The following is a 114183-nucleotide window of genomic DNA, read 5'->3' on the forward strand; positions in this document are numbered from 1 at the left end:
CGCCCTCGAAGGCCAACTCTCCGAGGGCGCCGGCGATGACGCCCGGCGGGAAGCTCGGACCCGTGATGACCTCCGGCGAGTAGCCGAGTTCGTTCAGTTGGCTGGCGATGGTGAGAGAGCCCGGCGGGTGGCCCGTCGCCACCATCATCTCGAGGTCCTGCGGGTACTTGCGGATGAACGACTTGAAGTCGCTCGCACCGACCGGCGCGGCCTGCACGTTCACGTCCACGTCGAAGTGCTCTTGGATGCCCGCCTCGACGGAGCGACCCCACGCGTAGTCGCCGATGATGGCGCCGACCTTCGAGTAGCCCGCGTCGGCGACGAGGTTCGCCTGCGCCTGCATCGTCGTGGCCGCCGGGAGGAGGCCGACGCGGAACGTGTACGTCGTGTCGGGCGTGATGGCCTGGTTCGTCCCCGACATGTGCAGGAGCATCGGCACTTCGAGTTCCTGCGCGGTGCGAGCGGTGCGGATACCGACGTCCGAAGAGACGGGACCCGTCGTCGCCACCGCGTTCTCCTGCTCGACGAAGCGCCGGAAGATGGAGTCGGCCTGTCCGGCGTCGCTCTTCGTATCCGCCTCCACGATTTCGAGCGGTCGGCCGCCGAGGACGCCGCCGTCGTCGTTCACCTCTTGGACGGCGAACGCCAACCCGGCGCGGTGGGCGTTCCCCCACGGGGTGAACGACCCCGAGAGCGGCTGAAGCGACCCGATGACGATGGAATCGCCGGAACTCCCGCCGGAGCCGCCGTCCCCGCTCTGGCTCGTTCCGCCGTCGTTGCCGCCGCCCGCGCCGGTTTCGGACTCGCCGTCGGACCCGGACCCGGCGCCCGCGCATCCGGCGAGAAGCCCGACGCCCGCGACACCGCCCGCTTTCAGGAAGCTTCGCCGTCGAAATCGTCTTCGGTCAACCATGAGTGTCACAATTGTTCAGGAGTATAAATAGCTTTGTAGTGTATTCTCATCTGTGAACATTAGAAGGAAACGGCGGCGCCGCGTTTCGACACCGCCGATCCGCGCCTCACGGCCCGCGTGACGCGTTCAGCGTCCGACGACCCGCGAGTCACGGACTCGGCAGTCGGGGGCAGCGAGGCGTGGATTTATCACCGCCGCCGGGAGTGTCTCCCGTATGCCAGCGGACAAGACGACGAGCATGGCCGAGGCCGTCGGTCGCATCGAACCGGGCAGCACCGTCGCCGCCGGGTTGGCGTTGGAGCACGCCATCCCGTTCGCGGCCGGTCACGAACTCGCGAGGCAGGGCACGGACGACCTGACGCTCGTCGGCCCCATCAGCGACGTGCTGTTCGACCAACTCGTGGGCGCCGGGTTGGTCTCCCGCGTCCGGGCGGCGTGGACCGGAAACGTCAGCGCCGGGAGCGGCTACAACTTCCGGCGGGCCGTCGAGGCGGGCGACCTCTCGGTGGAGAACCACTCGAACTTCTCCGTCGCCCTCTCGCTGCACGCGGCGGCGCTGGGCGTCCCCTACCTGCCGACCCGGTCGCTCCTCGGCAGCGACATCGCCGAGGAGCCGCAGTTCCGAATCGCGGAGGACCCCTTCGAGGGCGAACGCGTCGTACAGGTGCCCGCCATCGCCCCCGACTGGGCGTTCGTCCACGTCCAACGCGCCGCGCCGACCGGGGACGCGCACCTCTGGGGCAACACCGGCGTCACGTACGAGGCCGTCCGGGCCGCCGAGCACGTCCTCGTCACGGCCGAGGAGGTGGTCGACCTCGACGTCATCAAGAGCGACCCCAGTCGGACGAGAATCACCCGCGAACAGGTCGACGCCGTCGTCGAGGCGCCGTTCGGCGCGCACCCCTCGCCGGTCGCGGGGCGGTACAACCGCGACAACGAGTACTTCCTCGAGTACGCCGACGCGACCCGCGACGCCGACGGCTTCGGCGCGTGGGCCGACGAGTGGGTGTACGGCGTCGACGGTCGAGAGGAGTACCGCGAGAAGGTGGAGCGCGACCTCTCCGTGCAGGAACCGACGACGGCCGCGGAGGTGACCTATGGCCAGTGAGAACGGAGCGGGGGCGGACGGGGCGAACGGAACGAACGGGGCGGACGGCGCCGACGGCTACACCGCCCGCGAGATGATGGTGAGCGCGGCGGCCCGCGAGATAGAGGACGGCGACGTGGCGTTCGTCGGGATGCGCCTCCCCCTCATCGCCTTCCAGGTGGCGGTCAGCACTCACGCGCCGAACGCGATGTCGGTGTTCGAGAGCGGCGTCGTCCGCGACGACCCCGCGGACGGCTTCCTCCACACGATGTGCGACCTGCCGAACCTCGACCGGGCCGTCTCGACGACGGGGATGCTCGACGTGATGGGGCGACTCGCCCGCGGCGACATCGACGTGGGATTCCTCGGCGGCGCCGAGATAGACCGCTACGGCAACCTCAACACGACGCGGGTCCACGCCGGCGACAGGGAGATTCGCCTACCGGGCAGCGGCGGCGCCTGCGACATCGCCTGCATGTCGGACCGAACGGTCATCCTCATGGCGCACGAACCGCGCCGGTTCGTCGAACGCGTCGAGTACGTCACCAGCCCCGGCCACGGCGAGGGCGGCGACTGGCGCGCGGAGGAGTCGGTGCCGGGCGGCGGTCCCTCGGCGCTCGTCACCTCGAAGGCGACGTTCGGGTTCGACGACGGCGGCGAACTCTACTTGCGGACGGTCCACCCCGGCGAGGACGCCGACGCCGTCGCCGCGGACTTCCCGTGGGACCTGCGGACGCGCGAGGACGTGACGGGCGACCCGGTCGGCGAGACGGCCGAACCCACCGACGAGGTGCTCTCGCTCGTCCGCGGGTTCGACCCCGACGGATTCTGGACAGCCGACTGATATAGTACGAAGAATCAGTAGGAACTACTATATCCCCCGCTCACGCAATTCGGCATGAGATGCAAGCACGTGTCCCAGCGGAGAAGCTTCCAGACTCGGGTACGGGGCCGGAACTGATTCACGCGGTCCCCGAAGCGCACTACCCGGAGACGGTGAACGTCGTCAGCGAACTGGTCGACAGGCACGTCGAGGACGGACGCGGGGGCGACCCGGCCATCCGGTTCACCGGGTACGACGACAACCCCGACATCAGCTTCGAGAAGGGCGCTATCTCGTACGCGGACCTGCAGTCGCGGGTGAACCGGTTCGGGAACGCGCTCTCCGACATCGGCGTCGAACCCGGCAGTCGCGTCCTCGTCCGCTTCCCGAACCGCCCGGAGGCCGTCGTCGCCTGTCTGGCCGCACAGAAGATAGGCGCCGTCGCGCTCCCGTCGATGAAACTCCTCCGAGCGGCCGAACTGAAGAAGATAATCAACGACGCCGGCGCGACCCACTGCGTGGTGTACGACGACCTACTCGACGAGGTCGACAAGGCGATGCCCGAGTTGGAGACGCTCGAAGAGGTGGTCGTCGCCGACCGCGGCGCGGGCGTCGACCACGACCACCGCGACTACGACGAACTGCTGGAGGGCGGCGACGACGAACTCGACGCCTACGAGACCGACCGGGACGACCTCGCGCTGATGCTGTACACGAGCGGAACCACGGGCGAACCGAAGGGGGCCATCCACACCCACCGGCAGGTGCTGGCGACCGCGGACACGTACGCTCGCTACTGTCTCGAACCCAGCCGCGAGGACGTGTTCGGCGGCAACCCGCCGCTCCCGTTCGCCTACGGCTACGGCGACCTCGTCACCTTCCCCCTCCGGTTCGGCGCGACGACGAGCCTCGTCGAGGACGCGAAACCGGCGGACCTCCTGCAGGCGGTCGAAGACCACGGCATCACGGTCCTCTGTACGGTACCGACGGCGTTCAATCAGATCCTGTCGGCGCACCCGAACGCGGCCGACGAGTACGACCTCTCGTCGCTCCGCGCTGGCATGAGCGCGGGCGAACCGCTGGCGCCGAGCACGTTCGACGCCTTCGAAGAGGAGTTCGGCGTCACCATCCTCGACGGCATCGGGACGACCGAGATGCTGCACATCTTCATCAGCCATCGGCACACCGACGACGTGGACCCCACGGCGACCGGATTCCCCGTCCCCGGCTACGAGTGCAAGGTCATCGACCCCGACACGGAGGAGGAGTTGCCGCGCGGCGAGGCGGGACTGCTGGCCGTGCGCGGACCGACCGGTATCGCCTACTGGGGTCGACAGGACAAACAGGAGGAGGCCGTCGTCGACGGGTGGAGCCTCCCCGGCGACATCTACGTCCACCGGACGGACGGCCGCCTGGAGTACAAATCGCGGCACGACGACCTCATCGTCTCCTCGGGGTACAACATCCCCGGTCCGGAGGTGGAGAACGTCCTTCAGGAGTTAGAGGCCGTCTCCGAGGTGGCCGTCATCGGCGCGCCGCACGAGGAACGCGGGCAGATAGTCAAGGCGTTCGTCGTCCTCGAGGAGGGCCACGAACCGAACGACGAACTCGTCGAGCAGTTCCAGACCCACGTGAAGAACACGCTCGCACCGTACAAGTACCCGCGCGCCGTCCAGTTCGTCGAGAACCTCCCGCGCACGGAGACCGGGAAGATCCAGCGTATCAAACTCCGCGAACGAGAACAGAACTGACCGACCGGAACGCCACTCGAACCGCCGACGCCGTCCGTATCCGTCGCTCCGCTCAATTCCTCCGCTACCGCCGTCGCCACCCCTACCGTTCGAGACGCGAGCGTTTATCCCTCGAACGTGAGACGTACCGCTCGTGACACGCTACTACGAGGACATCGACGTCGACGAAACGCACGACCTCGGTTCGTACACCGCCGACCGGACGGAACTCCTGTCGTTCGCCGAGCGGTACGACCCCCAACCCATCCACGTCGACCCGGACGCCGCGGCGGAGACGATGTACGGCGGACTCATCGCCAGCGGGTGGCACACCGCGAGTTCCTGCATGCGACTCCTCGTGGACGGCTTCCTCGCGGAGACGGCGACGCTGGGGTCGTTCGGCCCCGACGAACTCCGGTGGCGGAACCCGGTGTACCCGGGCGACACTGTCGGCGTCGAGGCGCGCATCCTCGGGAAGACCGAATCGACCAGTCGGGACGACCGCGGCTACGTCGAATCGGAGGTCGAAGGGACGAACGGCGACGGCGACGAAGTCGTCTACTGGCGCGCGACGAACATCTTCCTGCGAGAACCGGACAGCGAGGCCCGTCAGTGAGTCGGTAGCCGCGGTTCGTTCAGGTATCCGGTGAATTACTTTCCGAACCGGTAGCTGTTCACCCGATCCGTTCACAGAGGTGTAAACTCGAACGAGTCGGCGTTTCGCTGTCCGTTTTCCCAATTCTGTGCGAACATTTATGCGGTATGGGCAGAGACCGTCGTTCGAACGACCATGGCACGCACGTACACCACCTCCGAAGAGTACCTCCCCGAGGACACGGAGGGGGAGGTCACCCTGCAGGTGACGGACACGGAGTCCCGCGAGATATTCCGGACCCGGGCGCGCGTCTCGCGCGACCCCGAGGACCTCACCGATGCGGTCCCGCTGACGGTCGTCAAGGGGCCGCACGAGAACAGACAGGAGCAGTGGTTCATCGACTTCATCGAGACGGACGTGGGGGAGGGCCACATCGACGAGGAACTCCTCCGGGAGTGTCTCCGCGAGGCGCGCGAGGGCTCGGACCTGATGAACGCGCGGTCGGAGGAACTGCGGGCGATGCTCCAGTACCTCGTCCGCACCGGCGAGTACGACTCGCTCTCCGACGCGGTCCGGTCGCTGCTGTCGGCGCAGCTCTCTCGGGAGTACCCCGAACTGGTCGAGGAGTACGTCGACCTCCGGACCGCGCTGGAGCGGGAGTCCGTCGCGGCGGCGTTCCGCGGGGAGGAGCGGTGAGCGAATCCGACCGACGGGTCGTCTCCGAACCCAGCCTGCGGTCGTACCTCGACGCGCTCGACGACCGGGGGGAACTCGTCCGCGTCACGGAGGAGCTATCGTGGGACCTCGAAGCGAGCGCCGTCGCAATGCGCGCCGGCGACCGGGACGGCCCGATACCGCTGTTCGAGAACGTTCGGGGGAGCGACGTGCCCGGCGCGCGGTTGGTCGGCGACCCGTACCGCGGGTCGCAGCGCAGGCCGTGGGACCGCATCGCGACGGCGCTGGGCCTCCCGGCGGACGTGGACAGCGAGACGTACTACGACGCGATGCTGGAACGGTTGACGGACCCCGTCGACCCGGTGACCGTCGACGCGACGCCCGAGGCCGCACCGTGCAAAGAGGTGGTTCGGACGGGCGAGGAGGCGCGACTGCTGTCGCTGCCGTGGCCGTACATCCACTCGGGCGACGGCGGGCGCTACTCGAACCTCCACACGCTCGTCGTCCCGGACCCCGACTCCGAGTGGGTCGACTGGTCGACCCACCGGATGATGATACACGACGACCGGCAGGGCAGCGTCCTGCTCCTGGCGGGCGAGCAGACGCCGAACCTCTACTACTACAAGTACGAACGGCGCGACGAACCGATGCCCGCCGCCGTCGTCGTCGGCGCGGAACCGGCCGTCCAGTGCACGTCGGTGATGTGGATTCCGACCGGGAGCGACGAGGCGCGGTACGCGGGCGGCCTCCGCGGCGCCCCGGTCGAACTCGTCGAGTGCGAGACGAACGACCTGCGCGTCCCGGCCGACGCGGAACTCGTCGTCGAGGGGCATCTCCTCCCCGAGAAGCGACTCGACGAGGGACCGTTCGGCGACTACTTCGGCTACATGCACGGCCCCAGGCGGTCGATGCCCGCGTTCAGGGTCGACGCCGTCACGCACCGCGAGTCGCCCATCATTCCGTTCTGCGTCGAGGGGACGGGCGCGGGCTACACCGAGAACACGACGAGTTCGATGGAGGTCGGCTGCGTCGGCCCGGACGCGACGCTCGGCCTGCGCGCGGCGGGGTTCGACGTGGTCCGCTGCGTGCCGTGGCAGTTCACGCCGCGGACGGCGTACGTGGTGGCGACGGCGACGAACGACCCCGGGACGCTCCACGAACTGGCGAACTTCATCTTCACGACGTGGGGGATGCTCCACATCGACTTCTTCATCTTCGTCGACGCCTGCGTCGACCCCTTGGACACGCGGGAGGTGTTCGAGGCCATCGCCCTGCACGCCGACCCCGACGCCGACTTCCACCAGTTCGGGGTCGAGACGATGCCGAAGGTGCCCCTGAACATCTACCAGACGCCCGACGAGAAGGGCGACGCGCAGACCGGCACGTCGAAGGCGAAGACCGCGAAAGCGTACATCGACGCGACCGGGTCCGCGGGAGCGCGGCCGTCTGTCGTCTCCGAGTCGAGCAGGGAGCGCGCGCGCGAACTGCTCGCCACGGCCGGCGTCGCGGACGCCTCCCCACGGGAGAGGGACGACGCGGGCGGCGCGAGAGGCGCGGGCGACGTTCCGGGCGCGGGAGGCGAGCGCTGATGGAGTTCCGAGAGACCGTCGAGGCGCTGGCGGCCGCCGAGGACCTCCTGACGGTCGAGGACCCGGTTTCGGACCCCGACCTCGCGTTCGCCCTCGCCGCCGAGAGCGCGCGGTCGAACGGCCCCGCGATGCTGCTGACGGACGTCCCCGGCGTCGGGCGACTCGCCTGCGGGGTGCGGGGCGGCCCCGACCGGATGGTCCGGCGGCGACGACTGCCGTGGAGCCGAATCGCGCTGGGATTGGGGCTGCCGGCGGACGCGACGTACGAGACGATGCTCGAAGCGCTGTCGACCGCTCCCGCGGAGCGCCCGTCGCTGCGGCGCCGGGCCGCCGCCGCGAGCGGGCACGACCGGGACGCCTCGGCGCTCTGCCTGCCGACGGTGTCGTCGAGCGACCGGCCCCTTATCTCCGAGGGACTGCTCGCGGTCGAAGTCGACGGGCGGCAGTTCTGGGCGCCCGTCCGCGGCGACGTGCGCGGGCGGACGACGCTGCGCCTCCACGTCCCGGACACCGTCGCGAGCCGCGTGGAACCGGGGCCGGCCACGGTGGCGCTGGGCGTGCCGACGGCGGCGCTGATGGCCGCGCATCTCTCGTGCGCCCGGACGCACCCGTGGCGGGCGTGGACCGCCCCGGAGATAGCCGCGGCGCTGGACGACGTGCCCGTCGCACCGCACGCCGGCGGCCTCGTCCCGGCGAGCGCGGAAGTCGTTCTCGACGGCGACGTCGCTCCGACCGGCGAACCGGCCGCCGGACCCCGCGCGGCGTGGGAGGGCGTCGCGGACGCCGCGGCGGTGACCGTCTCCGTCGACCGGGTGGCGACCCGGCCGGACCCGCTCGTCCCCCTCGCCCCGGTGGGCGAACCGCTCGGCGACGACATCCACCAGACGAGCCTCGTCGAGGGGGCGCGCCTCCAGTCCCGCGTGAACGGCTACTGGGGCGTCTCGCCGGTCAGTTGGATCGGGCTACCGGTCGAGGCGCAACTCGGCGTCTGCTTCGTCGCCAGCGAGATACTGTACGCCGGGTTCGAGTGGCAGTTGGCGAACACGCTGTTCTCGTTCGCCACGTCGTTCGACAAGGTGGTCGTCCTCGACGTCGACGCCGCGTTCGAGGACCTCGCGCGGGCGCTGGACGACATCTGGGTGAAGGCGCATCCCTCGCACGACTGGGTGTTCAGCGAGGCGGCCGCGCCCGCCGCGGCCGCGCCGGCGTACCGGCGGGACGGGCAGACGGGGTCGAGGCTGTTCGTCAACGCCGCGTGGGACCCCCGCTGGGACGAGGAGTTCATCGCGCCGGAGGTGAACTTCGAGCTGATGTACCCCCCGGAGGTACGGCGGACGGTCGAAGAGCGGTGGGCGGAGTTGGGGTTCGACGGCGACGAGGATGCGAGCGACACGGACGACGCGGTGGCAGGAGGCGACGACGGCAATGAGTGACCCGCACCGAATCGCCGTCAACGAGGGGTCGCCCGAGGGGTCCAACAGCGCCTACGTGCTCCCGGACCGCGGCGTGGTGGTCGACCCCGGACCGCCCGGCGACGACGACTTCGAGCGGTTGCGGGCGGGTGTCGAGGCGAGCGGACTCGCTCTCGGGGACGTAGAGCACGTCGTTCTCACGCACTGGCACGCCGACCACGTCGGCCTCGCGCCGCGACTCGCCGACGCCGCGGACGCGACGATTCACATGCACCGACGGGACGCGCCGTTACTCGCGGAGTACCGCGAGGCGCGCCGCCGGCGAGTGCGACGGGACGCGTCGGTGCTGGCCGGGTGGGGCGTCCCCGAGGAGCGTATCGAGGAGGTCCGAGAGCGGGACGCTCCCTCGCCGCTGCCCGACCGGACGCCTGTCGTCGCCCACGAGGACGGCGACGTCGTCGCCGGCGGCGAACTCCTGCACGCGCCGGGACACACCGAGGGACACCTCGCGTACCGGTGCGACGACGCCCTGTTCGTCGGCGACGCCGTCCTGCCGACGTACACGCCGAACGTCGGCGGGAGCGACACCCGCGCTGAGAACCCTCTGCCCGATTACCTCCGGACCCTCCGGCGGTTGCTCCGACACGACGGGGAGTGCTACCCGGGCCACGGCGACGACCTGTCGCTCCGCGAACGAGTCGGGGAGATTCGCTCGCACCACCGAGAGCGGGCCGGACGGGTCGCAGAGCGCCTCGGCGTGCACGGCGAGGCGACGCCGTGGGAACTCGCGGTCGACCTGTTCGGCGAGATGCGAGGCGTCCACGTCAAGTTCGGCGCCGGGGAGTCGGCCGCGCACCTGAGAGCGCTGGCCGCGGCGGCGGAGTCGCCCGTCTCGCGGGTCGGGTCCGACCCCGAGCGCTACGCGCTCACCGGTCGCTCGGCGGAGGCAGTCCTCGACTCGCTCTTCGAGTGAGCGCGGGTCCGCCCTCGGACGGTCGTCGCGGTCCGGCGCGCGAGGCGCGCTCTCGTTGCCACCGAATCGTCCCGAATTCGCTCGCAGTCGCCCGTTTACAACGTTGTCAACGTCCCGGCGGTCGCAGCGTCGAGAACAATCTCCGGCTCCGACCATTACAGTAGTAGAAGTGGTCGTTTCCCTTCGTGTTCGCCTGCAGGTTATCCCTCGCACGATGGGGGCGGACGTTCATGAATCTTCACCGTCGAGTTCGCAGATGCCGTTAGCAGATTTGTAAACGGCGGATCGAAAACGCGCTCCGTTCGGGGTCGAAGACCGGCGGAGAACGGGAACCGGGGAGCGATTAGGGGCCGGAGTTCGATTCGAGTTTCAGGTCCGAACGCGCCCGCGCGACGCACGTGAGCACGTAGCCTTCCTCCTTCTCGCTGCCGGAGAGGAACATCCCTTCCGTCTGTTCGACGTCGCCGTCGACGACGCGGATAGCGCTACAGACGCCGCAGACGCCCATCCGGCACTGGTAGGGGAGGTCGAGGCCCGCCTCCTCGGCCGCTTCGAGTATCGGTTTGTCCGCCGGCACCTCGATAGTGCGCCCCTCGTTCACGAATTCCACTTCGTACGTTTCTGTCATCAGTCCACCTGTCGCTCGTACACGTGTTCGACCGGAGAGAACCCCATCCGCTCGTACGCTTTCCGCCCCTGGTCGTCGCCCTCGATGACGTCGACGCGGCAGAACGTGACGTCGCGGTCGGACTCCGAGAACCACTCGACGGCCGCCTCCACTAGCGCATCGCCGACGCCCTGGTCGCGATGGGACTCGGCGACGTAGTGGCCGTTGATGTAGCCGTGGTCGGAGAGGCGGAAGATGGGGTGGTCGCCCGTGAGTCGGGCCTCGATGACGCCGACGATGTCGTCCCCGTCGACGGCGATGAACACGGCGCCGTACTTCGAGTCGACGAGTTGGTTCTCGAAGTACTGGAGCCACCGGTCGTCGGCGTCCTCCTTGTGCTGGTATCGCTCGTCGTACTCCGAGAGGTGCTCGGTGAACCCGTGCCAGAGGTCGAGCAGGGCCTGTCCGTCCTCGGTGGTCGCCCGCCGGATTTCAACGTCCATGTCAACTCATGCGGACCCCCGAGCAAAAAGGTGTATCGGAGGGGGGAGAGCGCCGTCCGCCGCTCGAATCTCACACGATGCAAACAATTAATAGGTGTGAACGGCAACGAGAGACACGAGCATGGTGACCGACAAGAAGCTAAAGCAGCAGCTGCAAGACGGGAAGATGATAGAGTCCGAGGAGGAGATGACCGAGGACTACAAGAAGGCGCTGACGCAGACGCTCCTCGTGTCCGGCGACACCGAGTTGATGAGCGCCCCGGCCTACTACGGCCCCTCGTTGAACGCGCCGAGCGTCAACGCGCGCGCCTCTTGCATCAGCGTCATCCAGGACGAACTCGGTCACGGCCACATCGCGTACCGCCTGCTCGAGGACTTGGGATACGACCGCGAGTACCTCATCCACGGGCGCGAACCCCACGAGTTCCGCAACACCTACGGCTTCGACCAGCACCTCGACAACTTCGCGGAACTGGTCACCGCCCACGGTCTGTGGGACCGCGCGGGCATCGCGCTCCTGTCGGACATCCACGAGAACACCTCTTACGCCCCGTGGAAGCGGGCGCTGACGAAAGTGGGGAAAGAAGAGCAGTTCCACCTCCGCCACGGCGAGACGTGGATGCGCCGCCTCTCCAACAAGAACGACAAGACGAAGCAGAAGGTGCAGGACGCCGTCGACTGGATGTTCCCCATCGCCCTCGAGTGGTTCGGACTGCCGGACGACAAGAAGAAGCACGACGACCAACTCGCCTACCGGATCAAGGGCCTGAGCAACGACGAACTCCGCCAGAAGTGGATGGACAGCGCCGTCCCCGTCTGCAACCAGATGGACATCGACGTTCCCGCCCACTACGACGAGGAGGCCGACGAGTACGTCGTCGAGTACGAGATGCCGGCGCACTTCGAGCCCGAAACCAAGACCTGGCACTTCGACGAGAACACCACGTGGGACGACGTCATCGACCGCTGGCGCTCCCGCGGTCCGGCCAACGAGAAGTACGTGAACCTCCTGCAGTCGAACCAACTGGACCCCGTCTCAGCATGAGCATCCAACAACGGACCGACTCCGACGCGGCACCGCTCGGACCGACCGAGGACGCCACTGCCTTCGAGGAGGAGATATGGGCGAACCTCGACGAGATTCCCGACCCGCACATTCCGGTGAGCCTCGTCGAGATGGCGATGATATACGACGTGCACGTCGAACAGAACGCCGGCGGGGCGGACGTGCGCGTCGAGATGACGTTCCCCTGCATGGGCTGTCCGGCCTACGACATGATACTCGACGACGTGCGCGCGTGCCTGCGGACGATGGCGGGCGTCGACGACGTCGACGTCGACGTCGTGTGGAGCCCCGTCTGGGAGAAGAGCATGCTGACGCAGGACGTCCGAGAGAAGATGCGGGAGTCCGGTATCGCGCTATGAAGTACGAGGTGTTCGCTCGCATCAACGCCGGAGACGAACTCATCAACGTCGGCAACGTCGACGCGGAGAACGACCGACTCGCCAAGGTGTACGCCTACCGGACGTTCGACGAGGAGGACTGGGACCGACTCGTCGTCGTCCGCCGCGAGCACATGGTGGAGGCCACCAACGTCGGCCACATGCCGGACACGCCGGGTGATGCCGCGTGAGCGAGTGGTCCGACGAGGCGGTCGACTACGTGCAAGCCGTCGCCGACACGAAACTCGTGCTGTCGCAGCGGTACGCCGAGTGGATGTTCTCGGGGCCGGTGCTCGAAGACGACATCGCGGGCGCGAGCGCCGCGCAGGACGAACTCGGCCACGTCCGCCAACTGTTCCGACTGCTCGGTCAGCAGGGACGCGAGGACGACTGGCTCGAAGGCGACCGGACGCCGGCGGAGTTCGCGAACGCGGCGACGGTCGACGAGAAACCCGGGTCGTGGGTCGACTTCGTCGTGCGCGTCGGTCTGACCGAACGCGCCGCGTGGTACCTCATCGACGCCATCGACCACGAGGACTTCGAGGGCCTCGGCACCCGCATCGGGCAGGACGAGTTCTTCCACTTGGAGTTCCTCGACGGCCGTCTGGAGACGATGGGCGACGAGCGGACGGACGAAGTGAGCGCGGCGCTCGAATCCGCGCTCCCGGAGGTGCTCGCGTTCCTCGGCCCCGCCGCGTACGACGAGGAGGCGGACCCCCTCGTCGCGTCCGGCTTCACCGACCGACCGGCCTCGGCCCTGCGCGCGGCGTTCGTCGGCCGCCTCGAGGAGATACTCGAAGGGACGGCCGTCGACGTCGACGCCCTCGACGTGGACTGGGACGCCCCCTCCCTCGACGAGTGGGACGAGCGCCGACGGCGGACGGGCGACGGCACCGTCTCCGAAGGGGACGTGGAATCGCTCAGCGGCGTCCAGAACGCCGAGTTCAGGATGGACTGACATGTCGGCGACGCACCCCGAGTGCCCGTTCTGCGGGTCGACGGACACCGAACGACACTCGCAGTTCGGCTCGGAAGTCTCGAAGAGCCAGTACTACTGCAACGGCTGTCACACCGTCTTCGAGCGCATCAAGTACGACGGAGAGGTCGCGGACTCGGGCCGGTAACTGCCGAGTTCGAAAGTCGGCATATAGCGGCGTTAGCGGCTGTACTAGCCGTATTCCCGGTTTGCGTGTCGGTAACTATTTATACTGTCCTATGGATGTAGGAGTCGTATGGAGACCTTCGCAGAACTCGAACTAGAGAACTTCGAGACCGAGCAGGACGGACACGTCGGCATCGTGCGTCTGAACAAGCCGCCCGCGAACGCCCACGACGCCGACATGGTGCTGGAGTTCCAGAAGATGGTCGAGACCATCCGCTTCGACGAGACGGTCCGCGCCGCCGTGCTGAGCAGCACCAGTGACAAGTTCTTCTCCTCGGGGTACGATATCCAGGCGCTGCAGGACGAGAGCCCCGAACACATCGGCTACGCGAGTCAGACCAGCAAGGAGTCCATCCTGAAGATGCGCTCGACGGACACCATCTTCATCGCCGCCGTCGACGGCCACTGCATGGGCGGCGGTCTGGAGTTCGCGCTCGCGACGGACATCCGCTACTGCGGCGACGACGACGGCTACAACCTCGGCGTCCCCGAGGTGAAACTCGGCCTCATCCCCGGCGAGGCGGGGACCCAACTCCTGCCCCGCTACGTCGGCCGGTCGAAGGCGCTCAAGATGATGCTCAACGACGAGCGCCTCACGCCGAGCGAGGCGGCGGACGCGGGCATCATCGACGAACTGGTCGAACCCGGCACCTGCGAGGAGGAGGCCATCGAGTTCGCGAAACAGGTCGCGAGCCTTCCGAACAAGGCGGTCGGGCACATCAAAGTCGCCATCAACGAGGGGATGGAGATGTCGCTGTACGACGCGCTGGCGCACGAGCGCGAACTGCAGAACCAGTTGTTCGACACCGAGGGAGCGAAGGAGGGGATCAGCGCGTTCCTCGAGAAGCGCGACCCGGACTTCATCAAGGCCGAACTCGGCGACGACGCCGTCACGAGCGACGACGACTGAACCGGCGACGCTCTCGGAAGGCGAGTCCGACCGTCGGCTTCGACGCCGAATCCGAATCCGAATCCGACTTCGAGTTCCGTTTTTCTTTTTCGCGCGAGAGAAGAGGGTGTGACCGCAGAGGGCGGCGTCTCAGAGGTCGAGCGTCTGGCGGGCGATGGTCGTCCGCTGTATCTCGGAGGTGCCGCCGATGAGGCTGAGGATGCGCGCGTCGCGGTAGTAGCGTTCGAGCGGTAGGTCCGTCCGGTAGCCCTTCCCGCCGTACACCTGCATCGCGTTGCGGGTGACGAACTCGGCCGCCTCGCTCCCGGCGAGTTTGGCGGCGCTCGACAGTCTGGTCTCGCCGTCTCCGTCCGCGATGGCGTAGGCGGACGAGTAGACGGCGTGCCGGGCGGCCGAGAGCTGTTGGTACATATCGGCGACGAGTACCTGCACCGCCTGGTACTCGCCGACTGGCTGTCCCCCCTGCTCTCGGTCGCCGGCGTAGTCGACGGCGGCGTCGAACGCGCCGCGCCCGATGCCGGCGCCGATGGCGCCGATGCCGGTTCGTGCCATGTCGATGGTACCCATGGCGATGCGGAAGCCCTGCCCGACGCTCCCGAGGAGGTCGTCGGCGGGGACCGCCACGTCCTCGAACGTCGAGTCGCCCGTGACGTGCCCGCGCATCCCCATGTACTCGACGCGGTCGAAGGCGAACCCGTCGGTCTCGTCCGCACCGGGGACGAGGAAGACGCTGACGCCGTGGGAGTCGTCGGGTTGCGGGCGCTTGCGGGCGACGACGAGGTGGACGTCCGCGACGCCGGCGTTCGTCCCGAACGCCTTCTCGCCGGAGAGTCGGTAGCCGTCGTCCGTCGCCTCGGCGACCGTCTCCAACTCGGAGGGGGAACTTCCGGCGCCGGGTTCGGTCAGGAGCATCGCGCCGACGGCCTCCCCGTTCGCCATCGGTTCGAGGTATCGCTCCTTCTGCTCCTCGGTCCCGAACCGGGCGATGGGGAGGGCCGCGAACGTGTGCCCCTGAATCGTCTCGGCGACGGCGCCGCTCTCGGCCGCGATGCGCTCGACCGCCAAGCAGTAGCCGAGGAAGTCCGAGGAGAGGTCGCCGTAGCCGTCGGGGAGGAGGAGTCCGAGCAGACCGCGTTCGCCCGCCGCCTCGACGACGTCGCGCGGGAACTCGTCGGTCTCCTCTATCTCCTCCGCTCGGGGCGCGACGACCTCTTCGACGAACGCGTCCGCCCTGTCGCGGACGGTCCGGTGGCTCTCCGACAGCGCTGCCTCGATGAGATGCATACGACCACCGAGTCGGCGTGTGACCCCATAAACGTACGTGCCGGCCGAGGCGCCGGAGAGACGGTGTAATCGGTATCGGCCGAAGCGCATACCGCGAACACGTCCGCGGTCTGCTGCTCTTCACTACCACACAGTTCGATTCTAATCCCGAATGCCCGAATCGAGGTACTTCTCGCGGAGGATGTACTTATAGAACTCTTTTCCGATGTTGTACCCGCGGTATCGATCTAATCAGCTCGAAAAATAAGTCCAAACTCGCTCATCGATGGGGAACGTCGAGAGGCCGTTGAAACTACGATATCGCCGCGTGGACGGACTGCGAGTACGTTCGTCCGACCTGCTTCGCGACCGAGAGCCAGTCGGTATCGACCCACACTTCCACCACTTTCCCGCCTCGGTGTCTGTGCCGCCCGGTGCCGCGGAACGAAACCGGCGACGCGTTCGGACCGAGTCCGGGTATCGCGGGGGTGCCGGAGAACACCCACGAGGCGTAGACGAACTCGTCGTCCGCGTGCATCTCTTCGAGTTCGATTCGGCAGTCGGGGAACACCCGCTGAAACAGTTCGACCGTTCGGCGGTACTGCGACCGCGTGACCGTTCGGTCGCCCGGAAACCCGTGTCCTCGGAAGTCGAGCGAGTAGATGTCCCGGATGGCGTCCATGTCGCGTTGCTTCCACACCCGCGTGAAATCCTGGCGACTGACCTGCATCCGTTCGCGCTTGGAGGGACCCATGCTCAGTAGTATCGGATCGGTGTCATAGCTGCTCGCCCTATTCGCAGGTCCTGACTGTCGATTCGCTCGCGGTGGAAACGACATTCGGGATGCAGTCGGGGAAACGGTGGTCGCCGGGACGGGAGAGAGAAAACACCGGGACCGCGGTCGAATCGGGCGAATGCTTTATATTCTAGCCACGGAGACAGTCACCGACCGGAAGACGATAGATGTGGCAACAGACTCCCTACGCGTATCCGACCCTGCTCGCAGCGCTCCTCTCGGTCTTTCTCGGGGTCTACGCGCTCTCGTATCGGAGTCGGAACGGTCGGACGCCCGTTCTGACGGCGTTCATCTGCGCCGCCGCGGCGCTCTCGCTTTGGTCGGGCTTCTCGGCCGTCAAACTCCTCAGCACCGACCCCGCGGTGAAACTGCTCGCCTACCGTCTGCTCTACGTGGGCGCGGCGCCCATCGGCGCGTTCAGCCTCCTGTTCGCGCTGTCGTACACCGACCGCGACGAGTGGCTACGGCCGCCGGCCGTCGCGGCGATGCTGAGCGTCCCGGCGCTCTACGTGGGTCTCGTGTTCGCGAACCCCGCCGGCCTCGCGATAGAGGGCACGCGCCTCGTCGAGACGGGCGGACTCCTCGTCCTCCGGGTCGACGTGGGCCCCGCGCACGTGCTGTTGCAACTGCTCTACAACGCCGCGCTCTCGCTCGTCGCGCTCGCTATCGTCGGCGTCGAGGCGTTCCGACTCGGCCGCGAGTACGTCCCGCAGGCGTCGCTCCTCGGTCTGGGTATCGGCGCTCCGCTCTTGGTGGTGGGCGCGACGTACGCGGGAATCCCGCCGTTCACCGCGGATCACGTCAACTTCGTCCCGGCGTCCACGGCGGTGACGGCCGCGGCGCTCGGCGTCGCGCTGTTCCGATACCGGCTGTTGGACCTCCCGCCCATCGCCTACACGACGGCGCTCGAAGCGTCGCCCGACGGCGTCCTCGTCGTCGACGGAACCGGACGGGTCGTCCACGCGAACGACCCCGGCGAGCGGTTCTTCGCCGCGGGCGGGGGCGCGGTCGGCGACGCTTTCGAGGCGGGCTTTCCGGAGGTAGACCTCGAAAAGCCGGAGACGGACACCGTCCGAGTCGGAGGCGAGAGCGGCGACGGAAGTGACGGGAGCGACGTGCGGTTTCTGAGCGTCCGGACGCAGACGCTCGACCGGCGCGGACAGCACGTCGGCTGGGTGGTCGTCCTGCGCGACGTGACCGCTCTCCAAGAGCGGAAACACGCCATCGAAGAACAGAACGAGCGGCTCAGGCTCCTGAATCAGATCGTCCGACACGACATCCGAAACGACATGTCGGTCGTCCTCGGCAACGCGCACCTCCTCGAATCGCTCGTCGACGGCGAGGAGGCCCGGACTCGGCTCGAAACCATCGTCCGGAACGGCGAGCACGCCGTCGAACTCACCGAGACGATGCGCGGACTGATGCAGACGATGCTCGACGACGCGTCGGACCTCGAAGCGGTGTCGCTCCGGGAGGTTCTGAGGCGCGAGGTCGACTCCGCGCGGGCGGGCGACGACGACTGCGCGCTGCGCGTCTCGGAGGACCTCCCCGACGTGCAGGTCCTCGCCGACGAGGCGCTGGGGACGGTGTTCCGGAACCTGCTCACGAACGGGATTCGACACAGCGACGCCGAGCGGCCGAGCGTGACGGTGTCCGCGAGCGACGAGGGGGACGCCGTCGTCGTCGCCGTCGCGGACGACGGACCCGGGATACCCCCCGAACGTCGCGAGGAGATATTCGGCCGCGGCAGCAAGGGGCTCGAAAGCCCGGGAACGGGCATCGGACTCTACCTCGTCGAGACGCTCGTGAGCGGGTACGGCGGCGAGGTTTGGGTCGAGGACAACGACCCCCGAGGGTCGGTCTTCCTCGTCCGTCTACCGAAAGCGCCGTCGGAGTAGTGCGAGGCCCTCCGCGCGGGTCTCGCGACGGGAGTGGTGACACGCTCCGCTCCCGACGGCGTCGGCAGTCGAGGCCGGCGACCGGAAGCCGAGCGACCGGACGACTACCGCGTCACCGACTGACGGCGATTCGCACGAGATTTCCCCCGACGGCCGCGAACGCCCCGACCTGAAGCAACCCGATCAGGAGCGCGTCCGCGGACCCCGGCGACCAACCGCACGCGACGGCGCCGAGGAGCGCACACGCGGTTATCAGTCCGAGCACCCCGTCCACCTGGTCAGACATACTCGACGTTCTTCGAGTGGTTACTTATAGTTTTACACGATTTAAGTGATTAGATATAGAATTAACGTTCGATGAGTAATATATAAGACATGACTCGGAGAAGCCGGTTCGTGGCAGTGAGCGCCCGTTATCACTTCGTATCGGCCGGAAACGGAGTGAGTCCCCTCGTCACGGGTGCGTATTATGTCTCCCATGAGACTCATCAGTTCGGCAAAAAGTGGTATCAGTAACCACAGAATAGGAGTCGATGTACATGGCAGTCCGAAACTCGAGCGGGGACGTCCCCGACTGGCGGATCAGAACGTGCTCCGACTGCGGCGGCGAACGAGAGCACGAGGTGACGGTCAGGTTCCGGACGGACGCGACCCGGGAGGCGATACAGCCGCAGAACGAGGTGTTCGCGCGCCAACCGTACCGGCTGCTGGAGTGTCTCTACTGCGGGGCGTCGCGGAGCGAACGGGTCGTCTGAGACGACGAGACGAGCGCGTGAGGGGGACGAGGTGCGAACCGGGAAAGGCAGAATCCCCCTCGTCTCCGACGATGGGTCCGCCGGGGTATGTTTCTTCTCGCTATGTGGATACGGGGCACGGAGCCGAAGCGGTTCCGTACCGCGATTCGAGTGACCGGCTACGCGTCGTCGAGTTCCCCGAACCGTTCGGGCGGGCGGCGGTGACCGGACGAGCGCTCGAACCCGTATCCGAGTTCGAGGAGGCGCGGTTCTGCGAACCGGCGTCCGAGGAGTTCGACGCCCACGGGAAGACCCTCGTCCGTGAATCCGGCCGGGAGGACGACGGCGGGGAGTCCCGTGTGCGCCGACAGTTCGCAGTTCATCTCGGAGAACGGTTGGTGCTCGGGTATCTCGACCGGCGGGACCGTCGACGGAGGGTAGAGGAGGGCGTCGAGGTCGTCCTCCACCATCCGCGCGAGAACGGTCTCCGCGAGTCGGTCGCGGCGTCGAAGTCGCCGCAGATACCCTGCATCCCCCTCCAGCGAGTCGGCGTCGACGTCGAAGATTCCGGCCCCCTCGAAGCGCGATTCGATGGAGGGCGCTATCGTCCCCGTCTCGTACACCTCGGCCAGCGACCCGTGCGGCGCCGCGTCGCCGAGGCGCGCGAGGTAGCGGTCGAAGTCGCGTGCGAACTCGTACTGGAGCACGCGGGCGCTCCCGAGCAGGTCGACGTCGACGACGTCGACGGGGTCGAGTACCGTCGCGCCGGCCGCCTCCATCTCCTCGATTGCCTCCTCGACGACAGCGGTCACGGCCGCGGCGTCCGCCTCGTCGACGGGGAGGTCCTCGGAATCCCCCTGTAGACCGAGGAACTGGCGGGCGACACCGATTCGCGCGCCGTCGAGGCCGTCGGGGTCCAGGTGCGAGGCGTAACCGTCGTCGGGGACGGCGTCGGCGCCGGTGGCCGTCACCGGGTCCTCGGGGTCGTAGCCGGCCATCGCGTCCAGCAGTCGGGCCGCGTCGGCGACGGTTCTGGTGACGGGACCCGCGGTGTCCTGCGTCTCGCTCAGAGGGACGATTCCCGTTCGACTCACCAGTCCCCGCGTCGGCCGAAGTCCTACGAGGTTGTTGAACGCGGGCGGGGACCGAACGGACGAGCAGGTGTCGGAACCCGTGCCGACGGTCGCCAGGTTCGCCGCGACGGCGGCCGCGGTGCCGCCGCTGGACCCCGAGGGCCGCCGGTTCAGGTCGTAGGCGTTCCGAGTCGCGCCGCCGAGCGAGCTTATCGTGTCAACCCCGAACGAGAGCTCCTGGAGGTTCGCTTTCCCGACGACCACGGCGCCGGCGTCCCGGAGTCGCTCGACGACGAAGGCGTCCCGCGGCGGGACGGAGTCGGCGAGGGCGACGGACCCGGCCGTTGTCGGCATGTCGTGGGTGTCCTGGTTGTCCTTCAGGAGCGTCGGGACGCCGTGAAGCGGACCGACGAACCCTTCCTCCGCGTACCGAGCGTCGAGGTCTCGGGCGCGTTCGCGCGCCCCGTCGTTCAGCGTGAGAATCGCGTTCAGGTCGTCGTCGTACGCGTCGATACGCGCCAGGTAGCGGTCGAGAAGCGCCTCGGCGGTGACGCGCCCGTCCGCGATGGCGGTGCGGACGTCCGCGATGGTGGTCTCGGGGAGGTCGAAGGCGTCGGCGGGTGGCGTGGACATCGTCTCGGGTCTCTCCTGTCGAACGATTCCGGACCACGAGCGTAAGTTTTCGCCTTTCCGAAGTCCCGCCTTCAGAGTTCGTATCGAGCTATTTCGCCGTCAATTTCGACGTGGTAGTCGCACACGGTGGTTCGGTGACCTATCCGGGTTCAGATTGTGTAGTGTATAGCCCAAATCCGATTTTTGTTTGCACATCAGACCGATTGTAACTCGTTTGAGTATTTTTCGACCTCGAAGTGCTCATTTCGAGGTCGGAGAGCCCGGTCAGAATCCGGTCGTGCCGTCGAGCAGGTGTTCTTCGACGACCGATTCGTCGAGTTCGATACCCAGACCGGGCTCCTCGGGGACATCGATGTGACCATCCTGAATGAGGGGTTCCTCGCGCGCGAGCATGTCGTCCCACCAGTCGACTTCGAGGGCGTGGTACTCCAGAAGGTCGAAGTTCGGCGTCGCCGCCCCGAGGTGGACGCAGGCCATCGTCCCGACGGGGCTACAGACGTTGTGCGGCGACATCGGCATGTAGTTCTCTTCGGCCCGGTCCGCGACGCGCATCGTCTCGGCGAGACCGCCCACCGTCGTCGGGTCGGGAGTGATGACGTCGACGCCGTGTTCGTAGACGAGTTCGGAGAGTTCGAAGACGCGGAAGCGGTTCTCGCCGGTGGCGACGGGCGTCCGCGTCGCCTTCGTCACCTCCTTTTGGGCATCCATGTTCTCCGGCGGAACGAGGTCTTCGAGCCACATCAGTTTGTACTCCTCCAGTTCGTGCGCGAGGCGTTTCGCGCTCTCGACGGAGTAGTCCCAGTGGCAGTCGAACGCGAGGTCGACGTCGTACCCGATTTCGTCTCGCACCGCCTCGACGATTTCGCGCTTCTCCCGGATGGCCCGGTTGGAGAGGCGGCCGTTGTACGGGTCGGGGTCGTTGTCAGCGGGCAGGTCGAGGTCGAACTTCAGCGCCGTAAACCCCATGTCGGTGACGCGGGCGGCCTCGGCGGCGTACGCTTCGGGCGAGTACGCCTCGGCGCCGGCGTAGGCCGTCGCGCCGTCCTCGACGGCGTAGGCCTCCCCGGCGTGACAGTCGCAGTAGAGGCGCACCTCGTCGCGGTACTTCGACCCTAAGAGTTGGTAGACCGGGAGGTCGAGAATCTTCCCGGCGACGTCCCAGAGGGCGACCTCGATGCCCGAGGCGGCCGTGACGACCTTACCGGTGGTCCCGCCGTGCCCGGACATCTCCTGGAAGATGTACCGGACGAGACGCTCCACGTCGAGGGGGTTCTCCCCGAGCAGGAACCGCTTCGTGTACTCGACGAGTTCCGGGACGCCCCCGCCGCGGTAGGACTCCCCGATGCCGGTGACGCCGGCGTCCGTCTCGACCTTGATGAGGTTCCACTCGAAGTTCCCTTCGACCACACAGGTCTTGATGTCGGTTATCTCCACGTCGCGGTCCGGGTCTCGGGTCGTTATCTGGTCTGAGTAGTCTCTCATTGTCTGAATTCTTCGAGCGCGTCTTTATCGAGCGGTACGCCGTGACCGGGTCTGTCGGGGAGCGGAATCCTGCCGTCGTCGTCCGGTTCGAGGGGGTCCGCCACCACGTCATCGAACACCTTCACGTCCATGTCGCGGTAGAAGTACTCCACCCAGAGGCCGTTCTCGATGGCTCCTAACAGCGACGCGTGGAGGTTCCAGTTGTAGTGGGGCGCGATGGGCACGTCGTACGCCGCCGCGTAGTTGGCGATGCGAAGCCACTCCGTGATGCCGCCGCACACCGTCGCGTCGGGCTGGAGGATGCCCGCCGCGCCCGTATCGCGGAGGCGAGCGAAGTTCTGCCGCGTGCCTTCGAGTTCGCCGGTGGCGACGGGGTAGTCGATGGCGTCGTTCACCGCCGCCATCGTCTCCACCTTCTCGACCATCGCCGGTTCCTCCATGAAGTACGGGTCGTAGGGTTCGAAGGCGCGGCAGGCCCGAATCGCCTCCGGCGGAGAGGACCAGACGCCGTTGGCGTCCAGGAGGAGCGTCCGGTCCGGGCCGATTTCGTCGCGGACGGCCGCCACGCGGTCGACCTCCTCGCTCACCGTCCGGCGTCCGACCTTCATCTTGACCACGTCGTGGCCCTCGTCGAGGTACCGCCGCATCTCCTCGCGCAGACCCTCGTGACCCTTGTCGTCGCGGTAGTAGCCGCCGCTGGCGTACGAGGGGACGCTGTCGGCGTACCCGCCGAGCAGTTTGTACAGCGGTTCGCCGGCCGCCTTCGCCTTCAGGTCCCACAGCGCGATGTCGACCGTCGAGATGGCGCGGAGCAGCAGGCCCGCCCGTCCGATCTGTACGGTCCCCTCGTACATCTCGTGCCACAGGCGTTCGGTGTCGCGGGGGTCCTCGCCGACGAGCATCGGTTCGAGGAGCGACTCGACCGCCTCCGAGATGAGTCCGGCGCCCTCGTACCCCAGCGAGTACCCCACACCCTCGCGCCCGTCCGCCGTTCGGACGTACGTTATCGCGTGGTCGCGGAACGTGAGCGTCCGGTTGGAGAACGACACCGGCGAGGAGAGCGGTATCTCTATCGGAAACGACTCCACTGCTTCGATTTCCATACGACAGCGCCGCGGCACACGGAGTAATAAGCCCCCGTCTCGACAATACTTACCACAGGATTATTCGTGTCCCTCCGCGAAGCACCGCCCGGATGAACATCAACGTCCCGACGCGCGGCGACGTCGACCACTTGATAGACCCGCAACCGCTCCCGCCGTTCGCTCGGGTCCGGTACGAGCCGTCGGTCGAGACTGTCGCCGACCCGTCCGACGCGGCGCGGGCGGAACTGGGCGGTCTCCCTCTCGACGGACTGGACGAGGGCGCCACCGTCGCCGTCGGCGTCGGGAGCCGCGGGATTCACGCCATCAACGAGGTCGCGGCGTCGGTGGTCGCCGCACTCCGGGAACGCGGGTTCGACCCCGTCGTCGTGCCCGCGATGGGGAGCCACGGCGGGGCGACCGCCGAGGGACAGCGGGAGGTGCTGGAGTCGCTGGGCGTCACCGAGGACCGGACGGGCGCGCCGATAGACGCGCGGATGGAGGCCGAGGAACTCGGCGCGGTGACGGTCGGCGGCACGGAGATGTCGGTGTACTTCTCGGCCGCGGCGCTGGCGGCCGACGCGGTCCTCGTCGTCAATCGCGTCAAGGCCCACACGAACTTCTCGGGACCCGTAGAGAGCGGGCTCACGAAGATGAGCGTCGTCGGACTGGGCAAACAGCGCGGCGCGAAGTCGTTCCACTCGACGGCCATCGCCGAGGGCTACGTCGAGACGCTCCGGGCCGCCCTCTCGGTCGTCGAGTCGGAGACGCCGCTCGTGGGGGGAATCGCGCTCGTGGAGAACTTCGAGGAGCGAATCGCCCGCGTCGAGTCGATTCCGGCGGGGTCGTTCCTCGACCGCGAACCCGAACTGTTGAGGCTGGCCGACGAGGAGATGCCGACGCTGCCGGTCGAGGAGGTGGACCTCCTCGTCGTCGACGAACTCGGCAAGGAGGTGTCCGGCGCCGGGATGGACACCAACGTCATCGGTCGCTACCGCGTTCTCAACCGCGACGAACCCGAGACACCCGATATCAAGCTTATCTACGCCCGCGGCCTCACCGAGGCGACGAAGGGGAACGGGAACGGCATCGGCCTCGCGGACCTCACCCGGCGGGCCGCGCTCGACCGACTGGACCTGCGCAAGACGTACGCGAACGCCCTCACCAGCGGGTCGCTCGCGAAGGCGAATCTCCCGGTGGTGGCGCCGGACGACGAGTTCGCCCTGCGGACGGCGCTGGCGGCGCTGGGCGGCTACGACCCCGAGACCGTGCGAATTCTCTGGATACGGAACACGCAGGACCTCGGGGAGATGTGGGTCTCGGAGGCCGTCGTCGCGGACCTCCCCGACGCCGCGCGGGTCGTCGGGCGCGGGTCGCTCGGCTTCGACGACGGGACGGCGGTCTTCTCCGAGTCGTAAGGCCCCGAAGACGCCGGGACGGAAACCGTTTTGCCCATGGACTTTGATGCGGTATCACATGGACCTACAGATAGACGGTAACGCGGCGCTCGTGACGGCGTCGTCCAGCGGACTCGGCAAGGCGTCGGCGAAAGCGCTCGCCCGCGAGGGCGTCGACGTCGTCATCAACGGCCGCGACGAGGACCGACTCGACGAGGCGCGCGAGGAGATAGCCGAAGTGGCCGAGGGCGAGGTGGTCGCGCAGGCCGGCGACCTGACCGACGCCGACGACGTGACGACCCTCGTGGAGACGACCGTCGAGGAGTTCGGCCGCCTCGACCACCTCGTGACCAGCGCCGGCGGCCCGCCGTCCGGCGGGTTCCTCGACACCGACGACGAGGACTGGCAGGAGGCGTACGACCTCCTCGTGATGAGCGTCGTCAGACTCGCCCGCGAGGCCGAACCGCACCTCCGCGAGGGCGACGGCGGCACCATCGTCACCATCACCTCCCGGAGCGTCAAGGAGGCGCTGGACAACCTCGTCCTCTCGAACTCGGTCCGGATGGGCGTTATCGGACTGGAGAAGACGCTCTCGAAGGAGTTCGCACCGGAGATACGGGCCAACGCCGTCCTCCCCGGCCCGCACGAGACGTCTCGGATTCAGGACCTCGTGAACGCCGCCGTCGACCGCGGCGACTACGACTCCTACGAGGAGGGACTGGAGGGGTGGGCCGGCAACCCCTTGGAGCGCATCGGCGACCCGATGGAACTCGGGAACACCGTCGCGTTCCTCTCCTCGCCGAAATCCGGCTTCGTCAACGGCACGGCTCTGCCCATCGACGGCGGGTCCACGGGGGCGAACCTGTGAAGCCCGTTCCGTTCGACGACGCCGAGACGTACGAACCCGAGGAGGGCTGGCGGCGCGTCTCGATGGCGGGCAGCGACCGGTTCTCCTTCGAGTGGTTCGAGAAGCCGCCGGGCCACAGTTCGCCGATGCACGACCACGAGAACGAGCAGGTGTGCCTCTGCCTCGAGGGCGAACTCACCGTGGTCACCGAGGACGACGAGGTGACCCTCGAACCGAACGACTCGGTGCTGCTCGAATCGAACGAGACCCACCGGGTCGAGAACGAGGGGGAGGAGACGGCGGTCGGACTGGACGTGTTCGCGCCGGGTCGCTCGTTCGACTTCTGGACGGACCGCGAGGAGTGAGATGAAGTACCTCGCGCGCACGGCGACCGGTCGGCCGCTCCTCGGCGACGACGAGGGGTTCGTCCCGCTCGAATCGGTCGAACCCGACCTCGGAAGCGTCCGCGAGGCGCTCCCGCGGGCCGCGGCGGGGACGCTCGGCGACGTCGACGACGCCCCCGCGGCGCGGGTCCCGGCCGAAGGCCACGCCTTCGGTCCGCCGCTGGAGCGGTTCGGAAAGCTCTGGGGAATCGGCCTGAACTACGAGGAGCACGCGGGCGACTTGGACGAACAGCGCCCGGAGGAGCCGGCGAGTTTCATGAAACCCTCGTCGGCGCTCGTCGGTCCCGGCGGTCCTATCCGCCTGCCGCCCACCTCCCAGAGCGAACGCGTGACGGCGGAGGCCGAACTGGCCGTCGTGATGGGCCGGCAGTGCCGGAACGTCGAGGAGGCCGACGTCCACGACGTCGTCGCCGGCTACCTCCCCGTCATCGACATGACCGCCGAGGACGTCCTCCAGCGCAACCCCCGGTTTCTCACCCGCGCGAAGAGCTACGACACGTTCCTCGTCGTCGGCGCGATGCTCGCCGTCCCCGAGGAACCGCCGGACCTCGACGACCTGACCGTCCGGACGGAGGTCAACGGAACCGTGGAGTCGGAAAACGAGATACGGAACATGCTATTCCCGCCCGCGGAACTCGTCTCCTTCCACTCGGAGGTGGCGACGCTCGAACCGGGCGACCTGTTCAGCACCGGGACGCCAGGTGCGGCGCCCATCCACCCCGGCGACCGAGTGCGGACGACCGTCGAGTCTATCGGGTCCGTCGAGGCGCCGGTGACGCGCTGAGGCGCCGCCGGCGGATTTCGTCCCGACGGCGGGCGAGTCGAGGTTAGACCGAAGGCGAGTCGCCGACGCGGAGTCGGGAGATATCGAGAAAACGACATTCATAACGATTGTCTGTGTTCTAAATAGATAGATTGTTAAGTACGCCCGTTTTTTGTCACCAATGGACATGCGCGAAGAGAGTATGCAGCGGCGCAAGTTCTTGTATGGTGCGGCAACGGCGGGTACAATGGGCCTCGCCGGGTGCAGTGGTGGCGGCGGTGGCGGCGGCGGAGGAGGCGGGGGCGGCGGAGGAGACGGAACCGACGGCAGCGGAAGCGGCAGTGGCGGTGGCGACGGTGGCGGAAGCGGCGATATGACGCTTCGAGTCGGAACGTCCGCCGGCGGGACCCAAGACGTCGGGCTCGCCGTCGAACGCGCCGTCAGTCAAGAGAGCGACAACCTCGACTACTCGACCATCGAGAGCCCCGGCTACATCGGGACCATCTACCGGATGGCACAAGACCAGTTCAACGCCGGCATCACCGACAACAACTCCCTGAACAAGGCGCTCGACGGCCGCGGTCGCTTCTCCGAGCAGTCGGTGTCCCGCATCCCCCAGTACGGGTTCGGCGCGTTCCCGTACAGCATCTACATCGTCGCCCGCGACGGCACGGACATCGAGACGTTCGCCGACCTGGCGGGGAAGAACGTCTACCCCGCCGAGCCGGGCTACTCGACGCGCGCGACGACGCTCGACGTCTGGTCGCAGGACCCGACCGCTGACGTCCACGACCAGATGAACATCCAGAACATGGGCGTCGGTGACGCGCCCGGTGCGATGGAGGAGGGGAGCATCGACGCGTCCATCGCGTACGGTTCGCCGGGCGTCCGGTACACCGGCTTCGTGCAGGAGATGGCATCCCGCGTCGACCTCCACTACGTCGAACCGACGGACGCGCTCATCGAGTCCGCGGAGTCGTACTCCGGGGCGGGGACGACCCGAACGCCCTACAGCGAGTGGCAGATCGCGGACGCCGACATCGGTACCGACGAGGTGTTCACCTGGGACCTCGAGGTCAACTACACCTTCAACCCCAGCGCGAATCCCGACGCCGTCTACGAACTCTGTCGCGTCGTCCACGAGCACAACGACGTCGTCAACAACGGCGAAGAGCAGTTCAACGACTACGACGCCGCCGGGGAGATGCTCGGATACGCGCAGGAGCGCATTCCGGTCCACCCGGGCGCGGTGCAGTACTACAAGGAGAACGACGCCTGGGACGACAGCCTCCAAGAGGGCGACACCGCGTAATCCCTCCGCGGCGCCGTCCCAGTTCGCGACGAAGCCAACCAAGATTCTACTACACACAAACCACACCAACACATGGACACACAATCCGAACGAGAGACCGGCGCCACAGGGTGGCTACGGGGCCTCGACATCGGCGTCACGGTCGTAGCCGCCCTGTTTTGGTGCGTCGTCCTCTGGTGGGCCTACACGCAAACGTGGTCGACTGTCAGATACGCCGTCCTGTTCGTCGGCGGCATCATGACGGTGTACGCCCTGAACGAGACGCGCGAATCGCTCGAAGAAGGCAGCCGGGTAGACGCTCTGGTGTTGCTGCCGTCGGCCGGCGTGCTCATCACGGCGTCGTTTTACTTCTTCCTGAACTTCGAGACGGTGTACCTCCTGCGGCAGGGGTTCGCCACCGAGCACGAGTACATGCTCGCGAGACTCGTCATCATCTCGCTGCTGTACCTCACGTGGCGCGAGTTCGGGAACCTGTTCCTCGGACTCGTCATCGGCGTGATGCTGTACGCGATGTTCGGCGACGCCGTCCCCGGCGTCCTCGGACACGCGGGGATGTCTCAGCTGACACTCCTCCAGGCGACGGTCACGGACCTGTACGGGTTCTACGGCTCGCTCACGCAGCTGACGGCGTCGTGGATCGCGCCGTTCCTCCTGTACGCGGGGCTGCTGTTCGCGTACGGGGCGTTCGACCTGATTCTCCGACTCGCCATCGTCGCCGCCGGACGCATCCGGTCGGGCGTGGCGCAGACGGCCGTGCTCTCCTCGGCCGTCATCGGCTCCATCAACGGCTCGTACACGGCGAACGCCGCCATGACGGGGTCGTTCACGATTCCGACGATGAGGGAGAGCGGGATGTCCGGCCACCGCGCGGCCGGCATCGAAGCCGTCGCCTCGACCGCCGGGCAGGTGCTCCCGCCGGTCATGGGCGCCTCCGCGTTCGTGATGGCGTCGTACCTCGGCGTCGCGTACCTCAACATCGTCGTCGCGGGGTTGCTCCCCGCGGCGATTCTGGTCGCCTCCATCGCCATCGCGGTCCACTACACCGCGATCAGCGACACCAGCGACCAGGACATGGAGTTCTCGGAGTTCTTCGACGACCCGCTCTCGCGTAATCAAAAGATCGCCGAGGCGCTCCGGTTCGGCATCCCGTTCGGCGTCCTGATCTACTACCTCGGCTTCGCCCAGTTCACGGTGATGACGTCCGCGATGTACACCGTGTTCGCGATGGTTCTCACCGGCGTCCTGATGCCGCCGCTCCAGCGACTCGTCGACTCCTCCGAGACCTCGCCGGGTTCGGAGTTCGTCGCGCAGGTCAAGAACACGATTCACGGCTTCCGCCGGGGCGCCATCATCCTCGCGCCCATCGCCATCATCCTGGTGGTCATCAGCGGCGTCGTGAACCTGTTCTCGACGACCGGCGTCCCCGCGAAAATCGCGCTGTTGATGATCAACCTCTCCGGCGGCATCCTGCTGTTCGCGGTGCTTCTCGGCATGGCCGTCGCCATCGTGATGGGCGTCGGGATGCCGACGGTGGCCGCCTACGTCATCGTGGCCATCCTCATCGTGCCGACGTTCGTCTCCGAGTTCGGCATCGCGGAGATCACGGCCCACTACACGATGTTCTACGCCGCCATCTTGGCGGGTATCACACCGCCGGTGGCGACTGCGGCCGTCGTCGCCGCCGGCATCGCGGAGGCGAACTTCTGGCGGACCTGCGGCGCGGCGCTGAAAATCGCCGCGCCGCTGTTCGTCCTCCCCGTCGCGTTCGTCTACAACCCCGAACTGATCACGATGTCACCTGGGCTCAACACGCTCTTCGTCGGCCTCATGGTGATGTTGGGCGCCATCTCCATCATCTACGGTCTGAACTACCCGTTCGAGTTGTCGCTCGGGAACCTGCTTCTCGCCCGAACCGCGCTCGCGGTTCTCGGCGTCCTCATCATGACGTACCCGATGGCGCTCGCGAAACTCGCGGGTATCGCCGTCTTCGTCGCCGTCTTCGTCGCCGAGAAGGTGATGGTCCGCGACCTCAGCCTGCCGTTCAGCAAGGAGATGAAACAATGAGTCCGAGCAGGGAAGCCCCCGAAGACAAGGTCGAAACGTCCGACGTCGGCGGTCTCGGAGAGATCATTCCGGACCCCCTGTTACCGGTCTGGCGACGGGTCGAGCGGGTACAGTCGTTCCGAGAAGCCCACGGCAACACCTACGTCACGGCGCTGGAGGCTCTGACGGCCGTCGCGCTGGCCGTCGGCTACGTCTGGTGGGTGTACCTCTACTTCTACGGCGGCGCCGTCAGCCTGTAGGCGCCGTTCTGCGGGCTGTTCTTCCGCGCTACTCGTGCCACTCGGCCGCGCGCCGAACGTCGTGCGGGATGTGGGCGTCCTGTTCGCAGACGTCGTCGAGGTAGTCCCGCAGGTCCGGCGCGAACGCCGGGTGCGCGCAGTGCTCGATTATCACCTCGGCGCGTTCGACCGGCGCGAGTCCGCGTACGTCGGCGACGCCCCGTTCGGTGACGAAGACGTCGATATCGTGTTCGGTGTGGTCGACGTGGAACGCCATCGGCACCACGCGCGAGAGGTCGCCGCCCTTCGCCGTCGAGGGGAGCGCGCAGACGGTGACGAGCGAGTTGCGGTTGAAGTCGGCGGAGCCGCCGACGCCGTTTATCATCCGCGTGCCGTTCACGTGCGTCGAGTTGACGTTGCCGTAGATGTCGAACTCGATGGCGCTGTTGACGCCGACGACGCCGAACTGGTTGATGAGCCCCGGATGGTTCGCCACGTCCGCCGGCCGGAGAACGACGTCCTCGGCGTAGCGCTCGACGTTCTCGAACAGCCGCGTCTGTCCCTCCTCGGTGAGCGCCATCGACGTGGCGCTCGCGCACCTGAGTCGGCCGGCGTCGAGCATGTCGAGCAGGCCGTCCTGGATGAGTTCGCCGAAGTAGACGACGTCGCGGTCCCCGAAGTCGAGTTCCTTCAGTTCGCCCATGAGCGCGTTGCCGAGCGACCCGACGCCGAACTGGAGGTGAATCGCGTCGTCGAACACCGGCGAGCGCTCCATCTCCGCCGACAGGAACGACCCGAGGTTGGCCGCGATGGCCAGGTCGTCGTCCGTCGGGTCGCGGAAGGAGTACGTCGAGTCGGCGGTGTCCGTCTCGACGACGCCGAGCAGTTTCTCGGGGTCGAACCGACAGTGGCTGGTCCCGATGCGTTCGCCCGGTTCGGAGAGCGGCACGGGCTCTCGGTTCGGGGGGCTTTCGGGGCGGTAGATGTCGTGGAGCGCCTGCAGTTCGAGCGGTTGCGCCCGGTTCAGTTCGACGAGGAGGGCGTCGGCCGCCTCGACGAAGGCCGGGACCTGCCCGAGCGAAGTCGAGGGGACGAACCAGTCCTCGCCGACGGCGACGGCCTCGACGACGGCCACGTCGGGGTCGACCAACCCGCCGTACTGCACCTCGTCCCCGATTGACGACGCGTTCCGGTCGCTGAACGCTATCTCCCGCGCGTTCGTCGCCTCGCGGGCCGTGCTGGAGAACTGATAGGAGAACCGGCGGGCGACGGCGCCCGACTCGACGAGTTCGACGTCTATCTCCTCGCCGACGTTCCCGCTGTGAACCAGCGTGAGTTCCAGGTCGCGGTCGTCCTCGGCCAACGCGAGCGGTATCGCCTTCGGGTAGCCGACGCTCCCGAAGCCGCTGGTGAGCACCGTCGCGTCCGTCGGAATGTGCGCCGCGGCGTCGGCCGCGTCGACGACCGGGAGGTCGCCGCCGAGTCGGCGTTCGACCGGTCCGGCCGGCGCCGATGTCTCGCCCGTCATGGGCGAGTCTCCTCGGCATTCCGGCGGGAGGAAGCGAGCGCCCGCGCGTCGGTTCTATCGCCGGTAACGGCCGTCGCGCCGTCGTCCGTCGGGTGAGACATGGTCGCAGTTCCGTATCTGAGACAATAAATCGTTGGGATGCGTTCGTCGGGGTTCGGGGTTCGTCGAGGAGGCGACGGCGCGGGCCGCGGTTATATGTGGGGGCGGGTCGATAGCCGTCGTATGAAGGGATACGACGACGTGAGCTACGCCGTGACCGACGGCATCGCGACGATAACCATCGAACGCCCGGACGTGTACAACGCCTTCACCCGGAACACGGTGCTCGAACTCAACGACGCCGCTCGGACGGCCGAGGCGGACGACGGGGTGTACGCCGTCGTGCTGACGGGCGCCGGGAAGGGGTTCTGTTCGGGCGCCGATACGACCGAGATGCCCGACTGGGACGAGCAGTCGCCCGAGGAGTACGGCGCCTTCCTGTGGTTGATTCAGCAGTTCGTCTACAACCTCAGGACGATGGCGACGCCCTCCGTCGCGGCCGTCGACGGACCGGCCATCGGCGCCGGATGCGACTTCGCGCTCGCCTGCGACCTCCGCGTCGTCGGCGAGAACGGCGTCATGCGCGAGGGGTTCGTCAACGTCGGCCTCGTCCCCGGCGACGGGGGCGCGTGGCTTCTCCCCCGCCTCGTCGGCGAGTCGAAGGCCCGCGAGTACCTGCTCACCGGCCGCGACATCACGCCCGAGGACGCCGTCGACATCGGCCTCGCAGTCGAACGGGCCGACGACGCCTTGGAAGCGGCGGGCGGACTCGCCGCGGAGATTCGGGACAAGCCGGCGACCGCGGTTCAACACACGAACCGCCTCGTCGACCCGCAACGGAGTTTCGAAGAGTACTGCCGGAAGGCGGCCGAGTACCAGTGGGACTGCGTCGTCGACGCCGAACATCAGGAGGCCGTGGCCGCGTTCAACGAGGGTCGGGAACCCGAGTTCGACCGTTCGTACGACGACTGACCGGGTTTCGAAGCCGACGGAGTCAGCGAGAGCAGGCGACGGACGACCCCGGGGCGTCGGCTACCGTTCCGAGACGGCCGGGAGCCCCCGTTCCTTCAGCGCCCGAGCGATGGTGTTCAACTGCATCTCGTCGGTACCCGCGGCGATGCGCCTGCTCCGGGCGAACCGGTAGAGGTGCTCCAGCGGGTGTCCCTGTTGGTACGCCCGCGCGCCGACGATTTGGACGGCCTCGCTGACGACGTCCTCGGCCACCTGCGAACAGTGGAGCTTCGCCGTCGACGTCTGGAGGCGCGGGGGCGCACGCTCGTGCCCCTCCGCGCCCGTCGCCGACGCGTACGCCAGCGAAGCGGCGGTTTCGACCTGTCGGTACATTTCGGCGAGTTTCCACTCGATGCCCTGAAAATCGTTTATCGACTGACCGAACTGCTCTCGCTCGCTCGCGTACGACAGCGCCCGTTCCAGCGCCGCCTCGGCCCACGCGACGGTGAGGATGGAGCTCCCGAGTCGCTCCCAGTTGAGCGACACGAGTTGCTCTTTGAACGCCTCCTCTCCGCGGGTGAGGACGTGCGTCTCCGGAACGACCACGTCGTCAATGGTGAAGTGCGTCTGAGAGTAGCCAGCCATGTTGGTGTACACCTCCTCTATCTCGACACCGGGGTCGTCGTACGGGATGACGACCGAACCGAGTCCCTCCGGGAACCGAACCCACGTCACCGCCGCGTCGCCGAACGGGACGCCGCCGACCCACGTCTTCTCGCCGTTGCAGACCAGTTCGCCGTCCTCCTCGGCCACCTCCGTCGTCATCGACCCCACGTCCGACCCGGCCTCGGGTTCGGAGATGGCGATGGAAACGAAACTCTCCCCCGCCGTCACGGCCGGGAGGAACTCCTCTTTGACGGACTCCGAGCCGAACAGATCGATGGCCCGCGGGGCGACCATGCTCTGCATGTAGGTGAACCAGCCGGTGTCGGGACACTCACGCCCGACGGCTTCGGTGAGGAGCATCGCCGTCAGGTCGGACAGTCCGCGCCCGCCGTACTCCTCGGAGACGGACGGACAGTAGAGGTCGGCCTCGGCCAGTCGTTCGAGATTCTCCCAGGGAACGTCCCCGTGCCACGTGTAGGCGTCGGCGGCGAACTCCGCGGCGACCGATTCGGCGCGTTCGGCGAACTCGCGCTGCGCTGTCGTGAGGGTTGCCATCGTTTCCCGTTCCGAGCAGGCGATGATAAGTGGTCGGGTTCGACCCCACCGCGTTCGCCTCAGACCTTCGCGGCGAGCGTCTCGGCGACGTGGTCGCCGAAGGGGAGCGAGGAGGTCAGTCCCGGCGACACGGCGTTGAGGACGTGGACGGCGTCCTCCCGTTCGATGAGCAGCGGGTCTTTCACCAGTTCGCCCCCGTCGCTGACGAGTTGGGCGCGGATGCCGGCGTAACTCTCGGTCAGGTCGGCGCCTCGTACTTCCGGAACCAGACGCTGCGAGGCTTCGGTGAACTTCCGCTTCCGGTAGGACTTGTTCAGTTCCTCCCACGCCACCGACAGCATGGTCTTGGACGCGAGGAGCTTTCTGAATCCCTCGTACGCGAGCGTCTCGCCCAGTTCGACCGGGTTCACGTCCGTGTTGTCGTACGCCTCGCGTCCGAACGCCAACACCGCGTTCGGCCCGACGATGACCTTCCCGTCCGTCCGCCGGGTGTAGTGGACGCCGAGGAAGGGGAGGTCGGGGTCCGGCGTCGGATAGATCATCGTCCGGCAGAGGTCCGCCCGTTCCGGCGCGAGTTCGTAGTACTCGCCGCGGAACGGAACGATTTGGTACGACTCCCCGACGCCCACCTGGTGGGCCAGCGTGTCGGCGTGCAGGCCCGCCGCGTTCACGAGGTACGACGCCTCCACGTCGCCGTTGCTCGTCGCGAGGCGGTAGCCCCCGTCGGTCCGTTCGACTCGCGAGACAGCATGGCCGGTGTACAGCGAGGCGCCCGCTCCCTGCACCTCCCGCGCGAGTGCGTACACGTACTGCTGTGAGTCCACCGACGCCGCCTCGGGCGCGTGGAGGGCGGCCCGTCCGACGGCGTGCGGTTCGTGCTCGCGAATCTCGTCTCGGGAGTCCAGGAGTTCGTACGCGACGCCGTTGGCCTCGGCCCGTTCGGCGAGCGTTTCGAGGTGGGCCGCCTCGCGGTCCGTCTTGGCCACGACGAGCACCCCGAGTTCCTCGCACGGCACGTCGTGGGCCGCGCAGTACTCCTTCATGCGTCGAGTTCCCTCGGTGGCGTAGCGCGCCTTCGCCGAGTCGGGCGGGTAGTTGAAACCGGGATGGAGGACGCCGGAGTTCCGGCCGCTCTGGTGGTCCGCGAGGTGGTGTTCCTTCTCGAGGACGGCGACGTCGAGGTCCGTCCGCGCCGCGAGATGCTTCGCGACCGAAAGGCCGACGCAACCGCCGCCGACGATGGCGACGTCGTGGCGTATCATTGCTAACTCGTCACGCGGTTCGCCGGCGGGCGACTTAGGGATGTCGTTCCGGCGAGGAGTCGTGGAGCGAACGCGGTTCACCCCCGGGGCGCCCGGGGCGCCGTGTGAGGGCGCTACGCGTACGCGATGCGGAGTTCGAGTTCGTTCGCCGACCCCAGAATCAGGTCGGGAATCTTGGAGGTGAACCACTCGCCTTTCATCCGGTTCGACGGGCCTGAGACGCTGAGAACGCCGATGAGTTCGTCGTCGTCGTCGGTCACCGGGGCCGCGGCGGCGCACAGACCCTTGATGTTCTCTTCGCGGTTGAACGCGTAGCCCTGCTCAGCGATTTCGGCCAACTCCTCGTCGAGGACCGCTCGGTCCGTGATGGTCGCGTCCGTCTCCGGTGTGAGCCCCTGCGCGTCGAGGATGTCGTCGACGCGGCCGTCCGGCAGGTGCGCGAGGATGACCTTCCCCGCCGCGGTGGAGTGGAGCCGAATCCGCTTGCCGACGCTGTGGCCGGTCTGCACCGCGTGCTCGCTGGTCTCGACGTACAGATAGACGCCGCGGCCGTGCTCTTCGACGACGAACTGGGCGCGCTCCTGCGTCTCCTCCGCGAGTTGCCCGACGGTGGCCTCCGCGAGTTCGTACGACTCCCGCTGGGTCCGCGCGTACTCGGCCAGTTCGAGAAACCGAAATCCGACCTCGTAGCGGCCGTCGTCCGTGCGGACGAAACTATGCTCGGCCAGCGTGGAGAGGTGGCGGTGCACCGTGCTCTTCGGCGCGTCCAACTCCGCGGCGAGTTCCGCCAGCGTCGCCCCGCGCAGTCGCTGTAGCGCGAACACGACTTCGAGCGACTTCTCGGTCGTCGACACGCGGTCTTTCATGGTCATTATGCACTGATTCCGTCGGTGATGGATAAGCGTTCCGGAAGATGAAAAGAGAGAGACCGTATTTCGGAGCGCTCTCGGACTTTTGTCGGGGATTGGAGGCCTCAGCACCCAGTATATAGGTATCTTATTATGTGGAACCGATCGAAGCGGAGTGTAGGAGCTGAAGAAGCCGTCAGAGAGAAAATATAGCCTTTTCTGTCCCCTTTTCTGAATCCCGTATTCCGGGACGGGCTTCGTACCTTCTTTTTCGACCGCAGGTGCGCCGAGACGCGGGAACGTGTCCTTCATAGTCGTTGGATACGTTCCAACTTTCGGGAAGCCCTTCATTACAGTTCTATTATCGTAATTCCTTTCGAGTGCGGTAGTTCTCTGACTCGCATCCGCCGCGTCGGAGCGTTCAGGCCGAACTCGTTCGGATATCCGTCCGAAGCGTTCTGTACGCCAAAACCGCGCTCAGTAGCGGGTGTAACTCACGTTCAGTTCGAGTTCGTTCGACACGTTGAGCAGTAGGTCCGCGACGTCGCGTTCGTACTCCTCGTCGCGGAGGCGGCGGGCAGGCCCCGCGACGTTGAGAACCCCCACCAAGTCGTCGTTCGTCTTCGTCACCGGGACGGCGATGGAGTGGAGGCCCTGAATGTACTCCTCGTCGCCCGCGAGGTAACCGTCGGCGTCCAGCGTCTCGGCGTCCGAGGCGTCCCCGTCCGCGGCGTCGTCGAACAGGCGGAGGAGGCGGCCGGCGGTGAGACTGTCGAGTGGGACTCGCGCCCCGATTCGCATCTTGGTGTTGACGGCCTGCGCCCCCTCCTCCATGAAGACGACCACCGCGACGTCGGAGTCTCGGACGAAGAACTGGCATATCTCACCCGTCTCGTCCGCTATCTCACGAATCTTCGGTTCCACCTGTCTGAACTCGCCGACGCGCGCGCGGACGTGCCCGCCGAAGTCGAGGAACCGAAAGCCCAGCGAGAACCCCTCCTCCTCGGGAACGACGTAATCGCGCATCGCGAGCGTTCGCAGGTGGTTGTGCACGGTGCTCTTGGCGACGCCCAGTTCGGCCGCGAGTTCGGAGACGCCCGCCACGTCTCGTTCCCGAAGCAGTTCTAACAGGCGAAGCGTCGTCTCGACGGACCGAACCGGCACGTTCGCGGAGTCTCCGTCCATGGTCCATACTCCGCCGTCGACCACTAAAGCGTTCTGACTGTCAAAACGGAACGGTCCGGAACAGATATATCGGGTATATTCGTCCGATAGGCGCCGAAACCATTTAATTCCCCATCCTCATGCGGTCTATCTTGGCTCTGACTACTCAACTCCGTTCGATTCTACAGAACGAATTGCGCTCGGCCGACCGTGCGAGCGAAGCTTTGATGCGGACGGCGGGGCAGGTTCACGGAATGAACGACACCTTCCTCGTCGGAGTCGACCTCGCCCTGTCGAGCGTCCGCGTCACCGCGTACGACGAGAACGGCGACGTCGCGTTGAGCGGGCGCGCCGACGTCGACGAACCGTCGGCCGAAGGGTGGGAGGCGGCGCTTCGGGAGGCGGCCGTCTACCTCCCGAACGAGCGCACCGTCGTCTCGACGGTGGGAACGTCGGGAACCGTCGTTCCGGTCGACGCGCGCGGCGACGCCGTCTTCGACCCGCAGTGGTACTACGAGACGGCGCCCGAACAGGAGGCCCGACTGACCGACCTCGACCTCGCCGAGGAACTCTCCGCGCGCGGCGTCTCGCTGTCGGCGTCCAGTCCGCTGGCGAAGATTCTCCGACTGCGCGAGGAGCATCCGGACCGCTTCGACGACGTGGAGTGGATACTCAGCCCGGCGACGTGGCTGCTCTACCGCCTCGCCGTCCCGGAGGGCGAACGCTGGACCGACCTCGAAACCGACTGGACGAACGCGCTGAAGTTCGGCGCCGACGTGACGACGCGACCGCCCGAGTGGTTCGAACCGCTGTTCGACGCCGTCGACGTCGCCGTCGACCTCTTCCCGGCGATTCGCGCTCCGGGGACGTTCGTCGGTCACGCGGAGAGCCGACTCGCCGAGGAGGTCGGTCTGGCCGACGCGGAACTGTACCAGGGGCTCACCGACGGCAACGCCTCCGTCCTCGCCTCCGGATGCCTCCAACCCGGCGACTGCAGCATCGTCAGCGCCTCCACCAGCGTCGTCAAGTACGTCTCCGAGGAGATAGAACCCCACGATGCCCTCTACTACCACCGACACCCCATCGAGGGCTACCTCCCCGGCGCGGCGTTCGATTCGGGGGTGATACTGCGGTGGTTCTGCGAGCGAATCCTCGACATCGACCGGGACGAGGGGCTGAAACTGGCGCGCGGCGTCGACGCCGGCGAGGAGCCGAGACTGTTCCTGCAGGGCAACCGGAGCCCGTTCTTCGACCCGGAGATGGGGACGACGATGTTCGACCTGTGGCCCGGCGAGGACCGCTCGACGGACGAGGCCCGCGGGCGACTCGTCCGCGGCATCGTGTCGAGCATCGCCCTCTCGGAGTACACCTACTTCCCCCTCCTGGAGGAGCACTTCGGACGCGACATCGAGGAAGTTCGGCTCGTCAGCGGCGGCGAGGCGGGCCGGGACGACCCGTTCAGTTGGTGGAACACGCTCCGGGCGTCGGTCTGGGACCGCGAGGTGCTGCAGATGGAGCCGCGGGCGACGGTCGGACCGCTCATCCCGGCGGCGCTGACCGCCTCTGTGTACGGCGACGTCGACGAGGCGAGCGACAGACTCCTCCGCGTCAACGGCGAGGTGCCGGTGGACGACCGTCTCCGGGAGGCGTACCGGGAACGAAAAGAGGAGTTCGCCGACGACTGGTCGCGCGTGAACGACCTGTACGGGCGACTGGACCGCTGAGAGGGGCCGACGACCGTCTCAGTTGCTCTGGCCGTAGCCTTCGAACTTGGATTGGAGGTGGTCGACTTCCTCCTCCGGGATGATGGTCGGTTCGCCGATGGCCATCGACTGGTACTGGATGCGGGCGCAGTACTCCACCATCAGCGCCGTCTCGAACGCCGACTCGACGTCGTCGCCGACGGCGAGGACGCCGTGGTTCTGGAGCAGGCAGGCGTTGTGGTCGTCGCCGAGCGTCTCGACGGCGGCGTTGCCGAGTTCCTCCGTCGCGTACGTCTCGTAGGAGGCGACGGGCACCTCGTTGCCCGCGAAGGCGATGAGGTAGTGGGAGGCCGGGATGGGTTCGTCGATGGTGGCGAACGTCGTCGCGTACGGCGAGTGGTTGTGGAGGACCGCTCCCACGTCGTCCCGGCGGCGGTACACCTGACTGTGCATCGAGAGTTCCGAGGAGGGGTCCCGGTCGCCCCGGACTCGCTCACCGTCGAAGTCCATGACCGGAACGTCCTCCGTCTCCACGGAGTTGTACGGCATGCCCGACGGACTGATGGCGATGTGGTCGTCGCCGACGCGGGCGCTGATGTTCCCGCCCGTGCCCTTCGTGAGGCCCTGTTCGAGCATCTTGCGTCCGTGTTCCGCTATCGTGCTGCGCGTTTCCTCCGCCGACTGATCGAGAGACTGGTTTTCGTTCATGGTGTGTGTTTGAATCGTCTTCGTCCGCGTGTGCGTTCGTCCGGTCGATTCGCCTCGCATCCGCATCGTCGTCGCTTGCCCGTCGCTTCTCCGTTGGTCGCTACGCGAGGGTCTCCTCGTTGGCGACGTACTCGGGGTCGCGGCCGTCGAGGTACGCCTCGATGTCGTCGACGAGCATCTCCGAGTGGCGGTCGATGACCTCTTCGGCGGCGCCCGCGAGGTGCGGCGTCGTGACGACGTTGTCGAGTTCCAGAAGGGGGTGGTCCTCCGGAATCGGCTCCATGTCGTAGACGTCGAGTGCGGCGCCGCGGAGGCCGTCGGTCTGCAACTGTTCGAGGAGCGCCTCCTGGTCGATGATGGCACCCCGGGCGTTGTTGACGAAGTAGGCGCTCTCCTTCATCGTCTCGAACTCCTCGGCCCCGATGAGACCGCGCGTGCTGTCGGTCACCGGGACGTGGACGGTCACCACGTCGCTTCGTTCGAGGAGTTCGTCCAACTCGGCCTTCTCGGTGTCGTACTCCGCCATCGCGTCCGCATCGATGTAGGGGTCGAAGCCGAGGAGGTCCACCTCGAACCCGGCCGCCCGCTTGGCTACTTCTCGGCCGACGGCGCCCATACCGACGACGCCGACGGTCTTGCCGGCGAGTTCGGGACCCTTCAGTTGGACGTACGGGGACTCCCGACCCATCCCCCACGTCACGTCCTCTCGCTCGCCGCCCGAGGCGGCGTCTTCCTGCGGTTCGCCGGTGTACGTGCCGGTGCGGAGGAGGTGGTGGGCGTGCGCGATGTTCCGCATCGCGCTCAGAATCTCCCCCCACGTGAAGTCGGCGACGCTGACGGCGTTCCGTCCGGGCGCGTACAGCACGGGAATCTCCCGTTCGGTCGCCGCCTCGATGTCGACGTTGGCGTCGGGGCCGCCGCGGGCGCAGGCGACGAGTCGGAGGTCCGACGCCGCCTCGATGACCTCCGCGGACACGCCCTCGTATCCGACGACGAGGAGTTCGGCGTCCTCGACGAGGGCGCGGAACTCGTCGTCCGGGAGGCGCCCCTCTCGCTCCTCGATGGGGCGGTACTCGATGTCGATACCTAAGTCGTCTCGGAGACGCGAGAGCGCACTCTCGCTGAGGTTGGCTGTTACTACTGCTTTCATCGTTCGTGTGGGTGTGTGCTCGACACGCGTTTGCTCCGTCCGCCGGGCCGGAACGCCGCCGGACGCGGCGGTCCGAGCGCCCGATTCCGCGGTTCGGACCTCGGTCCGTCACGCTCGCGGTTCCGTATCCTGCGTGATTGTTGCTGCGATTCCACGTCTGGACAGCGAATGCATAAGTCTACCGGCGGCTCGTTTCCGTCGGTCGTCTCGACCAAAAAACATATGTGAGTGATGAACGATAACGAACAATCATGGCGCAAGTAGCCATCGGCGTAGATGCCGGTACGACCATCATCAAGTCCGTCGCGTTCACGCTCGACGGCGAGGAACTGTGTCACAGCAGCGTCGAGAACTCGGTCAAGCGCCCGGAATCGGGCTGGGCCGAGCAATCGATGGTGACGACGTGGAAGAAGACCGCACAGACGCTCAGCGAAGTCGAGGACCAACTGTCCGAGGACGACGAAATCGTCGCCCTCGGTGTGACGGGGCAGGGCGACGGCTGTTGGCTCCTCGACGAGGCGGGCGACCCGGTGCGGCCGGCCATGCTCTGGTCGGACGGGCGCGCCAACTCCCACGTCCAGGAGTGGCAGGAGAGCGGGGTGACCGACGACGTGTTCGACGTCTGCGGTGGGACGCAGTTCCCCGGCAGCAGCCTCGTCCTCCTGAGTTGGCTGAAGGAGAACGAACCGGAGCGCTACGAGGAAGCCGACACGGTGTTCTTCTGCAAGGACTGGCTGAAGTACAAGCTCACCGGGAAGATAACGACCGACTACAGCGACGCGTCGCTGCCGTACGTCGACGCCGAGGCGGAGGCGTACTCCGACGAGGTGTTGGACCTCGTCGAGATGCCCGAGGTGGCGTCGATGCGACCGGAACTCGTCCCCGGCGACGAAGTCGTCGGCGAGATATCGCGCGACGCCGCGGTGGAGACGGGCCTGCCCGAAGGGACGCCCGTCGTCTCCGGCTTCATCGACATCGCCGCCTCGGCGTTCGGGAGCGGCGCCTCCCTGCCGGGCGAGGGGTCGTCCATCGTCGGCACCACCTCGGTCAATCAGACCATCATGACCGAACCGCCGAGCGACGGCGAGAAGGCGGGCATCCTCCTGACCCTCGGCATCGACGACGGGTTGTGGACGAAGTTCATGTCCTCGATGACGGGCACGCCCAACCTCGATTGGGCCATCGAGGAGATAATGGACAAGAGCACGTTCAACCTCGTCGAAGAGGAAGTCGAATCCATCCCCGTCGGGTCGGACGGCGTCATCTACCAACCGTACCTCAGTTCGGCGGGCGAACGAGCGCCGTTCGTGAACCCGAACGCCAGAGCGCAGTTCATGGGGCTGAACCAAGAGCACACGCAGGCGCACCTCGTGCGAGCGGTGTACGAGGGTATCTCGCTCGCCATGCGTGACTGTTACACGCACCTGCCGCAGAACGCCGACGAGGTGTATCTCAGCGGCGGCGGCGCGAGTTCGGACTTCTGGTGTCAGATGTTCGCCGACTGCCTCAACGCGACCATCGTCATCCCCCGGGGGTCGGAGTTCGGCGCGAAGGGCGCCGCCCTCCTCGCCGGCGTCGGCAGCGGCCACTACGACGACCTGTCGAGCGCCGCGGAGGCGACGGCCTCGACCGCTCAGTCGTTCGAACCGCGGCCGGAGAAGGTCAAGCAGTACCGGCGCTGGTACGACGTGTACAAGCAGGCGTACGAGGCGACGTTCGAGGTGTGGGACGAACGCGCCGAGGCCGTCGAGGACCTGCGGCACATGAGCAAGACGGGCGCGTCCCGGCCGGCGAAGAAGTCGGTGACCGGCAAGGACACCGTGGGGAACGACTGAATGGTCGACCTCTCCGCGCTCTGGAACGTCGGGATGCTCGTCGCCGCCTTCGCCGGCGGCGCGTTCGGCGCGTCCATCGGCGCGCAACCGGCGTTCATCTTCACCGGCTTCCTCGTCATCGCGGGGGAGGCGGGAAACCTGGCCGCCGAGGCGGCGGCCGGAGCGATGAACGCGGACCCCGCGCAACTCAGCGCCCTCGGCCTCACGGGGAGCATCGCGTTCGGTCCCGTGTTCGGCCCGCACATCAGTTTCGCCGCCGGGGCCGCCGCCTCGGCGTACGCGGCGCAGAAGGGGTACATGGAGACGGACTTCGACTACTTCGCCGCGAAGGACATCAACTACGCCTTCGGGACGAAGCCGGACGTCCTCGCCGTGGGCGGCCTGTTCGGCGTCGCCGGCTACGGTCTCGCGCAGTTGATGACCGCGTTCGCGGCCCCGTGGGGCCCCGTCGCCATGGCGGTCGTTCTCTCGGGCGTGCTCCACCGCGTGGTGTTCGGCTACGACGTCGCCGGCCGCCCCGCCGAAGGCTGGCTCAACATGAAGCCGTTCGAGGACGACCGCTTCCGCGACCAGCCGCAGGGCGTGACCGACGGTGGATGGGACGAGACCGTCGAGAGCGAACCCGAAACGGACCGCGGCGGCCGGCTGAACCGGTTCCTCGTCGAACCGTGGCTCCCCCAGCAGTACCAGTGGACGCGCGTCGCGTTCCTGGGGGCGGTCGCCGGTATCCTCGGGGCGTACACCGGATACGCCAGCGGGAGCGTCTACCTCGTGTTCGGCATCAGCGCCGTCTCGCTCATCTTCCTCAGCATCGGGCTCGAGGAGTTCCCCGTCACGCACCACATCACGTTCCCGGCGAGTACGGCGGTGTTCGCGCTGGCGCCGGAGGGCGCTTCCGTCGGGTCGCTGCCCCTGACGCAGGTCGTCGTCGTCGGTGCGGTCTTCGGCGTGATCTGCGCGCTGTTCGGCGAACTGTTCCAGCGCGTCTTCTACGCGCACGGCGACACGCACCTCGACCCGCCGGCCGCGGCAATCGTCTTCGGGACGTTCCTCGTCGCGGCGCTGTCGGCCGTCGGCGTGTTCCCGCACAGTTCGTGGGTCCCGCCGCTGTGACGGGAGACACCGCCAGCGAGACCGACGCGGAGTGAACGGGGGGTATCGACGCCGACGAATCGCGTGCGAACTATCGACGAATCGCTGGTCGCCCGAACGAACCGACTACCGCGCGTTCCCACCCGCTCCCGTCCTCCGTCGTCCTCTCCCCTTCTGTTCCGTCCCTCGTTTCTCTGTCGTTCTCCGTCGTTCCCCTTTCAGCCTCACTCCACCCGCTCGACCGCTCGCCGCGTCATCGAGAGTACCTCGTCGTGAAACTCGCCGTTCGTGGCGACGAGACCCGAAGCGCCCGGTTCCCAGCGGTCGCCCTCGACGTCGGTCACCGTCCCGCCCGCCTCGCGGACGTGGTGGATGCCGGCGACGGTGTCCCACGAGTTCGGCGCGTCGCTCAGTCCGACGGTCGCGTCCAGCGCACCGTCGGCCACCATCGAGAGCGTCAACTGCGCCGACCCGGTGCGGCGGAGTTCGCCGAAGTCGGCGATGACGCTCTCGGCCAAGGCGCCGATGGCGGCGCTTTCTTCGTCATGAAGTCGGAGCGTCGAGGCGACGAGGGACGCGGCGGGGTCGGTCGTCTCGCTCACCGCCATCGCGTCGCCGTCGCGATAGACCGACCCCTCGCTCGCGACGTAGGTATCGCCCATCGCCGGCGCGGCGTTGACCGACGCTAGCGGCCGCCCGTCCTCGACGACGGCGACGCTCGTCACCCAGGCCCTCGTCCCGCGGGTGTAGTTCTGCGTGCCGTCGATGGGGTCGATGATCCAGGCGTACCCCTCCTCGGGGACGGTCTCCCGTTCGTCGCCCTCCTCGGCGACTATCTCGTCGTCGGGGAACGCCTCGCGTATCGCCGCGACGGTCCGACGCTGCGTCTCGCGGTCTATCTCGGTCACGAGGTCCACCTCGCTGGTCTTCTGCTCGACGTCCACGGCGGTGCGGAAGCGGTCGTACGCGTAGTCCGCCCCGGTCGCCGCGGCCGAGCGCGCGGTCTGCTCTCGGTTCGTCATGCGCGCACGTCGTCGCAGTGCCACAAAAAGACTCGGGCGGAGCCGACTCGCGGGCCTACAGGACCGCCGGCCCGGACGCGGCGCCTCGGCTCCGACGGCGCGCGCGTCCGGTCGTCTCCCGATCAGCTATGCAGGTCTTCGAACTTGTCTACGCCGGCCTGGGCGACTTCCATGTCTTGGCTGACTTCGCCGCCACTGACGCCGATAGTGGCGACGATTTCGCCGTCAACGGTGAGCGGGTAACCGCCGCCGAAGATGACGATGCGGTTCTCGTCGGTCGTCTGTAGTCCGTACAGAGAGTTGCCGGGTTCGCTGGGTTCGGCTAGCTGGTCCGTGCTCGTCTCCAGCGCAGCGGCCGTGTACGCCTTGTTGCGCGATATCTCGACGGACGCGAGCCACGCCCCGTCCATTCGGTGCTGGGCGATGAGGTTACCCTCGTCGGTCGCGATGGTGACGACCATCGGCTGTTCGATCTCTTCGGCCTTTTCCTCCGCGGCGGCGATTATCTCCGTCGCCGTCTCGAGACTGAGTTCTTCTGCCATTGACGATTCTCGCTTCGGAGACGAACCACAAATAGGTTGGCCCCGAACCCGCCGCTGTCCGCCTCCGGTGCGGTTTCGTACACGCGATAGCGGCCGTCTACTACTGTTCTGCGTGACAAAACACAACGTCCTATCTGGCTGGCTGGATGGTCCATTACAAGCATAACTTTGTAATTCCGGTCTAAGGGAGACGAACTACCCACAGACGTCTTTAGTCGTACTTCATCAGCTACTGACTCTGTGGTTTCGGTTTCGCTCCGGGCGACAGAGCAGACCACGTTCGTATGCTCGCTCTTCAGCGGACCTCTGTTCTGTACAGTAAAAACCGTGATTAAGCCGTTAAGGATGTATTCCGCTTCTAAGAGATGCTTGCAACATCTTTCGCTGTCTTTGAGACGACTGGAGATTCTGGGAGGCGTCTCTGTACAGGTGAACGCACTGGGGACGACTCTCCGTCTCCATCGCGATACCATCGTCGGCATTTCGGCTCCGGGCCGGGACCGATCCACCCGCTCGAACGTTCGCTGTGTTCTGGTCCCCCATCACAGCGTTCGGTACGAGTGCGATATAGATTCGTTCTGAGAAAACGTATCTCTATTTTCGGGCTCTTGGTTTGCTGTTTCGATTTTTCGGTTGTACGATAGCCGATTTTATGTTCAAGGACGGTGTTTAGAACTTCTGCAGGTTTCTTATTCTCTAAACTGCGTATTTGGGGACTACGATCTTCCAAGATACACCTATAGTGAGACTGAGTGTTTCTGGAACAGACTATACGAAGTCCGAGGCAAACGGCGTCGGCGAATCGCCGCCGTACTGGGCGGTTCGTCACTCGGTCGGTTTCAACCACTCTCGGAGGGTGTGCTCGTCGAGGACGACGAACTCCTCTGTCCGGTTCCAAAATCGCCCCTCTCGACGGACGGTGACGAGGAGGTGAGTCGAACTCGCCGGCACCTCCGCTCCGGTCGCCTCGCAGACGAACGTCTCCTCGGAGGCGAGCGAACGGCGAGCGACCGCCGTGACCCGTCACTCGTCGCTCCGGTCGGGGACGGCGGCACCTCGATACCACGGGTCCGAACTATCCATTAGCTTTCGGCACTCCGCCGGCGGCGCGCGGAGAGCGGTAGCCTCCACATTCTGTCGAGAACATCGGCTAGGAATACGACGGCCGCCGCTTAGTTCTACTCGCGGGGAGAGAAGGTAGTTCACCCGCCTCGTAGAGATGTTCGGATGCCGAGAATTTCAGTGCTCCGACCGACGGTAAACTCCATCCCGATATATCGACTGCTCGGACGATGGCACGACGGAAGCGACGGAGCGGCGGTTCGCGACGATAGGCGGATTACCCTCGCGAGTGCAGCGAGTACGCGATGAGCAGGACGCCGAGGAACTGGAACAGGCGCGTGAGGAGCGTGAGCGGTTGCTGGTACTGGAGGCCGATGACACCCTCGCGGAGAAGCAGCGAACCGACGAAGGCGATGCCGAACGCGAGGGCCGTGAGGAGGAACAGACCCAGCGAGAGCGCCCGCATGGGCCGACTGTCGTGGCGGCGGTATCCGCGATAAGCCTGATAGCCCACGTAGGCACCGACGAGCGTCGAACCGAGAGCGAGCGCGACGATGGACCACTCCATCGCGGCGCCGGGAGAGACGGGAGCCATCTCAGAGGTCCTCCCACATCCTCGTGAACCGGTCGGCGGTGTCGCTCTCCCCCTCACCGGGGAACGACTCCTCGTCCGTGCGCCGCAGGGCCGCCTCGAAGGCTCCGTCGTCGAGCGTGATGGATACCTCCGAGAGGGTGGCCGTGTAGACGCTGTAGTTGTTGTTGCTGGTCCGAACTCTGGTCTGTTCTTCGAGGAGTCCGTGCGCGCGCAACCGTTCCACCCGGCGGTAGACTGTCGGTTCGGACATCTCGCATTCGTCGGCAAGCTGTTGTGCGGACATTGGTTTGATACTCGTCGCTGCGAGGATATCCCGGGCGTACTCGTCGCTGAGAACGTCGAGAAGCTCACCCAGCGCGGAATCCTCACTCACGTTTCGGTCGAACGGCCGCCCGTCTGATTAATAGGACCGTGGATATCGAACGCGGACGGTCGCGGCGACCGGTTGCGGACGTGCCGGAGAGTCGGTCGGTCGGTGCAGTACCGAGGGAGGGCCGATGCGTCAACGGCAACGGCGATGGGGAGCGTCGTGCTGTCAGAGGCACGTCACCAGTAGTTGGTGCGGCACGTCGGTCGCTCATCGAAGCCCATCGCGTCTTGACCGACGGCCCGGCCGAGCATATACGGGCGGGGCGAACTTCTAGGTCAGAAGTTCGCACGGTTTCAGGCCCGACAGCCCACCGACCGGCCGATTTCGATCAGCCGCTCGGTTCCGACACCGGTCCCCCGGACCGTGTAACCGTACCCCCCGCAGTTCCACGACAGCGAGAGGGTCGGCCCGTAGTCGAAGGTTGCGGGTCGGCCGTCGACCGTCGCGTCGCGTTCGTCGGGGTCGATATCGACCGCGTAGTCGAACTTCGCGACCGCGAGTTCGCGTCCGCCGTCGCGGTAGCGGAGTCCGACCCCGTCGACGCGACCGGTCGTGCGCGTGGCGTAGACCAACTCGAACGCGGGCGGCACGGTCGGATCCGGAATCGCCATCGAACTCCGCGACGCCAACTCGGCGCTGCTTCGGTACAGTTCCGTTTCGGGGACGTCGAGACGCTGCACCGTCGTATCGGCGCCCAACCGGGGCCGAAACGTCTCCGCCGATACCGACGCGTCGAACGTCACGTTCGTGTACGTCGTCGTCACCGACCGCCGGACGCCGTCGTCGACCCACGCCGTCCGCTGGCGGAGGGGGTAAAACCGCTCGGTGTCCACCCACAGTCGCTGTCGGTAGCGGGTCTCCCCTCGGTCGGATTCGGGCCTGACGTCGAGGACGTAGGCCGACCGTCCATCGACGGCGGTGGTCTCGACGAACTCGACGACGTAGTCGCGAGCGTCCACCCGGGGAGCGGTACCGCTGTGTCGGGGGACGACCGGCAGCGGGGACACTTCGACGGACCGCGGTCGTCCCGAGTCGTCGGTCAACCCCGCGGCGACGACGAGTCGCTGGAGTCGGACGGCCGCGCGCGATTCGGTCGGCGGACCGGTCAACTCGATGACGGTCACGGCGTTCCGGTCGGTGTCCCGAAGCCAGAGCGTCGACCCGTTCGAGACCTGTATCCCGTACCGTCGGTCCGACTCGTCGCGAAAGCGGACCCGCCGCCGGTCGGTTCCCGGAACGCGCGTGACTGCGGCGACGCTTCGGGAGGTGACCGTTCCGTTCGCGCGCATCTCGACCGTCTGCGTTCCGGTGAGAGCGCCGATGGATCGGTACCGCTCGGTCACGTTCGCGTTGACCGAGGGATCCGCGTCGCCGATTGCACCCCCCGAGGCCCAGAGAAGTGCGGGAAGCGCGAGGCCGAGGAGTAAGAGCGCGGTGAGTACGCGTCGGTCGAATCGAGGGAGGAGGCGGCTCATGCTGGTACGTTGAACTGATTGCCCCTGCGTGAGAGAGTTGGTAAACTCTTCCGAACGCCCGGCGTCCGAATCGGTCTCTAGCTCTGCGTGTAGTCAACCCGGGAGTGAAATACAGAAGTTTTGCTATATCTGTACGGAGAGAAATTACTGCGCTTCGCACGTAGTTGTAGTATAGTGGTCGAATTCTCGCGTGGCTATGTATATACGCACAAGTTCGATTTCCCGGTAACCGAATTGGAGAGTATGTACACGAAAGCGGAACTCGACGACGAATTCGGCCCCATAGACGCGGACGAGTGCGCGGAGATGCGTTCGGCCTCGGAACTCGGTTACTCGACGGAGTCGCTGTCGGCGCTCTTCAGGTTCGAGGAGGCGCCGATCCGGTACCACCTAGACGGGTGCTGTTCGCACCACTGAGCCGTCGGGCTCTCGGGAGGCCGACGCCGACGCAGGCTCCCGAAGCGAACGAACTCGTTTAGGTAGAGAGGGCAGTAGAGAGGAGTACGATCCTCGCCGGCCGCCGGTACCGACGGCGACGGTCCGGGCGGGCGCCGCGAACCGCGGAACGGAGGCCGGGACGGGGGCGAGACTCATGACCACAGGAACGGACTCGAACGCCGACGACATCGACGAACTCGAAGCGGAGATAGAGAGCCTGGAGTTCAGACGGCAGACGGAGGTGCTCTCCCCCGAAGAGGAGCACAAACTCGTCGAGCGAATCGAGACGAAGCGCGAACTCCTCCGGCAGAAGCGACGCATCGCGAGCGGGGACGGCCCGCCCATCGCTCGCGGCCAGACCGTTCACATCCGCTCCCGCGAACCGATGCTCGTCACGCGGGCGGGCGGGTCCCGAACGTACGGTGCGTGGGACGCCGAGGACGGCGAACCGATCGGCGAGGCGTGGTCGCTCTCGGAGACCGCGGTGCGGGGGTTGATGCGGCGGTACGACTGGACGCAGGTCGACGGCGAGGCGATGACGTCCGTCGTGGGCGAGAGGGACGAGACCGACCGGAGAGAGACCGACCGGGAGTAACGCGTCGTCGAGGCCGGAACCGGCGAGTGTTCTCGTTCACCCGCGACGGCCGCTCCGCGGCGGGTCGCCGAAAGCAGTTTCCTGTTCGCGCCGTTCTGCCGAAGCGAGACGATGGCAGACCGAGCGAGCGACTCCGAGGCGAATCGCGACGCGAACCCACGGCGCGGTTTTCCGAACCGCGTCGACGCGGCCGGAAGCGCGGCGGTGGTCGGCGCACTGCTCTGGACGGCGGCACCGTGGGCGGAACGCGCCGTCTACGGTGACCGGCCGTACGTCGGAACGGAGTTCGACCTGCTCTCGTTCGTCGGCCTCCTCTCGGTGGGGGTCGGTGTCGCCGGATTTCGGGCCGCGTTCCGGTCGGAATACGGGGGGTTCGGGGCCGTCGGCGTCGCGTCGACGGGCGCGGGCGTCGCCGTACTCGCGGCACTCGCCGGACGGTCGGCGCTCGCCGTCGTCGCCGCCGGGTTCGGCGCGGTCCCGGCGACCGGCGAGGACCCGGCGGGTCTGATACTGACGCTCGCGTGGGTACTGGGAGTCGGACTGGCGACGCTCGGAGCGGGCGCTCTCGGTGCCGCGCTCCGGCGTCTGACCGGTCGGTGGACCCTCGCCGCCGCGTCGCTCCTGTCCGGACTCGCCGTGCCGGTTCTCGTACTCCTCCTCCGAGCGCTGTCGCTGCTTCCCCTCGCGGTCGGAACGCTCGTCGTCCGGACGAACGTCGTCCTCCTTCCGCTGGGTCTCGGGTGGGTTGCGCTCGGTGCGGCGGTCCGGTCGCGAGTGCGAGTCGGCGGGTCGGAAGCGTAGCCGACGGGTGCTCGGAACTATCTCTGTGTTCCGACGGCCGACAGTCAGTAGTCGTCGGGGAGACTACGGGTCGGCGTGATCCGCGTCTGCGAGGACCACGGCCACTTCGAGGGCGACGGCTGTCCGGCGTGCGGCGACGAGGGGCGGAAGATACTCGACGACGAGCGCCGAACGCGCCTCTCGAAGTTCGTCAGCGGGGCGTTGCGTCACTTTCCCAACGACGCCGGACTGTCGGTCGACGACCGAGGGTGGACCGAGTACGGGGAACTCGTCGCGGCGGTCACGGAGCGGTACTCGTGGGCGGAACCGAAGCACGTCGAGGCGGTGACCGCGACCGACTCGAAGGGTCGCTTCGAGCGTCGCGGAGACCGGATTCGCGCGGCGTACGGTCACTCGATAGCGGTGACGCTGGAACCGACCGAGTCCGACGTTCCGGAACGCCTCTACCACGGGACCGCACCCCGGAACGTCGGAGCGATACTCGACGAGGGTCTCAAGCCGATGGACCGCCAGCAGGTCCACCTCTCGGAGACGGCCGACGAGGGGCGCGAGGTCGGCCGGAGACACGCCGACGATCCGGTGCTCCTCGCGGTGGACGCGGAGGCGATGGAGTGCGAGGGATTCGAGGTGGACCGCCGGGGGGCCGGAACGTACACCGCCGCCCGCGTTCCGCCCGAGTTCCTCGAACGAGTGGACGGCGACGATGAACAGGCGGACCGCGAGGACGAACAGGCAGGCGACCAAGACGGACAGGCAGGTGACCAAGACGGACAGGCGGACGACGAGTGAGACCCCGCGGCGGTACGGAGGCGGCAAACGAGAGCGAGTTCGGTGCCTATTCGGGTGCCGGCGGAGAACCCGCACCCGTGACAGAACTCAGCGCACACCACGTCGGCGTCACCGTCGCGGATCTCGAACAGACCGTCAAATTCTACCGGGACACGCTCGGGTTCCCCGTCGAGAGCGAGTTCTCCGTCTCGGGCGAGGCGTTCGCGACGGCCGTCGACGTCGAGAGTGCCACCGGTCGGTTCGCTCACCTCGACGCCGGCGGCGTCCGCGTCGAACTCGTAGAGTACGAACCGGAAGGAGAACGAGAGAGAGAATCGTCGGTGAATCAACCCGGCGCGAAACACCTCGGGTTCTCCGTCGACGATATCGACTCACTATACGAGTCGTTGGACGGACAGGTCGAAACGCTCAGCGAACCCCGGACGACCGACACAGGTTCTCGGATTCTGTTCCTACGGGACCCTGAAGGGAATCTCGTCGAACTGCTGGAGACGTCGTAACCCGGGTCCGCCCTCCTTTCCTGTTCCTCTCTCCTCTACCCTCTCCGCCAGAGGTCTCGACTTCTCGGGCCAGGTAGTCTCCCACCCCACGTTTCCGTCGTTCTTCGTCCGGCGTCTCTCGGTGTTTCCTTTCTCGGTCGTGAGAGGTGCCAGCAGGCGTTGTTGGCCGCTTCTCCACCTTTCCATTGTTCCCGGTGAAGTGGGGCCACACCCACACCCCACGTTTCCGTCGTTAACTGTCTCGGGTGGGGAGGGGGAGGCATCGGGCGCCTCCCCCGTTAAAATATCTAAAGCGGCTAGTGAACTATTCGTCTCTTATACGTATTAAAGTTGTCTATCCCTTAGCTAGTTTTCTGGCTAGCTACTACGTGGCTTCTGCCGACTTTTTGTCAAACTATTCTAGAGGAATACTGGTCGAGAGATAGCGGTGAAGACCTACCCGGCCTTCGTGCGGGAACGACGGAAACGCGGGGTGTGTGTGTCACTGAGAGTTTCTCCCCCAACCTTCGAGAGTAAGAACGTCGGAAACGTGGGGTGGGTGGGTGAGGGGAGAACGGGATGACGAGAGAACGGGAACGACGGAAACGTGGGGTGAGGTGTCGAGAAACGCGGAAACTGAGGTTAAGACGGGAAGTCAACGAAAGGGTAGCGAGTGCTTCGCTGCCGGTGCTTCGACTGAAGACCGCCGTTCCCCGAGTTCCGCTTTCCTCTCTCGCAGACTCCATCGACTGAACGATACGTCGGTCATAACCGTCGCTACCCCGACCACCCCCTCCCCTCCCCTCCTCTTTCCCCCGGAACGACGGAAACGTGGGGTGTGTGTGTCGGAACGGCGGAAATACGGTATCCGACCGATAAGCGACAAAACGCCGAACACGGTACCGAGAGAGTTCTGAACCGAGAGAAACGTCGGAAATTCGGGGCCCCTCCCGGGATGGATTTATATACGATGGCTCTCACGACACTGTCATGGAGAAAGATGGGTCACAGGACATCGCCGCGGAGATTTTCGCTCAGGAAGACCCCATCTTCAGGAACAAATCCCTCGTGGAGGTGGAGCACGTCCCGAGTCCCGAACGAATCGTCGGCCGCGACGACGAGATACGCGCCCTGTCGACCGAACTGCGGTCGGCGGTCAACGGCGACTCGCCGGAGAACGTCATCCTGTACGGGGAGACGGGAACGGGGAAGAGTCTGGTCGCAAAACACGTCGCGAAGGCGGCCAAGTCGAACGCCGGCGACGTGCGCATCGGAACCGTCTACGTCGACTGCTCTACCGACGACACCGAGACGCAGGCCATCTCCAGCATCGCGCGGACGCTCAACGACGAGGCGGTGACCGACATCCGCGTCCCGGAGACGGGACTCGCGAAGGCGGCGTACTACACGCGCCTGTACGCCATCCTCGACCAGCAGTACGACGTGGTCATCATCATTCTCGACGAGGCGGACATGCATCCGGACGACCAGATTCTCATGTCGCTCTCGCGCGCCGTCGAGACGGGCAAGACCGACTGCCGCATCGGACTCATCGCCATCAGCAACAAGGTCCGGTGGGCGGAGGACCTGAACGACCGGGTGAAGTCGTCGCTCCAACCGCGCGAACTCAACTTTCACTCCTACGACGCCAACCAACTCCGCGCGATACTCAGTCACCGGCGCGACGCGTTCCGCGAGGGCGTTCTCTCCGACGACGTGGTCCCCCTCTGTGCCGCCTACGCGGCGCAGGACCACGGAGACGCCCGGCAGGCCATCGACGTCCTCCGAAACGCGGGGATGCTCGCTCAACGGGACGGCTCCGACGTCGTCACCCGCGACCACGTCGAGGACGCGAAGATGGAAGCCGAGAAGGACCGCTTCCGGGACCTCATCGGCGGTCTGACCGTCCAGAAGAAACTCGTCCTCTCGGCGGTGACGGCGCTCCACAAGGGGACCGACGACGACGAGTTCTCGATGGCGCAGATCATCGAAACCTACACGAAACTCTGCGAGGCGACCGGAACGTCGACGCGGTCGGACCGCCGCGTCCGCGACTTCGTCCGGCGCCTAGCGTTCCTCGACATCCTCGAACTTCGGAAACAGAATCTGGGCCGCGCGGGCGGCATCACCATCTACGCCCGCCTCCAACCCGACCACGACCTCGACATCGTCCACCAGACGGCGATGGACGACGAACAGTTCGTCGTCACGGACTCCGACGCCGAGAACGCCTCGCTCGACTCCTTCTGAAGCCCCCCTTCTTCGCCACCCTCTCGTCCCGACTGGCATCCGGTCGGCCCACCCCGTGTTTCCGACGTTTTCTCGGCGCGTCGACCGTTCTCCCGGCGCCCGCTGACGACCGCTTCTCGGAGGACACCCCTCGTTTCCGTCGTTTTATTTCGGAAATCTCGTCTACTTCGTCGCACGTCGTCGTCCGCTGTCCGCCGTTCGTCCAGTTCCGACCGTCGACCGCACTCGGTCCCGCCGAACCGTCCTCGCCCGACGACGGAGACGGCACGAACCCGTATCAGATTCGATATCCTCGCCCGAAATCGTTCGACTGGACCTCACATCAAACAACTCTCAATTGATAACCAAGACGATACTGATATATCAAAGATAGTATGACTAAAGCCGATGACTCGGTTGAGAAAACTGCTGCCGGGACGTATCCGCGCGAGTTACGCGCTCACGTTTCTGGCAGCTATCCTTGCGATTCTAGTCGTGATGGGAAGCATCTCGGCGTACGCGTACACGAACAGCCAATCGACGGTGAGAGAGCATGCATCGGACGAGATTCTCAGTTCCGCGCAGTTGGAGGCGGGACAGGTGTCCACGTGGGTGGACCAGCGCGAACAGACCGTCGAGATGCTCTCGGAGTATCAAGTGATGAAGACGGAAGACCCGGAGTCGGTGAGTCTCTTCCTCGCCGGTGAGATGGACTCCGTACCCGAGGACGTCCACACCGTCCACTACGTCGAGGCGTCGACGAACACCGTCCTCGCGAGCACGGACGTCGCCGCAATCGGTCGGTCGTACACCGGCGCGGAGGCCGCGTGGGCGGCCTCCGAGCGAACCCTCGCCGACGGCGACGAGGTGTACCGGTCGGACGTCTACCGGGACGGGGACGTGCCCACTCTCTCGTGGGTTTCGCCCGTCAACGGTCACGAAGACTACCTCGTCGTCGTCAGCGCCGACGTCTCCGCCATCTCCTCGCAGTTGCACTCCAGCACCGAAGGGAGCTTCAGCATGGTCGTCGACACCGGTGACGGCGAGGTCATGATGGACGAACGAAACGAGGCTATCACCGAACTCTACACGCTCGGAATGGACGCCGAGGTGATTCAGAGCGGCGCCCGCGGTGAGTCGGGCATTATCGAGATGGAGCCGGTTGCGGACCTGCTCGACGAACCGTTCCTCGTGGGCTACGCGCCCGTCGAAGGGACGGACTGGATAGTCACCGTGAACGTTCCGGAGGCGTCCGCCTACGCCGTGGCGAACGGCGTCGGCCGCGACTTCCTCGTCCTCCTCGGCACCGCGTTCGCGGGCCTCGCGTTCCTCGGCGCCACAATCGGTCGGAGCACCGTCGCGTCCCTGAAGGACCTCCGGTCGAAAGCGAGGGAACTGGAGGCCGGGAACCTGGACGTCGACGTGGCGACCACGCGCGAGGACGACATCGGACAGCTGTACGAGGCGTTCGGGTCGATGCGCGATACGCTCCGCGAGCGAATCGAGGAGTCGACGCGCACGACCGAGCACCTCGAACGGCGGGCCGCGGACTACAGCACCGTCATGACCGCCTGCGCGGACGGCGACCTGACCCGCCGTCTCGACCCGGACGACGAGAACGAGGCGATGCGGAGCATCGCGGAGTCGTTCAACACCATGATGGACGAACTCGAGGGAACGGTCGTCCGAATCAGACGGTTCGCCGACGAGGTCGCCGCCGCGAGCGAGCAGGTGACGGCGAGCACCGACGAGATTCAGCGCGCGAGCGAACAGGTCAGCGGTTCGGTCCAGGAGATATCCGCCGGCGCCGCGCGACAGAACGACAGTCTCGCGTCGGTCAGCGACGAGATGACGTCGATGTCGGCCACCATCGAAGAGGTCGCGTCGTCCGCCTCGGAGGTGGCGACGACCGCCGAAGGCGGCGTCGAACGCGGGACCGACGCGCGGACCCACGCGACGAACGCCATCGACGAGATGAACGCCATCGAGACGCGCACCGACCGCCGGGTCGACGAGGTGGAGTCGCTCGAAGCGGAGATAAAACGCATCAGCGACATCGTCGAGATGATAGACGACATCGCCCAGCAGACGAATCTCCTCGCCCTCAACGCCTCCATCGAGGCCGCCCGCGCGGGCGAGGCGGGCGAGGGGTTCGCCGTCGTCGCCGACGAGATAAAGACGCTCGCCGGCGAAGCGAGCGACGCGACCGACCAGATCGAGGCGCTCATCTCCCACGCCGTCGAGTCGACCGAGAAGGCCGCTTCCGACATGCACGACACCGGCGAGGACGTCTCGAACAGCGTCGACGTGGTGGAACGAGCGCTCGTCGCCGTCGAAGAGGTCGTCGAGGCGTTCGAGGAGACGAACCGCGGCGTCCAGGAGATAGACGACACCACCGAGGAGCAGGCCAGAACGACCGAACAGGTCGTCAGCAGGGTCGAGGAGGTGGCGCGCATCAGCGCCGAGACGACCGACGAGACCCAGCAGGTCTCGGCCGCCTCGGAGGAACAGACCTCCTCGCTGACCGAAGTCTCCACCAGCGTCCGGTCGCTGGCGGACCAGGCCGAACGGCTCCACCGACTGCTCGGTCAGTTCGTCGTCGGTGACGCCGGAACGTCGCCGTCGCCGTCCGCGGACGGCCGGTCGGCCGCCGCGGTGAACGAACGGGTGTCCCCGGCGACGGACGGTGGGTCCGACCGCGCCGCCCCGACCCGGCCGGCCCGCCCCGACCGCCGGTCGTAACTCCCACCGAACGACTCTCTTTTCGCCCGATACCGCTCGTATCAGAGGGATTTCGATGCCACGGCCGCCGACGCATTCGGTGTCCCCGACGGCGACGGCTCTCGGCCTCGTCGGCGCTCGCCGTCATCCGAACGTCCTCGCGTAGAATCACCGCCGGCCGCCGCTCAGTACGACATCTGCGGATGTCGGCTCGCGGGGTGGTCGTCCGCCGAACCGTCGCCGTCGGACTCGTCACACTCGCCGCGAATGCCCCCGTTCGCCTCGTCTTCCCCGCCGCGCGTCGTCTCGGTACCTCCGCGTTCGTCGTGCGGGGAGGCCGCCTCGACGGCGGCGCGAACGTGCCGCGCGGAGATGGGCTGTCTACTTCCCGCGTCGTACGTCTCCGCTATCGCCCGTCTCGCCGCCTCGTTCGCCGCCGATTCGAGGTCGCTCGCGCTGAATCCGTCGGTCGCGGCGACCGCGTCGTCCAACTCGTCGTCGTCGAGTTCGGTCGGCCGTCCGTCGAGGTGGTACCGCAGTATCGACCGTCTGGACTCGGGGTCGGGGAGGGGAACGGCTATCCACTCGTCGAACCGACCCGTCCGGACGAGCGCCTCGTCGAGTTCTTCCAGTTTGTTCGTCGCACCGATGACGACGACGTCCTCGGCGTCCAGCGCCGCGAGTTCCATCAGCAGTTGGTTCTGCATCTGCCGTTCGCTCTGCGTGTTGTGGGTGGCCCCCCTGTCGGTTCCGAGGGCGTCGAGTTCGTCGATGAAGACGATGCTCGGTTGGTGCGCCCGGGCGACCTCGAATATCTTGGCGATGTTGTCGGCGCTCTCGCCGACGAACTTGCTCGTCACGTTCGCGGGCGTGATGCGTAGGAACGGCCGTCCGAGTTCGCCGGCGAGCGCGCGACTCAGATACGTCTTCCCGGTCCCCGGCGGTCCGTGTAGCAGAATACCGTTTATCGTTCCGAGTCCGTACGCCTCGAACAGTTCCGGGTCGGACAGCGGGTTCAGGACGGTCTGTCTGAGTCGCTCTTTGACGCCGTCCATCGCGGCCACGTCCTCGAACGTGGTGTCCGGTTCGCACAGCCACTGTTCGGCGTCGGCGTCCGCCCCTCCGTTATCGGACGCGTCGTCTCCGGACGGACGGACCGCCTCGGACATCTCGTCGGTCACGTCGTCGGCCGTCGTCGGCCGCTTCTTGTCGCCCTGCTGGAACCGGACCACGCCGCCGACGCGTTCGGGCGTCAGGTTGGCGACCACGGCGGCGTCCGCGTCGGACATCCACTCGAACTCGCGCGTTAGCGCGTCTCGGAGGTCGGCGTGGAATCCGTTCGGCAGCGACTGGGTGAACCGCCCGTTCCGACCGATGGGCGTCCGCCGTCGGTCCCATCCCCAGTAGAGGTGTTCGGCCGCCCCGCGAGCGGCGTTGTTCACGAACTCGGCCACCTCCGCGGCGTGCGACCGCAGGGCCGCCGGGTCGCACCGCGCCGCCGCCTCCGAAGCGATGGTCTCCGGCCGGTTCTCGCACGCGTCGGCGAAGGCGTCGATGTGCTCGGCCTCCAGGGCGCGTTCGAAGTGGAGCGTCGCGGCGACGTTCGCCGCGGCCATCTCCTCCTCTCGAACGAGGAACCCGGCGGAGGTGACGTACTCGCGTCGCTCGCCGTCGTCTGTCGTCCGGTCCCACGCGTACTGGATGCGCCCGAGGCTCCGTATCGGCCGCGCGTCACCGAGGCGGTACCCCTGCCGGACGGTACCGTCCGCACAGAGGTACGCCATGTCTTCCGCTCTCCCCCCAACTATCACGACCTCTCCTTGGCGAACCCCGGTTAAAAATTCGATTCCTCGTTCTCACCGCTGATATCGGCGTTTCCGGACAATTCGGCCGTCGCGGAGACGGTTCGGTGCGCCGACGGCTACAACGCTTATCCGACTCACCGCCTCAGGTACCGGTATGACGATGGACTCCTCGACGACCGACGACCCGCTCCCGTCGGACCTCGAAGACCACCTCTCTCCGTCGGGCGACCGGACGCTCGAGGATTACCTCGCCATGCAGGACGCCATCGGCGACCGGACGCGGTTTCTGGTCGTCTATCTCCTGGCGAACGACGACCCTCGCACCTCGGCGCAGTTGGCCGACCGGGTGGGGGTCCGCGCGAACACGCTCCACTACCACCTCAACAAACTCGAAGACGTGGGGCTGGTGCGAAAGCGGCGCGAGGCGGTGAACGGCACGGACGTTCGAGATACCCACTACGAGGCCACCGACGCCGGACGGGAGATACTCGAACACGGCGTCGTCCGCCTCATCCGTCGAACCGACGACTCCCCCGACGGTTCCGACTCGTAGCTCCCCCTCACACCGGGTTTCCGTCGTTCCGCGCGCCCCGAACCCTCCTCTCGTCTTCTCGACGGCATCTCTTCGATCCATTTTGATCGTTTTCCTGTCCTTTTTCTCTTTTCTGTCTTTGCTCTCTTTGCTGTCTCTTCTCCGGTGACGAACGCGGTGGAACACGGTTCCGACCCGACTGGCGTCCGTTCCGACCGGAACTCCGAACCGAACGACACACGAGATGACTATATAAACGGCCTGAAAATACAGCCATATTCCCCATTCCCCTTTCGGCCGAACCGGGTATCTGCATGGCGACCACCATCACGGACGACGAGACCGGCAAGCCAGTCGTCGACAGCGACGGAAACCAGATTGGCGTCGTTTCGTCGGTCGAACACGGGACGGCCCTCGTGGACCCCGACCCGGGTATCACCGACAAACTCCTCGCCAAACTCGGCTGGGACAACTCCGACGAGGAGGACTACCCGCTTCAGGAGGCGCGAATCGACACCGTCACGGACGACGAAATCCGTCTCCGCAGCCTCTGAACTGAGCCCCGACCGGACCTCCGTTCTCCGTCGACCGACCAACCTATCAAAACCCGTAGCGACGAGTCTCCGTTTCGCCGGTCTCAGCGCTCTTCTTCGAGGCGGGAGCGGACGTCCCCGGCGTCGAGTTCGTCGACCGCTTCCAGTCCGAGCGAGACGACGAGCGGGTAGAAGTGGCGGTTCTTCTCGAACGACTCCTCGTACTCGTACTCGTATTCGGCCTTGAGGATGGAGTAGGCGCGGTCCAAGTCCCGTCGAATCCCGTGCGGGAGGTACATGTAGGTCGGTTTCTGCTCGTCCTTGACCGAGAGTTTCGGTTCCTCTTCGCCCGCCCCGTCCGGTTCGCCCGCCCCGTCCGTTTCGTCCGTCTCCCCGCTTTCGTCCGGTTTTGCCGTCCCGTCCGGTTTTGCTGTCTTTTCGGTCTCATCCGTCTCGCTCGGCTCGCTTTCCCCACCGGCTTCCTCCGCGTCTTCTCGGTCCTCCGCCCCCTCCGACTCGCCCGTCAGGGCTCGGTCTCGGGCGCGCTGACGGCGACGACGGAGGCGGTCCGCGCGGTCCTCGCCGCTCATGCTTCGACCTCCCGTCCCTCGATGCCGAACTGCTCGTCGAGGTCGGCGGCGATGTCGCGGAACACCTCGCACATGTCGGACTCGGGGTTGAACTCGAGCAGCGAGACGCCCGCGTCGAGGGCCTTCTGTACGTCCGCGCGTTCGCGAATCTGCCACACCGGCACGTCGTCGAAGGCGGCGTTGATCCACTCGACCATCTCGCGCGCCTGCGTCTTCCGCACGTCGATGCGGTTGACGACGACGCCGCGGTCGTGGATGTCTATCTCGTAGTCGTACTCCAAGGCGTCCACGTGGTCGAAGAGGAGCTCGAACGCCCGCTTGGATGTCGACTCCGCGAGGGCGGGGATGAGGACGTTCTGCGTGGCGAACAGGGCGTTGTCCATGAGGTTGCCGAGGTTGGGCGGGCAGTCGACGACGACGTAGTCGTAGTCGTCCTCCACCTCGCGCAGGACGAGCGACAACTGTTCGCCGCTCCGACGCGCGAGCGTCAGTTCCGGTTCGGCGGCGGTCATGTCGATGTTCGAGGGAATGACGTCCATCTCCTCGTGCTCGCGGACGATTTCGGCGACCGTCTCCCGCTCTTCGGGGTCCGTGAGGCAGTCGAACAGCGTCGGCGGTTCGTCGTCGTACGCGTCCATCAGACCGAGGTTCTCCGTCGCGTTCCCCTGCGGGTCCAAGTCGACGAACAGCACGTCGTGCCCGCGGGCGCTTATCGCGCCGGCGACGTTGATGGCGATGGTCGTCTTTCCGACCCCGCCCTTCTGGTTCGAGATGCAGAGTTTTGCCGGGCCACTCATACGGTACGGCTTTCCCGTCAAAACTTATACTTTCCGACAAAGACAGTTTTTCTAGTTTTGCTGTTTTTGATGCAGTTTCGACGCTGCTGTCGGTTCCGGCGCCGGTTCGAGGACGCCGAAGACTCCCTGCTCGGTTCTCTTCGCCGACTCCGTCTACAAATCGTATAAGGCTCCTCCGCGAGGGACGAGTATGGCTACGAATCACGTCACCCGTGACGCGGCGACGACGGGCAACGAATCGACGCTCACTTCCTGGTATCGGACGCCCGACCCGAGGGGGTTCTGAGTGGCCGACGAGACGCGCGTCGGCGTCGACGTGGGCGGGACGTTCACCGACGTGGCGCTTCTGACCGCGGAGGACCGACTCGTGACCGCGAAGGTGCCGAGCACGGGCGACCAGAGCGTCGGCGTCGTCGAGGGCATCGAGAAGGCCTGCGCGGAGGCCGGTATCGACCCCGACGACGTCGACGGCTTCACGCACGCGATGACCGTCTCGGTCAACGCCCTGCTCGAAAGCACGGGCGCGAAGACGGCGCTCGTCACCACCGAGGGCTTCCGCGACGTGCTCGAAATCGGCCGGCAGGACCGCCCCGACCTCTACGACCTGACAGCCGAGCGACCCGCGCCGCTCGTGCCGCGCCGCCGCCGTTTCGAGGTGACCGAACGCGCGACCGAGGACGGTATCGAGACACCGGTCGACGAGAGCGAAGTCCGTGAACTCGCCGCCGAGATTCGGGACTGCGGGGCCGAGAGCGTCGCCGTCTCACTGCTGCACGCCTACCAACACCCCGAGAACGAACGCGCCGTCGCCGCGGTGCTCCGCGAGGAACTGGACGTTCCCGTCTCGGCCTCCCACGAGGTGCTCGCGGAGTTCCGCGAGTTCGAGCGCACCTCCACCACCGCGGTCGACGCCTACGTCACCCCCGTCATCGACGCCTACCTCGGCCGCCTCGAAGAACGAGCCGCCGAGTTGGGCGTCCCGACGCCCCGCATCATGCAGGCCAACGGCGGCCTCGCGCCCGCTTCGACCGTCCGAGAACACGCGGTGACGACCACCATGTCCGGCCCGGCGGCGGGCGTCGTCGGCGCCGCGGAGACGGCGGCGGCGGGCGACCTCGCCGGTCTCGTCACGTTCGATATGGGCGGCACGTCGAGCGACGTGAGCCTCGTCCGCGGCGGCGAGGCCGAGCGCACGACGGACGCCGAGATAAACGGCCATCCGGTCAGGACGCCGATGGTCGACGTGAACACCGTCGGCGCCGGCGGCGGCTCTGTCGCGTGGGTCGACGCGGGCGACGCCCTCCGCGTCGGCCCGCGTTCCTCGGGTGCCGACCCCGGTCCGGCCTGCTACGGGCGCGGCGGCACCGAACCCACGGTGACGGACGCGAACGTCGTCCTCGGCTACATCGGCGGCAGTTCCGCGCTCGGCGGCGAACTCTCCCTCGACGCGGGGGCCGCACACGACGCCCTCGCCGGCCTCGCCGACGAGGTCGGCCTCGACGACGCCCTGGCGGCCGCCCGCGGCGTCTACCGCGTCGCCAACGCGAACATGGCGCGCGCGATTCGCTCGGTGACGGTCGAACGGGGCCACGACCCTCGGCGGTTCGGCCTCGTCGCCTTCGGCGGCGCCGGCCCCATGCACGCCGCCGCTCTCGCCGACGGCCTCGACGTCGGTACCGTCGTCGTCCCGCGGGCCTGCGGCGTCCTCTCGGCGTACGGACTGCTCGCGGCCGACGAGAAGCACGACTCCGTGCGAACGCTCCGGAGTCCGCTCGTCGGCGTCGACGTGGCGACCGTCGAATCCGCCTACGACGGCCTCCGGGCGGACGTACTCGCGGACGTCGAGACGCCCGCAGACGCGACGGTGTCGCGGGCGGCCGACCTCCGGTACGACGGGCAGAGCTTCGAACTCACCGTCCCGGTCGGCGGGACGTTCGACCCCGAGACGGTCGCGGAGCGGTTCCACGAGGCCCACGAGGGCGCCTACGGCTACCGGCTCTCCGACCCCGTCGAACTGGTCAACCTCCGCTCGACCGCCGTCGTCGAACGCGGCGCCCTCGACGTGACGTACGGCGGCGCCGGCGAGGCGCGAAAGGCAACCCGTGAGGCGTTCTTCGACGACGGGTTCCGCGAGACGCCGGTGTACGCCCGCGAGGGACTCGACGCCGGCGACGACGTTTCCGGTCCGGCCGTCCTCGAACAGAACGAGAGCACCGTCGTCGTGCCGCCGGGGTGGCGGGGAACGGTCGGAGCCGACGGAACGCTCACGCTGACCAGAGGGGGTGAGGAACGGTGAGCGACGCGGACTCGGATGCGGACGTCGACGCGGTCCTGCTCGAAATCGTGCGCAACCAGTTCGAGAGCGTCGCCGAGGAGATGGGGCAGGTGCTCATCACCTCCTCGTACTCGCCGAACATCAAGGAGCGGCGCGACTGCTCGACGGCGCTGTTCGACGCCGAGGGGCGCCTCGTCGCGCAGGCCGAGCACATCCCCGTCCACCTCGGGGCGATGCCCGAAGCCGTCGAGACGGTGCTGGCGTACGACCCCGAACCCGGCGACGTGTTCGTTCTGAACGACCCCTTCGAGGGCGGCACGCACCTCCCGGACGTGACGATGGTGTCGCCGCTGGCGATAGACGGGGAAATTCTCGGATTCGCCGTCTCCCGCGCCCACCACGCCGACGTGGGCGGGATGACGCCGGGCAGCATGCCCGCGGGCGCGCGAGAGATATACCAAGAGGGTCTCCGTCTCCCGCCCGTGCGGTTGGTGTCGGGCGGGGAGACGAACGACGACGTGCTGTCGCTCCTCCTGGCGAACGTCCGCAACCCGGGGGAGCGCCGCGCCGACGTCCGCGCACAGATAGCCGCGAACGACCGCGCCGAGGAGCGACTCGCCGACCTCGTGGCCGAACACGGCCGGGAGCGAATCCTCGCGGCGTTCGACGCGGTCATCGATTACTCGCGCGAGCGAGTCACGGCGGAACTACGCGACCTGCCGGACGGGGAGTACAGCGCCCGCGACGTGCTCGAAGGCGACGGGCTGACCGACGAAGACGTACCGATCGAGGTGACGGCGACGGTCGACGGTGATACCGTCGCGTTCGACTTCGAGGGCACCGCTTCGCAGGTCCCCGGCAACGTCAACGCGCCGCTGGCGGTGGCCAAGAGCGCGGTCTACTTCGTCGTCCGGTGCGTGACCGACCCCGAGATACCGCCGAACCAGGGCTGCTACGACCCCATCGAGGTGTCGGTGCCGGCGGGGTCGCTGTTGAATCCGAACGCGCCGGCCGCCGTCGTCGGCGGCAACGTCGAGACGAGTCAGCGCGTGACCGACGTGGTGTTCACCGCCCTCGCGGACGCCGCCCCCGACCGCGTCCCCGCGCAGGGACAGGGGACGATGAACAACCTCACTATCGGCAGTCGCGCCGGCGGGTCCGACGGCTTCACCTACTACGAGACAATCGGCGGCGGTTCGGGCGGCCGCGCCGACGGCGACGGCCTCGACGGCGCGCAGGTCGGGATGACGAACACGCTCAACACGCCCATCGAAGCGCTGGAGGCCGAGTATCCGCTGTTCGTCGAGGAATACGGCCTCCGGCCGGGAAGCGGCGGCGACGGCGAACACCGCGGCGGACTCGGTATCGTCCGCTCTGTCACCGTCGGGGCCGACGCCACCGTTTCGCTGCTCACCGAACGTCGCCGAGTCGCCCCGCGGGGTATCGCCGGCGGCGCGGACGGCGCGGCGGGCGAGAATCTCGTCGACGGGTCGCCGGTCCCGGCGAAGACGACGCGCGACGTGCCGGCGGGGACGACGGTCACCGTCCGGACGCCCGGCGGCGGCGGCTACGGCGCCCCCGACGACCGGAGCGAGGAGCGACGCGAGGCAGACCGCGCGGACGGAAAGGTGGAGGACTGATAGGACTGATACGGACGACCGGAGGCCGGTCTCCCGGGCGATACCCGACGCGACGAGCGGATTCGGAGTCTGAGTTCGGCTACTGACCGGGCTGGAACTCCTCGTACGGTTGGATGACGACGAACCCGCCCTCCTCGGGGAACTCCAGTTGGTACGTCTCACCCGAGGAGCGGCCGAGGAGCCCTTTGATGTCGATGTCGCGCTTCGCGCTTGGCGAGACGTCGCTGCTCCACGCCACGGTGGCGTTGGGGTCGGTGCTGACGGGCGTCGGAACGACCAGCGGTTTGCCGTGCGTCGTGATGGCGACGCGGCCCGGACCCTCCAAGAAGACGTTGAAGAGACCGCCCGAGGAGGCGCCCGCGATGCTGTTCATCATCCTGATGTCCCAGCCGACGCCCTCCTCGAACGCGAGCACGTCGTTGCCGTTGACGCTTATCTCGTCGGTTTCGCCCAGTTCGAGTATCTGCACCTCCTTGCCCTGGTCGGCGAGGTAGAGGTTGCCCTCGCCCGTCGCCTGCATCATCACGGTTCCCTCGCCGGTGGCCCGCTTCTTCAGCATCCCGGTGAGACCGCCCTCGGACTTCCGCTCGAAGGAGATATCGCCCGTGTAACCGACCATCGACCCCGCCTTCGCCATGACGCTGCCGCTGACGGTGACGTCGAGCAGTTTCGAGTTCTCCAGTTGGAACGTCTCTCCTCCCGATTCCGGCGCGTGCGTGCTGACGAATTCGTCGAGATTCATAATCTGTTTCGAGTCGCCGCCGCGGTGACTCTCAGGAGAACGACTCTCGCGGAACGGTATAACTCTACGCGGCGTACCAGTCGGTCGAGCGGGATACGGTGCGTCGCGGGTGCCGAGGCCTGCGGCCGTCCCGTGCCGCTACGCTCTCCTCCGTTCTCTCATCAGTAAGTCCGCTCCGTCACGAGGTCACCCGCCTCGTCGTACACCGAGACGGTGTCGCCCTCGTCGTTCCAGACGCTCCGCGCTCGACCCCAGTGAACCGTCACCTCGTCGTCGCCCGCGCCCGTCAGGAGGCGGACGGTCGCGCCTGCGGGAACGACCGTTCCCGCGGGAAATTCGTACTCGTGCCCCGCCTCGTCTGTCACCGTCCACCCCGAGAGGTCAACCGGGGCGTCGCCTTCGTTCGCGAACGAGACGGATTCGCCCGCGCCGTCGCCCTCCCCCGAGGCGTCGACGTTCGAGACCACGAGCGGCGACGACGGCCCCGCGTCGGGGGTCACCGGCCCGAACAGGTCGAACGACTCCCCGAAGTTCGACGTGCGGGGGAGCGTCTCGTCGCCGTTCAGGTTCGACTCCCCGTCGACGACTCGGTCGTCGCTCAACCGCAGGTCCGACCCGAGGGCCTCGGCGACGCCGTTCAGGTGCTCTCGCGCCTCCGCGGGCATCCCCTCGGCGCCGTGTCCGAGGAGGAGGACCGCCCCGCCGCCGTCGACGAACGACCGGAGGGCGGACAGTTCGGACTCGTCGTACGCCTCCGCCGGCGCGCAGACGACGAGGGCGTCGCCGTCGACTCCTTCGCCCACGTCGTTCTGCTGGGTGAGCGCCGCGTCCTGCCCCTCCAGATATCTGAGGTAGTACGCCATATCCTCACAGGAGAGGGCGTAGTCGGCGTTGAACTGCCCGTGACCGCCGTCGACGACGACGCGTTCGGGCCGTTCGGCCCCCGCGGAGAGGGACCCGACGAGGTTCGTCGCGAACGGGTAGTTGCCGAACCGACTGGTGTCCGCCGCGAACCCCTCCGCCTCCTCGTACCGTTCGTCGAGGAGGGGGCCGCCGACCGTCGCCACGCCCGCCTCCCGGTCGACAGCGACGAGTGGAATCCGCTCCTCGTAACTCACCTCGCCGCCCGACTGCGTCGCGGAGGGCGAGGCGAAGACGGGAACTCTATCGTCGGAGACGGCACCGGACGCCGTCCGGACGCTCGCCGCTTTCGGAACGAACAGCCGTTCTATCTCGCTATCTCTGATTTCGGGCGACTGCGCGGGGTCGCTGCGTTTCCACACCCGTGCGCCGTCCTCGCGGGCGGAGCGCTCCCGTTCGAGGTAGTCGTCGTGCCGGGCGAACCCCGAGTCGTACACCCGGGCGTACCCCTCCGCCACCGCCAGTCGGTTGTACACCGTCGACCCGTCGTCGGTGCCGTCGTCGTCCTCGTTTTGCCCTTCCCCGTCGCTCCGGTCGTACCGAACGTAGCGAAGCAACCGTCCGAAACTCCCGCGGTCGGGTTCGTTCGCGTCGGCTTCGAGTTCGACCGACGCGTCGGTCAACTCCCGCTTCGCGAACTCGCTCGCTCTGTTCCCCCAGCGTCCGAGGTACGAGAGGTCCTCGATGCCCTCCCACTCCGCGCGACGCTCCGCGTCGGCGTTGTCCTCCGTCTCGGGGGTGTCTATCCCGATGATTCGGACGCGCTCTTCGCTCCCATCGTCGAGGCGGACGTCGATGGTGTCGCCGTCGACGACGTCGACGATTGTCGCAGTCTCTCCCATGCGTTCCGCCTCTCGTTCCCGTCGTATTACCTTTAATTCCGCTTCGCTATAGTCGGTATTTACCGCTCCGGAGACGTAGCGAGACAAATAAAAGACGGTTTTGGCGTCTTTGACGTCTTTTCTGTCGCTACTGTTTCTTCCCTCTCGCACACCGCTACTCGTCGGTGCGCCGACCCAGCAGGGTGGTTATCTCCATCTCGTAGAGGACGAGGTCGATTTCGTCGACGTTCTCGTCGAATACCCGAAGCGGACCGAATCGCTCGTTGAGTTCGGTGGCGTCGTACGCCGCCCGTTCCTCCTCGGACAGTCGCCGGAGCGACCCGGTGGCGACGACGCTCCAAGAGACGTCCCGGCCCGCGGCGTCGAAGAGGACGAACGACGCTTCGGTCGTCGCCTCCGCGACGTCGAGTTTCCTGCTGTCCTCGTCGTCGGAGAGGCGGAACAGGAGCGAGTCCCCGTCGTAGTAGTGGCAGACGGGTACCCCGTACGCGACGCCGTCGTCGGCCAGTGACAGCACCCCCGCCGACTCCGACCGAAGCCGTTCGTCCACCTCTTCGTCGCTCATCCCGAACGTGTACACGTACTCGATGCTGTCCATAACTCCTCTCGGAAGGTTACGTCGCGTCGCGGTATCAACCCGAGTTCGCTCTTCGGGTGACTTTCACCTCGGGGATGTACCACTCGTCAAAACTAGCAAATAGAGTTTTGTCTCCTTTTCTATCAGAGATAATTTTGACTTGGACGGCCAGCAGAACGCTCACCGAACCGAAATCGGTCGTCCATCATCGTCTCCGACTCCTCGGACCGCTGACCGGTCGGCGGTCGGAGCGTTCGCGGCGACGACGAGCCATCACCGCGAGAACCGAGGTGTTCGCGGACGCGGTCGGCGCGTCTCGGGTCGTCACCGTTCGCGTCGCCGTCCGGTTCCCCGTCTATCAATACGTCCCGACGTGACCGTCCTTCCGCGGTTCGGTCGCTCCCGAGAGCGTGCCGCCGTCGTTCCGAACGAGTTGCGCGCCCCCGAACATCCCCGTGTGGAGGAGGGACACGTCGTGGCCCCGCCGGTTCAGCGTCGCCCCGACCGACCCGGCCAGCGCGGGTTCGAGCGCCAAGTCGCCGTCCTCGCGGTAGCGCCACCGCGGGGCGTCCAGCGCCGCCTGAATCGGCATGTCGTAGTCGACGATGTTCGATATCACCTGCACGTGCCCCTGCGGTTGCATGTAGCCGCCCATGACGCCGAACGCCGCCCAGTCGTCCTCGTCGAACTTCGCGAGGGCGGGGACGAGCGTGTGGAACGGGCGCTTGCCGGGTTCCAGCCGGTTGGGGTGGTCGTCGTCGAGCGAGAACGACGCCCCCCGATTCTGGAGGGCGATACCGGTGTCGCCGGCGACGACGCCGGACCCGAACCCGGCGAACCGGGAGTTGATGTAGGAGACGACGTTGCCCTCGTCGTCGGCGACGCAGAGCAGGACCGTGTCGGCGTCCTCGGCGTGCGCGTCCGGCACGCCGAACGACACGTCGCTCGGTTCGTCGGTGATGTCGGCCGCGCGCCGACGGGCGTACTCCTTCGATGCCAGCGGCGGAATCTCCTCGTACTCGGGGTCGGTGATGTAGCGGTGGCCGTCGTGGAACGCCCGCTTCATCGCCTCGCCGAAGTAGTGCACGCGGTCGACGGAGTCGTAGTCGGCGTCGCCCGCGGCTATCTCCTCGGCGATGTTGAGCGCTTCCAGGGCGATGAGCCCTTGATTGTTGGGCGGGAGTTCGTACACCTCCGTTCCGCGGTAGGTCGTGCTCACGGGGTCGAGGAACTCCGGTTCGAAGGCCGCGAGGTCCTCGACGGTCATGAACCCGCCCTTCGACTGCACCTCGTCGGCGATGGCCTCGGCGATTTCACCCTCGTAGACGGCGTCGGCGCCCTCCTCGGCGATGGTTTTCATCGATTCGCCGAGTCGCGGAAGCGTCACCGTCTCGCCCACCGTCGGCGGTCGGCCTCCCGGCAGGAACGCCTCGCGGGCGTGTTCGTCGGTGAACAGGTCGTCGCCGTGCTCCCACTGCGCCGCGACGACTTCCGTCACCGGGTAGCCCTCGGTGGCGTACCGAATCGCCGCTTGGAGGTTCTCGCCCAGCGTTCGGCGCCCGAGTTCGCGCGTCGTCGCCTCCCACCCGCGCGCCGTCCCGGGGACGGTCACGGTGTGCGGCCCTCGCATGGGCATCTCCGCCTCCGCGGGTTCCTCACCCTCGTCGGCGACCGCTTCGCGGACGCGCTCGCGGGTCGCACCGCTCGGCGCGCCGCCGCAGGAACGCATCGCGCCCACGTCGCCGTCGGCGGTGCGGTAGAGGGCGAACACGTCGCCGCCGAGGCCCGTCGACGTGGGTTCGACGACGTTCAGTGCGGCCGCCGTCGCGACGGCCGCGTCGAAGGCGTTTCCGCCGTCGCGGAGCGTCTCGATACCCGCCTGCGCGGCCAACGGCTGGCTCGTCGCCACCACGCCGGACCGACCGTACACGGTCGACCGGCGCGAGGCGAACTCGTCTAGATTCGGTTCGCTCATAGGGATGTAACCTCGTCTCTCCGCAAAGCACCCACCCCGGATATATCCGCCCGTTCCGTCCGTCGACCGAGATAGCAACCGGTTTGGCGGTGCTTCCGAAATCGAGCACAGCGACCGTGAGCGACCATCCCAGCACAGACTCTTCTCGACGCGAGACGCTCGGTCTCTTCGTCGGCCTGTTCGTGCTCTCGACGGCGGCTGCAGCCTACGAAATCGCCCCGGCGAGTGTCCTGCCGCTGATCCAAGAGTCGCTCGGACTCACGGCGAGTACGGCGGGGTGGCTCGTCAGCATCATGTACGCGACTGCCGTCGTCACCAGCGTCCCCACCGGTATCGTCCTCGACCGCTTTTCGGTCCGCCGGGTAATTCTCTTCGGAACCGTCGCGCTCGTCGTCGCGGGCGTGTGGGGCTGGTATGCGGCCACCGCCGGCGCGTATCTCTGGCTGCTCGTCTCACGCGTTCTCGGCGGTATCGCGTACGTCATCTTCTGGAACGCGGGCGCGAACGTCGTCGGCAGCGCCGTTGCGTCCCGGTACCGGGCAACCGCCGTCGGCGTGTTCACCGCGAGCGCACCGGTCGGATTCGCACTCGGCCAGTTCGGCAGTCCGCTCGTCGCGACCGTCGCCGGATGGCCCGCAATCCTCCCGCTGTACGCCGCCATCGGCGTCGTCGGCGTCGCACTGTTCCTGCTCGCGACCCGCCGCCACGTTCCGGGTATCGAGACGGCCACGCCGGACCGAACGGCGCTCCGCGGGTTGTTCACCGACCGGGCGGTCTGGACCGTCTGTGCGCTCTGCTTTCTGGCCTATTCGCTGTATCTCTTCGTCAACACGTGGCTCCCGAGCTATCTCGTCGACGGGTTCGGCATCTCGCTGGCGGCGGGGGGACTGCTGACCGCGCTGTTTCCGGCCATCGGCGCGGTCGGACGGTCGAGCAGCGGCGTGGTCTCCGAGCGCCTGTTCGGCGGCAAGCGTCGACCCGTCGTGATATCGGCGTTCGCCGTCGCCGCACCGGCCGTCGTCGCGTTCGTGTTCGTCTCGCGGCTCGAGTCGGTCGTCGGAGCGGTGCTCGTCGTCGGCTTCGCGATTCAACTCGTCACCGGGTTGCTCTTTTCGTATATCACCGAACTCGTCCCGCCGGCGGTACGGACGACGGCTATCTCGCTGCTGACGAGTATCGGTCTGCTCGGCGCGTTTGCTGCACCCATCGCCGCGGGAACTATCATCGACCGCGTGGGCTACGACCCGGCGTTTTTCGTCGCCGGTGGCGTCGCTCTTCTCGGCGTTCTCTTGGCGCTGCGTACGCCCGAACCCAACTGAAACCGCCTTTCCGGCTATCGTTGCGGAGCGCACCGTTCTCGACTCCGACGGGACTCGGCCATCGTCGAGTCCGTGGAGGAAGCCGGTAACCCGACCGAACTCGGACGCGACGTCGAACTCCGATACCCGGAACGACCAGGTGGACCTCGCGCGGTTGGCGCGCGAACTGATCGCCCGATAGACAGAGATGCTGACCACCGCCATCGAGATGAACTACTACGAGCCGAGCAGGGGGGTCCGTCGAAGAGGTGGGCGAGGCCCTCGGCATCTCGCGGTCGACGGCGTGGGAGCATCTCAACCGCGCCGAGCGCACGGTGATGCGGGAGATGCACTCGTCCCTCCGCGCCCAGTCCTGTCAGGTCTTGCTTCCCCGACCGAATCCCGCACAGCGGTGGGTGTCACCGCTTCACACTGTCGAAACGGCGATAAGCTATTTCCACGCGACGACAGAAGAAGCGGCCACCACGAGCAGGTGCGACCCTGCGCCCGACCCACCCAACCATGTCTTCGACAACCAGCGACCTGCACGACCGGATCGAGACCGTATCGAACGCCGAAGCGGACGGCGAGCAACTCGTCTCCGTCGCCATCCCGCCCCAGGAATCGCTCGAAGCGACGCGTCGGCGCGTCGAAGAGGACCACGCCGAGGCCGAGTACCTCGACGTCCGCGAGGAGGTCCGCAAACCGCTCAAGCAGGCGCTCGAAGAGACCCGCCGCGTCCTCCACGAGTACGAGGAGACGCCCGAGAACGGGCTGGTCGCCTACGTCGGCGTCGTCGACACCGAACTCGTAACGCACGTCTTCGACGACCTGCCGACGCCCGTCTCGACGGGGACGTACGAGTACGGTAACGAGTTCGACACGGACCCGCTCTCGCCGGCGACGACGCAGACAGACACCCACGGCCTGCTCGTCGTCTCCCGCGACAGCGCGACGCTCGGCCGGTACGACGGCGAGACCATCGAGCACGTCGACACCGTCGAGAGCGACGTGCCGAGCAAGCAGACCGCCGCGGGCGGCAAAGAGGACGACTTCCAAGGCCGGAGTCAGGAGCGGGCCGACGAGTTCTACGACGAGGTCGGCGAGGCCGCGGCGCGCGTGTTCCTCGACGACGCGCCGTCCGACGCCGTCGACGACGCCTCCCCCGGCACCGAGTTCGAGGGCGAGGCGCTCCTCGTCGCCGGCAGCGAGGTCACCGCCGAGCAGTTCCTGGAGGGCGACCACCTCTCGGAACCGCTCGCCGACGCCGCGGTCGGCCCGTTCGACGCGGAGTACGCCTCCGAGCAGGGCCTCCGCGAACTCGTCGACGCCGCCGAGGAGGCGGGCGAACTCGGCACGACCGACGCCCGCGGAGCGCTCGAACGCTTCTTCGAGGCGCTCGACGACGACGAGGAGACCGCCATCGGCGGGCACGAGGACGTCGAGCGAGCGCTCGAACTCGACGCGGTCGACACGCTCGTCGTCGCCGACTCGCTCCCGGAGGAGGAAGTGCAGTCGCTGGCCGAACGCGCCGAGGAACAGGGCGGCGAGTGCGTCGTCGCGCCCGAGGGCCTCGACCGAACCGAACGGCTCGAAGCGGCGTTCGACGGCGTCGGCGCGCTGCTCCGGTTCCCGATAGAGTAACGCGACCCCCGACGCTTCGGTCCGCGGCCGACCGACTCCGTTTTCGACCGGTGATTCGTCTCCGTCCCCGACTCCGTTTCTCCCTGCTCAGCGCTTCGGAGCGAGGAATTCGCCGAGCCACCGGTCGAGCCGCGAGACTTCCACCTCGCCGCTCCGGACGGTGACGACCGCGTTCTCGCACAGCGACTGGACGATTTCGGTCGTCGACCCGTCGACGAACTCCCGGAGTCGACCCTTCTCCGGGGCGCCGATGACCGTAGCGTCGTAGTACGACGACTGGTCGACGATGGCCCGCGCGGGCGTCTCGTCCTCCTCCGCCTCGTAGCGCCACGTATCGAAGTCGGCGAACCCGAGCAGGCGGTCGGAGCAGTACTCGAACAGGTCGTCGACGTCGCTCTCCGTCTCGCCCTCCTCGACGACGTGGAACAGGTCGACCCAGGCGTCGGCCGACTCGGCGAGGGCGCGCGCCATATCGAGCGTCGCGTCGAGGTGCGGGCCGCGCGCGACGGGGACGAGCACCGAGGAGATGCCGTCGAGTTCCGCGTTCCGCGTCACCGTGACGTGGTTGCCGCCAGAGGCGAGGGCCAGTTCGCCGCCGCCGAGCATCGACTTGCGGTCGCGGATATCGAAGATGACGGTGATGTCGAAGCGGTCGACGACGTCGCTCACCCACTCGGCGGTCACCGCCGGCGGCCGTTCGAGAAAGCGCGTCTCGTAGTCGGCCGACGCGTCCGACGACGACGGCTTCAGCGACTCGGCGACGCTCGCGTCCCGCACGGGGACGACGAACCGACCGCCGTCCGCCAGCGACTCGGCGACCCGCAGGAACTCCCCGTCGGCCGGTTCTCCCGGGTCGAACAGACAGAGCACCCGCTCGCTCGTCGCTCGTCCGCCGTCCGGAGAGGCGTACCCCACGGTCTGGCTCTCCCCGAGACGGTTAGGCATAGGCGACTGTTACGTCGAGAGATAATAAACCTCCGTACCGGTTCGCGCGCGCCGTCACTCACTCCGGAACGCCGCGACTCCCCCGCCAGCGGGCCAAGACGACGCGCTCGGCCCGTTCGGGACCGGCGTCGTCGACCCACGCCTCGGCGTCCGACCTCGAACAGGACCGAAGCTCCATGACGGCCGCCACGAGGTCGTCGTACGGGCGCGGTTCGACCGGGTCGTCGCTCACGTCCAACTCGTCGACGTTCGGCGGGGGAACGGGCATCGTCGGCGCTAGGGAGGCGGCGTTCAACAGTGGTTCGGTCGGCCGTCCGGCGGACGCGACGGCGCCGCGCCGGGTGCGCTCACTCGACGGCGTCGCTCATCTGCGACTCGACGGACGCCCGCACCTCCGTCGTCAGCGCCCCGTCGAACGTCCACAGGCCCGAGTAGCGGTCCGGACTCCGTTCCTGCGCGAGAAGGGCGGCGTCGTCCTCCTCGCCCTGGTAGACGACGAACCACGTCGTCCGGAGTTCGTCCTCCTCGGTGTGGGGGTGGACGGATAGCCCCGCCGACCCCTCCACCTCGACGTTCGGGACGCCGTGGACGTGGACGTCCACCCCCGACTCGCCCAGTCGTCGGTAGAGGTTCCGCGTCGGGATGTGTTTCGTGAACCGCGAGAACCGCTGGAACCCGCCGTGCAGTCGCCCCGTCTTCGACTGCCACGCGAGGTGCTCGATGACTCTCGACCCCTGGAGCATCTGCCCGCGCGACTGCTCGCGGATGGTCGTCGTCCCGGACGTCAGTTCGGCCACCAGCGGAGGTTCCGTGCGGTTCGTCTCGAACCGACCCCGGTCGCGCCGGACGTACTCCGTCAGGCTGTCGACGTCGGCGTCGGCGCGGCGGGCGCCGTCGCGGTAGAGGACGGCCGTCTCGGCCGAAATGGACCGGTTGTCGCCGTCCCCCTCTTCGTCTACACCTCCCTCGCCCTCGAACGCCACCTCGGCGCCCTGCGCGCGGAAGAACGATTCGAGCAGTTCCCGCCCCTCGGCGTCGACGCCGCCGACGACGACGAGGCGGTAGTCGCGTTCGAGCACGTCGTCGATTATCTCCGTGAGCGTCACGCCGGGCCTCCGAACCGCTCGTTCGGCGAACGGCGTCCGACCGTCGGAGGGCGAATCTCAGCCGAGACCTGTCCGGTCATCTCCCGTTCGAAAGGAGAGCTGATAGGAATATATTTTGTTTCGAATCGGGTGGAAAAATGACGGGTGAGGTGCTCTTCGTGAGATGGCCTGTTCGACGCCGTCGGCGTTACCTCTTGGTGCTGTTCGTCTCGGTCCGGACGCAGACCTGACCTCTCTCCAAGCCCGAACGAAATCTAGTTTGTACGGTTTTGATGCAAAAACTATATTTAGCGTCTTGGACAGTTGTTCGTCTTCCCGTCGACCGGAACTACCCGGCCTCACGGGCGTCGGCCCCGCGTAACGCGCCTACAGCGACCGTTCCGGGTCGCCGTGGCGGAGCATGTCGAGGAACATCGCCTCGAAGCGGTCGGCGTCGACGGACTCGACGACGCGGGCGTTGGGTTCGCCGTCGGTGACGCCGAGTTCGTCGACGAGGCTGTATCCGCGGGTCATCCCCCCGCGTTCGTCCACGTCGACGTGGTACTCCGCCGATTCGGTGATGAGGTCGGGATGAAGCGCGGACGCCACCGTCAGCGAGTCGGGTTGACTGGTCGTCTCCTCGCCGTACTGCTCGACGGCGAACTCCCGGGCGCGTTCCATGATGGTGGTGAAGAACTCGGCGTAGTCGGTGTCCATCGCGTCTATCTCTTCGAGGGTGTCGGCGCCGAACGTCCCGTCGCGGAGCGTCAGGCCCCAGTCGACGAGCGTCACGTCGAGCTCGTCGACGACGACTTTCGCCGCGTCGGGGTCGACCCAGAAGTTGAACTCCGCCGAGGGGGTGTCGTTGCCGAGGGTGTTCACCGCGCCGCCCATCACGAACACCTCGTCGAGGAGTTCGTTCAGTTCGGGTTCGAGGCGGAGGGCGAGGGCGACGTTCGTCAGCGGACCGATGCAGACCAGCGATATCTCGCCGGGCGACTCGCGGGCGCGTTCGACGATGGCGTTCGCGCCGTGGCCCTCGGCGGACTCCACGTCGGTCTCGGGGCGCAGTTCGCCGCCCAGTCCGCCCTCTCCGTGGACCTGTTCGGCGTGTTCGTGGTCCTTCACGAGGGGCGTCCGCGCGCCCTCGTAGACGGGCACGTCCGTCGCGTCGGCCACGCCGAGGGTGTGCTTCGCGTTCTCGACTTCCTGTTCGAACTCCACGTTGCCGGCGACCATCGTCAGCGCTTCGAGGTCGAGTGAGTCGGCCGACGCGGCGAGGAGAATCGCCATGGCGTCGTCGCCCGCGGTGTCGGTGTCGAGGATGACTCGTCTGCTCATGGGTTCCCATTCCCGGCGGCGTCGTTTAACGGCACGGGAACGGAGCGAACGCGGAACTGAAGTGACTTATCCCACCCGCCTCTCCCACGAGTATGGGCCGCGTCGTGAGTCTCGGGAGCATCAACGTCGACCACGTGGAGTACACCTCGACCGAGTGGGTGCGCTCGGCGGCGGAGCGTTACGAGTGGTTCCCCGCGCCGGGCGAGACGGTGTCCGTCGAATCGGTGCCCGACTCCCTCCGGGAGTCGTACGGGGAGACGTACCTCGGCGGGAAAGGGGCGAACCAGGCCGTCGCCGCGGCCGCGGCCGGCGCGGACGCGGGACTCTTGGGCATGGTCGGCGACGACGAGGACCGGTACGACGTGCTCGACTCCCTGTCGGACCGCGGCGTGGACGTGACCGGCGTGACCCGAACCGACGGGCCGACGGGCGCGGCGTACGTCGCCGTCGACGAGACGGGCGAGAACTACATCGCCATCCTCGCCGGCGCGAACGGCCGCGTCGACGACGCCTACGTCGACGACCGCCTCGACGCTTGCGCCGCCGCCGACTGCCTCCTCGTGCAGAACGAACTCCCGCCCGCGGCGGTCCGGGCGGCGCTCGACCGACTGGCCGGCCGCCCGGACCGACCGACCGTCGTCTACGACCCCGCGCCCGCCGCGGGCGCCGCGGCGATTCTCTCCCACGACTGCGTCGACGTGGTGACGCCGAACGAGGGCGAGTACGCCCGTCTCCGCGACGAACTCGACGCCTTCGACGGAACTGTCGTCCGCACGCGGGGGAAGAACGGCGTCGTCGTCGACGGCGGGGACTCCCGCCTCTCCGTCGAGTCGCCCGCCGTCGACCCCGTCGACACGACGGGCGCGGGCGACGTGTTCGTCGGCTACCTCGGCGCCGAGTTGGCGGCCGGGACCGACTTCGAGGCGGCCGTCAGACTGGCCACCGTCGCCGGCGCCCTCTCGACCGAACGCGAGGGCGTGCAGTCGGCCGCCCCGGCGCGCAAGGCGGTCGAATCGGTCGCCGTGCGGTCGCCGTAGGGTCGCCGTAGCGGTTCTCCCTCGCTCGCCTCGTTCACTCCAGGAGGACGCTGAACCCCCACGTGAACGAGGACTGCTCCTCGCCGCCCGCCTCGTCCATCACCGAGAACGTCGACTCGAAGCGGTACTCGCCCACGGGGAGGCAGACGTCCTCCTGCGTGGGCGCGCCGTACAGTCCCAGTTCCTGACTCGTCGACTCGCCGGGTTCGAGCGTCACCGTCCGGTACTCTTCTGTGACCGCGATACCGTCCGTGAGCCGCCAGCACCCCGCCTCGGCGGGGTAGTCGCCGTCGGACGGCAGGAGCATCAGGTGGTCCTCCGTGTCGTACCGGTAGGCGAAGACGATATCGCGCCCCTCGCCGAGCGTCACCGTCCGGTCGCTCTCGTTGGTCACCGTCGCGCGGAGCGTCGGGGGGTGCTCCTCGGTGGCCGCCTCCGCGACCACCTCGATAGCGGGCCGGACGGGGGCGTCCGGGGCGTCGTCCGTCGACGCGATGATGACGCCGGGGCCGCCGGTTCCCTCCGGGCGCGTCCCGCCGGTTTCGTTGCCGGTGCCCTCGCCCGGCGGCATCTCGGTGCCGGTGTCCGTCGGCGCCTCCGTTCCGGTCGGCGAGTCGGTCTCGCTCTCCGTCTCCGTTCCCGTCTCGGTCTCCGTGTCGCCGCCTGTCCCGCCTAGACACCCGGCGAGAAGAGCGAGCGTTCCGATGCCGCAGGTTCCGATGAGGGACCGTCGTGTCGTGTTCACGACAGACGTATCGACGTTCGAGGGGATAATCGCAACGTAGACACAAGCGAGCGTTTGTCCCACCCCGTCGTCCGCCGCGGACCGGTGGCGTTATAGTGAGTTAGGCGGGCCTAAAAACATGGGCGGAGAGACTTCGACGGGCGACGGAGCGGAGGAGCGAGCGGAGGAGCGAGCGGAGACGGGTCGGACGGACGAGGTGGTTCGGAACGACGGCCCCGATGTCGACGCCGACGTCGCCGTCGTCGGCGGCGGACCGGCGGGGTGTTCGGCGGCCGTCTTCGCCGCGCGGTACGGCCTCGACACCGTCGTCTTCGACCGCGGTCGGTCGTCGATCCGACAGTGCGGCTACTTGGAGAACTACCTCGGCTTCCCGGGCGGCGTCGACGTCGACGCCTTCTACGACCTGATGCACGCTCACCTCGAAGAGGCGGGGGGAACGCTCGTCCCCGAACTGGTCGAATCGGTCGACCGCATCGCGTCCGACGCGGCGGACGGGAGGAGGGCCGGAACGTTCCGCGTCGAGACGCAGGACGGCACGTCTCTCCGCGCCTCCCGGGTCGTCGCGGCGACGAAGTACGACGCGGGCTATCTGGCCGGAGTCGACGAGGCGATGTTCGTCGACGACGGGCACGGCGGCGAGACGCTCGACCCCGACTACCCGTCCGAGGACGGGGCGACGCCCGTCGGCGGCCTGTACGTCGCCGGCCCCCTCGCGGGCGTGCCCGACCAGGCCGTCGTGGCGGCCGGTCACGGCGGACGCGTCGGCGGGCGCGTCGTCGCGGACGTCCGCCGCGAGAACGGCCACTGGGACGCCGTGGCGACGTACTACGACTGGGTCCGCCGCGACGCGACGCTGACCGACGAGTGGCGCGACAGGGACCGTTGGCGCGAGTACTTCGACGAGTACCTCGCGCCCGAGGGCGAGGCGGCCGAGACGCTCGACGAGGCGCACGTCGAACGCGTCCGAGAGTCGTACATCGACGAGCGGTTCGCCAAGTACGCGACCGACGAGGAGATAGCCCGGCGGACCGACGCCGGCACCGAACGCCTCGTCGAGACGGTCGGCGTCGACCGACTCCTCGACGCCGTCGACGACGACCGAATCCGCGCCTACCTCGACGACTGACTCGTCGCCCCGTCTCTCCGCTCTCTTTCCGCCCCGCGTCTCCGACAGTGTTTTGCGCGGAACACCCGAAGATACAACTCATGAATACGGAGCTGCGAACGTACCTCGTGACGCAGGCCGACCGCTCCCGCGGGCGCGGCACCGTCGCCACCGTCCGCGCCGCCATCGACGGCGGCGTCGACGTCGTCCAGATGCGCGAGAAACACGCCACCGCCCGCGAGCGGTACGAACTCGGTCGGGAACTCCGGGAACTCACCCGCGAAGCGGACGTCGCGTTCGTCGTGAACGACCGCGTGGACGTGGCCGCCGCCGTCGACGCCGACGGCGTCCACCTCGGCGACGACGACCTGCCGATAGCGGTCGCCCGCGAGCAACTCGGCCCCGACGCCCTCGTCGGCCGGTCGGTGTCGACGGTCGAGGCCGCCGTCGAAGCCGAACGCGCGGGTGCGGACTACCTCGGCGTCGGCGCCGTCTTCGCCACCGACACGAAGGACGTCTCCGAGGGCGAGTCGAACGTCGGCACCGAGCGGGTAGCCGAAATCGCCGACGCTGTCGAGATTCCCCTCGTCGGTATCGGAGGCATCACGGCGGCGAACGCGGCCGACGTGGTCGGCGCGGGCGCGGACGGCGTCGCCGTCGTCTCGGCCATCACCGACACCGACGACCCCGAGACGGCCGCACGCGACCTGCGCCGGGCCGTCGACGGCGTGCGCGCCGGGGGGGTCGAACGGTGAGCGACCCGACCGTCGACCCCGCCGCGGCGCTCTCGGCCGTCCGCCGGGAGCAACCCTTGGTCAACTCGCTCACGAACGCGGTGACGGTCAACGACGTGGCGAACGCGACGCTGTACTGGGGCGGTCTCCCGGTCATGTCCGACGACGAACGCGAGGTGGCCGACATGGTCGCGGGCGCGCAGGCGTGTCTCCTCAACATGGGAACGGTCAGCGAGTCGGGCGAGGCGGCCAACGGGAACGGCGTCCCCCTCGTCGTCGACCCCGTCGGCGTCGGCGCGACGCCCACGCGGGACCGCGTCGCGGAGCGTCTGGTCTCCGAGGTCAGACCGGACGTGATAAACGGCAACTACGGCGAGATATCCGCCATCGCGGGCGAGGAGAGCGAGGTCCGCGGCGTCGAGTCGGTCGGCGAGTACGCCGACATCGCGGAGACGGCGGTGGCCGTCGCGCGGCGGACGGACGCCGTCGTCGTCGCCTCCGGCGAGACGGACGTGGTTGCGACCGAAGACGCGGCCTTCGAGGTGCGCGCCGGCCACCCGATGATGGGCGAAGTCGTCGGCACGGGCTGTATGCAGGGCGTCACCGTCGCGACGTTCGCCGGGGCGATGGAGGATACGCTGACCGCGGCGCTGGCCGGGACGCTCGCGTTCGGCGTCGCGGGCGAGGCGGCCGCGGACGGGCAGTTCGGCGAGTACGCCGGTCCCGCGAGCTACAAGATAGCGTTCCTCGACGCGGTGGCCGGCCTCGGCGGCGTCGACTTACCCGACGGCGACGAGCGAATCGAGCGCGTGGTGGAGGCGGCGTAACCGATGGCCGACCCCGACCCGCAGACCCCGCCGTACGCGCTGACGATTGCATCGAGCGACTCGGGCGGCGGCGCGGGAATCCAGGCCGACCTGAAGACGATGACGCGACTCGGCGTCTACGGCGGGTCCGTCGTCGTCGGCGTCACGGCGCAGAACACTGCGGGCGTCCGGTCGACGCACGTCCTGCCGACCGAGGAGGTCCGAGCGCAGTTCGAGGCGGTGAACGACGACTTCGATATCGGCGCGGTGAAACTCGGGATGCTGGCGACGGCCGAGGCCGTCGAGACGGTCGACGACTGCCTCGACGGCGTCGACGCCCCCGTCGTAATCGACCCGGTGATGGTCGCCACCTCCGGCGACCGACTGCTCGAAGCCGACGCCGTCGACGCCTACACCGAGCTGTTCTCGCACGCGACGCTGGTGACGCCGAACGCCGACGAGACGGAGGAATTGACCGGAGAGTGGCCCGACTCCGAGGCGGCGCGGGCGGCGGCGGCCGACCGGTTCTTCGAGTGGGGCGCCGACGCGGTGCTGTTCAAGGGCGGGCACGTCGAGGACGAGTCGGGGAACGGCGAGGTACGCGACGTGCTGGTCACGCCCGACGGGACGGAGACGTTCGCGTCGGAGCGCATCGAGACGGACGTGACGCACGGGTCCGGATGCACGCTGTCGAGCGCCGTCGCCGCCCGACTAGCACGCGGCGACGACCTCTCGGCGGCGGTCGAACGCGGCACCGCGTTCGTCCGCGCGGCGATAGCGAATCCGGCGGACGTGGGGGAGAACGGGAGCGTGAACCACCTCGTCGAGAGCGAGGGGGCGCTTGCGGAGTTCGGCGGCGAGTAGTGCGGACGACGCGACGCCGCGACGAGCGCGGAGTCGACGACCGACCTACGACCGCGTCCGCGTGTGGTACTGGGTGTAGCCGCCGAGGACGGCGTTGATGACGGCCCCCAGGAGGAGGACGACGCCCGTGAAGTACAGCCACGTCAACAGCAGCATGATGCCCGTGACGATGTCGGCCCCGCCGGCCGTCGAACGGGCGACGTATATCTGGAAGATGCCCTGCAGGAGCGCCCATCCGACCGCCGCGACGACGACGCCCGGGAGAATCTCCCGCGCGGACACGTCGACGTCCGGAAAGACGTAGTAGATGGGGAAGAACGCCACGATGAGACCCAGGGCGAGACCGACCGGGAGGAACACGCCGAGGTACGGAATCATCCCCTGAAACGCCCCGAACACGCTGGTCACCGCTATCATGGCGGCGAGTGCGAGCGTGAGGCTGACAAGGACGACGAGGCCGTCCTTGATCTGGTCGACGATAGAGCTGTCCGGCGTGACCTCGTAAATCTCGGAGAAGGCGGTGTCGAGCCCGCGGAATATCTTCAGCGCGCTCCAGACCAGTACGACGATCCCGACGACCGACGACCCGGTGGCGCTGTTCGCCTGCGTGGCGAACAGGCGCTCGATGAAGCTTCCGATGGCGGGCGAGACGTTCTCTGTGACGACTGACAGCACCTGCTCCTCCCAGCCCGCGCCGAAGAACGCGACGACGAAGACGGCGAAGAGGAGAATCGGTACCAAGGAGACGAACGCGTTGTAGGCGATGCTCCCCGCGAGGAACGTGACGTTCTTGTCGCGGAACGCCTCGCCTACCGCCTTGGCTTTCGAGACGGTGCCTGTTGAGTTGCTCATGGGGGCATCGTCCCTCCACGCTCACAAAGAACTCACGGCAGTTAGGAATGCTCTCGGCGAACGTCACGATTTCCTTTAGCTTCGCCGCGACCCGCCGGACGCCCCGCGGACTCCTCCCGGGTCTTTATACGTGCCACCGCGTATCACGACCGATGACAGCGTACGACACGGTCGAATCACCGGACGAAACGACGATCTTCGGGTACCACGACCTGACCCCGCCGACGCTCGCGGACGTCTACGAGGCGCGTTCGGTCGTCTCCCGTCACCTCCCGCGGACGCCCCTCGTCCGGAGCGAGTCCCTCTCGGCGGAACTCGACGCCGACGTCTACCTCAAACGGGAGGACACGCTCCCGACGGGCGCGTTCAAGGTACGCGGCGGAATCAACCTCTGTGCGGGCCTCGACGAGGAGTTCCGCGAGCCCGGTCTCATCGCGGCCAGCACCGGCAACCACGGCCAGTCCGTCGCCTACGCGGGGCGGGCGTTCGACATCCCCGTTCTCGTGGCCGTGCCCGGCGACCCGAACCCGGACAAGGTGGCCGCGATGGAGCGGATGGGGGCGGAGGTGCACCCCGTCGGCCGCGACTACGACGACGCGCGCGAATGGGCCGAAGAGCGGGCGCGGACGGAGGGCTACCGCTACGTCCACTCGGCGAACGAACCCGCACTGATAGCTGGCGTCGCCACGGCGGGCCTCGAAGTCGTCGAGGAACTCCCCCGGGTGGACACGCTCTTCTGCCCCATCGGCGGCGGCAGCAGCGCCTCGGGCTACTGTCTCACCGTCGGCGAGATGACCGACGCGGACGTCGTCGGCGTCCAGTCGGCGAACGCGCCCGCGATGTACCACGCGTGGTCGGAGGGTCACCTCCGCCCCCGAGACGACGCCGACACCTACGCCGAGGGCCTCCAGTCGCGCGTCCCGTTCGCCCTCACCACGGAGATACTCCGCGACCGACTGACGGAGATGGTCCTCGTGAGCGACGAGCGAATCGAGGCGGCGGTGGAGACGATGCTCCTCGAAGAGCACCTCGCCTTGGAGGGCGCGGCCTGCGCGTCCGTCGCGGCGGCGCTCGAACGCGGCGACGAACTGGCGGGACAGACCGTCGTGCTCCAGATTTCGGGGCGCAACATCGCCGGCGAGAAACTCCGGGCGGTGCTCGGCTGAATGGCCGGCAGCGAATCGGACGGCGGGACGGAATCGCGGCCGGTTCGGGACCACTTGAGCGAGGTCCGCCGGGCGTTCCACCGCGACCCCGAACCGGCGTGGTGCGAGTTCGCCACGACCGCTCGCGTCGTCGAGTACGCCGAGCGAATCGGCGTCGACGAACTCCACTACGGTCCCGATATCACCGACCCCGAGAACCGTCTGTCGGTGCCGCCCGAGGCGGAACTGGAGGGGTGGTTCCGACGGGCACGAGAGCGCGGCGCCGACCCCGACGTGCTCGAACGCCTCCGCGGCGGTCACACCGGCGCGGTGGCGGTCCTCGAACGCGGTCCGGGACCGACCGTCGCCCTCCGCGTCGACATCGACGCCCTGCACGTCGCCGAGTCCGACGACCCGGGCCACCGCCCCGCAGCCGAGGGGTTCCGCTCGGAGAACGAGGGAGTGATGCACGCCTGCGGGCACGACGGACACGCGACCATCGGCCTCGGCGTCCTCGATGCGGTGAGGGGGAGCGAGTTCTCGGGGACGCTGAAGGTTCTCTTCCAACCCGCCGAGGAGGTGGCCGGCGGCGCCAAGGCGATGGCGACGGGCGGCCACCTCGACGACGTCGACTCCCTCCTGGCCGTCCACCTCGGTCTCGACAGACCGACGGGCACCGTCGTCGCCGGCGTCGTCAGGACGCTCGCGGTCCGCCGGTTCCGCGCCGAGTTCTCGGGAACGTCGGCCCACGCCGCGAAGAACCCCGAAGCGGGCGACAACGCGATTCAGGCCGCGGTGTCGGCGGCGTCGGACCTGTACGCGGTTCCGCGGCACGGCGGCGGCGCGACCCGGGTCAACGTCGGCCACGTCGAGGGCGGCGCGCCCGGCCACACGAACGTCGTCGCCGACCGCGCCGCCTTCGAGGCGGAGGTCCGAGGTGAAGACACGGAACTGATGGAGCACATGTTCGAGGAGTGCGCGACGGTGATTCGGACCGCCGCGGAGCGACACGGCTGCGAAGTCGAGATAACGGTCGAGGGGGAGGCGCCGCGGGAGGACAGCGACCCCGAGACGGCGGGGGCCGTCGAGGCGGCGGCGCGGGCGCACTCCGACGTGACGGAGACGATACCGTCCGCGGACTTCGGCGCCAGCGAGGACGCGACGTACCTGATGAAGCGGGTGAAGGAGAACGGCGGAAACGCGGCGTACGCGGTGGTGGGTACGGACCACCCCGGCGGCCACCACTCCCCGACGTTCGATATCGACGAGCGGAGCCTCGACATCGCCGTCGACGTGCTGAGCGACGCCGTCGTTCGGCTGGGGGCCGAGTAAGCGAGTAGGCCGGCCCCGACTGAACTGCGAGGGCGGCGACGGACGCTTCCGACGCCAGATTCAAGCGCCTCGTATACGACTGTATACGTATGGGGACGAAATCGGTTCGCCTCGACGACGACGTGTACGACTACATCGAGGCGCACAAGCGGGACGACGAGACGTTCTCGGACGCCGTCGCCCGACTCACCCGCCGGTCCTCGATAACCGACCTCGCCGGACTCCTGAACTCGGAGGACGTGGAGACGATGCGCGACGCTATCGACGAGGCCGACGAGGCCGACGCCGAAGAGGTGCGCGAGGTGCGGGAGCGATTGCGTGATTCTTGATACGGCGTTCGTTCTCGACCTCCTCGACGGCGACGAGGGGGCGGTCTCGAAGGCCGAACAGTTAGAGGCCGACGGCGCGGTGTTGAAGATGCCCGCGATGACCGTTCTGGAGTTGTACATCGGTATCGGAACGGGCGCCGCCGACGACTCCGAGGAACGACGGATTCGCCGCGTTATCGACGACTTACCGTTCGTCCCGATGGACGAAGAGGTCTCCCGTCGGGCGGGGCGGCGACTCGGCGAGTCCGGGGCGGCGCGCCGGAAAGGCGACGCCGCCATCGCCGCGACCGCCGAGATAGCGGGCGAACCCGTTCTGACGCGGAACGTCGACGACTTCGAGCGGTTGGGCGTCGAGGTCGAAACCTACTGAGTCGACGCCCCGGGTTCGCCCGCTCCTTGAACGACGCAGTCGTGCGGTTGGGTACGATTAACGAGGCGTAACGGGTCGTTACGCCGCCGTCTCGCCCGGTTTATCGACCCCTTACCAGTCTAACGACCCGCCGCTCTGGTACTCCGTGACCTGCGTCTCGAAGAAGTTCTTCTCCTTGTTCAGGTCGACGGCCTCGCTCATCCACGGGAACGGGTTTTCGGTCCCGTAACTCGCCGCGAGGTCCAACTGACCCAGTCGCCGGTCGGCGATGTACTCGACGTACTCGGCGAACTGCTCGGAACTCATCCCGAGCACGTCGTCGGGGCAGGCCTCCCGGGCGTATATCTGTTCGAGGTCGACCGCTCTCTCCACGAGGTCGCGCACCTCCTCGCCGAACTCGTCGGTCCAGACGCCGGAGTTCTCCGCGCGAATCTGGTTGATGAGGTCGACGCCGAACCCCACGTGCAGCGACTCGTCGCGCATGATGTACTCGAACTGCTGGCCGATGCCGACCATCTTGTTCTGCCGCCGGAGGGCGAGCATCATGGCGAACCCGGCGTAGAAGAACACCCCCTCCATGACGACGTAGAAGCCGACGAGGTCGCGGAGCAGGTCGCGCACGTCCTCCGTGTCCTCGACCTCGAAGTCCGGGTCGTCGAGATTCCGCGTCAGGTCGACGACGAAGTCGTCTTTCTCCTGAATCGAGGGGACGCGCTCGTACATCCCGTAGAGATAGTCGGGGTCGAACCCCAGCGAGTCACAGCAGTAGATGAAGGTGTCCGTGTGGATGGCCTCCTCGTACGCCTGCCGCAGGAGGTACTGCCGGCACTCCGGCGCGGTGACGTACTCGTAGAGGGCGAGGACGATGTTGTTCGCCGTCAGCGACTCGGCGGTGGAGAAGAAGCCGAGGTTCCACTCGACCAACTGCTTCTCCGAGTCGGTGAGTTCGCCGCCGTTCCACTGGGCGACGTCGTCCTGCATGGGTATCTCCTCGGGCACCCAGTTGTTGGCGACGCCGTCGCGGTAGTACTGGCGCGCCCAGTCGTAGTCGATGGGCAGTATCTTGTTCGGGTCGTGTTCCGCGTCGTGGTTGAGTATGGGCATTGGTAATCGAGTTCAGACGGTCACTGACAGGCGTCGCAGGTCGGGTCTTCGACGCGGGCGAGACCGGTGCCGCTGGACTCGTCTGACGGTGTCGCGCCGTCGTCGCCGTCAGTCGCCGCGTCCGCATCCTCACCTCGTCGCTGCGTCCGGCCGTACTCGGCCATGTCGAGCGTCGATTTCTCTATCTGCGAGGCGCCGAGCGTCCGCAGGTAGTACGTCGTCTTCATCCCGAGTCGCCACGCCGTCTTGTACACGTCGTCGAGCAGGGAGCCGTCGGTGCTCGGGAAGAACACGTTGTGCGAGACGGACTGGTCGATCCACTGCCCTCGGTGGGCGGTGAGGCGAAGTTGGTGTCGCGGGTCTATCTCGAAGGCGCTCCGGTGCAGTTCGCGCGTCTCCTCGGGGATGTCGGCTATCTCCTGAATCGACCCGTCGTGGAACTTCACCCGGTCGACCATCCCCTCGTCCCACAGGTCGAGGGCTTTCAGTTCCTCGACCAACTGCTCGTTGAGGACGGTGAAGTCGCCGCTCATGTTCGACTTCACATATAGATTCGAGTAGATGGGTTCGATGGAGGGCGTCGTCCCGTTGATGGTCGACACCGTCGCCGTCGGCGCGACGGCCATCGTGTTCGAGTTGCGCATGCCGTGCTCGGAGATGTGCTCGCGCACCCGGCCCCAGTCCATCGTCTCCGAGCGGTCGGTCGGAATCTCGCGGCCGCGCTCCTCTTCCAGCAGGTCGACGGTGTCGTGCGGAAGGACGCCGCGGTCCCACTTGCTCCCCTCGAACGTCTCGTACGGTTCTCGCTCCTTCGCCAAGCGAGAACTGTTGAGGATGGCGTGGTAGGAGACGAACTCCTGCCAGCGGTTGGACTTCTCGACTGCGTCCTCGGAGGCCATCGGCGTTCCCGTCGCCATCAGCGCCTCGTGGAAACCCATCACGCCGAGACCGATGGGACGGTGGCGCATGTTGGAGTACTCGGCCTCGTCCGTGGGGTAGAAACAGAGGTCGACGACGTTGTCGAGCATCCGCATCGCCGTCTCGACGGTCTCGGAGAGGGCGTCGCGGTCCAGTCCCTCGCCCGAAACGTGGTTCGAGAGGTTGACGCTCCCGAGGTTGCAGACTGCGTGCTCCTCGGAACTCGTGTTGAGCGTTATCTCGGTGCAGAGGTTCGAGGAGTGAACCGTGCCGACGTGGTCCTGCGGCGATCGGACGTTACAGGGGTCCTTGAACGTGATCCACGGGTGGCCCGTCTCGAACAGTCGGGTGAGCATCGTCCGCCAGAGATCCGCGGCGTCGACCGTCTCGTACTGCCGCAGTTCCCCGTTCTCGGCTTTCGCCTCGTACGCCTCGTACACCTCGGCGAACTCCTCGCCGTAGGTCTCGTGGAGTTCGGGCACCTCGTCGGGGGAGAACAGCGTCCACTCTCCCTCCGCTTCGACCCGTTCCATGAACAGGTCCGGCACCCACGCCGCGGTGTTCATGTCGTGCGTGCGGCGGCGTTCGTCGCCGGTGTTCCGCCGCAGGTCCAAGAAGGCGGGAAAGTCCATGTGCCACGCTTCGAGGTAGGCGCAGGCGGCGCCGCGGCGCTTGCCCGACCGATTTATCGCCGCGGTCACGTCGTTGCTTATCTTCAGGAACGGCACCGTCCCCGTCGACTCGACGCCCGTACTGCTGATGAGCGCGCCCTCCGAGCGGAGGTTCGTCCAGTCGTTGCCGAGGCCGCCGCTCCACTTCGACAGTTGCGCGTGGTGTTTGTAGGACTCGAAGATGTGCTCTAAGTCGTCCTCGACGGTGGTGAGATAGCAGGAAGACAGCTGCGGGTGGGTCGTCCCGCTGTGGAACAGCGTCGGCGTCGAGGGGGTGAAGAGCAGTCGGGAGAGCACGTCGTAGAACTCCAAGGCCCGTTCTTGAGGGTCGTCCTCCTCGATGGCGAGGCCCATCGCCACCCGCATCCAGAACGCCTGCGGCAGTTCGAGGGGGTCCTCGTCGTTCGTCTCGATGAAGTACCGCTGGGTCAGCGTCGACATCGCGATGTAGTCGAACTTCTCGTCGCGTTCGAGGGCGAGCGAATCGGCCAACTCGTCGAGGTCGAACCGACCGTCGAGGAGTCGCTCGTCGAGTAGGTCCTCCTCGACGCCGCGTTCGAGGTTCTCGCGGAACGTCTCGCGGTAGGTCGCCTCCGTCTCGTCGTCGACGCGCCCCTCGGACTCGGCCGCCGCGCCCGTCAGTCGCTCGCCGGTCACCCGGCGGAAGTAGCGCTGCCGGTGCACGTCGGCGGCGACGTACTTGTAGGCGGGGTCGCGTTCGATTCGCGCCGTCGTCACCCCCTCGAGCGCCTCGTACACCTCGTCGGCCGAGGCGCCGTCGTAGAGGTTTCGCTCGGCCTCTTCGAGGAGTCGGTCGGTCGTCTCGTCGGTGAGCACGTCCTCGTAGTCGGTCCGCGCGCGTTCGAGTATCGCTCGTGGCTGTGCGTCAGTCGCCTGCGTCGTCTGTGTGCGTGCCATCTGGTGAGTCGTCCGTCGTCGCGTCGGGGTCGTCGGGACCGTCGGACCGCTCGAACCGGTCGTCGAGCACCCGGTCGAGTTCGTCGAGGAACTCCTCGGGGTCCGAGAACGCCTCGTACACCGAGACGAACCGGATGTACGCCACCGAATCGAGGTCGCGCAGGCGGTCGGAGGCGAGTTCGCCGACGAGGCTGGAGGAGACGATGCGCGTCCCCCGCCCCGCCAGTTCCCGCTCTACCGCCTCGACCAGCGACTCGACGGTCGCCGCGTCCACGGGCCGCTTCTCGACGGCCCGTTCGACGCCGGCGCGGAGTTTCCCCCGGTCGAACGGTTCGATGCGTCCGTCGCGTTTCTTCACTTGGAGGGTCTCCCACTCGGGTCGCTCGTACGTCGTGAACCGGAACGAACACCGCTGACACTCCCGCCGGCGGCGGACGGTCGCTCCGTCCTCGCCGGTCCGGGTGTCGACGACGCTCGTCCGGTCGTGACCGCAATCGGGGCAGTCCATGGTTGTCACTACTCGACCCTCCGGGCTGTTCAACCCACATGTCGTGGGTCCGCGCTATCGGTCGCAACATGTAGTGTCCGCGAGACGGTGATAAATTTTTCCAACGAGATTTCACTAAGACAAGTAAGATTGTTTTAGTCGCATCGGCCTTCTGGATGGGAGGGCCCGCTTGTTCCCCTATCGGGGCGATTTAGCCGATTAAATCGGACGTTTCGCTCTCTGACATCCCGACGTCGGAGATTCAACGACACCTTCAAGAAAACATCTAGTTCAATACCATTGATATAACAATACAGACCTACTCCGGATGTGAAGACATGCCACTGGCGATACGACCGCCCGCGGTGCGGGGTAATGTCACCGATATCGGGGAGGATGACCTCTACGAGATGCTCGGCAACCCACGACGGCGACACACGCTCCGATACCTGCGCGAACGCGACGGCCCCGTCGCCATCGGCGAACTCGCGGAGCACATCGCGGCGGCGGAGAACGGTATCCCGGTCGAGGAAGTGACGCACGCGCAACGGAAGAGCGCGTACACGGCGCTCTATCAGAACCACCTCAAGAAGTTAGCTGACTCCGGGTTCGTGCAGGCGGAGCGACGGTGGGTCGACGTCGAACTCACGCCGGCCGCGAAGCGCCTTGATTTCGGATTCGACGGACACGCCGGCGAGGCGCAGCACTCGAGTCGGTACGCCGTCGCGCTCTCGTTCCTCAGTATCGTAACGGCCGCCGCCTTCTCGTTCGGGCTACTGTCGCCGCTTACCGCCGCTGCCTCGTTCGGCGTTCTCCTCGTCGCGTTGTTCGTCGTCTCGACGTAGTCGTCACCGGTCGTCGGTTCGAGGGGGCGATTGACGCCGCCGGTGGCTCTGCGCTTCTCCACTCCGCCGCTCTGTTTTCACTTTTTGCTTCCCGATTCCTCCGCGTTCGTGCTCTGTGCTTCACTCCCTCCTCGACAGGCGTTTTTCCTCGCCCGCCTCCTTCCGCTTCCGCTCTCGTTCGCGCTTCCTCCGCCTCGCCGTTCCTCCCGCTCCCGACGAGCAACCCCGAGACCGCGTTCACACTTCCCTAACCGCTCGACGCGAGACGTAGTTAGCGCGGTGATAATCATCGAAACAGTACGTTACTCTCTACCAACGTCTCGATACCGCTCGGTATTGTGCTAATAGTGATACATCTGTCAGTACGTTCAATTTTCACCCGGTTCGGTGGGTGGACTGCCGTTTCTCGGGTCACGTATGGAATCGATTCGGTGATCAGACGCGATTCGACGACACAAACAGATGATGACATGAACGAACCAGAGACGAACCGACTCACCGCCGTCGTCTTGGCGGTGATGATGATAACGTCGGTGTTCGCCGGCACCTTCGCCTTCTCGGGCGCGGTGGCGGCGGCGCCGGGAGAGGTCCTCTACCGCGTGAACGCGGGCGGAGGGGGAGTCACCGGAGCCGACGCGCCGGAGTGGTCCGGCGATTGGCAGCAGTATCAAACGGGAAACAGCCAAACCTACAGTACGGGCGACTCCGTTTCGCTCGGACCGTCCGTTCCATCGGGGACGCCCGCGGGCGTCTTCCAGAGCGAGGTGTACGGCGACCAGCAGTGGACGTTCTCCGAGAACATCCAAGCCGGTCAACCGTACGAAGTCCGGCTGTACTTCGCCGAGATATACGCCACCAGTGACGAGGAACGGCTCTTCGACGTCGCTGTCGAGGGCGAACAGGTGCTGAACGACTACGATATCCACGCCGACGTCGGCCACGACGCGGGCGTGATGAAGTCCTACACCGTGACGCCCTCGGACGGCGCCATCGACGTCGCACTCACGACAGTCCAGGACAACGCCAAGATTTCGGCCGTCGAAATCGTCTCTGCCGGGCCCGAACCGAACACGCTCGGCGGTCCGTCGAGCGTCGACTTCGGCTCGGTTCTCAGCGGCGAGTCCGAGACACAGACGGTCGCCGTGACCAATCTCGGCGGCGACGACGACGCCAGCATCGCCATCGACGGCGTCTCCGTCGACGGCGACGACGCGTTCTCGGCGGGGTCGGCGTCTCAGACGACGCTCGCCCCCGGCGAGTCCGCGGAGATTCCGGTGACGTTCTCGCCGTCGAGCGCCGACTCCGCGAGCGCGACGCTTTCGATCGCACACAGCGGGTCGAACGACCCGCTGACGGTGTCGCTCTCGGGCGATGGAGCGAGCGCGGTCGACCCCGACTTCACGAAGAGCAAGCTCGACGGGTTCAGCGCGGGTAACCCGACGGCTATCGACGTCGGTCCCGACGGGCGCTTCTACGTCTCGGTGCAGAGCGGCACCGTCTACGTGCTCGACGTCGAACGCACGGGCGACGACAGCTACGAGGTCGTCGGGCAGTTCGCGACCGACGCGATCAAGCAGATTCCCAACCACGACGACTTCGGGGAGTACAACGCGGGCGAGAACGACCGACAGATCACCGGTCTGACCGTCGGCGGGACGGCCGAGAATCCGATCGTCTACGTCTCTTCCAGCGACCCGTCGATCGACGTGGGGCAGGACGACGACGACACGGACACGAACTCCGGTACGATCTCTCGACTGACCCTCTCGCCGGGAAGCGACGGCGTGCTCCAATCGAGCGAGGTCGACCACGACGTGATGGTGCTCGGACTGCCGCGGTCCGAGGAGAACCACGCGACCAACGGACTCGACCTTTCGGCCGACGGCGACACGCTGTACGTCGCCCAGGGCGGGAATACGAACAAGGGTGCGCCGGGCGACAACTTCGGACACACCCCCGAGTTCGCGCTCTCGGCCGCCATTCTGGAAATCGATATCGCGCAGATAGAGAGCGACTACCAGGCGAAGAATCTCCAGAGCTACGACGGAAGCTATCCCGACCTGGAGTTCTACTACGCCATCCCCACGATTCAGAACGACGACGGGACGGACGGCGACGACCTTCCCTTCGGCGGAAACGACGGGATCAACCAGGCCAAGATAGTCGAAGACGGGCCGGTCCAGGTCTACTCGCCCGGCTACCGCAACCCGTACGACCTCGTCGTTACGACGAGCGGCCAGATCTACGCCGCCGACCACGGACCGAACGGCGGTTGGGGCGGCCAACCGGCCGACGCCAGCGGGAACATCGTGGCCGACGCCACGTCGGTGACGAACCACCCGAACGAGGACGGAAGCTACTCGAAGAGCGACGAACTCGTCAAGGTCGACGAGGGCGTCTACGGCGGCCACGCCGCGCCCATCCGCGCGAACCCGACGGGCGCGGACATCTACGACGAGAACGGGAACCTGGTGTTCGACATCACGGAATCGAACTCGCCCGTTCCGGCGAGCATGGTGAACCCGGTCGAGGCGGACTACATCCCGCCGACGAGCGGGTCGCCCGACCCGGGTGCGCCCGCCGGTAGCGCGAACACGATGGTGGACCAGAACGGCGACAAGGTTCTGTTCGGTCCCACCGGCGGCACGGCCGAGTACACCGCCTCGAACTTCGGCGGCGCGATGCAGGGCGACCTCCTGCAGGTCGAACTCGGTGGCTCGATCAAGCGCATCCAGCTTAGCGCCGACGGCGAGACGGCGACGAACGTCGAAACGGTGTTCAACACCGGCTCGCAGCCGCTCGGTATCGCGACTGTCGGCGACGACGGCCCGTTCCCGGGCGTCGTGCTGACGGCGAACCGCGGGAGCGGCGACGTGACGATCTTCGAGCCGGTCGACTACGGCACCGACGGTAGCGGCGACGGGCAGCAGTGCACCGGCGCCGACGACGCCTCACTCGACGAGGACGGCGACGGCTACGACAACGCCGACGAACTCGACGCGGGCACCGACCCGTGTTCCGCGGCGTCCACGCCCGCCGACTTCGACGGCGACGGCGAATCGAACCTCAACGACCCGGACGACGATAATGACGGCCTCGACGACACCGAGGACCCGTTCGCCGTCGACCCGAACAACGGTCTCGACACGGCGCTCCCCGTCCAGTACGACTTCTCCGAACTCGGTCTGTTCGGCGAGAGCGGTCAGGGCTGGACCGGGCTCATGACGAACGGGCAGGACTACCAGGAGCTGTACGACCCGACGGAGATGACCGTCGGCGGCGCCGCGGAGGTGCTGACGGTCGAAGGAGTTCCGAACGGCGACGCCTACTCGGACACCAACACGCAGCAGTACGGCTTCCAGTTCGGCGTCGACGCGCCGGACCAGCCGTTCACCGTCGAGACGACGGTGAGCAGCTTCCCGGAGAACCCGGAGAACTACCAGTCCGCCGGCCTGTTCGTCGGCACCGGAGACCAGTCGAACTACGTGAAGCTGGTCGCCGCGGCCGACGGCGGCACCGGCGGCGTCCAGTTCGCGAAAGAGGTCGACGACTCCTTCGAGAGCCAGGGCGTCACCAGCGACAGTGCCGTCGCGGGCGGCTCTCCGACGCTTCGGATGACCGTCGACCCGACGACCGATCCGGTGCCGAACAACGGCGTCGAAGAATTCGCGGTCACGGCCGAGTACGAGATCGACGGCGAGACGACTCAGGTCGACACCACGGCGGTGCCGGCGAGCTGGTTCGACTCGTCCGACGGTGTCGCGCCGGCGGTGGGCGTTATCTCGACGTCCAACGGTGCGAGCGCGTTCCCGGCGACGTGGACCGACATCTCGGTCGACTACGTGAACCCGCCCGCGAACGCCCCGCCGACGGCCGACGCCGGCGCGGACGTCACCGTCGAGGAGGGCCAGCAGGTCACCCTCGACGGGTCCGGTTCGTCCGACCCGGACGGCGACGCGCTGGGCTACACGTGGACGCAGACGGCAGGGAGCCCGTCCGGACTGCTCGACATGAGCGACGGTCAGCAGGCGCCGTTCATCGCCCCCGACGTGGACGGCGACGCGGTGTTCACCTTCGAGTTGAGCGTCTCGGACGGCGAGGACTCGGCGACCGACACCGTGAACGTCACCGTCGAGGACACCGACACCGACGGCGGAGACGGCACGCAGACCGTCGCTGAGTTCGTCGCCGGCGAGGACGGTATCGTCGATAACGCGGAGGTTCAGCAGGCTATCAACTGGTGGGCCACCGGCGCGGCGGTGCCCGGAACCGACGGCGCGACGGTCGACAACGCGCAGATACAGCAACTCGTCAACGTGTGGGCGACCGGCGCCTCCGTGACGACACCCGAAGAGGAGACCACCGGTTCGGCGCTGGTCGAAATCACGCCCGACAGCGGCAACATCGACCAATCGACTTACGGCGGCGACACGTTCCAGGTGACGAACACCGGCGAGAAGAACATCACGTCGGTGAGCTTCGACCTCGGCACGTCGTCGATGCCGGACATGGTGTTCGACCCGCAGGGTACCGCAGGTGACCCGACGGGCGAAGGCCTCAACATCGCCAGCGACGGCGGAACGGGAATCATCACCCAACCCGGCACCGGCGAGGCGTTCTCTCAGCCCCACAACGGCCAGAACGCCGACGACGGCTACGACGTGATGACCGTCGAGTTCGACGACTTCCAGTCGGACGAGACGGCGACGTTCTGGGTCGACAACGACCCGACCAGCATCAAGGGCGCCACGGTCGGCTCTCAGGAGGCCGGTCCGGTCTCAGGTCTGGAACTCGCTCGTGCGACGGTCACTGTCACGTACGAGGACGGCACGACCCAGACCACTCAGCTGATGGGTGACGGCAGCGTCGGCGGCGCGACCGCCGTCGTGACCGGAGACGAAGCCCCCGCGCCCTCGGTCGGCGCGCAGGGCGTCTCGCTCGATTCGAGCGTTCTCGACGACTACCACAGCGGTGCGACCGTCTCGCAGGCGGACCAGACCGTCACGGTCACCGGCCAGCCCGGCGAGACCGTCACGCTCGTTCGCGTCGAGGGCGAACTCGCGCTGAGCAACGTTCCGAACGGCGGCTACGACGTCGAAGACCTGGAAGCGAACAACGCGGTCGACGTTCAGTACTACACCGCTACCCTCGACTCGAACGGCGAGGCGACGGTGCCGGTCACGCTGACTAGCTCGGCCGACGACGGCGACGAGGCCGGTTACAACTACTTCGTCGCCGCGCACGGTGAGGCCTCGGGCGACACGGGCCTCGCCTCGAACGTCGTCGTACTGAAGTACGACCAAGACGCGGGCGACGGTTCCGACGGTCAGTCCGGCGACGTCGTCTTCGCCGTGAACGCCGGCGGCTCGGAGTACACCGCGGTCGACGGCACGGTCTACGAGGCCGACACGAACTTCGACGGCGGCAGCGCGTTCAGCACCGGCAGCGCCGGAACGCCCTCGACCCCGGAGATCGGGAACACCGAGGACGACCCGCTCTACCGGACCGAACGGTACGGCGACCCGTTCAGCTACGACATCCCCGTCTCGGAGAGCGGAACCTACGAGGTCACGCTCCAGTTCGCCGAGATCTACCAGGGCGTCTCCTCGAACGACGGAGACGCCGACCAGATCGGCGACCGCGTGTTCAGTGCGAACGTCGAAGGCGGCGAGGTCGAACTCGATGAGTACGACCTCTACGCCGACGTCGGCGCGCTGAACGCCACGGAGAAGACCTACACGGTCGAGGTAACCGATGGCACGCTGAACATCGACTTCAGCGCGTCCGCGGACAACGCGAAGATCTCCGCGATCAAGGTGACTCAGACTGATGGTAGCTCGAACGGCGGCTCCGGCTCGGCCGACTTCGCCGTGACGGCGAACAGCGGTATCGACGCGAGCACCTACGGCGGCGGCTCGCTCTCGATCGCGAACACCGGCGACAAGCAGATCACGTCGGTCACCTACGACCTGAGCACCGCCGTGCTCTCGGACGTCGTCTTCGACCCCGAGGGTACCGCCGGTGACTCCGGCTCGAAGGGCTTCTCGCCCGACGGCGGCGCGAGCGCGACCGGCCTGCAGGGCGGGTCGTTCGCCGCGCCGCACGACGGACAGAGCGGCGCCGACGGCTACGACGAACTGACGGCGACGTTCGACGACTTCGACGGCGGCGAGACGTTCGCCTTCTCCGTCGACATCGACCCGACCAGCATCAAGAACGCGCAGGGCACCGGTGCCGCCGGCTCCGTCTCCGGACTGGAGATGACCGGCGCGACCGTCACGGTCGAGTACGCCGACGGCAGCACGCAGACGACGGCGCTGTTCGGCGACGGGAGCGACGGCGGCGCGGAAGCCGCCGCGAAGACCGACGTCGCCCCCGCGCCGGCGCTCGGCGTCGAGGGCGTCTCGCTCGATTCGAGTGCGCTCGACGCACAGCACGGCGCGGCGACCGTCTCGCAGGCGGACCAGACCGTCACGGTCTCCGGTCCCGCCGGCGCGACGGTCTCCCTGCTCCACGTCGAGGGACAACTCGAACTCGCTAACCAGGCCGACGGCTACGAACTCGTCGACTACGAGGCCAACACGGCCGAGAACGTCGACTATCAGACCGTCCAGCTCGGCACCGACGGCGAGGCGACGGTTGACGTCTCCCTCACCAACACGTCGAGCTCCGGCGCCGAGGGCGGCTACAACCACTTCGTCGCCGCCGTGCAGGACGGCGACGGCGACACCGGCCTCACCTCGAACGTCGTCGTGCTGAAGTACGACGAGAGCGCGGGTGACGACGGTTCGTCCGGCGCGCAGGTCCTCTACCGCGTGAACGCGGGCGGAGACACGGTCGCTGCCGTCGACGCCGGTCCCGAGTGGGTCGGCGCGACCGGCGCCGGTTCGACGTACCTCGCCTCGGTCGGGCCCGACGGCGGCAACTACGCCGCCGGGGCGGACGTTACGGTCGACGACACGGTTCCGTCGTCCACCCCCGACGCCGTGTTCGACACCGAGCGCTACGGGGAGATGACGTGGGAGTTCGCGGCGGACGCGGGGCAAGAGGTCGAGGTGCGTCTGTACTTCGCCAACTCGTTCCCCGGCACGAGCGACCCTGGCGACCGCGCGTTCAACGTCTCCGTCGAGGGCCAACAGGTCCTCACGCAGTACGATCCGGTGGCCGACGTGGGCCACGCGACGGGGACGATGAAGAGTTTCACCGCGACCGAGGACGGCGACGGCACGGTCACCGTCACCTTCGAGACGGGCGCGGCGGAGAAACCCGAGGTTCGAGCCATCGAGATTCTCGCGGAGGACGACGCGTAGACTCGTCCGCTCCTCCGAACGACGAGCCGACGCACCGCGCTCGTCGGACCGCCGTCGGGACGACTCCCGGCACCGCATCGCGCGCCAACCACCGAAGCGAACACAGCGAATCAAAACCAACTGATGAAAGACACAGCGCAGAACCGGTTCAGACAGGCGGCCGCCGCACTCGTGGCGCTCGCGCTCGTTCTCTCGGCCTTCGGGCCGGTGGGGACGGCCGCGGCAGCCCCGACGGTCGCGGTCGCGCAGTCGCCGAACAGCACGACGGTCGCACCGGGCGATACGGTCGAGATAGAGACGGAACTCGCGGTGACGGAACTCAACGCGCCGCAACTGATCGCGTCCCTCCCGTCCGGCTGGACCATCGAGTCGCAGACCGCCGACGGACCCGCCGCCTTCAGCGGCGACGCGTGGACGTGGCTCGCCGGTGACGCCGACGGCATCGACGCGACGTACGTCGTCACGTACACCGTCGCGGTTCCCGACGACGCCGCGCCCGGCGAGTACACCGTCGGCGCCGAAGGGTCGGCGCTGACACCCGACGACGGCAGCCGGACGGTCGACACAGCGCAGACCGCCGTCACCGTGCAGGAAGAACAGCCGAACGCCTCACCCGTCGCGGACGCCGGCGCCGACCAGACGGTCGACGAAGGCGCCTCGGTGACGCTCGACGCGTCGGGTTCCTCTGACGCCGACTCGGACGCACTCACCTACGCGTGGACGCAGACGGGCGGCCCGTCGGTCACGCTCTCGGACACTTCGGCGGCGTCTCCGACGTTCACTGCGCCCGACGTGAGCGCGGACACGACGCTCACCTTCGAGGTCGAAGTCGCCGACGGTAACGGCGGCACCGACACCGACACGGTCACCGTGACCGTCGAGGCCGACGAACCGGACGAACCGACGAACACCTCGCCCGTCGCTGACGCGGGTGCAGACCAGACAGTCGACGAGGGAACGTCCGTGACGCTCGACGCGTCGGGTTCCTCTGACGCGGACGGCGATACCCTCTCGTACGCGTGGACGCAGACCGATGGTCCGACGGTGAGTCTCTCGGACGCCTCGGCGGCGTCCCCGACGTTCACCGCACCCGACGTGGAGAACGACGCGACGCTCACCTTCCAAGTGACCGTGGCAGACGGTAACGGCGGCGAAGACACCGAAACGGTCGTCGTGACCGTCGAGGCCGACGAACCGGACGAACCGACGAACACCTCGCCCGTCGCTGACGCGGGCGCAGACCAGACGGTCGACGAGGGAACGTCCGTGACGCTCGACGCGTCCGGCTCCTTCGACGCCGACTCGGACGCGCTCACCTACGCGTGGACGCAGACGGGCGGCCCGTCTGTCACGCTCTCGGATGACTCGGCGGCGTCTCCGACGTTCACCGCGCCCGACGTGGAGAACGACGCGACGCTGACCTTCGAGGTCGAAGTCGCCGACGGTAACGGCGGCACCGACACCGACACCGTCTCCGTGACGGTCGAGGCCGACGAACCGGACGACCCGACGAACGACGCGGCTCCGGAGACGACCGTCTCGCTCTCGCCCGAGGATGACCTCCTCGGCGTGGACCAGACGGCCGACTTCGACCTCGTGGTCGACCCCGCCGACGGCGGCGTCGGCGCGTACAGCATCACCGTCTCGCTCTCGGACCCGAGCGTCGGTACCATCACCGGCGTCGAACTCGCGGGCGAGGGTAGCCTCTCGGACGTGCAGGTGGCTGAGGACGGCTCTTCGGCGACCATAGAGGCTGTGCTGGTCGACACGAACGACACCGGTGCGGTCACGCTCGGCACCGTCTCGGTACAGGGCGTCGCGGAGGGCGAGAGCGAACTCGCCCTCGACGTGACGGCGCTCGGAACCGAGGGCGGGATGCCCTACGACGTGACGACGGTCGACGGTGCGACGCTGACCGTCTCGACCCTCGTCGTCGGCAACTCCGCCGGTCCCGCCATCGACGCGGACGGTGACGGCGTCTACGAGGACGTCAACGGCGACGGCGCCGTGGACGTGCTGGACGTGCAGACGCTGTTCGCGGCCCGCAACGGTCCGACCACGACGCAGAACCCCGACGCCTTCGACTTCAACGGCGACGGGCAGTTCGACGTCCTGGACGTGCAGTGGCTGTACTACAACGAGGTCGCCTGAGACCATGACGACGGAGGTCCGACGATGGTGAACTCGAACTCGTCCCGCGGCGCGGGCGGACGCCTCCTCCGAGCGACGGCGGTGGCGTTCGTCCTCCTGACCGTCCTCTCGGCGCCGGCGGTGGCGGGGGCGGAAGCGGCGACGACCGTGCGGGTGGACGCGGCGACCGAACGGGTGGCCGTCTCGGAGACGACCACCGTCCACCTGGTCGTGGACGGCGTCGACGGCGGCGTCGGTGCGTACGACCTCGGGATCGCCCTCTCGGACCCGTCCGTCGCCACTATCAGCGACGTGAGGCTCGTCGGCGAACCGCGGCTCAACACGGTCGAAGTCGCCGAGGACGGCTCCAGCGCCGACCTCAAAGCGGCGCTGATGGACACGGACGACACCGGACGCGTCGCCATCGCCGCGGTGACGCTCTCGGGAGTCGCCCCCGGGACGACGGACGTCTCGGTGTCCGTGTCGGCCCTCGGCGCGGAAGACGGCTCCCGCTACCCGACGGAGGTCGACGCGGCGTCCGTCACGGTCGACGCCGTCGGAGCCGTCGCGTCGAACGACTACCAGTCGACGGCCGGGTCCGACTCGGTCGACGAACCGAGCGAACCGGACGAATCGGCCGACGGGTCCGACGAATCGGTCGATGACTCCGACGACTCCGTCGACGCATCCGGCGACTCGGCGGTCGGGGACGCTCCGGCCGACGGTTCGGACGCCGGATCGGTCGACGACGCGAGCGAGACGCCCGACGACTCGGACGCGTCTGCGCTGGACGCGCCGACCGACGCCGACCGACAGGCCTCGACCGACGGCGCGTTCTCGTTCGCCCCGGCCGGCGCCTCGATATGGCTCGTCGCCCTCGTCGCCCTCGCCGCGGCGGCGCTGGTTGCGACACTCTTCGCCGTCCGGCGGCGATAGCGCCCGACGACCCGCGATTTTTTCGACCGTCGACCACCGAGCGGACGCGCCGCGAATGTCGGTGTCGCTCTCGGATTTCGAGAGCCGCCGACAGAGACCGGTTCTCGGACGACGTATCCCTCTCCGTGACCACCACGACTCGCCGCTCCGTCACGCGCCGCACCGTCTGGAACGCCTCGGCGGGCGTCGTCGCCGGCATCGTCGCCTTCGTCGCCGTCGGCCTCGGCGTCACCGCCGTCCTCGACCCGTACGTGTGGCCATCGCTCCTCGTGGGTCTCCCGGTCGGCGGCGTCGCCGGCGCCGTCGCGGCCGTCCTCGTCCACCGCGTCCTCGCGGCGCGCCGAAACGCGGGAGACGGCCGCGGCAGGCCCGGTGCGCCGTAGCTCCGCTGCCGGCCCCTTCGCTCCTATCGGGTCCTCACTCGAACCGGACGACCGTCTCGCCCCCCTCGTCCCGTTCCAACACCGCGCGGGTCGGGGACTCGAGCCACCCCTTCGGCAGCGCCACGCCCTCGTGGTCGGTGAACGGCAGGTCGAACGTCTCCACCTCGCCCGCCGTCGTCTCGGCGCTCACCGCGCGGTCGTAGCGGAAGTAGCCGTACACGTCCCGCGGCGTCCCCGGGATGTCGACGGCGGTGCGCTCGAACGGCCGCTGTGACCCCTCGCCCTCGACTTCGACGTAGAGGTTCATCGCCGCCGCGGCGATGGGGGCGCTGAAGCTCGTTCCGCTGGCCTTCACGTACTCGTCGTCGATGACCGTCCCCATCGACGTGCCGGACGCGCGCGGTAGTTTCACGTCCTTCCCGACGCCGACGACGTCGGGGTTCTCCACGGCGCCGGGGTTGTAGCTGCTGAACCGCGTCATCTCCTTCTGTTCGTTCATCGCGCCGATGCCGTAGGCGTTCTCCGCCGTCGCCGGACTCCCGCTGGTGCCGCCGGTGTTCCCGGCCGCCACCACGTCCTGCACGCCCGCGTTCATCAGTTTCGCGTGCTCGCGGTCGATGTCGGGCGACCGCGTCTGCGCGCCCCACGAGAGGTTGATGGTGGCCAGTTCGTCGGCGTGCGACTGCGCCCACTCGTAGGCGTCGAAGATGGACCGACCGTTGCCGCTCCCGCTCTCGCCGAAGATGCGGAGGTCGACTATCCGCTCGATTCCCGGCGAGAGCTGTGCGATGAGGCCCGCGACGCCCGTGCCGTGACCAACCTGGTCGTACGGTTCGTCGGGTGCCTCGGTGAAGTTGTGGTGCTCGACGGCGACGTCGTCGAACACCTCGTGGCTCTCGTCGACGCCGGAGTCCATCACGGCGACAGTGAGGCCGGCACCGGTGGGGGCGTCGTCGTCGGAGGGGGCGGGGAACCCGTGTATCTGGCGGACGTCCGAAATGGTGACCACGGGACCGGACCGACCGGTCGTGATGTTGTGGTCCGTTCGTATCTCGAACATTATATGCAGGTTGTTAGCAAACGTGGATAAGAGTTCGGTGCGGAGTGAAAATGATTCTCGGCGACGGGTGGGATGTGGCGATATTCCGGGCGAACTCACGCTTCGACCCCGCTCTGTCCCGAGCGCACCGTACTGATTTGACCCGCGAGGTCGTTGTCGGCGTATGGTCGAACCGATTCCGACACCCTCGCGCAAGTGCCGCGCCGCCGGCACCCGGAAGGGGTCGAGACGGGCGGAGGCGGCCGCGGGAGGCGTCCGCTGACCGTGCGCCTTATCCACTCTCCGGCCCGCGAACGGTGCTACGACTGCGGGGAACGGGCGGACGTGGTGGTCGCCCGCGGGCACCGACACTGGTACAGTTGCTGGGACCACGCCCCCGCGCTGTTGGAGCACGGCGGCATGATAGTCGCGGGCGACCTGACCGTCCGGCGGCGGTGAGGCGACGCGGGACGCGGGCGCTACGTCGCGGGGCGAATCCGCGCCAAGACGTCGCCGCGAGCGAAGTCCGCGCCCTCCGCGACGGCCACCTCCACCACCTCGCCGGCCGTCGGCGCGGGCACGTCGATGCTCACCTTCTCTATCTGTATCTCGCAGAGCGTTTCGCCCGCCTCAACGGTCCGCCCCTCGGCGGCGAACCAGTTCGCGAGATAGCCCTCCTCGACGTCGTCGGCGTCGTCGGGCCAGTAGTCGGCGGCGACGACGTCGACTCCGCCCGGTTCGCCGCTCATCGCGTCGCCCGGATCGCGTCGGCAATATCTTCGACGCCCGGATTGACCGCCTCTTCGAGCGGCCGCGCGTACGGAATCGGTACGTCCGGTATCGCCACTCGCTCGACCGCTTCGAGGTCCGACAGCGCGCCCTCGGCGACGCGAGCGACTATCTCGCCCGTCACGCCGTACGAGCGGTAATCCTCGTCGACGACGACCAGCCGACCGGTCTTCCGCACGGAGTCGACCACCGTCTCGGTGTCGAGCGGTTTCAGCGTTCGGAGGTCGACCACTTCCGTGTCGATTCCGTCGGTTCGGCTCAGTTCGTCCGCGGCCTCCAGCGCACGGTGAACGTGGAGCCCGAGCGTCACGACGGTGACGTCCTCGCCCTCGCGTTTCACGTCGGCCTCCCCGAACGGAATCGAGTAGGGTTCCTCGGGGACGTCCGTCTTCGGTCCCGCCGGCGAGGGCATCCAGCCGAGGCCCATCAGGCGCTTGTGGAACATGTACACCACCGGGTCGTCGTCCCGGACGGCGTTGTGCATCAGGCCCTTCGCGTCGTACGCCGTCGAGGGGACGACGACCTTCATACCGGGGAGGTGCGCGAAGGTGCCGTACAGCGTCTGAGAGTGCTGGGCCGCGTCGTTGTACGACCCGCCCACGGCGGTCATCAACACCATCGGGACGTTCACCGACCCGCCCGACATGTAGGTGTTCTTCGCCATGTTGTTGTAGATCTGGTCCATGCAGACGCCGAAGAAGTCGACGAACATGAGTTCGACAATCGGGCGCATGCCTGCCTGGGCGGCGCCGACGCCGGCCCCGACGAAACTCGTCTCCGAGATGGGGACGTCCATCACCCGGTCGCGGCCGAACTCCGCCAGCAGTCCGTCGGTGCTGCCGAAGATGCCGCCGTAGTCGGCGACGTCCTCGCCCATGACGAACACCTCCTCGTCTTCGCGCATCTCGTGTGCGATGGCCTCGACCATCGCCCTGCTCATCGTCAGTTCGCGTCCCGCGGCGTCGGCCTGCTGCGCCATCACTCCTCACCTCCGTCGGACCCGCTTCGCTCGCCTGGCGTGATTCGCGGCCCGTCGGACCGCTCACCGCCGTCCGTCTCCGCGGCCGCGGGCGGTTCCGCCGCCCCCTCCGGCGGTCCGGCGAACGCGTCCTCCAGCGCCGCCTCGGGCTTCGGTTCGGGCTGCTCTTTCGCCCACTCGATGGCCTCCTCGACGCGTTCGTGTGCGCGCGTCCGGATCTCCTCCAACCCGTCGTCGTCGACGCCGCGCTTCCGCAGGTCCTCCGCCAGCCTCGGTATCGAGTCGAGACGGCTCGCGCGCTCGACGTCGTTCTCCGGCCGGTAACCCTCCGCATCGCCCATGAAGTGGCCCATCCGGCGGTGGACCTGTACCTCGATGAGCGTCGGGCCGTTACCGTCCCGCGCCCGCCCGACGGCCTCCTCGGCGGCGTCGTAGACGGCCAGTGCGTCGTCGAAGTCGACGCGCACGCCGGGCAGCCCGAACCCGTTCGCGCGCTGGGAGCCGTCCGTCACGTCCGTGACGCGCTCTTTGGGCATGCTGATAGCCCAGTCGTTGTCCTCGACGACGAACACGACCGGAAGGTCGTGCACGCTGGCGAGGTTCAGCGATTCGAGGAACCCGCCCTGGTCGATGGCGCCCTCGCCGAGGAACGCGACGGCCACCTCGTCCGTGTTGCGCTTCTTCGCCGCCATCGCCGCGCCGACGGCGGGCGGACAGCCCTGCGCGATGATGCCGCTGCAGGCGAAGTTCACGTCGGGGTCGAACAGGTGCATGTGTCCGCCCTTCCCCTTACAGAGGCCCGTCTCGCGGCCGAATATCTCCGCCGTCATCCGCTTCAGGTCGACTCCCTTCGCGATGGCGACGTGGTGGGGTCGGTGCGGCGCGGTGACGGTGTCACCGTCGCGGAGGTGGATGCACACGCCGGCCCCCGACGCTTCGTGCCCCGCGGCGAGGTGGAGTTCGCCCGGAATCGGCCCCGCAGAGATGTCGAACGCGGGCTGTTTTCCCTCCAGATACTCCTCTTGGAGCCGCTCCTCGTAGCGACGCGCCGTCACCATCCCCTCGTACATCGTTCGTAGCTCGACAGTGCTTGGCATGGTTCACCGTCCGGGGGTATGCCGACAAAGATAATAAAAATTCATCAAGAATACGAGACGGTCACTTCGGGGAACGAGCGGAATCGGAACGGGTTCTGCGGACCGTTCCTCGCTTCCCAGTCGGTCGATTTCCCTCCGCCGTCGTCACCGCTCTACTCCACCGTCGTCACCGTCACCGACCGCGTCCGCGGACCGTCGCACTCGACGAACAGCACCGACTGCCACGTCCCGAGGGCGAGTTCGCCGTCCTCGACCGGAATCGAGACGCTCGACCCGAGCAGCATCGCCCGGAGGTGGGCGTCGGCGTTGCCGTCCAAGTCGTCGTGTCGGTACCCGCCGTCGCGGGGAACCAGTCGTTCGAGCGCCTCCTCCACGTCCGCGAGGAGGCGGTCCTCGTCCTCGTTTACGACGACGCCGGCGGTGGTGTGCCGGACGAACACGGTGCAGACGCCATCGGCGCCGTCCGGAACCGCCTCGGCCACCTCGTCGGTCACGTCCCGCACCTCGACGCGCTCCTCGCTGCGTATCTCGAGCGTCATGTCCGCCCCTACCGCCGGCACCGTCTTGAACCACCGCGGTGGACCGACCGCGACGTCTCCGGCCCGCCGAACCGCGCCGGTCGATAGTATAACCCGACCGGCGCACGCAGTGGGACCCGTCGATGCCAGACGAACCAAGCGGCTCGCCCTCCGACGGCGACTCCAGCGCGGCGCTCCGGGTGGCGACCGCCGAGGCCCGGCGGACGCTGGACCAGCAACTCGACACGCTCGAAGACATCGACCGCAAGGCGATGCGCCTGCTCCGGTTCTCCGTCGGACTGCTCGGCGTCGTCGTCTCCGTGCTGTCGCTGACCGACGGATCTGTCGGCCTGCGGTCGATGCCCTACCTCGGCGGCGGCCTCGCCTTCCTCGTGGTGGGCGCCGTCGCCGCGGGCGTCACCTACACCGCCTCGCCCCGCGTCGCCGGCGCCTCGCCGGCCGATTTGGAGCGCGCGGCCGAGGCCGACCGCGAACGGGCGTTCCGCCGGACGCTCGTCCGGAGCTACGCCGACTGGATACGGTTCAACGCGGCGGCGAACGCCCGCGCCGCCCTGCTCATCACCGTGGCCATCCTGTTCGTCGTCGCCGGTGCCGTCGGACTCGCCCTCGGGAGCATCCAGGCGCTCACCGGACCCCTCCCCCCCGTCGTCCTCGCCGTCTCCGGCGCGGGCCTCCTCCTCGCGGCCTACCTCGCCGGCGTCCACCGGCAGTTCTCGCGCCTCCGCGAGGCGAGGCGCCGGAACGCGGACCGAGGCGTCGCGTCGGAACTCTCCGGCGGTTCCGGCGTCTCCGATTCCTCCGACTCTCCCGACGCGCCCGACGCGACGTTCACGGCCGCGGCGGCGGGAACTGAGGCTCGCTTCGAGGGGCAACTCTGTCACACGGGCGACGTCGGACCCGACCGCGGGCGGGCGTCGAGAGGATCGGACGCCGAATCGGACGGGTGAGACGGATTCACCGAGGAGCGACGCGACCGGCCGAGCGAGGAGCGTCGCCGCCGCTCCCGGGAGAAGAGCTTTGCTTCGACGGGACCGATTTCCACCCAGAACCGTGTCCTCCACCGCGTACGACGCCGGCCGCGACCGGCGCTCCTCCGTCCTCCGCCGCAACCCCGTCGTCGAGACGCTCCTCGCCATGCTCGTCGTCTCCGTCCTCGCGTGGGGAGCCTCGTTCGTCGGCCTGCTGGGACTGTTCGCCCTCGGACCGCCCGTGTGGCTCCCGCCGTGGGCGCTCCTCACGAGCGTCTACGCGCACGCCGGCCCGGCGCACCTGCTCTCGAACGCCGTCGTCGTCGCCGTCGCCGGGACGCTCGTCTCCCTGTCGACGACGCGACTCCGCTTTCACGCCTTCTTCGTCGTCACCGGGGCGCTTGCCGGCGTCGCGCACGTCTGGGCGAGCGGCTTCCTCGGCGCGCGGACCGCGGTGCTCGGCGCCAGCGGCGCGGCGTTCGCCTTGGTCGGCTACGTCCTCGCGGCCAACCCGGCCTCGAACGCGCTCTTCGAGCGGCTTCGGCTCCCGCCCCGCGCGGTCATCGCCGTCGTCGCGGCCGTCGCACTGGCGCTGACGCTCTCGTTCAGCGCGCCCGGAAGCGCCCTCGTCGCCCACTTCGCGGGCGCCGCGATGGGCCTCGTCGCGGGCCGGTTGGGGCTGCTTCGGACGCGGCGCTGAACTCCCCCTCTACCCCGACAGCGCCGCCGCGACGACCGGCTCGAAGGTATTGGTCACATTATCGGCTCGGTCGACCGCCACCGGGAGGAAGCGCGGGTACGTTCGCGCGTTCGACTCGCGCGGAGGCGTCGCTCCGGGGGGTGCGTCTCGTCACCGGTCGGGGACGGGTGTCGCCGCAGTCAGTTCGCGTCGTCCAGCGAGTAGACGCGTTTTCGGGCGTCTCGCAGGCAGACGTCCTCCTGGACGATGTCGGCGTCCTCCAGTTTCCGGAGGGCGTCGCGGACGGTCCGCGTCGAGAGGTGCGTCCGCTCCGTCAGGTCGGTCTGCGTCAGGTCCGACTCCTGTTCGAGCACGTAGCGGACGAACTTTGCGCTGGGAGGGAGGTCGTCGATGGTCGCCGCGGTCTGTTGAGCCTGTGACATAGAACTGTGTTCGGTTCGGCCGCCGACGCTCCGGACGCGGGGCGCGCCCGATGGAGAGTCGGTCCGACCGATCACACCGGGAGTACGGACGCCACCCATATAGCCGTTTTAGGGCGTGAACGTCACCCGGTTACACCGCCGTAACCGACCGCTCGTATACTCGACGGACGACTTGAACGTGGCGGTAGCGAGCGTTCTCTCTCGTTTCGCCCCTCGCTTTACCGCTCGCCCCGTAGTGGGTGGTACATGTCCACAGACTACTCCATCGACGCGGACTGGAACGCGCTGTACGTCGACGGCGAGTGGCGGTCGCACGACGGCGACACCATCGCGGACGAGGACCCCTCGACGCGCGAGACGGTAACCGAAGTCCCGGCGGCGACGGAGGCCGACGTGGACGACGCCTACGAGGCCGCGGCGGCCGCGCAGTCCGAGTGGGCCGAGCAACCGCCCGCCCGGCGGGCCGAGGTGGTCCGGAACGCCCTGCAGGAACTGGAGGCCAACGAGGAGGCCATCGTCGAACTGTTCGCCGACGAGGCGGGCGGGACGGGCGTGATGGGCCACACGTCGGTCGCCATCACGAGCGACCACCTGAACGAGGCGGCGACGCTCCCCAACCGGATGTCGGGCGAGCACAAGGAGTCGAACATCCCCGGCAAGGAGAACATCGTCCAACGGAAGCCGAAGGGCGTCGTCACGGTCATCTCGCCGTGGAACTTCCCGCTGAACCTCTCGATTCGGGCCGTCGCGCCCGCCATCGCCCTCGGCAACACCGTCGTCCTGAAGCCGGCGACGAACACGCCCGTCCTCGGCGGCCTCCTCGTGGCGAAACTGTTCGAGGCGGCGGGCCTGCCGGACGGCGTCCTCAACGTCGTCACCGGTCGCGGCTCCGACATCGGCGACGCCGTCGCCGGGCACCCCGAGAGCGACGCCGTCGCGTTCACGGGGTCGACCGAAGTCGGGCGCGGCGTCGCCGCCACCGCCGCGGAGAACCTCGCCGTGCAGGCGATGGAACTCGGCGGCAACAACGCCCACGTCGTCACCGAGGACGCGGACCTCGACCGCGCCATCGACGGCGCCGTGTTCGGGTCGTTCGTCCACCAGGGACAGGTCTGCATCTCCATCAACCGCCACGTCGTCCACGAGAGCGTCTACGACGAGTACGTCGAGCGACTGACCGAACGCGCCGAGGAACTGTCGGTCGGGAGCGCCCACGACGAGAACGCGGACGTCGGCCCCATCATCGACGAGTCTCAGCGCGACGAGATGCTCGGCTACGTCGAGGAGACGGTCGACGCCGGCGCAACGCTCGAAACCGGCGGCGAGACGGTCGAAATCGACGGGGTGGAGGACTCTCTGGTCGTCGCACCCACCGTCCTCTCGGACGTGACCAACGACATGGCCGCCGCGTGCAACGAGCACTTCGGCCCCATCGCCCCGGTCATCCCGTTCTCCGACGTCGACGAGGCCGTCGAGATAGCCAACGACACCGAGTACGGCCTCTCGGGGTCCGTCCACGCCGGCGACCTCGACACCGCGATGGACGTCGCCGACCGCATGGAGACGGGGCACGTCCACATCAACGACCAACCCATCAACGACGAGGCGCACGTCCCCTTCTCGGGCACCGCCGCCTCCGGGATGGGCGGCTACAACAGCGACACCATCCTCGAGGAACTGACCGAGACGAAGTGGATATCAATCCAGCACGACGCGCGCGACTACCCGTTCTGAGGCGTCGGACCCGAGAGCGGCGGTAGCGGTTTCTCCCGCCGCGCTCCGACTACTCGCGCAGTTCCCCGAGCGGGTTCGGTAGCAGGCTCTCGCCCTGCTCCTGCCGGTCGGCGGCGGACCGCGCCGCCTCGACGCTCGCGAACGCGACGAATGCGCCGGCGACCACGTCCGTCGCCCAGTGGATGCCGAGGTACATCGTCGAGACGGCGATGGACACCGCGAGGAAGAGCGCGATGGGCGTCCACCGCGGGTAGACGCCGCGGAACCGCCACGCGAGGAGCGCGACGGTGCCCGACAGCGAGGTGTGCAGCGACGGGAAGACGTTCGTGTTCACGTTCACCTGACTCGTCAGCAACTGCGCCTGCGGCCAACTGTTGTACAGCAGCGGTTGCACCATGTCCGGCATGAAGTTCCGCGGCCCGTAGGCGACGAACAGGATGTAACAGAGCAGGCCGACGCCGTAGTTCACGATGTAGGCGAACAGGACGACGCGGAGGGGGCGGGACTCCTCGTGCATCGCGTACGCCGCCAGCGGGAACACGAGGAGGAACACGTAGCCGAAGATGTAGACGAACCCGAAGTACGCCGTCAGCGCCGGCGTCGCGAACGACTGCACGAACGCGACGGTGCTCCCCTCGACGGCGTGGATGTAGCCGGTGATGTTCAGCCCGATGAGCCACGACAGTTCGACGCCGATGTCGCGGATGACGCCGTTGGCGGCGAGGACGGCGACGAGGGCGACGAACGTCGGAGCGACGGCGCGGGCGTTCGACCGGACGGTCCGGGGGGCGGACCGGAGCCGCGACGGTCCGACGACGAGCACCGCGGCGACGACGAGGAGTGCGGACACGCCCGCGCCGACCTGCAGGACGACGTCGACGAGCGCCATCAGTTACCCTCCAGCAGTCGCCCGTCGGAGTACTGATAGCCCGCGTCGCGGAACGCCTCTCTCGCCTCGTCGACGTTCAGTTCGCCGTCGCTCCCGAGGAACGGCGTCACGGGGTTCTCCCCCTCCCACCGCAGGTCCTCGGGGAGCCACTCCGTCCCGGCCAGCGGGCTCACCGCGCCCCGGGCGTAGCCGCCGAACACGTCGCTCACGAGGAACGACTGGTCGACGAGTCGCGCCAGCGTGTTCCTGAACCGAGGGTTCGTCGTCGGCGACCGACCGGCGTTGTGCCCGAGGATGAACGGCGTCTCCGACCGACCGACGAGCAGTTCGAGGTCCCGCGCGCGGCCGATGCGGGGGACCGTCGAGGCGCCGACGGTCGTCCCGGTCACGTCGGCGTCGGCGTCGGCGACCATCTCGACGGCCGTCGCGTCGGAGCCGACGACCTGCACGGACAGCCGTTCGAACTCGGGCGGTCGGGCCGGCACGCCCGCCTCGGCCGCCGCCTCGAAGAGGAAGTGCTCGTCGAACCGGTCGAGCACGAGCGACTCGCGCGGCGTGTTCTGCGCGAACTCGAACGGGCCGCTCCCGACCGGCGGGATGTTGTTCGTCACGATGGCCTCGGTGGCGGGGCCGATTTCGATACCGCTGACCGACGCCCGCGAGGTCCGCTCCTCCCAGATGTGTTTGGGGAGCACCGGCACGGTGAACGCCCGCGTCGCCAGTTCGGGTTCGCACTCGACGAAGTCGAACTCGACGGTGCGCGTTCCCGCCGCGCGCACGTCCGCGACGAGGCTGTTCCGCCCCTGGAACCGCGGCGCGGGGATGCGCGCGTCGCTCTCGTCCTCGGTCGTCGTCCCCGTCTCCATCGCCGTGTCCGCGAGGAGGCGGTGGGTGAACGCGACGTCCTCGGCCGTGAGGTCCTCGCCGTCGTGCCACGTCAGGTCGGGCCGGAGCCGAACCGACGCGCTCGGCGCGTCCCCGGTCCCGGAGAACGCCCACGACTCCGCCAGCCATGCCTCGACGCCGTCGCCCGTCTCGACGCCGAGCGAGTCGTACAGGAGGCCCGTGATGAGACCGTCGCGTCGGTACTCGACCGATAGGGGGTTGAGATTCTCCGTCGCCCGCCTGTCGGTCGTCGCCGTCCGGAGCGTGCGCGCCCCGTCCGCCGCCGTCGCGACCTCGGTCGGGGTCGGAGTTGGGGTCGGCGTAGGGGTCGACGTCGGCGTGGCGGTCCGCGACGACGAGTTCGAGTTCCGGTTCCGGCTCCGGTTCGAGGCCGCTCCGACCGTCCCGTCGGTTCCGGCGGTCGTCGTCGCGTCCGTTGCCGGGGTGGCGCCGTCGACGCCGCTGCGCGTCAGCGACAGGTAGCCCAGCGGGGAGTCGAGGTCGGCGGTCCGCCAGTTCCGGTAGTTGTCGGTGCGGGCCGCGCGGATGTCGTCGGGGAACGAGAGGAGGGTGAACGGCTGGCTTCGGGCGATGCTCCGCTGGAGTTCGTACACCGCCTCGCGTCGCTCCTCGCCCGTGGTCGTGCGCTGGGTCTCCAGCAGGTCGTCGACGTCGAGGTTCGCGTAGCCGAACGGGTTCTGCCACCCCGGGGCGTCGGCGAACCGCGAGTGCAGGAGCGAGTAGAGCCCGTCGGGTTGGTGAAACTGGTCGGGGAGCCGCGCGACGAACAGTTCGAAGTCGTTCTGCACCAGCACCTGCCGGAGAAGTTCCTCGCTGGCCATCGGCGTCACCTGCGCGCCGATGCCGGCCGCGCGGAACCACGCCGCGACCTGACGCGCGATGCGCAGGGCGTAGGGGTCGGCGTCGGCCGGCACGGTCTTGATTTCGAGGGAGACCTGGTTCGCCGACCGCCAGCCCGCGACCGTCCGCAACCGGCGCACGCATCCGCCGGAGAGCGCAGTCACGCCTGTCGCGAGCGTCCCGAGGACGGCTCGCCGACGGACCGTGGAGGGCGACGACTGTGGCATCTCTTCTCCTCACTCCTCCCGGCTCGCTCTTATCCGTTGGGAATCCGAGCCGGGGTTCGTACGGGACTCAGGAACCCCGTTTTGATAAGTACACTCGCCGTACCGCCGTCCGTGTCGCTCCCCGGTCCCGCGCTCGACCACCTCGCGTACCTCCTGTTCGCCGTCGCGACCCACGCGGCTCTCGGCTACGCGCTCGTCTCCGCGCTCACCGACCGACCGCGGCGCGCCGGCGTCCTCGGCGCCGTCCTCCCCGACGCCGACCTGCTGTTCCCGCTCGCGTGGACGTTCCCCTTCGACCACCGCGGACTGACGCATACGCTCGCCTTCGCGGCGGCCGCCGCGGCCGTTCTCGCGGTCGCGCGGCGCCCGCAGTGGTCCGCCGAGGCGGCGGCGCTCGGTCTCGTCTCGCACCTCGTCGTGGACTCGTTCACGCAGAGCGGCGTCGCGTGGCTCTACCCCCTCACCGCCGAGCGAGTGGGCGTCGCGGCGTCGATTCACTCGGGGTGGGGCGCCGCCCTCCTCTGGGGGGTCGTCGCCCTCGCACTGGTCGTCGACCGACGGTCGGCCGACGGGGAAACACGGGCTGACGGCCCGGCGGACGCCGAGTCCGCCGACGCCTCGGAGGCGCCCGGTGCGCCCCGCTCCTGACCGGCGACCGTAAGACGCCTCTCTTATTACCTCCACTGCAGAACTGGCGCGTAATGGCTTCCAATCGGCGAGCGCTCCGCGGTCTGCTCGCGGCGTTGGTCCTCGTCTCTTCGGTCGTCCTCGCCGTCGGTTACGTGGACGCGCAGCGGAACAACGACCGGGTGACGGGCGACCCGGCGGTCGAACAGGCGTTCCGGACGGGCGACCGGACGCAAGTCGTCGCTCCCCGAGACAATATCACCGTCGTGGCGACGGACTCGAACGCGTTCGTCAGCGACGAGAGCGACAGCCCCCGCGCGCAGGCCGAACTCGCGGCGTTCGCGCCCGACGGCAGCGTCTACTACTACCAGAACGAACACACCCGGTACTGGGACGTCGACCCCGTCCCGAACACGACGGCGACCGTCGAGTTCGTCTACGCCGACCACCTCGACGCCGACGAGTGCGGCGAGACGGTCTGCACGCGGAACGGCGTCGAGCGGGTGAACCTCACCACCGGCGAGTCCGAAGAGGTGTTCAGCCGCATCACGCCCGGAAAACACTCGACGCGGTGGCACGACGTCGACCGCCTCGGTCCCGACCGCCTCCTCGTCGCCGACATCCACCAGGACCGCGTGTTCGTCGTCAACACGACGACGAACCTGACGACGTGGGAGTGGGACGCGCAGTCGGACTTCGACGTGGCGACCAGCGGCGGGCCGTTCCCCGAGGACTGGACGCACCTCAACGACGTGGAGTCCGTCACCGTCGACGGCGAACGGGCCGTGATGGTGAGCCTCCGCAACCACGACCAAGTGGTGTTCATCGACCCCGACGAGGGGTTGATGGAGGAGTGG

The 114183-nt window shown here is 67.6% G+C and carries 107 protein-coding genes and 1 pseudogene (2 of these 108 cut by a window edge); 62 read left to right on the forward strand and 46 right to left on the reverse strand.

All coding sequences use genetic code 11. The features are described 5' to 3' along the window. Nucleotides 1-913, reverse strand: the 5' portion of a protein-coding gene (locus tag NDI79_RS15250; RefSeq protein WP_310929440.1) for an ABC transporter substrate-binding protein. 377 nt of this gene lie to the left of the window's left edge; the window shows 913 of its 1290 coding nt (coding positions 1-913); the start codon lies at nucleotides 911-913; its stop codon lies off the left edge, out of view. A 214-nt stretch (nucleotides 914-1127) separates the two neighbouring features. Between NDI79_RS15250 and NDI79_RS15255 the strand changes: the two genes are divergently transcribed. From NDI79_RS15255 to NDI79_RS15290, 8 genes are all read left to right on the forward strand, one after another. Further along, complete coding sequence (locus NDI79_RS15255) at nucleotides 1128-2021, forward strand: CoA transferase subunit A (RefSeq protein ID WP_310929441.1); 894 nt, start codon at nucleotides 1128-1130, stop codon at nucleotides 2019-2021. After that, nucleotides 2011-2844, forward strand: a complete 834-nt coding sequence (locus tag NDI79_RS15260; RefSeq protein WP_310929442.1) for a CoA-transferase subunit beta — start codon at nucleotides 2011-2013, stop codon at nucleotides 2842-2844. Before NDI79_RS15255 ends, NDI79_RS15260 begins: the two co-directional genes overlap by 11 nt. 59 nt (nucleotides 2845-2903) lie before the next feature. Further along, nucleotides 2904-4574, forward strand: a complete 1671-nt coding sequence (locus NDI79_RS15265; protein ID WP_310929443.1) for an acetate--CoA ligase — start codon at nucleotides 2904-2906, stop codon at nucleotides 4572-4574. A gap of 133 nt (nucleotides 4575-4707) precedes the next feature. Next, a complete protein-coding gene (locus NDI79_RS15270) occupies nucleotides 4708-5169 on the forward strand; it encodes a MaoC family dehydratase (protein ID WP_310929444.1) in 462 nt (153 codons plus the stop codon). Between the two features lie 174 nt (nucleotides 5170-5343). Then, nucleotides 5344-5844 carry a hypothetical protein gene (locus tag NDI79_RS15275; protein WP_310929445.1) on the forward strand — a complete coding sequence of 167 codons (501 nt, stop codon included), beginning with the start codon at nucleotides 5344-5346 and terminating at the stop codon, nucleotides 5842-5844. Beyond that, nucleotides 5841-7412 carry a UbiD family decarboxylase gene (locus tag NDI79_RS15280; protein ID WP_310929446.1) on the forward strand — a complete coding sequence of 524 codons (1572 nt, stop codon included), beginning with the start codon at nucleotides 5841-5843 and terminating at the stop codon, nucleotides 7410-7412. The genes NDI79_RS15275 and NDI79_RS15280 overlap by 4 nt, the downstream gene beginning before the upstream one ends. Next, entirely contained in the window at nucleotides 7412-8845 is a 1434-nt protein-coding gene (locus NDI79_RS15285; protein WP_310929447.1) for a UbiD family decarboxylase domain-containing protein, read from the forward strand. The genes NDI79_RS15280 and NDI79_RS15285 overlap by 1 nt, the downstream gene beginning before the upstream one ends. After that, entirely contained in the window at nucleotides 8838-9797 is a 960-nt protein-coding gene (locus NDI79_RS15290) for an MBL fold metallo-hydrolase (protein WP_310929448.1), read from the forward strand. The genes NDI79_RS15285 and NDI79_RS15290 overlap by 8 nt, the downstream gene beginning before the upstream one ends. Before the next feature lie 343 nt (nucleotides 9798-10140). On the opposite strand, the gene NDI79_RS15295 is transcribed toward NDI79_RS15290, so the two are convergent. Both NDI79_RS15295 and NDI79_RS15300 read right to left on the reverse strand, forming a co-directional pair. Next, complete coding sequence (locus tag NDI79_RS15295) at nucleotides 10141-10425, reverse strand: 2Fe-2S iron-sulfur cluster-binding protein (RefSeq protein WP_310929449.1); 285 nt, start codon at nucleotides 10423-10425, stop codon at nucleotides 10141-10143. After that, nucleotides 10425-10907 carry a GNAT family N-acetyltransferase gene (locus tag NDI79_RS15300; RefSeq protein ID WP_310929450.1) on the reverse strand — a complete coding sequence of 161 codons (483 nt, stop codon included), beginning with the start codon at nucleotides 10905-10907 and terminating at the stop codon, nucleotides 10425-10427. The genes NDI79_RS15295 and NDI79_RS15300 overlap by 1 nt, the downstream gene beginning before the upstream one ends. A 121-nt stretch (nucleotides 10908-11028) precedes the next feature. Between NDI79_RS15300 and NDI79_RS15305 the strand changes: the two genes are divergently transcribed. From NDI79_RS15305 to NDI79_RS15330, 6 genes are all read left to right on the forward strand, one after another. Continuing rightward, nucleotides 11029-11952 carry a Phenylacetic acid catabolic protein gene (locus tag NDI79_RS15305; protein WP_310929451.1) on the forward strand — a complete coding sequence of 308 codons (924 nt, stop codon included), beginning with the start codon at nucleotides 11029-11031 and terminating at the stop codon, nucleotides 11950-11952. Then, nucleotides 11949-12332 carry a metal-sulfur cluster assembly factor gene (locus tag NDI79_RS15310; RefSeq protein WP_310929452.1) on the forward strand — a complete coding sequence of 128 codons (384 nt, stop codon included), beginning with the start codon at nucleotides 11949-11951 and terminating at the stop codon, nucleotides 12330-12332. Before NDI79_RS15305 ends, NDI79_RS15310 begins: the two co-directional genes overlap by 4 nt. Continuing rightward, nucleotides 12329-12541, forward strand: coding sequence for a phenylacetic acid degradation PaaB family protein (locus NDI79_RS15315; RefSeq protein ID WP_310929453.1), 213 nt, complete (start codon nucleotides 12329-12331; stop codon nucleotides 12539-12541). Before NDI79_RS15310 ends, NDI79_RS15315 begins: the two co-directional genes overlap by 4 nt. Beyond that, a complete protein-coding gene (locus tag NDI79_RS15320) occupies nucleotides 12538-13308 on the forward strand; it encodes a Phenylacetic acid catabolic protein (protein WP_310929454.1) in 771 nt (256 codons plus the stop codon). Before NDI79_RS15315 ends, NDI79_RS15320 begins: the two co-directional genes overlap by 4 nt. Before the next feature lies 1 nt (nucleotide 13309). Next, nucleotides 13310-13474 (forward strand): PaaD-like zinc ribbon domain-containing protein, encoded by a 165-nt coding sequence (locus tag NDI79_RS15325; RefSeq protein WP_008388807.1) that lies wholly within the window; start codon nucleotides 13310-13312, stop codon nucleotides 13472-13474. A gap of 108 nt (nucleotides 13475-13582) precedes the next feature. Then, nucleotides 13583-14422 carry an enoyl-CoA hydratase/isomerase family protein gene (locus NDI79_RS15330; RefSeq protein WP_310929455.1) on the forward strand — a complete coding sequence of 280 codons (840 nt, stop codon included), beginning with the start codon at nucleotides 13583-13585 and terminating at the stop codon, nucleotides 14420-14422. Nucleotides 14423-14551: 129 nt separating this feature from the next. Here NDI79_RS15330 and NDI79_RS15335 read toward each other — a convergent pair whose 3' ends face one another. Together NDI79_RS15335 and NDI79_RS15340 are read right to left on the reverse strand one after the other, a co-directional pair. Continuing rightward, complete coding sequence (locus NDI79_RS15335; RefSeq protein ID WP_310929456.1) at nucleotides 14552-15706, reverse strand: acyl-CoA dehydrogenase family protein; 1155 nt, start codon at nucleotides 15704-15706, stop codon at nucleotides 14552-14554. Between the two features lie 292 nt (nucleotides 15707-15998). Further along, complete coding sequence (locus NDI79_RS15340; protein ID WP_310929457.1) at nucleotides 15999-16439, reverse strand: ester cyclase; 441 nt, start codon at nucleotides 16437-16439, stop codon at nucleotides 15999-16001. A gap of 209 nt (nucleotides 16440-16648) precedes the next feature. On the opposite strand from NDI79_RS15340, the gene NDI79_RS15345 reads away from it, so the two are divergent. Beyond that, nucleotides 16649-18379, forward strand: coding sequence for a sensor histidine kinase (locus NDI79_RS15345; protein WP_310929458.1), 1731 nt, complete (start codon nucleotides 16649-16651; stop codon nucleotides 18377-18379). A 112-nt stretch (nucleotides 18380-18491) separates the two neighbouring features. On the opposite strand, the gene NDI79_RS15350 is transcribed toward NDI79_RS15345, so the two are convergent. Next, entirely contained in the window at nucleotides 18492-18665 is a 174-nt protein-coding gene (locus tag NDI79_RS15350; RefSeq protein ID WP_310929459.1) for a hypothetical protein, read from the reverse strand. Between the two features lie 253 nt (nucleotides 18666-18918). Here NDI79_RS15350 and NDI79_RS15355 point away from each other — a divergent pair, with 253 nt between their 5' ends. Further along, a complete protein-coding gene (locus tag NDI79_RS15355) occupies nucleotides 18919-19134 on the forward strand; it encodes a DUF7835 family putative zinc beta-ribbon protein (RefSeq protein ID WP_310929460.1) in 216 nt (71 codons plus the stop codon). Nucleotides 19135-19292: 158 nt separating this feature from the next. Here NDI79_RS15355 and NDI79_RS15360 read toward each other — a convergent pair whose 3' ends face one another. The 3 genes from NDI79_RS15360 to NDI79_RS15370 all read right to left on the reverse strand — a co-directional run bounded on the left by NDI79_RS15360 (nucleotide 19293) and on the right by NDI79_RS15370 (nucleotide 23404). After that, on the reverse strand, nucleotides 19293-20819 hold the full coding sequence (locus NDI79_RS15360) for an amidase (protein ID WP_310929461.1): 1527 nt from the start codon (nucleotides 20817-20819) through the stop codon (nucleotides 19293-19295). Between the two features lie 264 nt (nucleotides 20820-21083). Further along, nucleotides 21084-22301, reverse strand: coding sequence for a mandelate racemase/muconate lactonizing enzyme family protein (locus NDI79_RS15365; RefSeq protein WP_310929462.1), 1218 nt, complete (start codon nucleotides 22299-22301; stop codon nucleotides 21084-21086). Beyond that, entirely contained in the window at nucleotides 22298-23404 is a 1107-nt protein-coding gene (locus tag NDI79_RS15370) for a mandelate racemase/muconate lactonizing enzyme family protein (RefSeq protein WP_310929463.1), read from the reverse strand. Before NDI79_RS15370 ends, NDI79_RS15365 begins: the two co-directional genes overlap by 4 nt. Nucleotides 23405-23496: 92 nt before the next feature. Here NDI79_RS15370 and NDI79_RS15375 point away from each other — a divergent pair, with 92 nt between their 5' ends. The 8 genes from NDI79_RS15375 (at nucleotide 23497) to NDI79_RS15410 (ending at nucleotide 30409) form a co-directional block, all read left to right on the forward strand. Then, nucleotides 23497-24801 carry a nickel pincer cofactor-dependent isomerase, group 22 gene (locus tag NDI79_RS15375; protein WP_425499617.1) on the forward strand — a complete coding sequence of 435 codons (1305 nt, stop codon included), beginning with the start codon at nucleotides 23497-23499 and terminating at the stop codon, nucleotides 24799-24801. A 58-nt stretch (nucleotides 24802-24859) separates the two neighbouring features. Next, nucleotides 24860-25648, forward strand: coding sequence for an SDR family oxidoreductase (locus NDI79_RS15380; RefSeq protein ID WP_310929464.1), 789 nt, complete (start codon nucleotides 24860-24862; stop codon nucleotides 25646-25648). Continuing rightward, complete coding sequence (locus NDI79_RS15385; protein ID WP_310929465.1) at nucleotides 25645-25992, forward strand: cupin domain-containing protein; 348 nt, start codon at nucleotides 25645-25647, stop codon at nucleotides 25990-25992. Before NDI79_RS15380 ends, NDI79_RS15385 begins: the two co-directional genes overlap by 4 nt. A gap of 1 nt (nucleotide 25993) precedes the next feature. Continuing rightward, nucleotides 25994-26815, forward strand: a complete 822-nt coding sequence (locus NDI79_RS15390) for a fumarylacetoacetate hydrolase family protein (RefSeq protein ID WP_310929466.1) — start codon at nucleotides 25994-25996, stop codon at nucleotides 26813-26815. 203 nt (nucleotides 26816-27018) lie between these two features. Beyond that, complete coding sequence (locus NDI79_RS15395) at nucleotides 27019-27171, forward strand: hypothetical protein (RefSeq protein WP_310929467.1); 153 nt, start codon at nucleotides 27019-27021, stop codon at nucleotides 27169-27171. Further along, the gene (locus NDI79_RS15400) at nucleotides 27168-28106 is read left to right on the forward strand and encodes a TAXI family TRAP transporter solute-binding subunit (RefSeq protein ID WP_310929468.1); all 939 of its coding nucleotides are present in this window, start codon (nucleotides 27168-27170) and stop codon (nucleotides 28104-28106) included. The genes NDI79_RS15395 and NDI79_RS15400 overlap by 4 nt, the downstream gene beginning before the upstream one ends. A gap of 72 nt (nucleotides 28107-28178) precedes the next feature. Continuing rightward, complete coding sequence (locus tag NDI79_RS15405; RefSeq protein WP_310929469.1) at nucleotides 28179-30170, forward strand: TRAP transporter permease; 1992 nt, start codon at nucleotides 28179-28181, stop codon at nucleotides 30168-30170. Further along, nucleotides 30167-30409 carry a hypothetical protein gene (locus NDI79_RS15410; RefSeq protein WP_310929470.1) on the forward strand — a complete coding sequence of 81 codons (243 nt, stop codon included), beginning with the start codon at nucleotides 30167-30169 and terminating at the stop codon, nucleotides 30407-30409. The genes NDI79_RS15405 and NDI79_RS15410 overlap by 4 nt, the downstream gene beginning before the upstream one ends. 28 nt (nucleotides 30410-30437) lie before the next feature. On the opposite strand, the gene scpC is transcribed toward NDI79_RS15410, so the two are convergent. After that, the gene (scpC, locus tag NDI79_RS15415; RefSeq protein ID WP_310929471.1) at nucleotides 30438-31916 is read right to left on the reverse strand and encodes a succinyl-CoA:acetate CoA-transferase ScpC; all 1479 of its coding nucleotides are present in this window, start codon (nucleotides 31914-31916) and stop codon (nucleotides 30438-30440) included. A 222-nt stretch (nucleotides 31917-32138) separates the two neighbouring features. Here scpC and NDI79_RS15420 point away from each other — a divergent pair, with 222 nt between their 5' ends. Further along, nucleotides 32139-32927 carry an enoyl-CoA hydratase/isomerase family protein gene (locus NDI79_RS15420; RefSeq protein ID WP_310929472.1) on the forward strand — a complete coding sequence of 263 codons (789 nt, stop codon included), beginning with the start codon at nucleotides 32139-32141 and terminating at the stop codon, nucleotides 32925-32927. A gap of 60 nt (nucleotides 32928-32987) precedes the next feature. Here NDI79_RS15420 and NDI79_RS15425 read toward each other — a convergent pair whose 3' ends face one another. From NDI79_RS15425 to NDI79_RS15440, 4 genes are all read right to left on the reverse strand, one after another. Then, nucleotides 32988-34127, reverse strand: coding sequence for an acyl-CoA dehydrogenase family protein (locus tag NDI79_RS15425; RefSeq protein WP_310929474.1), 1140 nt, complete (start codon nucleotides 34125-34127; stop codon nucleotides 32988-32990). Nucleotides 34128-34186: 59 nt separating this feature from the next. Further along, the gene (lhgO, locus tag NDI79_RS15430; RefSeq protein WP_310929475.1) at nucleotides 34187-35389 is read right to left on the reverse strand and encodes an L-2-hydroxyglutarate oxidase; all 1203 of its coding nucleotides are present in this window, start codon (nucleotides 35387-35389) and stop codon (nucleotides 34187-34189) included. A 113-nt stretch (nucleotides 35390-35502) separates the two neighbouring features. Continuing rightward, entirely contained in the window at nucleotides 35503-36261 is a 759-nt protein-coding gene (locus NDI79_RS15435) for an IclR family transcriptional regulator (RefSeq protein ID WP_310929477.1), read from the reverse strand. A gap of 453 nt (nucleotides 36262-36714) precedes the next feature. Continuing rightward, entirely contained in the window at nucleotides 36715-37422 is a 708-nt protein-coding gene (locus tag NDI79_RS15440; protein WP_310929478.1) for an IclR family transcriptional regulator, read from the reverse strand. A 233-nt stretch (nucleotides 37423-37655) separates the two neighbouring features. Between NDI79_RS15440 and NDI79_RS15445 the strand changes: the two genes are divergently transcribed. After that, on the forward strand, nucleotides 37656-39125 hold the full coding sequence (locus NDI79_RS15445) for an FGGY family carbohydrate kinase (RefSeq protein ID WP_310929479.1): 1470 nt from the start codon (nucleotides 37656-37658) through the stop codon (nucleotides 39123-39125). An 18-nt stretch (nucleotides 39126-39143) separates the two neighbouring features. Here NDI79_RS15445 and NDI79_RS15450 read toward each other — a convergent pair whose 3' ends face one another. Both NDI79_RS15450 and NDI79_RS15455 read right to left on the reverse strand, forming a co-directional pair. Continuing rightward, the gene (locus tag NDI79_RS15450) at nucleotides 39144-39812 is read right to left on the reverse strand and encodes a class II aldolase/adducin family protein (RefSeq protein ID WP_310929480.1); all 669 of its coding nucleotides are present in this window, start codon (nucleotides 39810-39812) and stop codon (nucleotides 39144-39146) included. 100 nt (nucleotides 39813-39912) lie between these two features. Then, entirely contained in the window at nucleotides 39913-40962 is a 1050-nt protein-coding gene (locus NDI79_RS15455; RefSeq protein WP_310929481.1) for an NAD(P)-dependent oxidoreductase, read from the reverse strand. A 251-nt stretch (nucleotides 40963-41213) separates the two neighbouring features. Here NDI79_RS15455 and NDI79_RS15460 point away from each other — a divergent pair, with 251 nt between their 5' ends. Next, a complete protein-coding gene (locus NDI79_RS15460) occupies nucleotides 41214-42797 on the forward strand; it encodes an FGGY-family carbohydrate kinase (RefSeq protein WP_310929482.1) in 1584 nt (527 codons plus the stop codon). After that, a complete protein-coding gene (locus NDI79_RS15465) occupies nucleotides 42798-43910 on the forward strand; it encodes a DUF7973 family transport facilitator (RefSeq protein WP_310929483.1) in 1113 nt (370 codons plus the stop codon). 203 nt (nucleotides 43911-44113) lie between these two features. Here NDI79_RS15465 and NDI79_RS15470 read toward each other — a convergent pair whose 3' ends face one another. The 6 genes from NDI79_RS15470 to NDI79_RS15495 form a co-directional block, all read right to left on the reverse strand. Next, nucleotides 44114-44911, reverse strand: coding sequence for an inositol monophosphatase family protein (locus NDI79_RS15470; RefSeq protein WP_310929485.1), 798 nt, complete (start codon nucleotides 44909-44911; stop codon nucleotides 44114-44116). A 122-nt stretch (nucleotides 44912-45033) separates the two neighbouring features. Beyond that, on the reverse strand, nucleotides 45034-45453 hold the full coding sequence (locus NDI79_RS15475; RefSeq protein ID WP_310929486.1) for a GlcG/HbpS family heme-binding protein: 420 nt from the start codon (nucleotides 45451-45453) through the stop codon (nucleotides 45034-45036). A gap of 825 nt (nucleotides 45454-46278) precedes the next feature. After that, nucleotides 46279-46404, reverse strand: coding sequence for a hypothetical protein (locus NDI79_RS15480; RefSeq protein WP_310929487.1), 126 nt, complete (start codon nucleotides 46402-46404; stop codon nucleotides 46279-46281). A gap of 388 nt (nucleotides 46405-46792) precedes the next feature. Then, nucleotides 46793-47110, reverse strand: a complete 318-nt coding sequence (locus NDI79_RS15485; RefSeq protein ID WP_310929488.1) for a DUF7521 family protein — start codon at nucleotides 47108-47110, stop codon at nucleotides 46793-46795. Between the two features lies 1 nt (nucleotide 47111). Next, entirely contained in the window at nucleotides 47112-47483 is a 372-nt protein-coding gene (locus NDI79_RS15490; RefSeq protein ID WP_310929489.1) for an ArsR/SmtB family transcription factor, read from the reverse strand. A gap of 290 nt (nucleotides 47484-47773) precedes the next feature. After that, complete coding sequence (locus NDI79_RS15495) at nucleotides 47774-48955, reverse strand: LolA family protein (protein ID WP_310929491.1); 1182 nt, start codon at nucleotides 48953-48955, stop codon at nucleotides 47774-47776. 243 nt (nucleotides 48956-49198) lie between these two features. On the opposite strand from NDI79_RS15495, the gene NDI79_RS15500 reads away from it, so the two are divergent. The 7 genes and pseudogenes from NDI79_RS15500 (at nucleotide 49199) to NDI79_RS15530 (ending at nucleotide 57028) form a co-directional block, all read left to right on the forward strand. Further along, nucleotides 49199-49372, forward strand: coding sequence for a hypothetical protein (locus tag NDI79_RS15500; protein ID WP_310929492.1), 174 nt, complete (start codon nucleotides 49199-49201; stop codon nucleotides 49370-49372). A 205-nt stretch (nucleotides 49373-49577) separates the two neighbouring features. Further along, a pseudogene (locus NDI79_RS15505) lies at nucleotides 49578-49709 on the forward strand (DUF7121 family protein); the annotation flags it as partial. A 390-nt stretch (nucleotides 49710-50099) separates the two neighbouring features. Continuing rightward, complete coding sequence (locus NDI79_RS15510) at nucleotides 50100-50789, forward strand: hypothetical protein (RefSeq protein WP_310929493.1); 690 nt, start codon at nucleotides 50100-50102, stop codon at nucleotides 50787-50789. A gap of 75 nt (nucleotides 50790-50864) precedes the next feature. Then, the gene (locus NDI79_RS15515; RefSeq protein ID WP_310929494.1) at nucleotides 50865-51578 is read left to right on the forward strand and encodes an RNA 2'-phosphotransferase; all 714 of its coding nucleotides are present in this window, start codon (nucleotides 50865-50867) and stop codon (nucleotides 51576-51578) included. Between the two features lie 77 nt (nucleotides 51579-51655). Continuing rightward, nucleotides 51656-52078, forward strand: coding sequence for a VOC family protein (locus NDI79_RS15520; RefSeq protein WP_310929495.1), 423 nt, complete (start codon nucleotides 51656-51658; stop codon nucleotides 52076-52078). 969 nt (nucleotides 52079-53047) lie between these two features. Further along, nucleotides 53048-54307, forward strand: coding sequence for a Cdc6/Cdc18 family protein (locus NDI79_RS15525; RefSeq protein ID WP_310929496.1), 1260 nt, complete (start codon nucleotides 53048-53050; stop codon nucleotides 54305-54307). Nucleotides 54308-54694: 387 nt separating this feature from the next. Beyond that, nucleotides 54695-57028: a methyl-accepting chemotaxis protein gene (locus NDI79_RS15530; protein WP_310929497.1), complete on the forward strand. Its 2334-nt coding sequence runs from the start codon at nucleotides 54695-54697 to the stop codon at nucleotides 57026-57028. 164 nt (nucleotides 57029-57192) lie between these two features. On the opposite strand, the gene NDI79_RS15535 is transcribed toward NDI79_RS15530, so the two are convergent. Then, nucleotides 57193-58791: an ATP-binding protein gene (locus NDI79_RS15535; protein ID WP_310929498.1), complete on the reverse strand. Its 1599-nt coding sequence runs from the start codon at nucleotides 58789-58791 to the stop codon at nucleotides 57193-57195. A gap of 175 nt (nucleotides 58792-58966) precedes the next feature. Between NDI79_RS15535 and NDI79_RS15540 the strand changes: the two genes are divergently transcribed. Then, nucleotides 58967-59365, forward strand: coding sequence for a winged helix-turn-helix domain-containing protein (locus tag NDI79_RS15540; protein WP_310929499.1), 399 nt, complete (start codon nucleotides 58967-58969; stop codon nucleotides 59363-59365). A 293-nt stretch (nucleotides 59366-59658) separates the two neighbouring features. Then, nucleotides 59659-59898 carry a PRC-barrel domain containing protein gene (locus NDI79_RS15545; protein WP_310929500.1) on the forward strand — a complete coding sequence of 80 codons (240 nt, stop codon included), beginning with the start codon at nucleotides 59659-59661 and terminating at the stop codon, nucleotides 59896-59898. Between the two features lie 83 nt (nucleotides 59899-59981). Here NDI79_RS15545 and NDI79_RS15550 read toward each other — a convergent pair whose 3' ends face one another. Both NDI79_RS15550 and NDI79_RS15555 read right to left on the reverse strand, forming a co-directional pair. After that, nucleotides 59982-60467, reverse strand: a complete 486-nt coding sequence (locus tag NDI79_RS15550) for a DUF8160 family protein (protein WP_310929501.1) — start codon at nucleotides 60465-60467, stop codon at nucleotides 59982-59984. Then, entirely contained in the window at nucleotides 60464-61264 is an 801-nt protein-coding gene (locus tag NDI79_RS15555; protein ID WP_310929502.1) for a ParA family protein, read from the reverse strand. The genes NDI79_RS15550 and NDI79_RS15555 overlap by 4 nt, the downstream gene beginning before the upstream one ends. Nucleotides 61265-61550: 286 nt before the next feature. Between NDI79_RS15555 and NDI79_RS15560 the strand changes: the two genes are divergently transcribed. After that, complete coding sequence (locus NDI79_RS15560) at nucleotides 61551-63560, forward strand: hydantoinase/oxoprolinase family protein (RefSeq protein ID WP_310929503.1); 2010 nt, start codon at nucleotides 61551-61553, stop codon at nucleotides 63558-63560. Beyond that, nucleotides 63557-65179 carry a hydantoinase B/oxoprolinase family protein gene (locus NDI79_RS15565; protein WP_310929504.1) on the forward strand — a complete coding sequence of 541 codons (1623 nt, stop codon included), beginning with the start codon at nucleotides 63557-63559 and terminating at the stop codon, nucleotides 65177-65179. Before NDI79_RS15560 ends, NDI79_RS15565 begins: the two co-directional genes overlap by 4 nt. Before the next feature lie 79 nt (nucleotides 65180-65258). Here NDI79_RS15565 and NDI79_RS15570 read toward each other — a convergent pair whose 3' ends face one another. The 3 genes from NDI79_RS15570 to NDI79_RS15580 all read right to left on the reverse strand — a co-directional run bounded on the left by NDI79_RS15570 (nucleotide 65259) and on the right by NDI79_RS15580 (nucleotide 68282). Then, nucleotides 65259-65921: an AIM24 family protein gene (locus tag NDI79_RS15570; protein ID WP_310929505.1), complete on the reverse strand. Its 663-nt coding sequence runs from the start codon at nucleotides 65919-65921 to the stop codon at nucleotides 65259-65261. A 161-nt stretch (nucleotides 65922-66082) separates the two neighbouring features. Beyond that, entirely contained in the window at nucleotides 66083-67684 is a 1602-nt protein-coding gene (locus NDI79_RS15575; RefSeq protein ID WP_310929506.1) for a lamin tail domain-containing protein, read from the reverse strand. Between the two features lie 154 nt (nucleotides 67685-67838). Then, complete coding sequence (locus NDI79_RS15580) at nucleotides 67839-68282, reverse strand: pyridoxamine 5'-phosphate oxidase family protein (RefSeq protein ID WP_310929507.1); 444 nt, start codon at nucleotides 68280-68282, stop codon at nucleotides 67839-67841. Nucleotides 68283-68416: 134 nt separating this feature from the next. Here NDI79_RS15580 and NDI79_RS15585 point away from each other — a divergent pair, with 134 nt between their 5' ends. Further along, a complete protein-coding gene (locus tag NDI79_RS15585; protein ID WP_310929508.1) occupies nucleotides 68417-68638 on the forward strand; it encodes a hypothetical protein in 222 nt (73 codons plus the stop codon). Here the strand turns inward: NDI79_RS15585 and ggt are convergent. Beyond that, nucleotides 68620-70236, reverse strand: a complete 1617-nt coding sequence (gene ggt / locus NDI79_RS15590) for a gamma-glutamyltransferase (RefSeq protein WP_310929509.1) — start codon at nucleotides 70234-70236, stop codon at nucleotides 68620-68622. The two genes, NDI79_RS15585 and ggt, sit on opposite strands and share 19 nt — an antisense overlap. Nucleotides 70237-70352: 116 nt before the next feature. Between ggt and NDI79_RS15595 the strand changes: the two genes are divergently transcribed. Both NDI79_RS15595 and NDI79_RS15600 read left to right on the forward strand, forming a co-directional pair. Next, entirely contained in the window at nucleotides 70353-71555 is a 1203-nt protein-coding gene (locus tag NDI79_RS15595; RefSeq protein WP_310929510.1) for an MFS transporter, read from the forward strand. A 501-nt stretch (nucleotides 71556-72056) separates the two neighbouring features. Further along, a complete protein-coding gene (locus tag NDI79_RS15600; RefSeq protein WP_310929511.1) occupies nucleotides 72057-73178 on the forward strand; it encodes a baeRF10 domain-containing protein in 1122 nt (373 codons plus the stop codon). Nucleotides 73179-73265: 87 nt separating this feature from the next. On the opposite strand, the gene NDI79_RS15605 is transcribed toward NDI79_RS15600, so the two are convergent. The 4 genes from NDI79_RS15605 to NDI79_RS15620 form a co-directional block, all read right to left on the reverse strand. Then, complete coding sequence (locus NDI79_RS15605) at nucleotides 73266-74123, reverse strand: universal stress protein (RefSeq protein WP_310929512.1); 858 nt, start codon at nucleotides 74121-74123, stop codon at nucleotides 73266-73268. Between the two features lie 58 nt (nucleotides 74124-74181). Beyond that, entirely contained in the window at nucleotides 74182-74391 is a 210-nt protein-coding gene (locus tag NDI79_RS15610; protein ID WP_310929513.1) for a hypothetical protein, read from the reverse strand. A 79-nt stretch (nucleotides 74392-74470) separates the two neighbouring features. Further along, nucleotides 74471-75229, reverse strand: a complete 759-nt coding sequence (locus NDI79_RS15615; RefSeq protein ID WP_310929514.1) for a DICT sensory domain-containing protein — start codon at nucleotides 75227-75229, stop codon at nucleotides 74471-74473. 366 nt (nucleotides 75230-75595) lie between these two features. Next, complete coding sequence (locus NDI79_RS15620) at nucleotides 75596-76549, reverse strand: nucleoside hydrolase (RefSeq protein ID WP_310929515.1); 954 nt, start codon at nucleotides 76547-76549, stop codon at nucleotides 75596-75598. Between the two features lie 92 nt (nucleotides 76550-76641). Here NDI79_RS15620 and NDI79_RS15625 point away from each other — a divergent pair, with 92 nt between their 5' ends. Beyond that, nucleotides 76642-77586 (forward strand): PfkB family carbohydrate kinase, encoded by a 945-nt coding sequence (locus tag NDI79_RS15625; RefSeq protein ID WP_310929516.1) that lies wholly within the window; start codon nucleotides 76642-76644, stop codon nucleotides 77584-77586. A gap of 34 nt (nucleotides 77587-77620) precedes the next feature. Here NDI79_RS15625 and NDI79_RS15630 read toward each other — a convergent pair whose 3' ends face one another. Further along, entirely contained in the window at nucleotides 77621-78331 is a 711-nt protein-coding gene (locus tag NDI79_RS15630; protein ID WP_310929517.1) for a hypothetical protein, read from the reverse strand. Between the two features lie 118 nt (nucleotides 78332-78449). Between NDI79_RS15630 and NDI79_RS15635 the strand changes: the two genes are divergently transcribed. From NDI79_RS15635 to thiD, 4 genes are all read left to right on the forward strand, one after another. Further along, nucleotides 78450-79457 carry an NAD(P)/FAD-dependent oxidoreductase gene (locus tag NDI79_RS15635; RefSeq protein WP_310929518.1) on the forward strand — a complete coding sequence of 336 codons (1008 nt, stop codon included), beginning with the start codon at nucleotides 78450-78452 and terminating at the stop codon, nucleotides 79455-79457. A gap of 80 nt (nucleotides 79458-79537) precedes the next feature. Continuing rightward, nucleotides 79538-80191 (forward strand): thiamine phosphate synthase, encoded by a 654-nt coding sequence (thiE, locus tag NDI79_RS15640; RefSeq protein ID WP_310929519.1) that lies wholly within the window; start codon nucleotides 79538-79540, stop codon nucleotides 80189-80191. Beyond that, on the forward strand, nucleotides 80188-80997 hold the full coding sequence (thiM, locus tag NDI79_RS15645; RefSeq protein ID WP_310929520.1) for a hydroxyethylthiazole kinase: 810 nt from the start codon (nucleotides 80188-80190) through the stop codon (nucleotides 80995-80997). Before thiE ends, thiM begins: the two co-directional genes overlap by 4 nt. 3 nt (nucleotides 80998-81000) lie before the next feature. Continuing rightward, nucleotides 81001-81840 (forward strand): bifunctional hydroxymethylpyrimidine kinase/phosphomethylpyrimidine kinase, encoded by an 840-nt coding sequence (gene thiD / locus NDI79_RS15650; RefSeq protein ID WP_310929522.1) that lies wholly within the window; start codon nucleotides 81001-81003, stop codon nucleotides 81838-81840. 45 nt (nucleotides 81841-81885) lie between these two features. On the opposite strand, the gene NDI79_RS15655 is transcribed toward thiD, so the two are convergent. Continuing rightward, nucleotides 81886-82692 (reverse strand): YihY/virulence factor BrkB family protein, encoded by an 807-nt coding sequence (locus NDI79_RS15655; RefSeq protein WP_310929523.1) that lies wholly within the window; start codon nucleotides 82690-82692, stop codon nucleotides 81886-81888. Between the two features lie 152 nt (nucleotides 82693-82844). Here NDI79_RS15655 and NDI79_RS15660 point away from each other — a divergent pair, with 152 nt between their 5' ends. The 4 genes from NDI79_RS15660 (at nucleotide 82845) to NDI79_RS15675 (ending at nucleotide 85868) form a co-directional block, all read left to right on the forward strand. Further along, nucleotides 82845-83858 (forward strand): threonine ammonia-lyase, encoded by a 1014-nt coding sequence (locus NDI79_RS15660; RefSeq protein ID WP_310929524.1) that lies wholly within the window; start codon nucleotides 82845-82847, stop codon nucleotides 83856-83858. Further along, nucleotides 83859-85169, forward strand: coding sequence for an amidohydrolase (locus NDI79_RS15665; RefSeq protein ID WP_310929525.1), 1311 nt, complete (start codon nucleotides 83859-83861; stop codon nucleotides 85167-85169). A gap of 89 nt (nucleotides 85170-85258) precedes the next feature. Continuing rightward, nucleotides 85259-85498 (forward strand): antitoxin VapB family protein, encoded by a 240-nt coding sequence (locus NDI79_RS15670; protein ID WP_310929526.1) that lies wholly within the window; start codon nucleotides 85259-85261, stop codon nucleotides 85496-85498. After that, nucleotides 85488-85868: a PIN domain-containing protein gene (locus NDI79_RS15675; protein ID WP_310929527.1), complete on the forward strand. Its 381-nt coding sequence runs from the start codon at nucleotides 85488-85490 to the stop codon at nucleotides 85866-85868. The genes NDI79_RS15670 and NDI79_RS15675 overlap by 11 nt, the downstream gene beginning before the upstream one ends. 111 nt (nucleotides 85869-85979) lie before the next feature. On the opposite strand, the gene NDI79_RS15680 is transcribed toward NDI79_RS15675, so the two are convergent. Genes NDI79_RS15680 through nrdR form a run of 3 tightly spaced genes read right to left on the reverse strand, consistent with a single transcriptional unit; the run spans nucleotide 85980 to nucleotide 89987 of the window. Then, complete coding sequence (locus tag NDI79_RS15680; protein WP_310929528.1) at nucleotides 85980-86972, reverse strand: ribonucleotide-diphosphate reductase subunit beta; 993 nt, start codon at nucleotides 86970-86972, stop codon at nucleotides 85980-85982. A 20-nt stretch (nucleotides 86973-86992) separates the two neighbouring features. Continuing rightward, the gene (locus NDI79_RS15685) at nucleotides 86993-89479 is read right to left on the reverse strand and encodes a ribonucleoside-diphosphate reductase subunit alpha (RefSeq protein ID WP_310929529.1); all 2487 of its coding nucleotides are present in this window, start codon (nucleotides 89477-89479) and stop codon (nucleotides 86993-86995) included. Beyond that, entirely contained in the window at nucleotides 89448-89987 is a 540-nt protein-coding gene (gene nrdR, locus NDI79_RS15690; protein ID WP_310929530.1) for a transcriptional regulator NrdR, read from the reverse strand. Before nrdR ends, NDI79_RS15685 begins: the two co-directional genes overlap by 32 nt. 317 nt (nucleotides 89988-90304) lie before the next feature. On the opposite strand from nrdR, the gene NDI79_RS15695 reads away from it, so the two are divergent. From NDI79_RS15695 to NDI79_RS15715, 5 genes are all read left to right on the forward strand, one after another. Then, nucleotides 90305-90811 carry a winged helix-turn-helix domain-containing protein gene (locus tag NDI79_RS15695; RefSeq protein WP_310929531.1) on the forward strand — a complete coding sequence of 169 codons (507 nt, stop codon included), beginning with the start codon at nucleotides 90305-90307 and terminating at the stop codon, nucleotides 90809-90811. A 470-nt stretch (nucleotides 90812-91281) separates the two neighbouring features. After that, on the forward strand, nucleotides 91282-98121 hold the full coding sequence (locus tag NDI79_RS15700; RefSeq protein WP_310929532.1) for a malectin domain-containing carbohydrate-binding protein: 6840 nt from the start codon (nucleotides 91282-91284) through the stop codon (nucleotides 98119-98121). Nucleotides 98122-98244: 123 nt separating this feature from the next. Further along, complete coding sequence (locus NDI79_RS15705) at nucleotides 98245-100272, forward strand: PKD domain-containing protein (RefSeq protein WP_310929534.1); 2028 nt, start codon at nucleotides 98245-98247, stop codon at nucleotides 100270-100272. A gap of 24 nt (nucleotides 100273-100296) precedes the next feature. Beyond that, nucleotides 100297-101187: a hypothetical protein gene (locus NDI79_RS15710; protein WP_310929535.1), complete on the forward strand. Its 891-nt coding sequence runs from the start codon at nucleotides 100297-100299 to the stop codon at nucleotides 101185-101187. A gap of 125 nt (nucleotides 101188-101312) precedes the next feature. After that, on the forward strand, nucleotides 101313-101570 hold the full coding sequence (locus NDI79_RS15715; RefSeq protein ID WP_310929536.1) for a DUF8147 domain-containing protein: 258 nt from the start codon (nucleotides 101313-101315) through the stop codon (nucleotides 101568-101570). Between the two features lie 34 nt (nucleotides 101571-101604). Here NDI79_RS15715 and NDI79_RS15720 read toward each other — a convergent pair whose 3' ends face one another. Continuing rightward, nucleotides 101605-102630, reverse strand: a complete 1026-nt coding sequence (locus NDI79_RS15720) for a S8 family serine peptidase (RefSeq protein ID WP_310929537.1) — start codon at nucleotides 102628-102630, stop codon at nucleotides 101605-101607. Nucleotides 102631-102894: 264 nt separating this feature from the next. On the opposite strand from NDI79_RS15720, the gene NDI79_RS15725 reads away from it, so the two are divergent. After that, nucleotides 102895-103068 carry a hypothetical protein gene (locus NDI79_RS15725; RefSeq protein WP_310929538.1) on the forward strand — a complete coding sequence of 58 codons (174 nt, stop codon included), beginning with the start codon at nucleotides 102895-102897 and terminating at the stop codon, nucleotides 103066-103068. A gap of 20 nt (nucleotides 103069-103088) precedes the next feature. Here NDI79_RS15725 and NDI79_RS15730 read toward each other — a convergent pair whose 3' ends face one another. From NDI79_RS15730 to NDI79_RS15745, 4 genes are all read right to left on the reverse strand, one after another. Then, the gene (locus NDI79_RS15730; RefSeq protein WP_310929539.1) at nucleotides 103089-103358 is read right to left on the reverse strand and encodes a lipoyl domain-containing protein; all 270 of its coding nucleotides are present in this window, start codon (nucleotides 103356-103358) and stop codon (nucleotides 103089-103091) included. Continuing rightward, on the reverse strand, nucleotides 103355-104377 hold the full coding sequence (locus NDI79_RS15735; protein ID WP_310929541.1) for an alpha-ketoacid dehydrogenase subunit beta: 1023 nt from the start codon (nucleotides 104375-104377) through the stop codon (nucleotides 103355-103357). Before NDI79_RS15735 ends, NDI79_RS15730 begins: the two co-directional genes overlap by 4 nt. Beyond that, on the reverse strand, nucleotides 104377-105447 hold the full coding sequence (locus NDI79_RS15740) for a thiamine pyrophosphate-dependent dehydrogenase E1 component subunit alpha (RefSeq protein WP_310929734.1): 1071 nt from the start codon (nucleotides 105445-105447) through the stop codon (nucleotides 104377-104379). The genes NDI79_RS15735 and NDI79_RS15740 overlap by 1 nt, the downstream gene beginning before the upstream one ends. Before the next feature lie 179 nt (nucleotides 105448-105626). Beyond that, nucleotides 105627-106013 carry a secondary thiamine-phosphate synthase enzyme YjbQ gene (locus NDI79_RS15745; RefSeq protein WP_310929543.1) on the reverse strand — a complete coding sequence of 129 codons (387 nt, stop codon included), beginning with the start codon at nucleotides 106011-106013 and terminating at the stop codon, nucleotides 105627-105629. A 122-nt stretch (nucleotides 106014-106135) separates the two neighbouring features. Here NDI79_RS15745 and NDI79_RS15750 point away from each other — a divergent pair, with 122 nt between their 5' ends. Together NDI79_RS15750 and NDI79_RS15755 are read left to right on the forward strand one after the other, a co-directional pair. After that, the gene (locus tag NDI79_RS15750) at nucleotides 106136-106960 is read left to right on the forward strand and encodes a hypothetical protein (RefSeq protein ID WP_310929544.1); all 825 of its coding nucleotides are present in this window, start codon (nucleotides 106136-106138) and stop codon (nucleotides 106958-106960) included. Between the two features lie 103 nt (nucleotides 106961-107063). Beyond that, entirely contained in the window at nucleotides 107064-107681 is a 618-nt protein-coding gene (locus tag NDI79_RS15755) for a rhomboid family intramembrane serine protease (protein WP_310929545.1), read from the forward strand. A 179-nt stretch (nucleotides 107682-107860) separates the two neighbouring features. On the opposite strand, the gene NDI79_RS15760 is transcribed toward NDI79_RS15755, so the two are convergent. Then, nucleotides 107861-108103 (reverse strand): winged helix-turn-helix domain-containing protein, encoded by a 243-nt coding sequence (locus tag NDI79_RS15760; protein ID WP_310929546.1) that lies wholly within the window; start codon nucleotides 108101-108103, stop codon nucleotides 107861-107863. A gap of 246 nt (nucleotides 108104-108349) precedes the next feature. Between NDI79_RS15760 and NDI79_RS15765 the strand changes: the two genes are divergently transcribed. Then, entirely contained in the window at nucleotides 108350-109837 is a 1488-nt protein-coding gene (locus NDI79_RS15765; RefSeq protein WP_310929547.1) for an aldehyde dehydrogenase family protein, read from the forward strand. 49 nt (nucleotides 109838-109886) lie between these two features. Here the strand turns inward: NDI79_RS15765 and NDI79_RS15770 are convergent, their stop codons facing one another. Beyond that, the gene (locus NDI79_RS15770; protein WP_310929548.1) at nucleotides 109887-110726 is read right to left on the reverse strand and encodes a phosphatase PAP2 family protein; all 840 of its coding nucleotides are present in this window, start codon (nucleotides 110724-110726) and stop codon (nucleotides 109887-109889) included. After that, entirely contained in the window at nucleotides 110726-112699 is a 1974-nt protein-coding gene (locus tag NDI79_RS15775) for an ABC transporter substrate-binding protein (protein WP_310929549.1), read from the reverse strand. The genes NDI79_RS15770 and NDI79_RS15775 overlap by 1 nt, the downstream gene beginning before the upstream one ends. 111 nt (nucleotides 112700-112810) lie before the next feature. On the opposite strand from NDI79_RS15775, the gene NDI79_RS15780 reads away from it, so the two are divergent. Both NDI79_RS15780 and NDI79_RS15785 read left to right on the forward strand, forming a co-directional pair. Further along, nucleotides 112811-113347, forward strand: a complete 537-nt coding sequence (locus NDI79_RS15780; RefSeq protein WP_310929551.1) for a metal-dependent hydrolase — start codon at nucleotides 112811-112813, stop codon at nucleotides 113345-113347. 53 nt (nucleotides 113348-113400) lie between these two features. Beyond that, on the forward strand, nucleotides 113401-114183 hold the 5' portion of the coding sequence (locus tag NDI79_RS15785) for an arylsulfotransferase family protein (protein ID WP_310929552.1). Its footprint extends 609 nt past the window's final position; 783 of the gene's 1392 nt are visible here — the first part of the coding sequence; its start codon is at nucleotides 113401-113403; the stop codon falls past the right edge of the window.

The sequence above is a fragment of the Halogeometricum sp. S3BR5-2 genome (assembly GCF_031624635.1).
GTDB lineage: Archaea > Halobacteriota > Halobacteria > Halobacteriales > Haloferacaceae > Halogeometricum > Halogeometricum luteum.

Coding starts and splice junctions, on each gene's coding strand:
- NDI79_RS15255 (WP_310929441.1), top strand. CDS start 1,128: ATGCCAGCGGACAAGACGACGAGCATGGCCGAGGCCGTCGGTCGCATC.
- NDI79_RS15260 (WP_310929442.1), top strand. CDS start 2,011: ATGGCCAGTGAGAACGGAGCGGGGGCGGACGGGGCGAACGGAACGAAC.
- NDI79_RS15265 (WP_310929443.1), top strand. CDS start 2,904: ATGCAAGCACGTGTCCCAGCGGAGAAGCTTCCAGACTCGGGTACGGGG.
- NDI79_RS15275 (WP_310929445.1), top strand. CDS start 5,344: ATGGCACGCACGTACACCACCTCCGAAGAGTACCTCCCCGAGGACACG.
- NDI79_RS15285 (WP_310929447.1), top strand. CDS start 7,412: ATGGAGTTCCGAGAGACCGTCGAGGCGCTGGCGGCCGCCGAGGACCTC.
- NDI79_RS15290 (WP_310929448.1), top strand. CDS start 8,838: ATGAGTGACCCGCACCGAATCGCCGTCAACGAGGGGTCGCCCGAGGGG.
- NDI79_RS15295 (WP_310929449.1), bottom strand. CDS start 10,425: ATGACAGAAACGTACGAAGTGGAATTCGTGAACGAGGGGCGCACTATC.
- NDI79_RS15300 (WP_310929450.1), bottom strand. CDS start 10,907: ATGGACGTTGAAATCCGGCGGGCGACCACCGAGGACGGACAGGCCCTG.
- NDI79_RS15305 (WP_310929451.1), top strand. CDS start 11,029: ATGGTGACCGACAAGAAGCTAAAGCAGCAGCTGCAAGACGGGAAGATG.
- NDI79_RS15310 (WP_310929452.1), top strand. CDS start 11,949: ATGAGCATCCAACAACGGACCGACTCCGACGCGGCACCGCTCGGACCG.
- NDI79_RS15315 (WP_310929453.1), top strand. CDS start 12,329: ATGAAGTACGAGGTGTTCGCTCGCATCAACGCCGGAGACGAACTCATC.
- NDI79_RS15325 (WP_008388807.1), top strand. CDS start 13,310: ATGTCGGCGACGCACCCCGAGTGCCCGTTCTGCGGGTCGACGGACACC.
- NDI79_RS15330 (WP_310929455.1), top strand. CDS start 13,583: ATGGAGACCTTCGCAGAACTCGAACTAGAGAACTTCGAGACCGAGCAG.
- NDI79_RS15335 (WP_310929456.1), bottom strand. CDS start 15,706: ATGCATCTCATCGAGGCAGCGCTGTCGGAGAGCCACCGGACCGTCCGC.
- NDI79_RS15340 (WP_310929457.1), bottom strand. CDS start 16,439: ATGGGTCCCTCCAAGCGCGAACGGATGCAGGTCAGTCGCCAGGATTTC.
- NDI79_RS15345 (WP_310929458.1), top strand. CDS start 16,649: ATGTGGCAACAGACTCCCTACGCGTATCCGACCCTGCTCGCAGCGCTC.
- NDI79_RS15350 (WP_310929459.1), bottom strand. CDS start 18,665: ATGTCTGACCAGGTGGACGGGGTGCTCGGACTGATAACCGCGTGTGCG.
- NDI79_RS15355 (WP_310929460.1), top strand. CDS start 18,919: ATGGCAGTCCGAAACTCGAGCGGGGACGTCCCCGACTGGCGGATCAGA.
- NDI79_RS15360 (WP_310929461.1), bottom strand. CDS start 20,819: ATGTCCACGCCACCCGCCGACGCCTTCGACCTCCCCGAGACCACCATC.
- NDI79_RS15365 (WP_310929462.1), bottom strand. CDS start 22,301: ATGAGAGACTACTCAGACCAGATAACGACCCGAGACCCGGACCGCGAC.
- NDI79_RS15370 (WP_310929463.1), bottom strand. CDS start 23,404: ATGGAAATCGAAGCAGTGGAGTCGTTTCCGATAGAGATACCGCTCTCC.
- NDI79_RS15375 (WP_425499617.1), top strand. CDS start 23,497: ATGAACATCAACGTCCCGACGCGCGGCGACGTCGACCACTTGATAGAC.
- NDI79_RS15380 (WP_310929464.1), top strand. CDS start 24,860: ATGGACCTACAGATAGACGGTAACGCGGCGCTCGTGACGGCGTCGTCC.
- NDI79_RS15390 (WP_310929466.1), top strand. CDS start 25,994: ATGAAGTACCTCGCGCGCACGGCGACCGGTCGGCCGCTCCTCGGCGAC.
- NDI79_RS15395 (WP_310929467.1), top strand. CDS start 27,019: ATGGTGCGGCAACGGCGGGTACAATGGGCCTCGCCGGGTGCAGTGGTG.
- NDI79_RS15400 (WP_310929468.1), top strand. CDS start 27,168: ATGACGCTTCGAGTCGGAACGTCCGCCGGCGGGACCCAAGACGTCGGG.
- NDI79_RS15405 (WP_310929469.1), top strand. CDS start 28,179: ATGGACACACAATCCGAACGAGAGACCGGCGCCACAGGGTGGCTACGG.
- NDI79_RS15410 (WP_310929470.1), top strand. CDS start 30,167: ATGAGTCCGAGCAGGGAAGCCCCCGAAGACAAGGTCGAAACGTCCGAC.
- scpC (WP_310929471.1), bottom strand. CDS start 31,916: ATGACGGGCGAGACATCGGCGCCGGCCGGACCGGTCGAACGCCGACTC.
- NDI79_RS15420 (WP_310929472.1), top strand. CDS start 32,139: ATGAAGGGATACGACGACGTGAGCTACGCCGTGACCGACGGCATCGCG.
- NDI79_RS15425 (WP_310929474.1), bottom strand. CDS start 34,127: ATGGCAACCCTCACGACAGCGCAGCGCGAGTTCGCCGAACGCGCCGAA.
- lhgO (WP_310929475.1), bottom strand. CDS start 35,389: ATGATACGCCACGACGTCGCCATCGTCGGCGGCGGTTGCGTCGGCCTT.
- NDI79_RS15435 (WP_310929477.1), bottom strand. CDS start 36,261: ATGACCATGAAAGACCGCGTGTCGACGACCGAGAAGTCGCTCGAAGTC.
- NDI79_RS15440 (WP_310929478.1), bottom strand. CDS start 37,422: ATGGACGGAGACTCCGCGAACGTGCCGGTTCGGTCCGTCGAGACGACG.
- NDI79_RS15445 (WP_310929479.1), top strand. CDS start 37,656: ATGAACGACACCTTCCTCGTCGGAGTCGACCTCGCCCTGTCGAGCGTC.
- NDI79_RS15450 (WP_310929480.1), bottom strand. CDS start 39,812: ATGAACGAAAACCAGTCTCTCGATCAGTCGGCGGAGGAAACGCGCAGC.
- NDI79_RS15455 (WP_310929481.1), bottom strand. CDS start 40,962: ATGAAAGCAGTAGTAACAGCCAACCTCAGCGAGAGTGCGCTCTCGCGT.
- NDI79_RS15460 (WP_310929482.1), top strand. CDS start 41,214: ATGGCGCAAGTAGCCATCGGCGTAGATGCCGGTACGACCATCATCAAG.
- NDI79_RS15465 (WP_310929483.1), top strand. CDS start 42,798: ATGGTCGACCTCTCCGCGCTCTGGAACGTCGGGATGCTCGTCGCCGCC.
- NDI79_RS15470 (WP_310929485.1), bottom strand. CDS start 44,911: ATGACGAACCGAGAGCAGACCGCGCGCTCGGCCGCGGCGACCGGGGCG.
- NDI79_RS15475 (WP_310929486.1), bottom strand. CDS start 45,453: ATGGCAGAAGAACTCAGTCTCGAGACGGCGACGGAGATAATCGCCGCC.
- NDI79_RS15485 (WP_310929488.1), bottom strand. CDS start 47,110: ATGGCTCCCGTCTCTCCCGGCGCCGCGATGGAGTGGTCCATCGTCGCG.
- NDI79_RS15495 (WP_310929491.1), bottom strand. CDS start 48,955: ATGAGCCGCCTCCTCCCTCGATTCGACCGACGCGTACTCACCGCGCTC.
- NDI79_RS15500 (WP_310929492.1), top strand. CDS start 49,199: ATGTACACGAAAGCGGAACTCGACGACGAATTCGGCCCCATAGACGCG.
- NDI79_RS15510 (WP_310929493.1), top strand. CDS start 50,100: ATGGCAGACCGAGCGAGCGACTCCGAGGCGAATCGCGACGCGAACCCA.
- NDI79_RS15525 (WP_310929496.1), top strand. CDS start 53,048: ATGGAGAAAGATGGGTCACAGGACATCGCCGCGGAGATTTTCGCTCAG.
- NDI79_RS15530 (WP_310929497.1), top strand. CDS start 54,695: ATGACTCGGTTGAGAAAACTGCTGCCGGGACGTATCCGCGCGAGTTAC.
- NDI79_RS15535 (WP_310929498.1), bottom strand. CDS start 58,791: ATGGCGTACCTCTGTGCGGACGGTACCGTCCGGCAGGGGTACCGCCTC.
- NDI79_RS15540 (WP_310929499.1), top strand. CDS start 58,967: ATGACGATGGACTCCTCGACGACCGACGACCCGCTCCCGTCGGACCTC.
- NDI79_RS15545 (WP_310929500.1), top strand. CDS start 59,659: ATGGCGACCACCATCACGGACGACGAGACCGGCAAGCCAGTCGTCGAC.
- NDI79_RS15550 (WP_310929501.1), bottom strand. CDS start 60,467: ATGAGCGGCGAGGACCGCGCGGACCGCCTCCGTCGTCGCCGTCAGCGC.
- NDI79_RS15555 (WP_310929502.1), bottom strand. CDS start 61,264: ATGAGTGGCCCGGCAAAACTCTGCATCTCGAACCAGAAGGGCGGGGTC.
- NDI79_RS15570 (WP_310929505.1), bottom strand. CDS start 65,921: ATGAATCTCGACGAATTCGTCAGCACGCACGCGCCGGAATCGGGAGGA.
- NDI79_RS15575 (WP_310929506.1), bottom strand. CDS start 67,684: ATGGGAGAGACTGCGACAATCGTCGACGTCGTCGACGGCGACACCATC.
- NDI79_RS15580 (WP_310929507.1), bottom strand. CDS start 68,282: ATGGACAGCATCGAGTACGTGTACACGTTCGGGATGAGCGACGAAGAG.
- ggt (WP_310929509.1), bottom strand. CDS start 70,236: ATGAGCGAACCGAATCTAGACGAGTTCGCCTCGCGCCGGTCGACCGTG.
- NDI79_RS15600 (WP_310929511.1), top strand. CDS start 72,057: ATGTCTTCGACAACCAGCGACCTGCACGACCGGATCGAGACCGTATCG.
- NDI79_RS15605 (WP_310929512.1), bottom strand. CDS start 74,123: ATGCCTAACCGTCTCGGGGAGAGCCAGACCGTGGGGTACGCCTCTCCG.
- NDI79_RS15610 (WP_310929513.1), bottom strand. CDS start 74,391: ATGCCCGTTCCCCCGCCGAACGTCGACGAGTTGGACGTGAGCGACGAC.
- NDI79_RS15620 (WP_310929515.1), bottom strand. CDS start 76,549: ATGAGCAGACGAGTCATCCTCGACACCGACACCGCGGGCGACGACGCC.
- NDI79_RS15625 (WP_310929516.1), top strand. CDS start 76,642: ATGGGCCGCGTCGTGAGTCTCGGGAGCATCAACGTCGACCACGTGGAG.
- NDI79_RS15635 (WP_310929518.1), top strand. CDS start 78,450: ATGGGCGGAGAGACTTCGACGGGCGACGGAGCGGAGGAGCGAGCGGAG.
- thiE (WP_310929519.1), top strand. CDS start 79,538: ATGAATACGGAGCTGCGAACGTACCTCGTGACGCAGGCCGACCGCTCC.
- thiD (WP_310929522.1), top strand. CDS start 81,001: ATGGCCGACCCCGACCCGCAGACCCCGCCGTACGCGCTGACGATTGCA.
- NDI79_RS15655 (WP_310929523.1), bottom strand. CDS start 82,692: ATGAGCAACTCAACAGGCACCGTCTCGAAAGCCAAGGCGGTAGGCGAG.
- NDI79_RS15660 (WP_310929524.1), top strand. CDS start 82,845: ATGACAGCGTACGACACGGTCGAATCACCGGACGAAACGACGATCTTC.
- NDI79_RS15665 (WP_310929525.1), top strand. CDS start 83,859: ATGGCCGGCAGCGAATCGGACGGCGGGACGGAATCGCGGCCGGTTCGG.
- NDI79_RS15670 (WP_310929526.1), top strand. CDS start 85,259: ATGGGGACGAAATCGGTTCGCCTCGACGACGACGTGTACGACTACATC.
- NDI79_RS15680 (WP_310929528.1), bottom strand. CDS start 86,972: ATGCCCATACTCAACCACGACGCGGAACACGACCCGAACAAGATACTG.
- NDI79_RS15685 (WP_310929529.1), bottom strand. CDS start 89,479: ATGGCACGCACACAGACGACGCAGGCGACTGACGCACAGCCACGAGCG.
- nrdR (WP_310929530.1), bottom strand. CDS start 89,987: ATGGACTGCCCCGATTGCGGTCACGACCGGACGAGCGTCGTCGACACC.
- NDI79_RS15695 (WP_310929531.1), top strand. CDS start 90,305: ATGCCACTGGCGATACGACCGCCCGCGGTGCGGGGTAATGTCACCGAT.
- NDI79_RS15700 (WP_310929532.1), top strand. CDS start 91,282: ATGAACGAACCAGAGACGAACCGACTCACCGCCGTCGTCTTGGCGGTG.
- NDI79_RS15705 (WP_310929534.1), top strand. CDS start 98,245: ATGAAAGACACAGCGCAGAACCGGTTCAGACAGGCGGCCGCCGCACTC.
- NDI79_RS15710 (WP_310929535.1), top strand. CDS start 100,297: ATGGTGAACTCGAACTCGTCCCGCGGCGCGGGCGGACGCCTCCTCCGA.
- NDI79_RS15720 (WP_310929537.1), bottom strand. CDS start 102,630: ATGTTCGAGATACGAACGGACCACAACATCACGACCGGTCGGTCCGGT.
- NDI79_RS15730 (WP_310929539.1), bottom strand. CDS start 103,358: ATGAGCGGCGAACCGGGCGGAGTCGACGTCGTCGCCGCCGACTACTGG.
- NDI79_RS15735 (WP_310929541.1), bottom strand. CDS start 104,377: ATGGCGCAGCAGGCCGACGCCGCGGGACGCGAACTGACGATGAGCAGG.
- NDI79_RS15740 (WP_310929734.1), bottom strand. CDS start 105,447: ATGTACGAGGGGATGGTGACGGCGCGTCGCTACGAGGAGCGGCTCCAA.
- NDI79_RS15745 (WP_310929543.1), bottom strand. CDS start 106,013: ATGACGCTCGAGATACGCAGCGAGGAGCGCGTCGAGGTGCGGGACGTG.
- NDI79_RS15750 (WP_310929544.1), top strand. CDS start 106,136: ATGCCAGACGAACCAAGCGGCTCGCCCTCCGACGGCGACTCCAGCGCG.
- NDI79_RS15760 (WP_310929546.1), bottom strand. CDS start 108,103: ATGTCACAGGCTCAACAGACCGCGGCGACCATCGACGACCTCCCTCCC.
- NDI79_RS15765 (WP_310929547.1), top strand. CDS start 108,350: ATGTCCACAGACTACTCCATCGACGCGGACTGGAACGCGCTGTACGTC.
- NDI79_RS15770 (WP_310929548.1), bottom strand. CDS start 110,726: ATGGCGCTCGTCGACGTCGTCCTGCAGGTCGGCGCGGGCGTGTCCGCA.
- NDI79_RS15775 (WP_310929549.1), bottom strand. CDS start 112,699: ATGCCACAGTCGTCGCCCTCCACGGTCCGTCGGCGAGCCGTCCTCGGG.